The organism is Nocardia iowensis (assembly GCF_019222765.1).
GTDB lineage: Bacteria > Actinomycetota > Actinomycetes > Mycobacteriales > Mycobacteriaceae > Nocardia > Nocardia iowensis.
In genome coordinates this window covers 8,026,223-8,141,565 of the sequence record NZ_CP078145.1, presented here as the reverse complement: position 1 = coordinate 8,141,565, position 115,343 = coordinate 8,026,223, and the positions used below count along the sequence as shown (strand labels likewise).

Genomic DNA, 115,343 nt, shown 5'->3' with positions numbered 1-115,343 from the left:
GCGGGACGGCCGCGGGTCAAGTTCACCACCCGAGAGGATTTGCTGAAGGCCGCGCGCGGCTGAGTACGCCGACGCCGACCGGGATCCGCGAGGTTCCGGTCGGCGTGCTTCATTCGGGTGGCAACGGCATGATGCGGACGACGGTCGTGGTCGTTCCACCGACCACGAACCAAAGCCGGAGTACCGGCCGCCCGGTGCGGTCACCCGGCTCGTAGCGGCTGCGGACGGTGACGTGCTGGCGCGCGAGCACCGGCGCGACGTACTCGATGACCGCCCGATGCGGACCGGCGAGCAGCTTGGGGTACTCGACCATGAACTGTTCCACCGCCTGCCAGTAACAGGCGTTGTTGACGTGGTTGTACTGGTCGATATCGGTCGCCCGCACCGGGAACGGCATATCGGTGTCGGACTCCGCCGGTGCGGTGTCGGTCAGGTACGGCCGCCAGCGCAGCCGATGCTCCTGCGTTGTCTGCCCGAGATAGGCCAGGCCCTCGTCACTGATCCGCGCGGGCATCCCGGTCGACTCGCTGATGTTGATCCAGAAGCCCTCTGTCTCGATCAGCCCGCCGTTCGTGCTGGTGACGCGCACCCGCATATTGGTCCAGCGGGTCGACAGCGCCGAGCACCAGCGCAGCAGTTGTACCTCGTCCGGCCACAGGATCGGCCGGATGACGTCGATCACCGTGCGGCGCACAATCCAATTCGGGTCGGTGCGGTGAAAGAACGTCTTATGCAGATTTTCCCAGGCGATGTCCTGCAGGTAGCGGGCGATGGCGTCGAAACGCAGCCGATCGTAGGGGTCCACATCGCCTGCCCGGATGGGCCACGCAGAAGCAAAGCCCATGCCCTCCTGGGGAAGCGGGGCGAGTGGCTGATCGAGTGACACTGGTGCTCCTCGCGCTGCACGGTGTGCCGCGTTCTTCGTGTGGTGCTGTTGTGAGACGACTTTACGGGGCTTACGTCACACCATCGCGCCGAGTGCGGCCCTACCCAGGTATATACCCGCAAATAACGTCTGTACCAGCAAGCATGACGCATTTGAAGCTGCTGGGGAACTCGACAAACCGGTCGACTGGTCCCGGCGACGGCCGGAATCCGCCACCTCCACGACCTCCTGTCGCGGAACCGATCGGTGATCTTGCCCCCGCCAGCCGGGCACGGGTCGGGCCGCGCGTGGGCCGGAGCGTCGGTACGGCCGGGCTTCGGCGTCGGCCGGACACCGGGACGCGTCACCCGTGCGCCGGTACGATCCCCGACAAGCACTCCAGGGGAGGGGACACGGTGAAGCCGCTCGGCCCACACGATCCGCGCACGGCGGGTCGCCACCGCCTGATCGCGGTCATCGGCCAGGGCGCCATGGGTCGAGTGCTGCTCGGCCGCTCACCGGACGGACGTCTGGTCGCGGTCAAGATGATCCACCACCATTTGGCCAGGAACGCCGAGTTCCGCACCCGCTTCCGCCTCGAAGTCCAAGCCTCCCAACGGGTAACCGGCGCCTACACCGCCGCCGTCATGGACGCCGACGCCGACGCCGAGGAACCCTGGCTGGCCTCGGTTTTCGTCCCCGGCCCTGACCTGCGCGCCGCCATCGAACAGCATGGCCCGATGTCACTCGGCGGCCTCCGGCTGCTGACCGCGGGTCTGGGGTCCGCCCTGCTGGAAATCCACCGCGCTGGCATGATCCACCGCGACCTCAAACCCACGAATGTCCTGCTCGCCGAAGACGGCCCACGCGTCATCGATTTCGGTATCGCCCGCGCGGTGGTGCCCGACCTCCAGCTCACCAGCACCGGCACGCTGCTCGGCTCGCCGGCCTTCATGTCCCCCGAACAGGCGTCGGGCCACGAACTCAGCACCGCCAGTGACGTTTTCTCGGTCGGCGCGATGCTGGTGCTCGCGGCGACGGGGCAGCGCCCGTTCCTCGGCGCATCGGCACCGCAGACGCTGTACAACGTCGTGCACCAGCACCCGGATACGAGTCGAGTGCCATCGGTACTGCGGCACCTCGTGGCTGCCTGCTTGGACAAGAACCCCGCGAATCGTCCGGATCCGACGCAGCTGATCGACTCGGTGGCGGCGATTACCGCCCGCGCCGCCTGGCCCGCGGGGATCCGCAGGCAGATCATCCAGGACCGTGCGGAGGCCGAGCGTTGGGCCGATTCCGGCGGTGAGGTGCCGGATCGCCCCGCGCCGCGGCGCACCGCGAGATGGGTTGCGGCGGCGGCTGTGCTGGTTCTGCTGGCCGCAGGCGCGGTGACGATATTCCTCGTGGACCGCGGTAGCCCGCCCGAGGCCGCCGATCCGCTCGCGAACCGCACGCTGGAACTGACCGATGAACAATTGCGCCTCGCCGACACCTGCGCGTTGCTCGGCAACGATGTCGTCGGCAGCTTGGGACAGCCGGTCAAGCCCGAGCTGGCGGATTCGTCGCGCTGCGGAACGCCATTCGTCGAAACGGACGGACGACAGGTCCGGATGGACCTTGCTGTCGGAACATCGGTGGCAGCCGGAAGGCAGCTGGCCGAGCAGGTGGCGGATCGCTCCGTTCTCGACACCACGACGCAGGCGGGCTCCTGCGGGCGCGCGGTGGCGGTACGCACCCAGCCGACACTCGGCGTCGAAGTAAAAATCACCGAGGCCGAAGGCGATTCCTGCAAGCTGGCGGCTGACGCGTTGAAAGCTGTTGTCACTCGCCTTGTCACAAATCCGCCGAGCGTGCAGCCGCCGAAAACGTCTGTCGTCCGGCTTGTTCCATGTGAATCGGTGGACCAGGCCATCGTCGCCGCACATGTAGGCGCTGGTGTCCAGCCGACGATCGTGGACGCCCACACCTGCACCTGGCCGGGCGCCCCGTTCGTGATCACGCTGCACACGGCCGAAGCTAAGCGAGTCGACTCCGACCCGAGGTACACCGCACTCTTCGTGAACGGCGGCAAACTCGGCGACTTCCCGTCGGCGCGCCGGATCGACCCTGACGGAACGTGCGCGACCTACTATCTGGTGCGCCCGACCATCGAAGATCGAGGAGAAGTGATCGCCGTGACCGCGCGACCGGCAGCGGTTGCCGCCGCTGAAACAGCCTGTGCCACAACCGAAGCGATAATCACCGGGGTCGCGGCCCGGATGGGGAGTTCCTGATGGTGACACGTCTCGAGCCCGGCGACCCCGACCGGATCGGCAGGTACCGGCTGCTCGGCCAACTCGGCTCCGGCGGAATGGGGCGGGTCCTACTCGGTGTCGGGCCGGACGGCCGGTTGGTCGCGATCAAGCAGGTGCATCAGCACCTGGTGACCGAGTCGGACTTCCTGCCGCGGTTCCGCCGCGAGGTGCAGACCTCCGCGCAGGTCTCCGGTGCCTTTACCGCCGCGGTGATCGACTTCGATGTCGACTCGGAAACGCCATGGCTGGCGTCGGTTTTCGTCCCCGGCGTGCCGTTGGACAAGGCCGTCAAGGATTTCGGCCCGCTGACCGCCGACGAAGTGCACAAGCTCGCGGTCGGGCTCGCCGCCGCGCTGGTGGCCATCCACGGCGCCGGACTCATCCATCGGGATCTGAAGCCCGCCAATGTGATTCTCGCCGAGGACGGGCCACGCGTCATCGACTTCGGTATCGCGCGGGCGGTCGAGGGCCGTTCCGAGCTCACGCACACCGGCTCGATCATCGGTTCACCCGCGTTCATGTCGCCGGAACAGGCACAATCGCTGCCGCTCACTTCCGCCAGCGACGTCTTCTCCCTCGGCGCCGTGCTCGCGATGGCGGCCGGTGGCACCAGCCCGTTCGCCGGATCGTCCCTACCGCACACGCTGTACAACATCGTGCACACCGAACCCGGCCTGAGCGGATTGCCGTCCGAGGTACGGGAATTGGTGCTGCCGTGCCTGAGCAAGGATCCGCGGGACCGCCCGACGCCAGCTCAGCTCCTCGACTTTCTCGGCCCGCTGCCGCCGCAGCATCGGCCCTGGTCGGCCGAGGTGCATCAGGCGATCAATGAACAGGCGGCGGAGATGTCGGCGCTGCTGGCCGACCCGGAAGCTACCCAGCTGGTGGGCGCGGAGCCGTCGCCCATTGCGGCCTCGCACAGTGTCGACTTCGAGCAGCAGTTGCAAGCACTCGTCGAGATCCAACGCGCGAGCGCGCTGCGTAGGCGACGGAAGCGGGTGTTGATCGCGGCAGCGGCGGTGGTGCTCGTGGTCGGCGGCATCCTCGCCGGGCCCACCGTCTTCGGTGGCGGCGATGACCGCCCGGCCGCCGAGACGGTGAATCCGCTTGCGTCGCTGAACCTCACGAAGCTCCGCTCGGTAGACCTGTGCGCCGCGGTGGCCGAGCCACTGGTCGCATCGTTGGGAGACTGGACGAAGAAGCCGAGCTCGACCCGGTGGGGAACGTGTGCGGCCGAGGCGGGCGGCTATCAGTTCGACTTCGATATCAAGCGGGTCGAGGCCTATCGGGACAACGGTCGACGCGCCGAAGGAGTGCCGGTGCTGGAGGACGTGACCAGCGGAACCGACAGCTGCGGACGGGCGCTGTTCCCCGCGAACATGGATCCGCAGTTCGGTATCGCAGTCCGGGTGAAGGGTGCGCAATCCGACACGTTGTGCACCACCGCGGACGACGCTGCCGCCCAACTCGCGCATCGACTGGCCGAACAGCTGCCGCAGCTCCCGAACATTCGCAACTCACTCGCCAGGCACGACCCCTGTGCCCTCGTCGATTCGAGCGTGGTCAAGTTGAATATCGGCGAAAAGGTTCGCGGAGCCGCGGATTCGCTACATACCTGCACATGGATCTCGACCGGCACGGTCACGGTCTCGTTCGAACGCACGAAGATTCCCGTGCCGACCGAAAAGCCCATACCGTTCGACCTCGGTGGCGGCAATATCGTGTTCTTGGACGAGGCGGAATTGGGTTCGCCGACCTGTGTACGCCGCAGCCAGTATCGGCGCATCGATAACAGTGACGCGGAGGTGGTGACGGTGCAGGTCGATAACCCGACCATGTCGGAACATCCCGAATTCCGATGTCTGACAGCCCAATTGGTGCTGCAGAACATCTTGGAAAACCTACCGCAGGTGAGTTGATGAACTGGAATGCGCGAGCGGCCGTGGCGGTCTGCACCATCGTCGCCGCCGTAATCGGGGTGGGCGGATGTGCGTCGCCGGTGCGGGGGACCGGCGTTGCCGCGGAACTCGACGTGCGAACGTTGGATACGGGCAGGTTTCCGACCGCACCACCCAAAATGTCGGTCCTCCTGGATGATGTCGGATACGCCCGGCTGGAGGCTGCTCGAATGGCCGACGCCGTGCTGAGTCCACACGAGGTGGACCCGAAATACTCCACCGGGGCGTCGGCTCTCGTGCACACGGACGCGCAGTCGGTGACGCGGTACCTCGCCGAGCCGGTGCTCCCGGTGTTGCTGAAATACGGTTTCGTCCTGGGATTTTCGACCGGCTCGGCCGATGCTGTCCTACCGCTCACAACGGCGGCTTCCGGCAGCCACGAGCGGGAGGGGCTTACCGTGACGGTGTTGCGCTTCCCGGACGCGGCGGCGGCGAAGGCCGCGGCAGCCGAACTCGACGCCGTGGACTTCGCGCTCAATCCGGAAAACGTTGCCGTCACGCTGCCCAAATACGCTGATTCGCGGGCACATTGGCGTCCCTCGGTGCCGACGCTCGGTAGCACGACCGCACATGGGAGTTATGTGATCAGTGTGCTCGCGGATTCGCGGACGCCAGATATCAATCGACTGGTCGAGGCGACCCAGAAGTATCTCGACGCCGAGGTCATCGAGCTCGACAAATTCACGCCGACACCCGTCGGAAAGTTCAGCACGCTGCGCCAGGACCCGGACGGTCTGCTCGCCCGGGTCATCCACGACCAAGGTGTTGTTCCCCCGCCGGATGGTCAGGGTGAGGTGGTGCTGACGTTGCGCGGGTACCTCAACTATCTGCTGGATCAGTCGGGCCGGTTTCCGGTATTGCAGCGAGCGGGAGTCGATCGGGTCGCGGTGACAGCCGACGCTTTCGGCTTCCGCACCCGGGACGACGCCGCTGCGGCACGGTTCGTCACCGAGTCCGCGGAACTCGGTCCGGCCGTTGACCGTCGAGCTGTCGATCCGCCCGCGGATGTGCCCGGCGCATTGTGCGTACAGGACTATCTCGCGCCCAAGAATGGCCAATTCCGTTGCTTTGTCGCCTACCGGAAGTACGCGGCGCTGGTGCTCGGTGCCCGTTTGTGGGAAACCCAGCAGCGGGCAGCCGCGCAGTACGCGTTGCTCGCCAACAGTCAGCGGTGACCGGACAGGGTGGCGGTCAATAACCCTGGTACGCGCGACCTTGGCCGACCGCCACCACGCCGGGAACATTGTTGACCGAGCCATACGTGTCGATCGAGTAGCGAACGCCGGCGATGATGTTGTCCACCGGGTTCCAGATATCGTCGTGGCCGGGTGCCTTATAGGCGTTGAAGGTGCTGTCGATGGTCTGCATCAGCCCCTTCGATGGATGTCCCGCCACCCAGTTGCTGTCCCACCGGTTTTCCGCGTACGGGTTACCCGCCGATTCATGCTGGATGATCATGGCGATGGCCCGCTCATCGATGTCCTTGGGGTCGTAGCCCATTTCGATGAGTTTCTGTTTGGCCTCGGCGATCCATTTCGCGATATCACCGCTCGGCATCGGTCCGGTCGGGGCGCTCGAACTCGGTCCGCCCATATAAGGCGTGCCGGAAGCGGAGCCGGAGCCGTTGTAATTCCCCATCGCGTAGTTCGGCTTGTCCGACATGGAGGTCCCACTCACCGGTGACGCGCTCACCGGTGTTCCGTTGACCGGCATTCCGTTGACCGGTGTGCCGGAATTGACCCCGGCCGGTGCCGTGGTCGCCGCGGGCGCGACGTTCGCGCTCGGCTCACCGAGGCCACTGAACGCCTGCTCCAACTTCGCGATTGCGGTATCCAGTTGTGTCTTCGCTTGATTGGCAACAGTTTCGGCGGATTTCAACGCATTGGTGAGTTCCCAGGTACGAGATGCCGCCTGCAGGGACTCCTGGAAGACGAGGCCCTCCACGTTCGCCTTGTCCGCGTGCTCGCGCAGGTACGCGATCCGGGTGGTGGCATCGACCGTGCCGTTGGATTGCACGTCGAACGGAGGCGTCTGGTTGATCGCGTCGTCACGCAGTTGCAGCACCTTGGTTTTCGCCTCAACCAGGTTCTGCGTCTGCGTGGTGAAGGCGGTTTTCAGTTCCAGCAGCGCGGCGCTCACCGCTGAGGCGCGGGTCTTCTCGGTGTCCATTCGCGCGTTCGCCGCGGCGCCCGCCGTGCCGGACCACTTGTTCGAGTCCGCGAGCGATTTCGTCTCGGTGGAGCCCTTGCCGACGGCGGTGTCGAGACCCTGCGAGATGGTTCCCGCGTGTTCCCCGGCGGCGCTGAGCTGTTCGGGCTTCCAGTTGTCCACGTCGGGAATGGTGAGCGTCATGGCAGTCCGATCGCGCGGAGCTTCGCGGCGAAATCGTCTTCGGCCAGTTCGTATTTCCCCGCGGCGTTGTGCATGTTGTCGGCGATGGTGGTGAGTCGACTGCCGATCCGCTGCAGGCAACGGTTGACGACGTCGTTCGCCCGCTGTGCGGCAGCGCCGAATTCGGTGCCGGGCAGTGCCGTGGTCGCGATGGAAAACGCGTCCCCCGCGTTGAGTCCGGTCACCTCGCCCGCCTCGTTGCCGAGGGTTTGCGCGAACGACCGCAGCGCCTCGGGATCGACCTGCATGTTTGTCGCAGCAGGCTGATTGCGATCGACCATGAGTCCCCCTTCCCGCCCGACCGTAGGTCGCGGTCAGCATAGCAAAATGGGGTCCGCTGGACAGGGCCTCCGGCAGGCCGGAATGAGGGAGTCAGGGGCCGCCGCGGAGAGGTGGTCGAGCACGGCGCGCCCGCCCGCGTTACGTTGATCACGGCGGCACCGGCGAGGAAGAGGCAGGTGCCACGACAGAGAGGTCGGCAGATGCGCGCAGCCCAGGTCAGCAAGCTGGAGGGACCGGAGTCGGTCGAGGTGGTGGACATTCCGGAGCCCGCGGCCTATCCGGGCGCCGTGGTGATCGACGTGCACGCGGCCGGGGTCGCCTTCCCGGATGTGCTGATGACGCGCGGGCTGTACCAGATGAAGCCGGAGCTGCCGTTCGTCGTCGGCGGTGAGGTGGCCGGAATCGTGCGCGAGGCACCGGAGGGCGCGCACGTCGCGGCGGGTGACCGCGTCGTCGCGTTGACGCTGCTCGGCAATGCCATGGCCGAGGTGGCTGTCGCGCCCGCGCAGATGGTGTTCCGGCTGCCGGACAACGTTGCCCTCGAGGCCGGCGCCGGCATCCTGTTCAACGATCTGACCGTGCACTTCTGCCTGCGCAACCGCGGCAGGTTGGCCGCGGGCGAGACGGTGCTCGTGCACGGCGCCGCGGGCGGCATCGGCACCTCGACGCTGCGGATGGCGACCGCACTCGGAGCGGGCCGGGTGATCGCGGTAGTCAGCACCGAGCAGAAGGCCGAAGTCGCCCGGGCTAACGGCGCTACCGATGTGGTGCTGGCCGACGGCTGGCTCGCGGCGGTCAAGGAGCTGACCGGCGGTCGCGGTGTGGACATCGTGCTCGACCCGGTCGGTGGCGACCGGTTCACCGACAGCATCCGTTCGCTCGCCTCGGCGGGCCGGCTGCTGGTGGTCGGCTTCACCGCGGGCGAGATCCCCACCGTCAAGGTGAACCGGCTGCTGCTGAAGAACGTCGAGGTGATCGGTGCGGCCTGGGGCGAGTGGGTGATGACGCACCCCGGCTACCTGGCCGAGCAGTGGGCCGAGGTGGAGCCGCTGCTCGCGTCGGGCGAGATCGAGGCGCCGAAGCCGGTGCTGTACCCGCTGGAGCAGGCGGCCGAGGCGGTCGCCTCGCTGGACAATCGCACTGCCACCGGCAAGGTCGTGGTCACGCTGCGCTGACCCGGCAAGCTGGAGCGAAACATGAAGGTGGCCCGCCCGTCGCCCGACCACCACCCCTCACGGAATGCTGCGCATGCTGTCTAATCGGGTACTGAACCGCACGCTGCTCGCCCGCCAGCATTTGCTGGAGCGCTCACAGCTGACGGTGCACGAGATGTGCGATCACCTCATCGGCCTGCAAGCGCAGGACTCGCCGCCGCCGTTCGTCGCATTGTGGAGTCGGATAGCGGATTTCGACCCGGCAACCGTGTCGCAGGCGCTGGACGACCGCTCCCTGGTGCGAATCACCTTGATGCGCGGCACCATTCACCTGGTGACCCCGCCGGACGCACTGCGGATCGCGCCGCACGTGCAGCCGGAACTCGAAAAGGTCCCCTTCCGAAAGGGTTTCAACTACGGCGCGATGGTCGGCCTCGATCCCGACGAGGTCCGCGCGCACGGCGAGCAGGTGCTCGGCGATGAGCCGATGTCGGCCGCCGCCCTCCGGCAGCGGGCGGCCGAGCTCTACCCGGACCGCAACCCGAGCATGGTCGTGCAGACCTGGCTCTACCAGCTGCCGGTGCTGCAGACCCCGCCGCGCGGTAGGTGGAAGGACAGCAGCAGGCCGATCTGGTCGCGGGTCGAGCCATGGCTCGGCGCACCGCTCGACCCGACCTATCCGTTGGCGGAGTTGCTCTTTCGCTATCTGCGCGCCTTCGGCCCTGCCTCCACCATGGACATGCAGACCTGGTCGAAGCTGCTCGGCATGAAGAAGGCCGTCGAACAACTCGGCGACCGGGTACGCACCTACACCGACGAACGCGGCCGCACCCTCTACGACGTCGCCGACGGCGAACTCGCCGACCCGGAACTACCCGCCCCGGTGCGCCTCCTCGGCTGGTACGACAATGCCGTTCTCTCGCACCAGGACCGGACGAGGATCGTGCCCGACGGCACGGCGCCACACCTGCGCGCGTTCGCCGCCGCGGTCGCCCCGGTACTGGTCGACGGCTACCTCGCCGGTCTCTACAAGGTCTTCCCGGAAGCGGGCACAGCCCGGCTGCGGGTCAGCCCGACCCGGAAGTGGACGAAGGCCGAGCGTGCCGCCGTGGAAGCCGAATCGCACGCCCTGCTCGGCTTCCTGGAGGCCGACAAGGAACCGCGGGTGGAAATCCTCGAGGTGGACGCCGACCTGCGCCCATGAACCCTTACCTGTCGTGCGTCCCGCGATAGGCAGGCGCCTTCGTGGTCCCCGCCGGGTCGAGGGTGCGCAGCAGCGGCAGCGTGCGAAACGGCACCACGGTCGACAACACGATGACGCTGTGCGACCGCACCACCGACGAGGTCCGGTCGATGCTCAGCAGCACGGCCTGCAGCCCGGCATGCGAGTCCGCGCCGATCCGGCACCACACGTCGCCGGAGCCGGTGGTCGCGTAGGCCTCCAAAACCCCTGGTATCGCCTCGAGTTCGGCCGCCACCGAGTCCAGCTTGCCCTGCGCGATCTCCAGCGTGACGAACGCCTGCACATCGAAACCCGCTGCGGTGACGTCGATCTGCGGATCGTAGGACGCGATGACCCCGGATTCCTCCATGCGGCCGATCCGGGACTGCACCGTTGCCCTGGCCACCCGCGTCCGGCGGGACAGCTCGAGGATGCCCGCTTTCTGATATTCGTGCATCGCGGTCAGTATCGCGAGATCGAGTTCGTCCAGTTTCGCCGGCGTTCGTGACATGACGGCCTCCGTTTCGAGCACAGGCTGGGCTTCCAGCCCTGGATAGCACCAGCCAGCTGATGCTATTCAAATTGTCCAGCATCTCGGGGGACTTCCTAGCCGAATTCGCCACAGTGTCTACCGAAAATCACCGCTGTTGCCTATCGGCCGACCCTGACGATTACTTGGTGCATGACCATCGAGCACCTGCCGAATGCCCGGTCCAGCACGACCCCCGACGACGGTGAGCTGCGCCAGCTCGTCGGGCTCGTCGACCACGACGAGAGCGCCGATCCGTTCCCCGTGATCGGTTGGGACGCCCTCGTCTGGGTCGTGGGCAACGCGACACAGACCGCACATTTCCTGGAGTCCGCCTTCGGTATGCGACTGGAGGCCTATTCCGGTCCGGAGACCGGCAATCGCGATCACAAGGCGTATGTACTGCGTAGCGGCGGCGCCCGCTTCGTGGTCAAGGGCGCCGTCGACCCGGACAGCCCATTGGTCGCCCATCATGACCGGCACGGCGACGGTGTCGTCGACATCGCGCTCGAGGTGCCGGACGTGGACCGCTGCATCGAATGGGCGCGTACGCACGGCGCCACCGTCCTCGTCGAACCACATGACGACACAGACGAATTCGGCACCGTCCGGTCCGCCGCCATCGCCACCTACGGCGAAACCAGGCACACCCTGGTCGACCGTTCCGGCTATCACGGTCCGTACCTGCCCGGCTACATCACCCGACGCTCGCATTTCCAGCCGAGGGCGGGCGCCCCGAAGCGGCTGTTCCAGGCGATCGACCATGTCGTCGGCAACGTGGAGCTCGGCCAGATGGACGAGTGGGTCGAGTTCTACCGCCGCGTAATGGGTTTCACGAATATGGCCGAGTTCGTCGGGGATGACATCGCCACCGAGTACTCGGCGCTGATGAGCAAGGTCGTCGCCAACGGCAACCACCGGGTGAAGTTCCCGCTCAACGAGCCCGCCGTCAGCAAGAAGCGTTCCCAGATCGACGAATATCTCGAGTTCTATCGTGGTCCCGGCGTCCAGCACATCGCGCTCGCCACCGGCGACATCCTGGCCTGTGTCGACGCGCTGCGCCGGGAGGGCGTCGAATTCCTCGAAGCGCCCGACACCTACTACGAGGATCCCGAACTGCGCGCCCGCATCGGCCGGGTCCGCGTCCCGGTCGAAGAACTCAAGCGCCGCGGCATTCTGGTCGACCGGGACGAAGACGGCTACCTGCTGCAGATCTTCACCAAGCCGATCACCGATCGTCCCACCGTGTTCTTCGAACTGATCGAGCGCCACGGGTCCCTCGGCTTCGGCAAGGGCAATTTCAAGGCGCTCTTCCAGGCGATCGAACGCGAACAGGAGGCCCGCGGCAACCTGTGATCGGTTGTGGCCCTGAGTATCCGGCAGTACGCTCCGTGGATTCGCCGGATGCTTGGAGAGGGCCGCAGTGCTCGAACGAACTGCCGCGGCCTGCTCGCTCGCCGTCGCGCTCGCCCTCGGGGCCGGCGCGACGGCGCACGCGGACCCACCCCCGACCTACCACCCCACCCTCGACGATTGCCTCGCCGCCATGTCGAAGTACAAGTCCGGCCCGGCTCAGTGCACCTACATCGATTCGATCGGGGCCTACGAGTTACGCGTCCCCGGCGGGTAGTGGGGATCGGCGCGGCTCCGCGATCCCGGCTCGCCCGCCGCGCCGTGGGTAGAGTGCAGGCATGCGGATAGGGGCGTTGGTCGGCTGCGCGGCAGTGCTGTCGTTGATGCTGACGTCATGCGGCTCGGGTGGGGACTCCGATGACACGAGTACCCCGCTGCGTCCGCCACCGAAGGTCGCCACCCTCGGCCCGTTCGTCGGCGAGTGCGGACACGTCACCGACGACGAGGTGCGCGACATCGCCGGTCTCGGTCAGATCTCCCAGGCGCTGAAGAATTCGGTGGGCTGCAATTGGCAGTCGGCGGGACTCGGTTCGCCCAGCGTCACTTTCGCCTCCTACCGCGGCAGCCCGATCGACCGCGAGAAGGCCTGGGTGTCCACCCAGGGGCGCAACCCGCAGCCGATCAATGTCGGCGGTCGGACCGGCTGGCAGGCGCTCGAGCCGAACGGCCAGGTGTGCGATCTGGCGGTGCAACTCGATGACGACTTCTTCGAATGGTCCATGTCCTTCGGCATCTTCGGTGGCGACGGCAATCCGTGCGACCGGATGCGCAAGCTCGCGGAGCTGACCGTGCAGCGGCTGAAGTGAGGGGAGGACGGCAATGAATCATCGGCGCGGCTCGGCCCGCGGCATACTCACCGCGGCCGCCCTGTTGACCATCGCGGCCACCGCGACCGGCTGCGGCCAGACGATCAGCGGTTCGGCGTACCCCGCGGGCGCGGGGACCGGCGACAACGTCAACACCAAATTCGACAAACTGCTGCGCGAATGCGAAATAGTCACGCTGGACCAAGTCGCGGAGGCAGTGGCCAAGGGCTCCTACCCGCAGCAGTCGTTCTACGGCGCGGTCTGCATGTGGGACCTGCAGGGAGCGCCCGGCGGCAACGCCATGGTGACGCTGAACTGGTACGAGACCGGCGCACTGAACAACGAGAAGACCACCAACGATAAGCTCGGGTATCTCACCAACAACATCACCGTGCAGGGTCGACGGGCGTTGGAGACTCGGCGGCCGAACGATCCGGACTCCTGCGGTGTCAGTGCGGGCGCGGCCGACCAGGGCGTCATCGGGTTCTGGGTCAACTATCGTCCCGGCTCGGCGCACGCGGATCCGTGCGCCGCGGCGAAACAACTCGTAGAGTTGACGTTGAACTTGGCCAGGTAGCGGGGTCTCCAGTCACCCCGCTTTGACCCTGTGTCGCGTCCACGGGTATCGTGGATCGCTGTGCCCGGAAGCATGCGGGCAAGTTCGTGCGTGACCGTAGGCCAGCGAAAGCGGCTGACACCTCCAGCGTGCCCGCATTTCGGGCCCTACGCCGCGCGCGACACGCCCGACCTCGGGACGCGTAAAACGTGGCCGGACGTGCGAGTGAAAGCTCGATGACAAAGACATGAAGTTCCAGACACCGCGTAACTAATAAGGAAAGCCGGTCTATGCCAACCATCAACCAGCTGGTCCGCAAGGGTCGCCGCGACAAGGTCACGAAGACGAAGACCGCGGCGCTCAAGGGCAGCCCGCAGCGTCGTGGCGTGTGCACTCGCGTGTACACCACGACCCCGAAGAAGCCGAACTCCGCGCTGCGTAAGGTCGCGCGCGTTCGCCTGACCAGCGCGGTCGAGGTCACGGCCTACATCCCGGGCGAAGGCCACAACCTGCAGGAGCACTCGATGGTGCTCGTTCGTGGCGGTCGTGTGAAGGACCTTCCCGGTGTCCGCTACAAGATCATTCGTGGCTCGCTCGACACCCAGGGTGTGAAGAACCGCAAGCAGGCCCGCAGCCGTTACGGCGCCAAGAAGGAGAAGAGCTGATATGCCACGCAAGGGCCCCGCACCCAAGCGTCCGCTGATCAACGACCCGGTCTACGGGTCCCCGCTGGTCACTCAGCTGGTCAACAAGATCCTGCTGGACGGCAAGAAGTCCACGGCCGAGCGCATCGTCTACGGCGCGCTGGAGCAGGCTCGCGAGAAGACCGGCACCGACCCGGTCGTCACCCTCAAGCGGGCGCTGGACAACGTCAAGCCCGCCCTCGAGGTGAAGCCCCGCCGCGTCGGTGGCGCCACCTACCAGGTGCCCGTCGAGGTTCGCCCCGGCCGTTCCAACACGCTGGCCCTGCGCTGGCTGGTCAACTACTCCCGCGCTCGCCGCGAGAAGACCATGGTCGAGCGGCTGGCCAATGAGCTCCTCGATGCCAGCAACGGTCTCGGTGCTTCGGTGAAGCGTCGTGAGGACACCCACAAGATGGCCGAGTCGAACCGGGCCTTCGCGCACTACCGCTGGTGACGTCTGCCCGGCCCAGCGTCTGGGGTCGGGAGGCACACTGTCGGCGCGGCACCAACCTGCCGCTTCCGGCGTTGACATAGAGGCGACCACAGGGTCGTCCCCGAAAATCCCATCTAGCTACGAGCGGGGAAGATTTCCGTGGCACAGGACGTGCTCACCGACCTGAACAAGGTCCGCAACATCGGCATCATGGCCCACATTGATGCGGGCAAGACGACCACAACTGAACGCATCCTCTTCTACACCGGCATCACCTACAAGATCGGTGAAGTCCACGATGGCGCCGCCACCATGGACTGGATGGAGCAGGAGCAGGAGCGTGGTATCACCATCACCTCCGCGGCTACCACATGCTTCTGGAACGACAACCAGATCAACATCATCGACACCCCCGGGCACGTCGACTTCACCGTCGAGGTGGAGCGGTCGCTGCGCGTGCTCGACGGCGCCGTTGCGGTGTTCGACGGCAAGGAAGGTGTCGAGCCGCAGTCCGAGCAGGTGTGGCGTCAGGCCGACAAGTACGACGTGCCGCGAATCTGCTTCGTCAACAAGATGGACAAGCTCGGCGCCGACTTCTACTTCACCGTGCAGACCATCAAGGACCGCCTCGGTGCCAAGCCGCTGGTCATCCAGCTGCCGATCGGCGCCGAGGACACCTTCGAGGGCATCGTCGACCTGGTCGAGATGAACGCCAAGGTCTGGAAGGGCGAGACCAAGCTCGGCGAGAAGTACGAGGTCGAGGAGATCCCGGCCGATCTCAAGGAGAAGGCCGAGCAGTACCGCCAGGAACTGCTGGAGACCGTCGCCGAGTCCGATGAGGCGCTGCTGGAGAAGTTCTTCGGTGGCGAGGAGCTCACGATCGATGAGATCAAGGGCGCCATCCGCAAGATGACGGTCAACTCCGAGCTGTACCCGATCCTGTGTGGCTCCGCGTTCAAGAACAAGGGCGTTCAGCCCATGCTCGACGCGGTGATCGACTACCTGCCGACGCCGCTCGACGACGGCGGCACCGACGGTCACGTGCCGAACAAGGAAGACGAGATCATCCACCGCGACGCGAACACCAGCGAGCCGTTCGCGGCGCTGGCGTTCAAGATCGCCGTGCATCCCTTCTTCGGCAAGCTGACCTACGTGCGCGTGTACTCGGGCAAGGTCGACTCCGGCGCCCAGGTCATCAACTCGACCAAGGGCAAGAAGGAGCGTCTGGGCAAGCTCTTCCAGATGCACTCCAACAAGGAGAACCCGGTCGGCGAGGCCATGGCCGGCCACATCTACGCGGTCATCGGCCTGAAGGACACCACCACCGGTGACACCCTGTGCGATCCGCAGAACCAGATCGTGCTCGAGTCCATGACCTTCCCGGACCCGGTCATCGAGGTCTCCATCGAGCCGAAGACCAAGTCCGACCAGGAGAAGCTGGGCACCGCGATCCAGCGCCTCTCGGAAGAGGACCCGACCTTCTCGGTCAAGCTCGACCAGGAGACCGGCCAGACCGTCATCGGCGGCATGGGCGAGCTCCACCTCGACATCCTCGTCGACCGCATGCGTCGCGAGTTCAAGGTCGAGGCGAACGTCGGCAAGCCGCAGGTGGCCTACCGCGAGACCATCACCAAGAAGGTCGAGAAGCTCGAGTTCACCCACAAGAAGCAGACGGGTGGCTCCGGCCAGTTCGCGAAGGTCATCATCGCCCTCGAGCCGTTCGTCGGCGAGGACGGCGCGACCTACGAGTTCGAGAACAAGGTCTCCGGTGGTCGCGTCCCGCGCGAGTACATCCCTTCGGTGGACGCCGGTGCGCAGGATGCCATGCAGTACGGTGTGCTCGCGGGCTACCCGCTGGTGAACCTGAAGGTCACCCTGCTCGACGGCGCCTACCACGACGTCGACTCGTCGGAAATGGCCTTCAAGATCGCCGGCTCGCAGGCCCTCAAGGAAGCGGCCCGTAAGGCCGGTCCGGTGATCCTCGAACCGCTGATGGCGGTCGAGGTCATCACGCCCGAGGACTACATGGGCGAAGTGATCGGCGACCTGAACTCCCGCCGTGGCCAGATTCAGGCCATGGAGGAACGCAGTGGTGCCCGTGTCGTCAAGGCGCTGGTTCCGCTCTCGGAGATGTTCGGTTACATCGGTGACCTGCGGTCGAAGACCCAGGGCCGAGCGAACTACTCCATGGTGTTCAACTCGTACGCGGAGGTTCCGGCCAACGTGTCGAAGGAGATCATCGCCAAGGCGACCGGCGAGTAGTACCGGTGGAGCCAAGTGCAACACTTGGCTCCATCAGCCGGGAGTCAGCACGACCCCAGTAATAACCGCACTGCTGCAACTGCACGCACCAACAAGTCCAGGAGGACACCACAGTGGCGAAGGCGAAGTTCGAGCGGACGAAGCCGCACGTCAACATCGGCACCATCGGTCACGTCGACCACGGCAAGACCACGCTGACCGCAGCGATCACCAAGGTGCTGGCTGACAAGTACCCGGATCTGAACGCCGCGTTCGCGTTCGATCAGATCGACAAGGCGCCGGAGGAGAAGGCTCGTGGTATCACGATCAACATCTCCCACGTCGAATACCAGACGGAGAAGCGCCACTACGCGCACGTCGACGCCCCGGGTCACGCTGACTACATCAAGAACATGATCACCGGTGCGGCGCAGATGGACGGTGCCATCCTGGTGGTCGCCGCGACCGACGGCCCGATGCCGCAGACCCGCGAGCACGTGCTGCTCGCCCGTCAGGTTGGCGTGCCCTACATCCTGGTCGCGCTGAACAAGTCGGACATGGTCGACGACGAGGAAATCCTCGAGCTCGTCGAGATGGAGGTCCGTGAGCTCCTCGCGGCCCAGGAGTTCGACGAGGAAGCGCCGGTCGTGCGCGTCTCCGGTCTGAAGGCGCTCGAGGGCGACCCGAAGTGGACCGAGTCCATCGTCGAGCTGATGAACGCCGTCGACGAGTCGATCCCGGACCCGGTCCGCGACACCGAGAAGCCGTTCCTGATGCCGGTCGAGGACGTGTTCACGATCACCGGTCGTGGCACCGTCGTCACCGGTCGCGTCGAGCGTGGCGTGGTCAACGTGAACGAGGAAGTCGAGATCGTCGGCATCAAGCCGACCTCGACCAAGACCACGGTCACCGGTATCGAGATGTTCCGCAAGCTGCTCGACCAGGGCCAGGCCGGCGACAACGTCGGTCTGCTGGTTCGTGGCATCAAGCGCGAAGATGTCGAGCGTGGCCAGGTCATCGTGAAGCCGGGCACCACCACCCCGCACACCGAGTTCGAGGGCCAGGCCTACATCCTGTCCAAGGACGAGGGCGGCCGGCACACGCCGTTCTTCAACAACTACCGTCCCCAGTTCTACTTCCGTACGACTGACGTGACGGGCGTTGTGACCCTCCCCGAGGGCACCGAGATGGTCATGCCGGGCGACAACACCGAAATGTCGGTCGTGCTGATCCAGCCGATCGCCATGGAAGAGGGCCTGCGCTTCGCGATCCGCGAGGGTGGCCGCACCGTCGGCGCCGGTCGCGTCACGAAGATCATCAAGTGATTCCCTGAATCGCTGACCAACCGGCGTCGCCCCGAAAGGGGCGGCGCCGGTTGTCATTTCGGGGTGGGGCTAGTCCGCTGGTGCATTGGTGTCGAATGTGGCTACGCCTAGAGACTTCCACGCTGCCAGCAAGCAGCTATCTCCCGAGGCGGCCACCATATCTGTGTCTTCCAGTTGCTCGGCGGAGGCGCAGTGGACGGCATCGTATCCGCGTAGCGCTAGCTGGTCGGCCAGCTCCGCTGCGCGAAGGACCAGTAATTCGTCTACTTCGGTGATCTCGATCTGCAGCCAAAGCTGATCCAAGAGGCGTAGACAAGCTGCGTGCTCTGCGTCATCGAGACGAGCCATTCGGCGGGCCTGAGCCAGTGCGGCGGCGGTCTCCACGTACAGCAGTCGATTCGATACCACAGCGTCTGCGTCGTCCCAGAACCGGCGACAGGATCGACTGCTCGTCTCGTTGACCAGCAGTGGCACAAATGCCGAGGTGTCCAGATACCCGATCACCGACGTTGCTCGTCGATGAGTTCGCTCACCGAGCCATGCCCCTGGATCGGTTCGGGTGCAGGCTGCTTACGCGCCCGCGCAGGCTGGACCCGCCCCTCTTCCCGGAGTTGTTCCAATCGTGTGAGACGTCCAACCGGAACAATCCGAGCAATCGGTTGCCCGTGATCAGTGACAGTCACGGTCCGTCCGGCACGGACCTCTGCTAGGTGACGGCTCAAGCTATCCCGTAGTTCGCGTATTCCGACATCCACGGGCTCCTCCTTAGTGGCCATATTCTCGTAGTGTATTGTAGCCACATGTCACCGGTGCCAGGCTGTTTCCGCATGAGATAGGGCCCGCGGGGTCGGTCAGCAGGTGAAGGTTCGGCCTACTGAGGGCTGGGGGTCGGGGGCTTCTTGGAGGCAGCCGTAGGGGGTGATGCCGTCGTCGTTCAGGTGGACGGCGCTGGTGGCGGTGGGGTTGATGCAGGTTAGGCCGGTGGGGGCGATGCGGCAGGTGTAGTTGGCGAAGGTGAGTTTGCTGTCGTAGGGGAGGGTTTGGCCTTCGCCGTGGATGAAAAGGCCGGGGTCGCCGCGGAATTGGCCTACCGTGAGGGCCGAGGCGGAGTAGTGGACGTAGCCGCCGTCCCAGTTTCCGAAGCCCTCGTTCGGCTTTGGGATGGGGTTCTTCAATTTGACGACGCAGTTGAGGCCGTCTATCTGGTATTCGGTTCCGGTGATGCAGCTGATCTTTCCGGAGGGGCTGACGAAGGCGATATCGGTCTTCAGGTCGGTGGCGGGTCCGCTGCCGGTGCTCGCGGAGTGGTAGCGGCTCGCGTCGACCGGAGTGCCCGCCTGGACCCAGGCGATCCGCTCTTTCAGCTTGCTCTCCCGGGTGGGCGGTGCCGAGGAGGGTGCGGCCTGGGTCGATGTCACCGCGGGTTGGTCCGGGGTCGGCTGGGGCCGTCCTGAGGTGGATTGGGAGCAGGCGCTCAGCGCCAGGATCAGGGCAGCGAGGGCTGCGATTCGCATGGTCGCCACACTAGTCGTTGTGCCGCAAGGTATTCCGGTGATGGTTGGCCGTGCGGCGATTCCATGACCTCCGAGGTTATCGCGGCGGGTCGGCACCTTCGGTTAGCGTCGGGAAACGAAACCACGACCGGACGATTCGGAGAAACCATGAGCAAGTCGACCCTCGCCACCGAACTCGATATCACCGAAGGCGAGTTGCGGCACGGGATGCCCTACCTGGCGATGGGTGCCGGGCGGCCGCTGGTGTTCCTGCGGTGGTTCACCCCGGACCACGCGAATCCGCGGGGCTGGATGCGGGACTCCGAAATCAAGATGCTCAGGCCACTGGCGCGGAACTTCCGCGTCTATGCGGTCAACCGGGCGCCGGGCATGCGCGAGGGCACCACGATGGCCGATATCGCCACCGAACACGCGGACGACTTGCGCGCCGAGTTCGGCGAGCCGGTGGATGTGCTGGGTGTGTCGTCCGGCGGATCGGTCGCCCTGCAGCTCGCGGCGGATCACCCGAACGTGGTGCGCCGCTTGATCATCGCCTCCTCGGGCTACCGGTTGGATCCCCTCGCCAAGGAGAGCCAGCTCCGCTACGGCGAAGCGGCGCTCGCCGGACGCCGCGCCATGCATCACATGGCGCACACGGTCGTCTCCTCGCCGATCCTGGCGAGCCTGGCCGGTGCCGCCATGTGGCTGGTCGACCCGCTGGCCCGCCCGAAGAACCCGGCCGACACCTACGCCTTCATCCGTGCCGAAGACGACTTCGACCTCACCGGCCGACTCGGCGACATTGCCGCGCCGACCCTGGTGCTCGGCGGCGAACGCGACGCGGGCTACAGCACCGACAACTTCCGCTACACCGCCGACGGCATCCCCCACTCGCGCCTGGTCATCTATCCCGGAACCAGCCACATGGGCGTCGTGAAGCACCCCGCGTTCGCCCGCGACGTCACCGAATTCCTCACCGCTGAAAACCCGCCCACCCGCTGACCGGGTGCAGGTCAGATCTTCGGGGTCGGACTCCAGTGCCCGGTGCGGCGGACACGTGCCGCGACGTCGGCGGCCGAGCGGATGCGCCCCGCCAGCCGGGCGGGATCGTCCAGATCGTCCCAGTTCCAGCGGACCACCATCCAGCCGAGGGCGCGCAACCGGTCGTCGCGGTTCTTCTCCGCCAAGACTTGCTCGGGCCGCTGCGCACCTTGTGATTCGCTCTGGCAGCTGACCTTCCCGTCGAATTCGCCGATCACACCCAATCCGGCGAACAAGAAGTCGACCCGTCCGACGCACACTTCGTCATCGGTGAAGACGCGAGCCTGCAATTCGGGCGCGGGCAACCCACTCCGATGAATGGCTACCCGGCTCCGGGACTCGCCGATGCTCTCGCTGCGCCCATCCAGGAACGCAACGACCTGCGCGGCCGACCGGGACCCGCGCCGATGCCGCGCCCGGTGCAGGTGGTCGCGCAGCTCATCGGCGGTGGTGAGTCCCTGACGCAGCGCACTGTCGCCGATGACGACGGCCTGCTCGAAATCCTGTGACCGTGCGATATCAATGACAGTTCGCGGTGGCGTGGTGACCTGAAGGCCGTTGACGAGGGTGATCTCGTCCGGCTCCAGTTGCGCCGAATGCACGACGAGCTGTTTGCCGATGCGCCCGCCATGAACTCTGTTGCGTGTCAGGTGCACCCGTTGCAGCGAGATCGACCAGGTGGGCACCCCGTGCAGCACCAGCGCGGAGCAATGGCTCGCGACCGCGGCATCGGACGTCGCTTCGCAGGTCGCGAGGGCGAGTACCAGATGTCGGCCCGCTGCGGTGAGTTCCGGTGCCGCGGCATTCAGATAATGTCCGGCCCGCACGCGCCGCCATTTTCCGGACAAACAAAGCCGTCGCAATTCGCTGTCGGACATCCCCGAGGCCAGCGCCTGCCGACGCGAGATCAGTTGCGGTGCATCCATACCGCGATCCTGACCGAAGCACCCGCCCGAAAACACCCGCCGGTGCCCGATTGTGGACAACACGCACCCTGTGGATAACTCCGGCGCTCAGCCGAGCTGGGTCATCCCCGCGGCGATCACCTGGGCGACATTGAGGACGTCTTCGGCCGAGGGAATGGCCACTCCGTCCAGCGCATGCAGCCGATCGGTACTCGCGATGGCGAACATGGCGGAAACCCAGGCGGCGGCACAGGCGCGCAACGTGCCCGGTCGCACCGGCGCGGGCGCACTCGCCTGCAATACGCGCGCGGTCACATCCAGCAATTGATCACGCAGCTGGCGCAATTGGCGGCGCACATCGGGATGGGTATCGGCCTCGCGCCACATGATCACCCGCAGCACCGAGGAATGGTGGTCGCGCAGATTGAGCGCGGCGTCGAGCGCGACCAGGCTGGCGGCCGGATCGCCGGGAGCGACCACGGTATCGATGTCATCGATCGGATGCGCGGGCACCCGTTCGTCCATCAACGCCGACAGGATCGAATCCTTGGTCGGAAAGTAATAGAACACAAGTCCTTTCGGCACCTGGGCGGCGCCCGCGATGGCGGCCGTCGCGGTGGCGTCGAATCCCTGTGCCGCGAAGAGCTTTTCGGCGGCGTCGAGAATGAGTTGCCGGGCGTCGCCGTCCACTTTCGCGCTACGGCGCCGCCCGGCCCTCGATTCCTTCGCCGGACGCCGGTCGTTTGCCCGGCGACCGGCCTTCGGCATCTGCATCAGTGGTGCGGCGCCGCGCGGTGCAGACGTCCCGTCACCATCGGCAGCGCCGCTACCGCGACCACCGCCGTCACTACCCCGACTACCCATGCGGTCCAGGATGCGCCGCGGTAATCGGTGAAGTCCATGACCCACGGGGAAATGAACAGCAACACGCCGAAAAGGATCATCGCGTAGTCGCCGTTCGCACCCAGGGCGGGCCGATACATCTGCGCGAGGCCGGTGAGGGCGATGAGCGCGCCGAGCACGATCAACGACCACATCGCCTTGTCGGTGGTTACCAGCCACAAGAGTGACAGCGCAGCGAACACGCCAAGCACTACGGCCAAGAGGTGCTGTGCGCGGCTTTCGGTGAACATGGTGTGCCTCCTAGGGCTCAGGAATGTCTCCTTTCTTCGGTATAGCCCTGATTGACCGCCCGATCAATAGCGAAGTGGCTACGATTGCATAGCGCCCCGAGTGATCGGGTTCACTCCGGCACCTCACCAAGCAGACGTTAGGGTGAGCTTCGTGGCACCTTCAGCAACAAACCCCGCGCCGATCGTGATCGTCGGCGCCGGGCTCGCGGGCCTGCGCACCGCCGAGGAACTGCGCCGCGCCGGATACGAGGGCGCGCTGATCCTGCTCGGCGACGAGCCCCGGTTGCCGTACGACCGACCGCCACTGTCCAAGCAGTTCGTCCGCGGCGAGACCGACGACACCACGCTGCGCCCCGCCGAGTTCTTCACCGAGAAGCGAATCGACCTGCGACTCGACACCGAGGCGGTCGGCGTGGACACCGAGGCGCGGCAGGTGCGCCTGGCCGACGGTTCCACCCTCGGCTACGACCAGTTGATCATCGCGACCGGCCTGCGCCCACGCCGCCTGCCCGACCTGCCCGATCTGCGGGGCGTGCACGTACTGCGCGGCCACGCCGACGCCGCCGCGCTGCGCACCGAATTGGCCGAGGCGACAACGGCGCTCGTGGTCGGGGCCGGATTCATCGGTTGCGAACTCGCGGCCAGCTTCCGCACCCGCGGCCTGCCGGTGGTGCTGATCGAGCCGCAGCCGACCCCGCTCGCCTCGGTACTCGGTGCGCAAGTCGGCGCGTTGGTGGCCAGGATGCACGGCGCCGAAGGTGTCGATCTGCGTTGCGGCACCGGCCTCGGTACGCTGCTGGCCGACAACGGCCGGGTGCGCGGCGCCGTCCTTTCCGACGGCGCCGAGGTGGCCGCCGACCTGGTGGTGATCGGTGTCGGGTCGCGCCCGGTGACCGAATGGCTCACCGAGTCCGGCATTGCCCTGGCCGACGCCGCGGCGGGCGGCGGCGTACTGGCCGACGAGGTGGGCCGGACCTCGGTCGAAGGTGTCTGGGCGGTCGGTGACGTCGCGGCTTGGCTGCACCGGACCGGTCAGCGTAAGCGGATCGAACACTGGACCAACGCGGGCGAACAGGCACGCTTGGTGGCCTGTGCGATCCTCGGCGCCGCCGCGCCGACCGCGGCCCGCGTCCCGTACTTCTGGAGCGACCAGTACGACGTGAAGATCCAGGCCCTCGGCACCCCCGCGGCCACCGACGACGTACACCTCGTTGTCGATGACGGCCGTAGATTCCTCGCCTTCTACGCGCAGGACGGCAAGCTCACCGGTGTCGTCGGCGCGGGTATGACGGCTCAGGTGATGAAGGCCAGGGCCAAGATCGCCGCGGGCGCTCCGGTGTCGGAACTGCTCGCCCCCAGCTGAGTTCGGCCACCCGGCCGGGCGCTACCGACCCGCGCGGGGGGCCGGGTCGCGCCTGAAGCCGCCGCACGCAACCGGCTCGGCCCGGCCCTCCGGTGACCGGTCGAGCCGCTACCGCGCATATCGCGATCGGGCACTGTAATACGGTTGTCTCTGTGATCGTCGCGCTCATCGATTCGGGTCTCGGGCTGCTGCCCACATCCGCTTGGCTGCGCAAGCTGCGGCCGGACGTGGATCTGCTGCTGCAATTGGACCCCGACGGCGCGCCATGGGGGCCGAAGCCGGAGCAGTGGACGATCGACCGGGTGGTCGAGACCGCACGCACCTCGGTCGGATTGGGTGCCGAGGTGATCGTGATTCCGTGCAACACCGCCAGTGTCACCGCCTTGGAGCACGTGCGCGCGGAGGTCGGACCGGATGTGCCGGTGATCGGTACCGTGCCCGCGATCAAACCCGCGGCGGCCGTCTGCCGCTCGGTGGCGGTATGGGCGACCGCGGCCACCACCGCGAGCAGGTACCAGGCGGATCTGATCGCCAAGTTCGGCGGCGACGCCGATGTGGTGGGGGTGGCCTGTCACGGTCTCGCGGACTCGATCGATCGGGGCGACCTGGTCGCGGCCCGCGAATCCATCGCCCGCGCCGTCGAGCAGACCCCCGACGACGTCGAAGGCGTAGTCCTCGGCTGTACCCATTACCCGCTGGTGATCGACTCGATAGTCGCCGCCTTGCCCGATGGTGTCCGCCTCTTCGACAGCGCGCAAGCCGTTGCCGCACAGACGATTCGGCGGATGGACGCGCTCGGCCGCCCCACGCCGGGCAATGGTGCGGTGATCGTGCGGAACAGCGGACGGCCCGGCACGCTGCCCGCCAGCGCTGCCAGCTTCGAATCCGGCCGGGTCCTCGGCGCCCAGGGCTGACTTGCCGCGCCGGAAGGAGGTTCGTTCGATGACCGAGGCACCGACCGCCGCGGACGTGCAGGCCGCCCTATTGGCAGTCGCGAACCCCGCCGACGCGATCCATCTCCAGCGGTTCTTCAAGACCGGGCCAGGAGAGTACGGCGAGGGTGACGTCTTCATCGGGGTGCGCGTACCGATGACCCGCGCCATCGCGAAACGTTTTGCGGCACTGCCCCTCGACGAGATCGACGCACTGCTGGACAGCGCCGTGCACGAGGACCGGCTGGCGGGGCTGGTCATTCTCAACGCCAAGTTCGCCAAGGCAGCCAAGCCGAGCACCTTCGATGACCAGGCGCGCGCGGCAATGGTGGATCTTTACCTTGCCGCCGTGCGCCGCGGCCGCGTGAACAATTGGGACCTGGTCGACGCGTCCGCCGAAAACATCATCGGCCCATGGCTATTGGACAAACCACGGGACCTGCTCTTCGAGCTGGCCCGCGCGGATTCGCTGTGGGAGCGGCGGGTCGCGCTGCTGTCCACCTTCGCGTTCATCAAAACCGGCGACGCCACAACCACTTTCGAGCTGTCCGAGCGCCTGCTCGACGATCGCCGCGACCTCATCCAGAAGGCACTCGGCTGGATGCTGCGCGAGGTCGGCAAACGCATCGATCAGCGACTACTGACCGGCTTTCTGGACAAGCACGCGGCCGAGCTGGGGCGAACGGCCCTGAGCTACGCCACCGAACACCTCGAACCCGCGGTCCGCGCTCACTATCGCGCGCAGTAGTCCGCGAAGATCAGAACTGGATCTTGAGGTGGTCCGTCACCGGATGCGCCTGGCAGCCGAGGATGTAGCCGTTCTCGATATCCTCCGGGTCGAGAATTTCGGCGTTGTCCATCTCCACCTTGCCCTCGAGCACCGTGCACGCGCACGAACCGCATTCGCCTTCCTGGCAGGAGTAGGGCACGTCGAGGCCCTTGGCCAGCATGATGTCCACCAGCGTCTGCTTGCGCGGCCACTTCAGCTCGTGCACTTCGCCGTCGAGTTCCACCTCGACCGTCGCCGCCTCGGCCGCCTCCGCGTCGGACACCTCGATCGGCGCCTGGTCCGCGAACGGGTCGCCGGCAAGGGAATTGAACACCTCGGCATGCGTGCGCGAGCGCGGCACGCTGAGCTGCGCGAGCGCGTCGTGCACCCGGTCCATGAACGGCTTCGGTCCGCACATGAACGCCTCGTACTCCTGGTACGGGGCCACCAGGGCGGCCAGCGCGTCGGCGGTCGGCAGCCCTTGCAGATATTCGAGCCAGTGGATCACGGTCAGCCGCTGCGGATGCTTGTCCGCGAGTTCCCGCAGCTCGCCGGCGAAGATCACCGATTCGTGGTCACGATTGGCGTATACCAACACAATTCGGCCATTGCCGCGCGCCAGCGCCGACTTCAGGATCGACATCACCGGCGTGATGCCGCTGCCCGCGCCGAACAGCAGCAGATCCGCGTCCAGATCCTTCGGCGTGAAAACGCCTGAAGGCGGCAGCACTTCGAGCGAGTCGCCCGCTTTCACGTTGTCGCACACCCAGTTCGAGCCGTAGCCGCCCTCGGTCCGTTTGACGGTGACCTTCGGCCGATCGTCGGTATACGGCGAGCTGGCCAGCGAATAGCAGCGAGCCACCGAGCCGGTCAGCTCGCTCGGCACGCGCAGCGTGAGAAACTGGCCGGGCTGGTAGCGGAAGCGCTCGGCCATCTCCTCGGGAACGTCGAAGACCAGCGAACAGGTGTCGGCCGTCTCGGCGATGACCGCGGCTACCCGCAGCACGACCGAGCGCGAGCCATGTGGAACCTCGACAGTGGGCCTATCCGCCCCCCGGCCACCACCCCCCATGGCATCGCTGCGCGATTCTGTATTCATTGCGTCCTCTCGAACCCGGCACAGGCACTGCACGGCGCCAAAACTAGAACGTGTTGCAGTTTCATCGTACGTCGGACTTCGACTGCCGGACAAGCTGGGCCTCTAGGCCGGAGATCAGCACCTCCATGCCGAAGTCGTAGGCATACTTTCCGCGCAGGTCCGCCATGTGCTTGGTGGCGCGCTCGACCGCGGCGGGCAGCGCGACGTCGGACAGCGGCGCGCGATCACGCGGGTTCACCCGGCTGCGGCCGAACAGGTAGGTGTGAATCGTCGCGTACGCGGCGAGTACGTTGCGGTCGGTGAAACCCGCCTCGAACAGGATCTCCATGATCGCGGCGATCAGGTCGAGCTGTTTGCCGAGCATCTGCTCGATCAGCACGTCGCCGAGGCCGGGATGCTTGCGCAGCTTGTCGTCGATCTGGTCGATGAGGTCACGCAGCCGGTACTGCCACGGGCCGGATTCCGGTGGTGGCGTGCGTACTCCGGTCAGTGCGGCGGTGGCAACCAGGTCGAGCAACTCGCGCTTGTCGGCGACGTAGTAGTACGGCGCCATCGGCGAGACGCCGAGTTCGCGGGACAGTCGCCGCATCGACAACTTCTCCACACCGTCTTCGCGGACCACCCGCAGCGCGGCCTCGACGATCTCGGACTCCGACAGGGTATTGCCGCCTCCGCTCGCCTGCATTCGTCCGACTCCCATGCCACCTCTACCACCGCGGGCGCGTGCCGCCCGTCCCGTCCTGTTCAGCTGCGTTCCATCCGAAGTCTATGCGCGATCAGCTGGACTCAGGTGCGCAGGACGGCCCTCCTGATGTGCGATGTGTGCCGGGCGTCCCGGCCGCTGCCGAAGTGGATACCGAGAACCTGTTCCATTTTGTCAGCGGATGACGTTATCGTGTGACGGCGGCTACACCGGGTGGCCGCGGCCACGGATCGCTCGCTCGGAGGTACCCATGCCGGAATACGGATCCAACGGACACACCGACACCGACCACTCGGGAACGGTCGGCGCAGTCGAGGCTCGCGACGACGCCGCGGCACCGCTGGTCGAGGAGACCCTCATCGAAGAGGTGTCCATCGACGGCATGTGCGGCGTTTACTGACAGGCGGTGCAGACCATGCTCGATCTCGATACCCGATGGCAGTTGCATCCGCGGGTGGCGCTGCGGCCGGAACCGTTCGGTGCGCTGCTCTACCACTTCGGCACCCGCAAACTCTCCTTCCTGAAGAGTCAGCGGATCGTCGAGATCGTGCGGTCGCTGCCGGCCCACCCCTCCGCGCGCACGGCGCTGCGCGCGGCCGGTATTTCCGACGAGAATGCCGTGCTCTACGTGAAAGCGCTGACACAGCTGGTCGATTCCGACATGATCGTCGGGGCGCCGGCCGATGCTCCGTTGGCGCCCGCCGCCGTGAGCCCGGCTCCGGCACCGTCGACGGCGGGGGTGGTCCCGCCGTCCGACGCGGCGGTGCGTCTGGTCGATCGGTTCGAATCCGGTCTGGCCGCACCGATTTGCCTCACCTGGGAACTGACCTACGCCTGCAATCTGTCCTGTGTGCACTGCCTGTCCTCGTCCGGCCGCCGCGATCCGCGGGAGCTGAGCACCGAACAGTGCAAGGCACTGATCGACGAGTTCGAGCGCATGCAGATCTTCTACGTGAACATCGGCGGCGGCGAGCCGACGGTGCGCCCGGACTTCTGGGAGCTGGTGGACTACGCGACGGCGCACCACGTGGGAGTGAAGTTCTCCACCAACGGGGTTCGGATCACCCCGGCGGTTGCCGCGCGATTGGCCGCGAGCGACTATGTCGACGTACAGATCTCGCTGGACGGTGCCGACGCCGCGGTGAACGACGCGGTGCGCGGTCCTGGTTCCTACGACATGGCCATCCGGGCACTGGAAAACCTTGCCGCGGCGGGCTTCCGGGACGCGAAGCTGTCCGTCGTGGCGACCAGGCACAACATCGGCCAGCTCGACGAATTCCGGGCTATCGCCGAAAAGTACGGTGCCACCTTACGATTGACCAGGCTGCGCCCGTCAGGCCGCGGCGCGGATGTCTGGGACGACCTGCATCCGACGCAGGACCAGCAGCGGGTGCTCTACGACTGGCTGGTGCGCAACGGCGAGGGCGTGCTCACCGGTGACTCGTTCTTCCACCTGTCCGCGCTCGGTCAGGCCCTGCCCGGCTTGAACCTGTGCGGCGCGGGCCGGGTGGTCTGCCTGGTCGATCCGGTCGGCGATGTGTACGCCTGCCCGTTCGCCATCCACGACCGGTTCCACGCCGGAAATGTGGTGTCCGACGGCGGTTTTCGCACCGTATGGCAGGAGTCCCAGCTGTTCGCTGAGCTGCGCGAGCCGAGCGGTGGCGGCGCGTGCGCGTCGTGCAGTCACTTTGACTCGTGCCGCGGCGGCTGCATGGCGGCGAAGTTCTTCACCGGCTTGCCCGCCGACGGGCCGGACCCGGAGTGCGTCCAGGGTTACGGCGAGGCGGCGTTGGCCGACACCGGCAGGCTGATCCCGCGCTCCTCGGTCGATCACTCCCGGCGGGTGACGCCCCGGACGAGTTCGCGCAAACCCGCCCCCGTCCCACTGACGCTGTCCGTGACGCGCCCGAGCGTATTCCCGCCTGAACGTCGCCCGTCCCGGGCCTGCGACGAGAACCCGCTCGCCTGACGCCATGGCGGTAACCAACCGTATGCTGCCGACCGCGCGGCGGGCGTCTTCCGGTCACGACCGGCCGATTGCCCTCGCGTTGCCGGATGCTGGAATCGGGCGCGAGTCGGCGCTTCATCGTCCGTCGCAACAGGTGTCACAGCTCTCGGCGGAGCGGTTTCGTGCGGAATTCTGTCCTTTTAACCGGACTGATGATGCTTACGCGCGAATCTCCGCCTAGCATGCCAGGAATGCGCCATGATCGCCTGCCCGACGGATTCGGGGTGCGGATTGATCCACGGGTACGCGCATACTCCGGAGGCCGGGTACTGATCGGCGGTTCGCCCGCACGGTTGCTGCGACTTGCCCCGGAGGCCGCCGAGATGATCGGCGACGGGTACCTCGAGGTGACCGGCCCGAAGTCCGCGACCGTTGCCAGACGGCTGCTCGACTCCGGAGTCGCCAACCCGCGTCCCCGCCTGCTGCCCTCACCCGAGGACGTCACCGTCATTGTGCCGCTACACAACAACGCCGACGGGCTCGCCCGGCTACTCGCGGCACTGCGCGGGCACAACGTCATCGTGGTCGACGACGGCTCGGACCAGCCGGTGCAGATCCCGCGTGACCGGGGCACCCGCTGCCGGGTCACCGTGCTGCGGCACGACCACCGGCAGGGCCCCGCCGCCGCGCGCAATGCCGGATTGAAGGCCGCGACAACCGACTTCGTCGCGTTCCTCGACTCCGACGTGGTGCCGCGCAGCGGCTGGCTCGAGGTGATGCTCGGGCACTTCAGCGATCCGGAGGTGGCGCTGGTTGCCCCAAGGATCGTCGCGCTCGACCCGGAGTCCAATGCCCTCGCCCGCTACGAGCACACCCGCTCCTCGTTGGATCTGGGCAGGCGGGAGGCCGCAGTGCAGTCGCACGGACTGGTGTCGTACGTGCCGAGCGCCGCGCTGCTGGTGCGTCGCCGGGCACTGCTGGCGCAGGACGGATTCGACGAGTCGATGCAGGTCGCCGAGGACGTGGATCTGTGCTGGCGGCTCGAGCAGGCGGGCTGGCGGTTGCGCTACGAGCCCGCCGCTCACGTCGCGCACGACCACCGGGTTTCCTTCCGCGCCTGGTTCGGCCGAAAGATGTTCTACGGCACGGGCGCAGCGCCGCTCGGTGAACGCCACCCCGGCATGGTCTCGCCACTGTCGGTGCCCTCCTGGACGGTGCTGGCCGCGTTCCTGTTCGCCACGCTGTCCAAGTGGGGGCTGATCGGCGGGCTGATCACGCTGGCGACGGCGCTGGTCCGACTACGCCGGGTCTTCGCGGAACTGGACAACCCGACGCGGATCGCCGCGATCTACCTGTCCCGTGGTTTCTTCGCCGGTCTGTGGCGCCTGGCCTCGGCGATGTGCAGGCACTACTGGCCGGTGACGCTGCTGGCGATGCTGGCGTCGCGGCGCATTCGGCGCATCGCGATCACCATGGCCGTCGCCGACGGTCTCGCCGACTGGTTCACCCATCGCGATGCCGGTGGCCTCGATCCGGTGCGCTACGTGGCGTACAAGCGGCTCGACGACATCGCCTACGGCACCGGGCTCTGGGTGGGCGCGTTCCGCGCGCGCAGCCCGGAATCGCTGAAACCCGCTGCGCCGTCCCACTGATCCGCGCCGTCAGCACCGATCGGACCGGGTTCGGATGACCGACACGCTCATCGTCGGGGGCGGCACCGCGGGCTGTGTGCTCGCGGCACGGTTGACCGAGCAGCCGGACCACACCGTCCGGCTGCTCGAGGCCGGTCCGATGTGGGTCGCGCCGGACGGATTTCCGGCGGAACTGCTCGACGCCACCCGCATGCCGATCGGCGCGGACGCACCGTGGCTGTGGCGCTATCCGGTCACCCTCGCCGACGACGGCGTAGCGGTGCGGGGAAACATAGTGCGCGGCAAGGTGCTCGGCGGTTCGGGTGCGGTCAACGGCAGTTACTTCGTGCGGGCCACCGCGGCGGACTTCGCGGCGTGGAGCGCGGAGTCGGGTTCGTCGCAGGCCTGGTCGTTCGATTCGGTGCTTCCCGCATACTGCCGTTCGGAGCGTGACCTCGACTTCGGTGACCAGCCCTGGCATGGCGGGTCCGGCCCGATTCCGGTGCGCCGCACCGCAAATCCGGTACCGCTGAGCGAGCAGTTCGCCATTGCCTGTGCGGCACTGGGGTTTCCGGCTATTCCCGATCTCAACGCAGGCGCGGGTGCCATCGAAGGCGTGGGCCCGGTGCCGTGCAATACGGACAACGGTAGGCGGGTGAGCACCGCGTCCGGCTACCTGCTGCCGGTGTTGTCTCGGCCGAATCTCACGGTGCGGAGCGCGACGTCGGTGCTGCGCATCCGCTTCCACGGCACGGCCGCCGTCGGTGTCGACGTGCTGCGCGACGACCGGACCGAAACCATCTGGGCCGACCGCATCGTGCTCAGCGCGGGCGCGATCGAATCCGCCGCGCTGCTGCTGCGTTCCGGCATCGGCAACCCCGAACAGCTGCGGGCACTCGATATCCCGGTCGTGCATCCCGCACCGGTCGGTGCCTGGTTCACCGACCACCCCGAAATCGGTCTCGAATATCGACTCCGCACACCGGAACGAGCAACCGTTCCCTTGGAATACGTCCTGGAAACCGACGATGTCGAAATCCGCCCCTACACGGTCGCTTTCACCCCTGGCGTAGGACGACTCGGCGTTGCCCTGATGCGGCCGCGCTCCGCCGGTGTGTTGCGGCTGCGCTCGGCCGACCCCGCGGTACCGCCGGTCATCGAGCACGACTATCTCTCGGCCGAGCACGATCGGACCCGGCTACGCGACGCGGTCGCGACGGCATCGGAGGTGCTGCACCACATGTCGGCGGAACTGCTCACCGAGCGGATACCGCGGTCGCCGCAGCAGGCCGGTGCCTGGCTGCAGGCGAATCTGGCTACCTCGCAACACCTCTCCGGCACCTGCCGGATGGGGCCCGCGACCGACGATCGAGCGGTGGTGGACGAGCGGTGCCGGGTGCACGGCGTGACCGGTTTGTCGGTGGTCGATCTCGCTGTCGTCCCGGTGCCGTTGAGCCGTGGCCCGCAGGCCACGACGGTGATGATCGCCGAAAAGGCCGCCCGGAATTGTTCAATGGAAAATCGTCCACTTTATTAATCGAACGCCTAATGTTCGCAACACACGGGTCGCGTCCGTGTGTGGTAGCCAGAAGCTGAGGCGAGCGCCGCGCGCCCTTCGCCGAATCGACTGAGTGATCGGGGCCGTGCACCGGGCAGAGCAGCCTGGGGCACCGGCGTATTCGTGCTGCCCGCAGGCGCCGGCTCGCTGTTGTTTCGCCAAATGAGGAGGCTCTGGTGCACCATACGGAGTCGGGCCGGTGCAGCGCGCGGCCCCAGCAGTCCCCGAGACCGCAGCGCCGGGTGAGCTGTATCTGTCGGGGGTACAGCTCAGCCGGCGTGGTCCGGTGCGCTGGAGGGTCGCTCGCCGGCGATGAAGTTTCGACAATCGACGTCGAATTGCCCGACTTGTCGGTGGTCGCCAGTACGCTGGGGGAAGGCGTGACCGAGTTCGATCCGCAGCTCACGGTCACCGACGGCCAAGTGGTCGCCACAGACTTCGTCGGTGCCGGACACAGGGAAGGTCCGGCACCGACGGGGATTCCGCCGAGTTCCGCTGCACCGCGGATCTGTCCGGCGAACCCGCCATCGAAGTGTGCACCCCGTCATCTACCCCGGCGTCTCCGCGACTGCCGAGGAGTCGTTCCCCGCACCCTCTTTCGAATCATCCGCACCGTCGCCGCGCATTGCCGCGCGTCGCCGACCGGTCATGCCGTCGGCCGTCGGCACCCCTCTTCCGCGCACAGACCCCGAAAACCTGACCCAACCAGGAAAAGGAAAACCCCGATGAACAACCCCTTCGATGACGACGACGCGCAGTTCTACGTCCTCGTCAATGACGATGGCGAGCACTCGCTCTGGCCGGTCTTCGCCGCCGTCCCCGGCGGCTGGACCATCGCCTACGGCGCTGCCGCACGCCAGGCCTGTCTGCGGTACGTCCGAACCCATTGGGTCGATATGCGGCCGAAGTCCCTCATCGAGGCCATGTCCAACGAAACACCCTGAGGCCGTACCGAACCGCCCAAACCGCCCGTATGGGCGGGGTGTGCCGCCGCAAATCCCGCTGCCGACCGGCGCACCCCGCCCCCTACTCGTACTTCGCTGCGCCCCAGTGCATCATAGAAGTATGACGAATCAACGGATCACCCCCACGCTGCCGGAGACGTTGATCGAAGCAGCCCACCGTTGGGAGGCGGGACGCCCGACTCCCGCGCAAACACAACAGATCAGCGTCTGGCTGGACCGGATCATGCACCGGCACCGTCCGCAGGACACCGCCAACGCTTAGCGCCACAGCAGCGCACCACCGTCGGCTCGCCGGAATCTCACCGATCAGCACGTCTGATCGTGAGCCGCCGCCGAATGACGGTTCGCTATGCCTTCGTTCGGGTCGACTCGATGACCGAGCGGGCGTGCTGGCGCCACTCGGCGACCGCTCGACCGCGAAAACCGGTGAGCGCGGCGTCGAACTGCCTGGCGCGCTTGGTGACAGTCAGGCCGATGTAGGTGTGGTGACTGGTGATCGCTTGTGTCGCAACGGAACACGCTTCATCGATTTCTCCGGAACTCAGCAACGCGGTGGCGTGTTCGAGGCGGACGAGCGCCGGTTCCGTTGTTTCCTTCGGGTCGTACCTGGCCAGCGCGCGGGCAGCGGCGTTGGCGGTTTCCGCCGCGCGGCCGAGATCGGCGTAGCCGATAGCTTGATAGAACGCGAGCTTTTCCGGGCGATAAGAAAAGATTCCGACCGTAAGCTCTTCCGGGTCAATATTTTCCAATGCACGTCCGGATCTTTCGATACACCGCGCGAACTGGTCGGCATTATTGAGACGGGCATGTGCCCTGGCCGCTATTCCCCACAACCAGGCGGCGGCGGGGCCGTGTGCCGGATTCTGGTCGAGGCGGCCACCGAGCAAGTTCAAGACTTCCTTCGGTTTGTCGCTATAGGTCGGTAGATATGCGAGACCGGCCATGGCGATATCCTCGGAATATCGATCACCGATGTCTTGCGCGGCGTGGATAGCGGTGCCGTACCACATGCGGGCCTGGCCCAGATGTCCTTCGTTGAACAGGATCTCGCCGACCACATTGGCCAGTCGGCCCGCCGTGCGCACCAGCCGGACCTGATGGTGGGTTGCCTGCCGCTGGCCGAGAGTTCCACGGACGGTGCGGAACTGCTCGAGGGTGGTGGCGAGCAGCTCGTGTGGCGGCACCCGCACCACCTGTTTGCCGAGTGCCTCGACCGAGTGCTCGAACAGTTCGAGGCGTCGCTCGCTGATCGATCCGGCATCCAGGGTGGCCAGCATCTTCTCCGGTTCGCCCGCTACCAGATCGGCGGCAGGCCCGGTGAGGCCGACCCCGATGCAGGCCAATAACTCTCGCCTTCGCACGTCGTCATCCTCGACTTCCTTGTCGAGCCCGATGTCCCTACCGAGCTGGGTTTCCGTATCGAGCGCCGAGTAGGTGTCCGCTAGGTCGAAGCCGGTGCCCCGGCTCGCTGTGACGGCCCGCTCGAATCGCGCGACGACGACGGGATCGGCTTCGGACAGAACCCGGTCGAGCAGCCGCTGGCTCGCGGCATGCATGCGGTTGGTCCGGCCGTTTTCCCATAGGACGACGGTGCGCGGGGTGACGCCCACCAGACGCGCGAATTCGTACCGACTTCGCCGCATCGCGGCGCGAAGCGCTCGGACATCCTCGCCCGTCCAGTCGATCTCAACCATAGGTCCCGCTTCCTCGCACCAGGCTGATACAAACGGAAACTACTCGCAATTACCGCATTCGGGACTGTTATCCACCGAATCGCAACGTGCACGCTGAAGCAGCACCCGGTGCCGGGGGTTCTGCCCAAACCCCTGACGAGGGCGCCGGCATTCCAGAATCCGACGCAAGGTCCGACACGGTCCGATCCATCCGTGTCCCGCGGGATTCCGGGGCGCCTTTCGGTGCCGGGTGCACCGACTTTACGTGGAGGTGAACAATGGACGTATTGCACTCGGATGTCCGGGAATTGTGGCGAGTACAAAGCCGCGACTGCGGGCTTGATCCGGTGGGTCTCAGCTACGACCGAGCGCGATTCATCCTCACCGTGCACGGCGGTCACGGCGCGCGTTGCCGCCAGTATCTGGCCGCGGCGGCCTACTGCTTCCGGCGGGCCGCCGAAAAATGAGCAAGGCGGACTCGGGGTGGGGCCGAGTCCGCCTTGCTTCGGGGTTGGTTCAGGCTGCCGCGGAGAGCGCCTCGAACTCCTTGTCGGTCAAGGTGATCCGCGCGGCGTCGGTGTTCTCGTCGAGGTGCGCGACGCTGGAGGTGCCGGGAATCGGCAGCATTACCGGCGAGCGGCGCAGCAGCCAGGCGAGCGCGAGCTGGGCGGGGCTCGCGCCGTGCTCCTTGGCGATCGCGTCGAGCGGGCCGCCCGGCCGCGCGAGCTCGCCGGTGGCGATCGGGAACCACGGGATGAACGCGATGCTCTCCCGCTCGGCGTAGTCGAGCACGTCCTCGTCGGTGCGGTTGGCCAGGTTGTACAGGTTCTGCACCGAGACGATCGTGGCGATCTCGCGGGCCTGCTTCAGCTGCTCGACGCTCACCTGGGAGACGCCGATGTGCCGGATCTTGCCCTCCTGCTGGAGCAGCACGAGCTCGCCGAGCTGATCGGCCAGCGGCACCTGCTCGTCGATCCGATGCAGCTGGTAGAGGTCGATCTGCTCGACGCCGAGGTGGCGCAGGCTGAGTTCGGTTTGCTGGCGCAGATATTCGGGCCTGCCGACCGGCCGCCAGTCGCCCGGCCCCGAGCGCGTCAAGCCGCCCTTGGTAGCGATCACCAGATCATCGGCGTACGGGTGCAATGCCTTCCGGATGAGCTGCTCGCTGACGAACGGGCCATAGGAATCGGCGGTGTCGATGAAATTGATGCCGAGTTCGACGGCCCGCCGCAAAACCTGTACCGCCTCGTCAGGATCCTCGGGTTCGCCCCAGACGCCGGGACCGGTCAGCTGCATGGCGCCGTAGCCGAGCCGGTGAACGGGTAGGTCACCGCCGAGGGCGAAGGTGCCGGACGCTTCGGCGGGCCGTGCGTGGAGGTTGGTGCTCATAGGAAATTCGGTTCCTTCCGAAGTGGAATTGCGCGAAAGCGGACGAGCCGGTCGGCCGTCGCGAGGCGACGGTGCTATCGCGAGCAACGTCGACGTCGTGCTGTCGATTCCCCGCACGCGGGTGGCGTTCGCGGCGAGCGAAACGTCAGCCCAACTTTTGCAGCAGCGCCGTGGCCACGGCGGCGGAGGAGCCGGGATTCTGTCCCGTGATCAGGTTACGGTCGACGACGACATTCGGCGCCCACGGTTCGCCCTCGCGGAAGTCGGCGCCCAACTCGACGAGCCGGTCCTGCAGCAGCCACTGTGCCCTGTCCGCCAGACCGGCCTGGGTCTCCTCCGCGTTGCTGAATCCGGTCAGCGCGTACCCGGCGAAGGCATTGCTGCCGTCGGCCTTCGTGGCGGCGAGCAGCGCGGCGGGCCCGTGGCAGACGACCGCCAGCGGCTTACCGGATTCTAGTGCGGCGGTGAGCAGCTTGCCGGATTCGGCATCGACCGCGAGGTCTTCCATGGGGCCGTGGCCGCCGGGGTAGAAGACCGCGGCATAGTCGGTGAGGTCGACCTCCGCCAGTTTGACGGGATGGTGCAGTTCGGTGCACTCCGCCAGGGTTTCGGCGATTTTGTCGGCCTTGTCCTGACCGCCGTTGGCGTCGGCGGTGAGGCTGCCCTGGTCCACCGGTGGCTGCACGCCGCCGGGGGTGGCGACCACGACCTCATGACCCGCCGCCTTGACCGCCTCGTACGGCACCGCGAATTCCTCGGCCCAGAATCCGGTCGGGTGCCGGGTCCCGTCGGAAAGTGTCCAGGTGTCGGCACCGGTCAGCACAAAAAGTAGTTTCGCCATAGTTCCGACACTAGGACCGCCTCCGTAGCCTGGCCAATGGGATCGCCGATATCAGACATCGGAATTCTGATGGCTCTTCCGCTCGGCCAAGACCGTGCGCGCCACCGCGATTCCGTTGAGCGCGGCGGGGAATCCGGCGTACCCGGCCATCTGGATCATCACCTCGACGGCCTCCTTTTCGCTGCCCCCGACGTTGAGCAGGCCGTGGACGTGCACTGCCAGCTGCGGCGCGACGCCGAGGGCGGTGCACATGGCCACGGTCACCAGTTCGCGGGTCCGCAGATCGAGCCCGGGCCGGGAGTAGATGTCGCCGAAGGCGAACTCGATGAGGTAGCGGGCGAAGTCCGGGGCGATGTCTTGCAGCGAGGCAATGACCTGTTCGCCCGCGTGCCCGTCGACCTCGGCGAGAGCGGCCGCACCGCGGTCGAATCGGTTGCCTTCCGGTGCGGTGGCCGGGACGGGTTCGGCGGGCAGGTCGGTCCGGGCGGCGAAGACCTCCTTGGCGGCGGTGAGCCCGTTGAGCGCGGCCGGGATGCCCGCGTAGACGCTGGCATGGATCAGCGTCTCGACGATCTCCGTGCGGGTGCAGCCCACATTGAGCGCGCCCTCGATGTGGAAGCGCAGTTGGGGCGCGGCGTTGCCGAGGGCGGCGAGCGCGCCCACGGTGGCCAGCTGCCGCTGCCGCAGGGTGAGTCCGGGGCGCGAGAGGATGTCGCCGTAACCGAACTCGACGGTGAGGCGGCCGAAGCCGGGGGCGATGTCGGCCAGGCTGTCGAGCACGGCCGGATCGCCGATTTGCTCGAGCAGCGCGAGGCCGCGCGCATAACGATCGTCCTGGCCGGTGGGGTGCTGGGTGCTGGTCATGGGACGACCATAAAAGTTGGAGTGCGCTCCAACGCAAGCCCTGGATTTCGACTCATCCCTGTAGGGGAGGCCGGTTCAGGGGGAATCTCGGGGTCCGTCCCCGATGTGTGCGGGCCCGCCGATTCCTAGCGTTTCGGGTATGCGATTCGCACCGATCATTGTCACCCTTTCCGCGGTTGCTCTGCTTGCCGGGTGCACCTCGGACCAAGGGTCAGAGACCGCAGCGGGAGTGTCGGACAACAAGATTCGCGCCGTACAGGCCGATATCGACAGGATCGTGGCCGCCGGTGTCACCGGGGCGATCGCGACCGTCACCGATAACGGTAAGACCGTTGTGCTCACCAGCGGGGTGGCCGATATGGCCACGGGCGCCGCGATTCCGGCCGATCCGCCGCAACGGGTCCGGGCGGGCAGCATCACCAAAACCTTCACCAGCGCGATCGTTTTGCAGCTCGTGTCGGAGGGAAAGGTGCGGCTGGACGAACCGGTCGATACCTATCTGCCCGGGCTGCTGACCGGGGACGGCATCGATGGGCGGGCGATCACGGTGCGCCAGCTGCTGCGTCACCAGACCGGACTGCCGGACTTCGCCGACGATCCGCGCGCGGATGAGTACCAGGCGGTACTGAACGATCGCACGATGACACCCGCCGAAGCCGTCGCGATGACCCTCGAACGGCCCGCCGTTTTCGCACCGGGGACGCGCTGGGAATACAGCAACATCAACTACATCGTGGCCGGCATGCTGATCGAAAAGGTCACCGGCGCATCGTATGTCGATGAGCTGAACCGGCGGATTCTGCAACCTCAGGGATTGGCCGATACCTACTTGCCCGGACCGGGGGAACGCGATATCCGCGGCCCACATCCGAAAGGTTATGCGGTGGTGAACGGTACGGTCACCGACGTGTCGCGCACCGAGCCGTCGATTCCGTGGGCGGGAGGCGCCTTGGTCGCGACGGGCGCCGACTTGAACCGCTTCTACGCGGCGCTGGCCGCAGGCCGGGTGGTGCCTGCCGACGAACTGCGCGAGATGCGTGACGCTGTGCCCGCGGGTCCCGACGCCACAATGGATTACGGCCTAGGTCTTGGGTCGATGCGCTTGTCCTGTGGTGCGCAGTTCTTCGGTCACGGCGGCGGCATCTACGGCTATCTCACGTTGACCGGCGCGACGACCGAGGGGCGGGCGGTGACCTACCAGTTCACCAAGGACATGGAGGCGGAGCCCGAGGCCATCGCCATCCTCAGTGACGCGCTGTGCCCCTAGTGCCAGTCTGATTCGAGGGGTCTCCGTCGTCCGGGCGAGTAACCGCCCGGACGACGGAGCCATGCTCGCGGAGCCACGATTCCGCAGCGGCTCAGATGAGGTTCTTCTGCTTGCGGATTCGACGCCGCACATCCGCCAGCAGGCTGTAGGTTCCGCCGTGCCGGAGGAAGCGTGGGATGAACCGATTGACGAAGGCGACGAACACGAACAGGTGCTCGAAACGCCGCTGGTCGGCGGCGCTCCATTCGACCTGGAGTTGTTCGCGGAAGATCGGCGCGAGGAACCCGATCGTGAGGAATTTCAACAGGTTTCGGAACGGCAGCCGCAGATACCAGTGGATCATCCGTAGATTCAGCAGATCGTCCAGGTAGCCGCGCACGTACTCGTCGATCATCACCTGTTCGCAGGCTTCGTTCCAGTATCGATCGAATTCCGCGCGGGTTGGCGGCCACATCTCCTCGGTCACCTGCAACGTGGTGCCCAGCGTCGAGGACGACAGATAGAACGCCTCGGCCTGCTCGTCGCTCATCCGCCCCTGCAGCAGTTGATAGGTGTCCTCGAAGCCGATGTACAGGCAAGCGGCGACCCACAATTGGAGATTTCGGTCGAACGCGTTGTACTTCACCGGCGCGCCCGGCGCCGAATGTACTTGCCGGTGCGCGACATTCACCGCCTCGCGGTAGGCGAGCCGTTCCTGCTCGGTGCCGAGGATGGCGACCGCCAGATACTGCGTCGTGGTGCGGGCCCGTTTCCACGGGTGCTGGAGCAGCGACCCGGATTCGACCTTGCTCTCGGCGACGCCGTACCCTACGCCCGGCCTTGCCATCTGCATCACCACATTGGCCGCGGCACCCGCGAAGGACCAGAAGTCGAGCGCGTCGGTCAGTTTGATCGGCCGCTTCGTGACCGGCCGGTGCGCGGAACCGATGGTGATCCGCGTTCGGTCTTTCGTCATCGGGACGGTGTCGCGGCGATTCGAGGAATGAGCGGCGGCGGTCATGGGGAGTCCTTCCGTGTCCTGAATCGACTCCGCAGGGTGTGCACACCCTGTGAACTACAGATAACTTAAGCCGCCCAGGTCTGTCGCGTCAACGAGGGTGCGTTCATGCGATTATTCCAGGTAACAGGGTAACCAATCTACGGGAAAGTCTTCCATGGTTGGTGGAATCGTGCGTAACATAGCGCCCCATACCGGACCATGCGGTGTCCGGCTGGATCCAGCGGCGGATCCCATGGTGGTCCGTCGCGGGCGGCCGGTCGCGTTCGTCCGGCACGCGAAAGGACACGCATGCTCAAGAAGCTGGATCGGCTGTTCAGCTACGAGATGAAGGTCTCGGAGTTCCTCGGGACGCTGATCATTCTCGGCATCCCGTACGGGCTGATCGGTGTGATCTGGACCCTCACCCACACCGGCCACCTGCGCGATATGCACGGCATCGACGTGGTCGTCTCGTTCCTGGGCTCGATCGTGTGCTGGCCGGTGCTCACCTTCTCGAATGTGTGCATGACCTGATGATGTTCTTGGTTTGGCTCATCGACATCGGAGTGATCGGCGTGAAGGTCCTGGGCGGGCGCACGCGGGTGAATCCGGTGCTCCGGTTCGGACTGTGGCTGGCTGTGCTGAGCGCCGTCGTGGCGGGCATCGCCGTGGTCGGCTACCTCCTCGTCTTGCTGCAACGGCAGCTGACCATCGCCTGAGCCTGGAGAGGCAGTACCTAGTGACGATCACCGAACGACCGCCGGACCGGACCGATCTGGAGAAGGCCGTCGACGACCTGAGGGGCCTATGGCAGCGGCACCCGCAACGGTCGCTGGAGACGCTCGGCCGCCAGGTGACCCTCGGCCGTGATGCCGTCGCCGAGATGTTCCTGGCGTTGTTCACCCGCCGGTTTCCGTTCCAGGAATTCGTCAAGCAGTGCGCCTTCATGGCCAGTGTGTCCGCGGCGCCGACGGTGTTCGTCGCGATACCGGTGGCGGTGGTGGTCTCGATTCAGCTGGGTGCGCTGGTGAGTCAGGTCGGCGCGACCACCTTCATCGGGGCCGTCAGCGGTCTCGGCATCATTCGCCAGGGCGCGCCGCTGGTCACCTCGCTGATGATCGCGGGCGCGGTCGGCTCGGCCATCTGCGCGGACCTCGGTTCCCGCACCATCAGGGAGGAGATCGACGCCATGAAGGTGATGGGCGTCGATCCGATCCGCAGGCTGGTTGCGCCACGGCTCGCGGCCGCGGTGCTGGTGAGCATGCTGCTGTGCGGGTTCGTGGTCTTCGTCGGCTTCGCCACCGGCTATCTGTTCAATGTCTATGCGCAGGGCGGTACTTCGGGATCGTTCATCAGCACGTTCGCCTCCTTCGCGGTCGCGAACGACCTGATCGTCGCGCTGGTGAAGGCGGCCATCTTCGGGGCGCTGACCGCGATCATCGCCTGCGATATCGGCCTGCACACCAGGGGCGGCCCCGGTGGTGTCGCGAATTCGGTGAACGCGGCGGTGGTCAACTCGGCCCTGATGTTGTTCGCCACCAACATCATCATCACCCAGGTGTACAACACGCTGTTTCCGGCGAAGGTGCTCTGAGATGGGGTCGCGATACACGCCACCGGCGTTGCAACCGTTGCGCGTCGTCGGCGGCGCGGTCCGCGGACCGGTTCGGGCCAACCAGCGGCTCGGTCACCAGGCCATCACCTTCGTGCGGGCCGTCGCGGCAATTCCGTTCGCGCTCAAGCACTATCGCAAGGAGGTGCTGCGGCTCACCGCCGACGTCGGGTGGGGCAACGGGTCGCTGATCGTCGGCGGCGGCACCGTCGGCGTCGTCATCATCCTGTGCGGGTTCGGCGGGATCACCGTCGGCATGGAGTCGTACACGGCGCTGAACCTGCTCACGATGAACCCGTTGACCGGCGCCATCTCCGGGTTCGCCACCACTAGGGAAATCGGCCCGATCCTGGCCACGTTGGCCTTCGCGATTCAGGCGGGCTGCCGATTCACCGCCCAGCTCGGCGCGATGCGGATCTCCGAGGAGATCGACGCGCTGGAATCCATTGCCATTCGCCCGCTGCCGTATCTGGTGAGCACTCGGATGATCGCGGCGACGCTGACCATCGTCCCGCTGTACAGCGTTGGCCTCGCGGTCGCGTATCTGATGACGAAGCTGTCGGTGCTGTTCCTCGGCGGCACCTCCGCGGGCACCTACGACCACTACTTCTTCCAGTTCCTCAATGGCGCCGACGTCTTCTTCTCGGTGCTCAAAGTGGTGGTGTTCGTGCTGCTTTCGACATTCCTGCAGTGCTACTACGGCTATGTCGCCACCGGCGGCCCGGAAGGGGTCGGGCACGCGGCGGGCCGCGCGATCAAGATGGTGATCGTCGTGATGGTGTTCGCGAACCTTGTTCTCACGCTAGCTATCTGGGGAATCGACCCCGGCTTCCGGATCTCGGGATAGGGGTCGCGATGCTCATCGATCCCAGTGGTCGCGGCCCGAGTGCGCGGCAACTCTCGCTCGCGGGTATCGCACTGACGACCGTCACGTTGCTGCTGTTGTTCCTGCTCGGGCTGCGCTATAACGGTCATTTCGAGGACAACGTCGGCGTCGTCGCCGTGCTCACCAGCACCGGTGACGGGCTGCCCGAACACGCCGACGTGAAATTCCGCGGCATGATCGTCGGTTCGGTCGATGGCGTCGAGGTCGTCGCCAAAGGTGAACGCCAGCGTGCCGAGTTGAAGTTGAAACCCGCTGTCGCGGCGATGATTCCGGCGGCCGTGACGGCCCGGGTCATTCCCAACAACATCTTCGGCGTGACGGCGATCGAGCTCGTCGACAACGGGCAGACCACCGAAACCCTGCGCGCGGGCGCGGAGATTCCCGAGGACACCAGCGAGGGCACCGTCCAGCTGCAGACCACGCTGAGCGTGCTGCGGGATGTGCTCGACCACATCCAGCCGGAGAAGCTGGGCCGGGTGCTCGCCACGCTCGCCGACGCACTCGACCCGTCCGTGCGCGTCCCCGGTTCCACCATCGAACGTTTGGACCGCTGGCTCACCGAGGTGCACGCCATTCCTGGGATCGGCGCCATGCTCGGCGATCTCGGCCGGACCGCGACGGCGTTGAGCGCTTCCGCGCCCGAGCTGGTCGGCGTGCTGTCGGAGTCGGTGACCACCGCCCGCACACTCACCGAACGACGCGACAAGCTGATTGCCCTGTTGACCAACGCGAACGGGGCGGTCGACTCGGTGAATTCGCTGTTCGCCCGCAATCCCGACGCGGGCAAGGAAGTGGTCTCCGGTGTCGACGAACTGTTCGGCAGCTTGGCCGAGGATCCGCAGGCATTGCCGGACACCGCGGCCAATCTCAATGTCTCCCTGCAGCGATTGCGTTCGGTGTTCGGCTTCGGGCCGAGTCGCCAGATGATCTGGAAGATGGATGTGTCCTTCACGCCGTTCCAGCAGTACACCGCCGAGGACTGTCCGCGATACGGCAGCATGAGCGGACCCCGTTGTGGCGGCAGCACTGTTCCGGAAGTTGCTCCACCACAGGAGTTTCCGTCGCAGATGGCACCGAAGTGGTTGGATGCTGCGGGACCGGCGCCCGTGCTGCCGACCATCCCCGGCCTTCCCGGTATTCCGCTGATTCCCGGTCTCACGGCCCCGGCTGCCGCAACGGATCCGACACCGAACCCCGCTGCTCCCAGCGGTTTACGTGGAACAGACGCGGTAGCCGCGATCGTCGGCGGCAAGCCGACCGCCGCGCAGTATCTGCTGCTGTCGCCGCTGCTGGCAGGCGGCTCGGTCACCCCGGCGGACAAGGGCGGTCGCTGAGATGAAATCAGGTAAGGCGCTGATCGGGTTCAGCCTCTTCGCCGTCGTTGCGATCGTGCTGACGTACACGATCTGGTCCACCCTGCAACGTTCGGTGACCGGCGACACCGATTCCTACTCCGCGACGTTCTCCGACGTCCTCGGTCTGCGCGTCGGCGACGACATCCGGATGGCCGGTGTGCGAGTCGGCCGGGTCGACGCGATCGACTTCGACGGCGACTACCGGGCGCGCATCGACTTCCGCATCCAGCGCAAGCAGCGGCTCACCACCACCACGAAGGCCATGGTGCGCTATCAGAATCTGATCGGACAACGCTATGTCGCGCTGGTTCCCGGCGCGGGCGACGGACAGGTGCTCCCGGCGGGCTCGGCGATACCGCTGGAGCGCACCGAGCCCTCGTTCGATGTGTCCGCGCTGCTGTCCGGATTCGAGCCGCTGTTCAGCGTGCTGCAGCCGGATCAGATCAATTCCCTGTCGGAGACGCTGATCCAAGCCTTGCAGGGCAACAATGTCTCGCTCAGCGCGTTGATCACCCAGGCCGCCGAACTCGCGGGCACCTTCGGGCAGCGCGACAAGATTCTCGGCGATGTCATCACCAACCTGAGCAGTGTCATCGCCGGACTGGCACATCGCAGCGGGGAGCTGGAAACGCTGATCACCCAGGCACGTTCGCTCGTCGAGTCGCTGTATGCGCAAGGCGAGTCGCTGAAGAGCTCCGTCGATCAGGTGGCCGTTTCGACCGACTCGCTGGTGCAACTGATCGGCCAGGTGAAGCCGAATATGGCGCAGGCGCAGCACGATGCGACGAGCGGCGTGGCGCTGCTGTTGCTCAACGGCGCCTCGTTGGATCAGGCGGCCGTGGAGCTGCCGGACGTGCTCAATGGCATCGCCAGGTTCACCAGCTACGGCGCCTATGGCAATGCCTACATCTGCCGCCTGGATGTCTCGCTGTGGGGTGTGCTGCTGCCACCGGGGTTGTTCTCGCAGATCGGCGGCAATTCGCAATCGGAGGTGTGCCGGTGATGACACGAGCGCGGTCCCTGGCCGGACGCGTCCGACTACCGCGGAACAGGTTGCTGTGGCTCGGTCTACTCGCGGCGGGCTCGGTGCTGCTGCTGCTGGTCGGCTCCAGCGCGTTGTCGCAGGCCCGGCTGGGGGACAAGACGATTCAAGCGGAGTTCGCCCAAGCGGCCGGGTTGCGGGCGGGCGCGTCGGTGGATGTGTCCGGCATCGAAGTAGGTTCGGTGCGCGCGGTGCGACTCGACGGCGCGAAAGTTGTCGTTGACCTTCGGGTCCGCCGGGACCTGCGCCTCGGCCCCGACGCACGCGCGGCCATCAAGATGACCACCATCCTCGGCAAGTTGCACGTCGAGCTGGTCCCGGGCAACGGAAAAGGGCTGCCGGGCAACAAGATTGTGCTCGCCAATACTTCGGTGCCGTACAACCTCGGCAAGGTCATTCGCGATCCGGTGTACAAGTCGTCGTTCGAGCGCATCGAACGGATCGATCCGGCCAAGTTGCGCGAGTCGCTGGACCTGCTCAGCCGGCAGATGGGTGATTCGCCGCAGCTCACCGTCGAGGCGTTGAACAGCATCGGCGCGCTGGCCAAGGTGATCAACGAGCGCCGCGACGAGGTCGACGTGCTGTTGAAGAGCATGGATCAGGTGTCGCAGTTGGTGTCCGACAATCGCAACAGCGTGCTGCTGCTGCTCACCCGGGGCGAGGCGATCGGCAATGCCGTCGCGCTACGCCAGAATTTGCTGAAGTCGTTGCTGGACAACGTCGCCGAGCTCTCCCGCCTATTGCAGGAGATGGGCCTGGAGAACAACGATCAGCTCGGCCCGATGATCCAGAGCCTGAACACCATGTCGGAGGGCTTGGAGAAGAACCGGGACAACCTCGATTCGCTCTACGAAATCATGCCGGTCGCGTTGCGGCAGTTCAATAACGCGCTCGGCAACGGTCCCTACGGCGACGTGTGGGCGCCGTGGGTCTTCCCGGACAACTGGCTGTGTTTCGCCGGTGCGGTACAGGGGTGCAACTGATGAGAATAGGTACTTTGCTGAAGACCGCAGTGCTGTGCTTGGTGACCGGCGTGGCCTCGGGGTGTTCGTTGCTGCCGGACAGCCTGAGCGCGCTGCCGGACCAGTATCTGGGCGAACATCTGCGGATCAGCGCCGATTTCGAGAACGTCGCCGGTCTGTACGCGGGCAACGACGTCGCGATTCTCGGTGTCCCGGTGGGTCGGGTCGACACGGTGACGGCCAGAGGCAGCTATGTCGAGGTGACCATGTCCATCGACAAGAACGTCAAGGTGCCCGCCGATGTCGTCGCGGCACTGGTGTCGCCGCAGCTGATCACCAACCGCCACATCGAACTCGCGCCCGCCTATGAAGGCAACGGCCCGGTGCTGACCGACGGTGCGCACATCCCCTTGGAGCACACTCGCACGCCGGTCGAGCTCGACCGCATCCTGGACAATTTCGACCAGCTCGGCCGAGCGCTGAAGGGCGACAACGAGACCGGGCCGATGGCGAGCCGGGTGCTGTTCCCGCTGCTCGACGGCAACGGGGACAAGCTGCGCGAGACGCTCGACGCGATGTCCTCGGCATTCGAGGTGAGTCTGGCCAATGGGGACCAGATCTCCAACACCATCGTGAAGCTCAACGAGATCACCCAGATCATCGCCGAGAACGACCAGACGGTGCGCGATTTCAGCGGCAGGCTCACCGAAATGGTCGGGCTGATGGGCGATCAGGCGCCGGGACTGCAAGCGGTGCTGACGCAGCTCAACGACTTCGTCACCAACACCTCGACGGTGGTGGGCAACAACCGTGAACAACTGCTCGGTGCGCTCACCCGATTCACTACGCTGACCGGGCAGATGCGGGCCAACGCGCGCTCGCTCACCGAAATCGCCGACGTCACGCCGCTGTTCTTCCAGAACCTCGCCAACGCCACCAGTCGCGAACATCAAGCGCTACGCCTGCACGGGCTGCTTGACAAGGCGGTCCTCGACGGCGAGGCGCTTTCCGTGTTCTGCGAGCGAGTGCAGATGCGGCTCGACGGGTGTCGCACCGGCAAGATCCAGGACTTCGGGCCGGATTTCGGGCTCACCGCCGCGCTGCTCGGATTGACCAAATGAGGACCAGGGCGCTGGCCGCGCTGGTCGTCGCCGCGACCGTCGCCGCGACGGCGGGCTGCGCGGTGACGGTGGACAATGTGCCGCTGCCAAAGCCGGGCATCGGCGGCCCCGGCTACCCCCTGCGCGCGGTGTTCCGGGACGCGCTCAACCTGCCCGCGAACGCGCACGTAAAGATCGGTGGCACCGATGTCGGCATGGTGTCCGCGATCAGCACCACCAACTTCCTCGCCGAGGTGGAAATGCAGATCCGCCAGGACATCCAGCTGCCCCGTGGCACCACCGCCGAGCTGCGCCAGGCCACCCCGCTCGGCGACATGTTCGTCGCGATGACCCTGCCCGCCCGGCAGGACAGCGCCGAGCTACTGCGCCCTGGCGACACCATCGCCCCGGATCTCACCTCGACCGGCGCCTCGGTCGAGCAGCTGATGATGTCGGTCTCCCTGTTGCTCAACGGCGGCGGACTCAATCAGGCGGCGCGGATCACCGCCGAGATGAACTCCATGTTCGCCGGGCGCGCACCGGAGTTGTCGCACCTGATCACCGAAATGACCGACGTGCTCGCCGCACTCAATCAGCGCACCGCCGACGTCGATGGTGTGCTGTCCGGGCTGAATACGTTGACCGGGGAGTTGGCCAGACGCAAAGCCGAATTGGGCGCGGCTGCGGACACTTTTCCGCCGCTGATCGGTCTCGTCGCCGAAAACAACAGGGCCATCGCCGATCTCATCGCCAAGGTGTCGGTGACGATGGCGGCGCTCGGTGACTTCACCGACACCACCGGGCCGGACTTCGTCAGCCTGTTCGACAGCATTCAGCGGCTGATGTCCGGATTCACGCAGATGGGCGACGATCTCGCGGGCACGTTGGCGGGCCTGCACGCCATCTACCCCTCGATCACGGCCAGTATGGACGGGCCGGTGCTCGCGGTCGCGGCCACCGTGTCCTATCTGAGCGTCGGTGCGCTGACCGACCCGAAGGGCAGCAGGCCGCCCGAAATCGGTGACGTGCCCGCCTTCATCGGCAGTCTGGCGCAGGTCATCGAAAAGGTGATCGGCCGGCTGCAGGGCGGTGGGCGATGAATCCGCCGCTGTGGCAATGGCTGGTGCGGCGCCGGGTCGCGGTGGCCAATGTCGGCTTGATCGTGGTGCTCGTGCTCGGGGCGTCCTATCTCGGCGCCAACGTGCTGCGGATCAATCCGCTGCCGAGCACCTACACCGTGCGGGTCGAGCTGGCGAACTCCGGCGGCCTGGCGGCGAACAACGACGTGACCTTCCGCGGTACCCGGGTCGGCCGGGTCTCCGACGTGCGGATCTCCGGCGACGGTGTCGCCGCGATCGCCGAAATCGACAAGACCGCACGGATTCCGGTGGGCGGCACGGTGGCCGTCGGGCGGCTTTCCGCGGCGGGCGAGCAGTATCTCGACTTCCGGCCCGACGCGGACAGCGGGCCGTACCTCGCCGACGGCGCGGTGGTCGAGCGCGCCAGGACGACGGCACCGGTGACGGTGCAATCGGTGCTCGCGAGCATGAGCGGATTGATCGGCGGGATGAACCCGGGACGACTCAATGTGATCGTCGACGAGCTCGACAAGGCACTCGCGGGTGGCCCGGATCGGTTGCGCAACATGATCTCCGGAATCAGCAGGGCGATAGCCGGGTTGACCGATCTGCTGCCGCAGACCAGGCAGCTCATCGAGAACCTGCAAGTGATCGCGGAAACGACCTCGCACGCCCAACCCGACCTGACCACGCTGACCACCGGCTCCAGCGCGCTGTTCCAGCAGCTGACCGCCGCCGATCAGGAGGTGCGCAAGTTCCTCGACCTGGGACCGGGTCAGTTGGCCACCCTGGGCGGCATCGTGCGCGACACCGAGGACCCGATGACCAACCTGGTCACCAACTTCGTCGCGATCACCAAGGCGGCGAAGCTACGGGCACCCGCTATCGCGGCCCTGTTCCCCGCGCTGCGGACGGGGTCGGAGGCCATCGGTATTCCGGCGCACGACAACGCCTATCACACGCTGGTCGACCCCTGGCCGCGCCCGAGCTGTGACTACGACACGGTGCCGGTGGTGCCGACGACGAAGACCACCGACACCAGGGTGCGGCTCTACAACTACTGCGTCACCAATAATCCGGCGCTGCAGGTTCGCGGTTCCGCGAACGCGCCACGACCGAATGTGCCGGACAACGGCTCCGGCCCGCCACCCGGCGTCACCGGTAACGAACTGTCCCGACCGGTACCTGGTAGATAGGAAACCCCATGAGCGACAACGAAGATCCGAGCACTTCGACGTCTGCGGATTCGGCCGCGCCGGATACGTCGAGCGATGCGGTGGCAGAACAGGCTTCGCCCGCGTCGGGCCAGGCGGCTGCGGACGGAGATGCGGAGAAGGCCAGTGCGGGCAAGCGCCTGCGGCTGTTGTCCGGCCGGGCGGGAGTGATTGCTCTGCGGGCAGCGGCAGCTGTGCTGCTTTGTGCCGCAGTCGCTTCGAGCGTCGTCTTCTTCTTGCAGAACAAAGGCAACAAGGCCGTTCTCGACGCCAATGCGGACGCGCGCACCGCCGCCTGCAAGTACGCGCCGGTGCTGGCCGATTACGACGCCAAGAACCTGGACGCCTACTTCACCGCCGTGCTCGATGGTGCGACCGGTGATTGGAAGAAGCAATTCGACAGCACCAGCAAGGAATTGCGCGAAGTGCTCACCCAGGGCGAGGTGGTGTCGAAGGTGAACGATGTCCAGTGCGCGATCAAAACCGGCGACGAGAGCTCCGCCGAGGCGATAGTGGTCATCGGGCAGACGATCACCAGCATGGGCACCCAGGGCAAGCCCGCGCCCGGTCAGTTGTCCATGGTGATGCGACTGGAAAAGGTGGACGGCCGCTGGCTGGTCAACAAGGTGAACTCGCCACTGGCTCCGCCGCAGCAGTAACTAGCCGCTCTCGGCGCCGAACAGGACGACCCGCATGAGGTGCACCACCCGCTGCCGTGAGCACACCGGGTCGTCGGAGCCGAAGCGCTGGCCGAGATCGACGACCAGAGCCAGTGCCGCGTGCACCAGGAGCCTGGCGTCGGCCGCGGACAGCTCGGGCCGCACCCCGACGAGTAGCTTCGCCCATTCTTCGACGTTGAGCCGCTGGATGTTTCGCAGCACCGTCCGATCATCGGCGGGCACATTGCTGATCTCGGCGTAGTAGACGAAGGTCAGTTCGCGCTCGGCGAAGGAGCCCGCGACGTACAGCTCGATCAGCGTCGTCAGCGCCTGTTCCGGGCCGTCCGCCGCCGCGACGGCGGGCCCGATCGCGGCCGAAACCCGTTCTGCGGCGCGGCGAAAAGCGGCCGCGAGGATATCGCCCTTGCCGCGGTAGAAGCGGTACACCGCCGAGGATGCGGGCAGTCCGGCCGCGGTGGCGATATCCTCCACGCTGACATTCGGGTAGCCGCGTTCGTGGAACAGTTCGATAGCGCGGGCGAGCAATAGTTCGTGCTTGAACGTCAGCGGAATCTCGGTTGCCGCAAGGGTTTCGGTCTGTGCGGCCGAAGGTGGCAGGGTGCAGTCGGCGACGGCCAGGCAGGCGGTGCCGAGCAGCGTGCTCAAAGCGCGCACCGGGATCGACACGTGGTGATCGCCGATGCTGCTCAGCACGCTCAGCACGGCGGCCGACAGCACCGCCCGGTCCGTCTTGTCGAGTTCCGGCCGGGCCGCGGCGAGCAGCGACATCAGCACCGAATTCACCGTCGCCAGTTGATCGGCCAGGATCGTGGCATCGGCGTCTTCGAGATAGCGTCGCTGCCAGCGCAATAGCGCGGCGCTGCGGCGGTTCGCGATCGAAGCGGTGATCAGTGCCTCGATGACGTGCCCGAGCCGGGCCGGTGCGGGCAGCTCGCGTGCGGAGTCCGGCAGCCGCACCGCCGCCTCGCTGAGGCCGCCGAGCCGCAGGGCCTCCTCCCGGAACAGCGCGTACTTGCTGGGGTAGTGGCGATACAGCGCGGCCGAGCTGATGTCGAGCCGGGACGCGATGTCCTCCATGCTCACGCCGTGGTAGCCGAGCGACCCGAATGCCTCGGCGGAGGCCGCCGCGATCTGGGCCCGTCGATCACGTGGTCGCCGCCGGACCACGCGCGGTGCTGCCCCGTCGGACGCCTTGTCCGCAGCGCGGCGTTCCTGGGCACCCATGCCGCGATGGTAGCCGAATCGGACACTCGGTAGAGGGGCCTTGCGTACTTGAATTCAAACTGAATCGGAGATCACAACGAGAGCCATATTCAGGCCGTAACCTTTAGTGCTTCGAGCTCGACGGGATGGAATCTCGCGTAACATAAACGACCGGTCGGTACCGCAATGGAAGCCGGCTGACTCGATCAGGCGGCGGGGCGACCGAACAGAACCAGCTGCATGAGCAGGCGCACGCGCGCCTGCGCCGCCATCGGCTGGTTGTCGAACGCCCGCCCCAGATCGACCACCAACGCGAACGCGGCGTGGATCAGGAACCGCGCTTCGGCAGGCGACAGCTCCGGCCGCACCTCGCGCAGCAGCCGCGCCCATTCTTCGACACTGAGCCGCTGGATGTTTCGCAGCACCGTGCGTTCTTCCGCCGGAACATGCTGGAACTCGGTGAAGTACACGTAGGTCAGCGCACGTTCGGCGAACGAGCCCGCGACGTACTGCTCGATCAGCGTGGTCAGGGCGCCCTCCGGGGTCGCCGCGCTCGCGACCGCCGGGCCGACTGCCCCCGAAACGCGTTCTGCCGCACGGCGAAAGGCCGCGGCGAGCAGGTCGCTCTTGCCGCGATAGAACCGGTACACCGCCGAGGCGGCGGAAAGTCCTGCGGCGGTGGCGATGTCTTCCACGCTGACATTCGGATACCCGCGCTCGTGGAACAGCTCCACCGCTTTGCGCAGCAGCAGTTCGTGTTTGAACGAATCCGGGATCTCGACCACCTGGAGCGGTTCGGCGGGCTGCTCGGCGGGCAGCTCGGCGCCGACGATCGGCCAGCACGCCGAACTCAGCAGCCGGGCAAGGGATTTCGCCGGAAGCGTGGCGTGGTGATCGGCAATGCTGGTGATGGTGCTCAGCAGTGAGGTGCGCAGCACGCGGATGTCGTCCTCGGTCAGCTCAGGGCGCAGCTCGGCCAACTGGTTGCCCAGCGCGCCGAGCACGGCGAGCTGCTGGTCGTTCAGCGTGGCCAGGTCGTCGGGCTCGAGGTAGCGGCCCTCCCAGCGCACCAGGGTGATGGTCGGCCGGTTCTCGATCGTGACCGCGATCAGCGCGTCGAGCACGTGTCGCAGCCGCTGTTCGGGTGGCAGGCCCGCGGCTTCTTCGGGCAGCTCGACCGACTCGGTCATCGCCAGGCCCACCCGCAGCAGTTCCTCGCGGAACAGCGCGTACTTGCTCGGATAGTGACGGTACAGCGCGGCCGAGCTGATGCCGAGCCCCGAGGCGATGTCCTCCATGCTCACGCCGTGATAGCCCAGCGCACCGAACGCGGCGGCGGAGGCGGCGGCGATCTGGGCCCGTCGATTCTTCGGCCTGCGTCGGATCTCCCGGGGTGCCGAGTCGCCGCTGCTCGCCTTCCGCGCCGTACGGCGATTGTCGACACTCATGTCGGACATCGTACTGATCAGGGCTGGTGAGACGGGCCACGGCTCGGGGCGGGCCGCCTGTCGCCCAGGTTATGTGTCCTTGGCCACCACCGAATCGGCTCGGTACCAGCCCGGAAACGCTCGGCGTCGACCGCCGAGACGATCAGTGTGCGCAGGTCACAGACGCGTGGGTGGACACAGTCGTGCGCTACCGACGCTGACGCGCGCTCTGCTCAGCCGCGTGGCGTGATGACCAGACGGGCCTTGCCTCGGGGGACCGTCGTGATGTTGCGCGTCTTTCCCCGTTCGGGCTCCGCCCCTTCCGGCAGCGAAAGCGCGTGCCGCACAAGAATTTCCCGCAACACGGTGGTGCCCTCCATTAGGGAGAAACCCGCACCGATGCAGCGCCGGACCCCGCCGCCGAAGGGCAGCCAGGTATTCGGCGCCACCTCGCCCGCCAGGAAGCGGTCCGGCCGGAAGACGGCGATGTCGGGATAGTTGTCGGGGCTGCGATGCGCGAGCAGGATCGAGGTATTGACCACCGTGCCCGCGGGCAGCCGCCGGCCGCCGATGGTCATGTCCCTGGTCAGTTTTCGGTTGGTCCCGTTGATGACAACGTGCAGCCGCATCGCTTCCTTCATGACGGCTTCGAGGTACTTGTCGTCGCCGGTACGCGCGGCCTCGGCGGCCTCTCGTTGAATATCGGGGTGCGCGGCGATCTCGTACAAGGCCCAGGACAGCGCCGACGCGGTCGTCTCATGGCCCGCCAGCAGCAGGGTGATGAGCTGGTCGCGCAGCTCGGCGTCGGTGAGCGGCGGGTCGTGATCGTCACCGGTGCCCGCGTGCAGCAGCCGGGACAGGACATCGGTGCGTTCGGCCAGATCCGGCGCGCGTCGTCGGCCCGCGATTTCGGCGTAGAGCAGGGCGTCGACCTCGTGCAGATTCGTGGCGAACCGTTTCCACGGGCCGACCCGGCCGAGCATGGTCGACTGGAAACCGAGGAAGACCAGCGGATTGAGGTTCACGATGTGCTTCAGCCGTGGCGTGAGCTCGGCGCGGGTCTGTTCGTCGGTGACCCCGAACACCACCTGCATGATCACCTCGAGGGTGAGCGCGTTCATCCGGTCGAGCGTGACCAGCGTCGAACCCGGTGTCCAGCGGCCGATCTCGGCGACGGCGATGTCGGCGACCAGCTCGCGGTAGGCGCGTAGCGCCGCGCCGTTGAAGGCGGGCATCAGCAGCCGCCTGGCCCGCGCGTGTTCGTCCTCGTCGGTGAGTAGCAGCGAGTGCTGGCCCATGATGTGGCCGAGAATCTGGTTGCCTTCGCCCGCGTGCAGGTCGCGCGGATTGCCCGCGAAGATCTCCTTGATGTGTTCCGGCCGGGAGAACACCACGAAATGATCGGCGAACGGCGGGATGCGCAGCGTGAAGACGTCGCCGTACCGGCGGGCGAGCGCGGGCACGAACCGCTGCCGATCGACTTGGAAGAAGATGCTCTGCACAAAGGCGGGTAGTCGTGACCCCGGCGGGTACGCGGCCGTCTCGTCGCGTTCTCGGACGTCCTGTGCGGCCACGATGCCACCTCCGCGGGTAAGTGACGAACCTGTCGCCTACCACGCTAGGAGATGCGCACCGCGGGGTCTATCAATACCGGCCGATCCGACGACGTCGAGACGGTGACGATCGGCCGCTGCTAGGCGCCGGTGTTCGGGCGAAGCGTGGCGTACCAGTCGAGCAGGTCCGGGTTGTCGACCGCGCTGCGCTCGACGACCCTGGTCGGGTCGGCACCCTGGAACAGCTTCTTGATGGGGACCTCGAGCTTCTTGCCGGTGCGGGTGTGCGGAATGCCAGGGGCGATGAGGATTTCGTCCGGCACGTGCCGCGGCGAAACCTCGGTGCGGATGGTGGTGTTGATCCGGGTCTTCAGCTCGTCGGTGAGTTCGGCGCCGGGAGCGAGGACGACGAACAGCGGCATCCAGTAGCCGCCGTCGGGCTGTTCGGCGCCGATGACCAGGGCTTCGGCGATCTCGGGGAGGGCTTCGACGGACTGATAGATGTCGGCGCTGCCCATCCGGACGCCGTGCCGATTGAGGGTGGAATCGGAGCGGCCGTGCACCACGATGCTGTTCCGATCGGTGATGGTGATCCAGTCACCGTGCCGCCAGATGCCGGGATACATGTCGAAATAGGCTTCGTGATAACGCTTTCCGTCCGGGTCCTGCCAGAAGCGGACCGGCATGGACGGCATCGGCTTGGTGATGACGAGCTCGCCGACCTCGTTCCGGACCGGCTGACCGGTGCCGTCGAAGGCCTCGACCGCCGCGCCGAGGAAGCGGGCCGAAAGCTCGCCAGGCCAGGCCGGGACGGTGCGGACCCCACCGAGGAAGGCCGAAACCACATCGGTGCCACCGCTGATCGAGCTGACCTGAACGTGCTCACCGGTGTTCTCGCCCAACCAGACCGCCGACGAGGTCGGTAGCGACGCGCCGGTGATGCCGACCGTGCGCAGAGCGGACAGGTCGTGCTCGGCGCGCGGCACCGCACCCGCCTTGATGCAGGCGAGCACGTAGCCGGGACTGGTACCCAGTACGGTGGCGCGGGTCTCGGCGGCGATGCGCCACAACGCGTCCGGGGCCGGATAGGTGGGGCTGCCGTCGTAACAGACGATGGTCGCGCCGACCAGCAGACCGGCGATCTGGAAGTTCCACATCATCCAGCTCGGGCTGGTGTACCAGAAGAATGTATCGTCGGGGCCGATATCGGATTGCAGCGCAACGGCTTTGAGGTGCTCCAGCAGCACGCCGCCGTGTCCGTGCACGATGCCCTTCGGCAGCCCGGTGGTGCCGGAGGAGAACACGATCCACAGCGGATGATCGAAATCGACTGCCTCCGTGCTGATCACGGCGGGGGCGGCCTCGTCATGGGCGATCGCGTCCCGCCACGGCGTCGCATCCGGTACGTCGAAGCCGAGCTGTGAGACGGCGATCGTGCCGCGCAGCGTGCCGAGACCGGCTTGCAGGGCGGCGATGTCGTCGCGCTTGTCGTGCGCCTTGCCGCCGAAGCGGTAGCCGTCGGCGGTGATCAGTACGGTGGGTTCCAGCTGGCCGAGCCGATCCAGCGCGGCCTTGGGGGAGTAGTCCTGGCCGCACGCGCTCCAGACCGCCCCGATGCTGGCGGTCGCCAGGAACGCGATGACCGCCTCCGGAATATTGGGCAGATAGCCGGCCACCCGATCACCGGCCCGCACGCCCATCGACCGCAACGTACGGGCCAGTGCCGTCGAGTAGTCGATCAATTCGACCCAGGACACCTCGCGCGTGGGTGTGTCCTCGGCGACCGCGACGATCGCGGGCCGATCGGTGCGGAACTGGCGAACGATCTGGTCGACGTAGTTCAACCGAGTACCGGGAAACCATTGCGCGCCAGGCATTTCGGAAGAGGGCAGTACCTCGCCCGCCACCTCGCCGAGCTCGAAATAATCCCACACCGCATGCCAGAAACCGGCGATGTCATCGACGGACCACTGCCACAACGTGGCATAGTCCGGCGCGGCGACGCCGGTGCGCGCCTCGACGAACTTCGCGAAGTCGGTGATCCTGGCGTCGGCGATATCCTGCTCGGTCGGCACCCACTGTGGTTGCACCGCATTCCTCCTGGCTGTTCGAACTGGTGGTCAGGCGCGCTCGGCGCGCCGCACGATCTGCTCGGCATGCCGCAGCACCGGGGCATCGACCATGCGGCCCTCGAAGGCGAACACGCCACGGTGCTTCGGCACTTCGCCGAGTACCCGGCGGGCAAAGTCCAACTCCGCCGCCGAGGGGGTATAAGCGGCGCGAATGACCGCCACCTGGTTGGGGTGGATGGCGACCTTCGCGTCGAATCCGACGGCGACCGCGTCCAGCGCTTCGGCGCGCAGACCGTCGAGATCACGGATGTCCAGATACACCGAGTCGAGCGCGAACTTGCCGTACGCCTTGGCCGCGAGCAGCGTGGTCGATCGCACATGGCGCGCCACATCGCGGTAACTGCCGTCGGCGTGCCTGCTGGAGTTGCCGCCGAGCCCGGCGACGAGATCCTCGGCACCCCACATCACGCCGATCGCGTTGTGCGCCTGGACCGCTCGGCCGGCCGTGAGCGCACCGAGCGGCGACTCGATCAGCGCGATCACCTCGTACTCGGCCAGCGCCGTGATCTGTTCGGCGGCTTCGCATTTCGGCAGCATGACGCACCGATATCCGGTGTCGGCCAGTGCGGCCAAGTCGAGGGCGTGGTCGTCGGTGCCTGCCGCGTTGATCCGGACCACCGTGGCCGCGGGATCCAGGGGCGTCTCGACGAGTGCCTTGCGCGCCGCTACCTTGTCCCCGGCCGCAACCCCGTCCTCGAGATCGAGGATCACCACATCCGCGGCCGCGGCGGCCTTCGCATAGCGTTCCGGCCGATCCGCGGGACAGAACAACCACGCCGACCCCGGCATCTCCCAGGTCATGACTGTCCGGATTCGGGTCGTAGGCGGATCATCGCGTTGCGGACGGCTACCGCGACGACGGTGCCGTGCTGATTGCGGGCGGTATGGCGGAAGGTGACGATGCCCGTACCGGGCCTGCTCTTGGAGACGCGCTTGTTCAGGACGACGGTTTCGGCGTAGATGGTGTCGCCGTGGAACAGTGGCGCCGGGAAGTTCACCTCGGTGAAGCCGAGATTGGCGACGGTGGTGCCCTGGGTCAGGTGCGCCACGGCGAGGCCGACCATGGTGCCCAGGGTGAACAGCGAGTTGACCAGGCGCTGATGGAACGGCTCCTGGGCGTCGCTGTAGGCCGCGTCGATGTGCAGCCCCTGCGGATTCATGGTCAGCGTGCTGAACAGGACGTTGTCGGTCTCGGTCATGGTGCGGCCGGGCCGGTGCTGGTAGAGCACGTCGGTTTCGAGTTCCTCGAACCACAGGCCGGTCTGCACTACCCGGCGCAGGCCATCAGTCGTCTCACTCACAAACCCAACTCCCGTCCGATCAGCATCAACTGAACCTCCGTTGTGCCCTCACCGATTTCGAGGATCTTGCTGTCCCGGTAGTGCCGGGCCACCGGGTATTCGTTCATGAATCCGTAGCCGCCGAAGATCTGGGTGGCGTCGCGGGCATTGTCCATGGCGGCCTCGCTGGCCACCAGCTTGGCGATGGACGCCTGCTTCTTGAACGGCTTGCCCGCCAGCATCAGTGCCGCAGCGTCATAGTAGGCGGTACGGGCCGTGTGGGCCCGCGCCTCCATTCTGCCGATCTTGAAGGCGATGGCCTGATTGCGGCCGATGGCCTGGCCGAATGCCTCGCGTTCCTTGGCGTAGCGCACGCTCTCGTCGACGCAACCCTGCGCCGCGCCGACCGCCAGCGCCGCGATGGCGACGCGGCCCTCGTCCAGGATGCGCAGGAAGTTGGCGTAGCCGCGGCCGCGCTCGCCGAGCAGGTTCTCCGCCGGCACCCGCACGTCGGTGAAGCTGAGCGGGTGGGTGTCCGAAGCGTTCCAGCCGACCTTGTTGTAGGCGGGTTCGGCGACGAAGCCGGGGGTGTCGGTGGGCACCAGGATGGTGGAGATCTCCTTCTTGCCACCGGTCTGGCCGGTCACCGCCGTCACCGTCACCAAGGTGGTGATGTCGGTGCCGGAGTTGGTGATGAACTGCTTGCTGCCGTTGATGATCCATTCGCCGCTGTCGGCGACCGCCGTGGTCCTGGTGCCGCCCGCGTCGCTGCCCGCACCCGGCTCGGTGAGCCCGAACGCGGCCAGCGAACGCCCACTGGTCAGCTGCGGCAACCATTCCAGCTTCTGCTTGTCGTTGCCGAAGCGGTAGATGGGCATCGCGCCAAGGGAGACACCGGCTTCCAGCGTGATGGCCACGCTCTGGTCGATCTTGCCGAGCTCCTCCAGCGCCAGGCACAGCGCGAAGTAGTCGCCGCCCATGCCGCCGTACTCCTCGGGGAACGGCAGCCCGAACAGGCCCATATCGGCCATGCCGGAAACCACCTCGTACGGGAAGGTGTGCTGCGCGTCGTGCTCGGCGGCCACCGGTGCGACCACCGACTGCGCGAAATCCCGCACCGTCAAGGTGAGATCGCGGTACTCCTCCGGCAGGGTGCCGGTGGACAGGAAGTCGGTCATGCTGGGTTTCCTTCTCGCTCGGCGGTATTCGAGGATTGTTCGATTCCCTCGTCGGCCCGGCGGACGCCGGAATCCGGTGACGCGGACTCTTCGCGGGCGGGCGTCGCGACAATGCGGGCGAGCACTTGATCGAGGCGCACCTGCGTGCCGGGGGTGACCAATATTTCGACGGTTCCGGCGATCGGGGCGGTGAGCGAATGCTCCATCTTCATCGCCTCCACGATGACGACCGGATCGCCCGCCGCCACGGTGGCGCCGCTGGACACCGGCACGGCGATCACCGAACCCGGCATGGGGCTGTGGATTTCGGCGTCGCCGATGTGCTCGGCGGTGCCGCGCACGCTCGCCTCAGCCATCTCGCGCAGCATCGCGCTGCCCGCGGGTCCGGCCAGCCACAGTTGCCCGTCGTATTCGGCGACCCGGTACTCGTGCCGGACACCGTCCAGGACCAGGGAAAGCACGTTGTTGTCGAAAGCGGCGGTGAGCGAGACCGATTCGCCTTCGCTGATTCGTGCCGTCGCTTCGTTCGGCGTGCCGGTGAGGTACACGTGCTCGACCCGGTCACCACCGGTCAACCGGATGGCGGTCGGTGCCGCGGTGCCGATGCGCCAGCCGGAGGGGATGTGCCACGGATCGCCCGGCGTCGCGGGCCAGCGTCGCAGCCAGCGGTAAGCGGCGGCGGCCAGGAACAGCTCGTCGCCGACCGGGGTGGGCTGGAAGTCGGCGACCCGGCGATCGAGCAGTCCGGTATCCAGTTGCCCCGCAGCGACATTCGGGTCCGCCAGCAGGAAGCGCAGGAACTCGATATTGCTGGTGACCCCGAGCAGAACCGTATCGCCCAGTGCCCGATCGAGTTTCGCGATCGCGGCGGTACGGTCGGCGCCGTGCGCGATGACCTTCGACAGCATCGGGTCGTAATCGCTGCCGACAACGGTGCCGACCCGCAATCCCGAATCCACCCGGATCCCGGTGCCTTCGGGCTCGGACAGGTCGAGCACCGTACCGCCGGTGGGCAGGAACCCACGACCGGGATCCTCGGCGTACACCCTGGCCTCGATGGCGTGCCCGATCATCCGGATCTCGTCCTGCTCCACCGCGAGCTTCTGCCCGGCGGCGACGCGAACCTGGCACTCCACCAGATCGATGCCGGTGACCAGCTCGGTGACCGGATGTTCCACCTGCAGGCGGGTATTCATCTCCATGAAGAAGAACTCGTCCGGCCGGTCGGCCGAGACGATGAATTCGACGGTGCCCGCGCCGACATAGTCCACACTGCGCGCGGTATTGCAGGCGGCCGCGCCGATCCTGGCCCGGGTCGCGGCGTCGAGCAGCGGCGACGGCGCCTCCTCGATCACCTTCTGGTGCCTGCGCTGCAGGCTGCATTCGCGTTCGCCCAGGTGCAGCACATTGCCGAACTGGTCGGCGAGGACCTGCACCTCGATGTGCCGCGGGCGGGTGACGAACCGCTCCAGGAACAGGGTGTCGTCACCGAACGCCGCCGCGGCCTCGCGCCGCGCGCTGACCAGCGCGTCCGGCAGCTGAGCGGGATCCTCGACCAACCGCATGCCCTTGCCGCCGCCACCGGCGGAGGGCTTGACCAGCACCGGATAGCCGATCTCCCGGGCCGCGGCGATCAGGTCGGCGTCGGTCAGACCGGGCCTGGCGATGCCGGGCACCACCGGGACGTTGAACGCGGAAACGGTGTTCTTCGCCGCGATCTTGTCACCCATGATCTCGATCGCCCGGGGCGGCGGGCCCAGGAAGACGATGCCCGCGTCCGCGAGCGCCGCGGCGAAAGCGGCGTTCTCGGAAAGGAATCCGTACCCGGGATGCACCGCTTGCGCGCCGGTCCGCACGGCGGCGGCGACCACCTTGTCGATCGCGAGGTAGCTGTCACGCGCGGGGGCCGGACCCAACCACACCGCGGTGTCGGCCTCGTGCACATGCCTGGCGTCGGAATCGGCATCGCTGTAGACCGCGACCGAGCGAATGCCCATGGTGCGCAGGGTGCGGATGACGCGCACCGCGATCTCGCCGCGGTTGGCGACGAGAACGGTGTCGAACCCGACGGGATGAGATTTGTTCAGCATCACACTCACATCCGGAAGACGCCGTAGGAAACGGGCTCCAGCGGCGCTTGCGCGCACACCGAAAGGGCAAGCCCGAGGACAGTTCTGGTGTCGGCGGGATCGATCACGCCGTCGTCCCAGAGCCGGGCCGTCGAGTAGTAGGGGTTGCCTTGGCGTTCGTACTGCTCCCGGATCGGCGCCTTGAACGCCTCTTCGTCCGCCGCTGACCACGGCTGACCCGAGCTGTCGAGCTGATCGCCGCGCACCGTCGACAGGACGGAGGCGGCCTGCTCGCCGCCCATCACCGAGATCCTGGCATTGGGCCACATCCACAGGAAGCGCGGCGAATACGCGCGCCCGCACATCGAATAGTTGCCCGCGCCATACGAACCGCCGATCACCACGGTCAGCTTCGGCACCCGCGCGCAGGCCACCGCGGTGACCATCTTGGCGCCGTGCTTGGCGATGCCGCCCGCCTCGTAATCGCGACCGACCATGAACCCGGTGATGTTCTGCAGGAAGAGCAGCGGAATCTTGCGCTTGTCGCAGAGCTCGATGAAATGCGCGCCCTTCATGGCGGATTCGCTGAACAGCACACCGTTGTTGGCGACGATGCCGACCGGGTGGCCGTGGATGTGCGCGAATCCGGTCACCAGGGTCTTGCCGTATTCGGCCTTGAATTCGTGGAAGCCGCTGTCGCCGTGCGGGTCACCGTCGACGAGCCGGTGGATCACTTCGCGGACGTCGTACGGGGTACGCAGGTCGACCGGCACCACGTCGTACAACTCCGCCTCCGGCGCGGCGGGCCGCACTGCCGGCCGTACCTCCCACGGGGGCGCCGGGCGCGGGCCGAGGGTGGCGACAATGCGTCGGACGATGCGCAACGCGTCCAGGTCGTCCTCGGCCAGGTGATCGGTGACACCCGAAGTGCGCGAATGCAATTCGCCGCCGCCGAGTTCCTCCGCGGTGACCACCTCGCCGGTCGCCGCCTTCACCAGCGGGGGGCCGCCGAGGAAGATCGTGCCCTGATTACGCACGATCACCGCTTCGTCGCTCATCGCGGGCACATAGGCACCGCCCGCGGTGCAGGAGCCGAGCACCGCGGCGATCTGCGGAATTCCCTTGGCGCTCATGGTCGCCTGGTTGTAGAAGATGCGCCCGAAGTGCTCCCGGTCCGGGAACACCTCGTCCTGCTCGGGCAGGTAAGCGCCGCCGGAATCGACGAGATACAGGCAGGGCAACTGATTCTGCAGCGCGATTTCCTGGGCGCGCAGATGCTTCTTCACCGTCATCGGGTAGTAGGTGCCGCCCTTGACGGTGGCGTCGTTGGCCACGATTACGCACTCGCGCCCGGACACCCGCCCGATCCCGGTGATGATCCCGGCGCCGGGGGATTCGTCGCCGTACATTCCGGTCGCGGCCAGTGGCGACAGCTCGAGGAACGGACTGCCCGGGTCGAGCAGCTGGTCCACCCGCTGGCGCGGCAGCAGCTTGCCCCGCGCGACATGGCGGTCCCGTGCCTTCGGCGGGCCGCCGAGCGCGGCTTTGGCCAGCCGGGCGGTCAGGTCGTCGACCAGCGCCTTGTGGGCGACACGGTTGTCGACGGCCTCTTCGGTAACGGTCATCACTTGATCCTCTTGGTCAGCGTCGCGGAGCGATTCGATGACGGGTGGTGGTCGGGCGACGGGTGGGTCAGTTAGTCGCCGATAACTGGAATCCAGGTTAATCTTGGTTAACCGAGATGTCCAGGAAGCGCTTGCGAGCCGCGAATGCGCGAGGCCGCAGGAGGCGAAAGGAGCGCGTGTGACCAGCATGGATTCCGGCACGCTCACCCGCCGTGAACAGCTGAAGGCGCAGCGACGGCAGCAGCTCCTCGATGCCGGAGCCAGGCTCATTGCCGACCGCGGCTTCCTCGGCATGCGACTGGACGACCTCGGCGCGGCCGTTGGCATCAGCGGACCCGCCGTCTACCGCCATTTCCCGAACAAGGAAGCGTTGCTGGTGGAATTGCTCGTCGGGGTCAGCCAGCGACTGCTCGACGGCGGCAAGGCGGTGGTGGCGAGCACGTCCGCCGCGGACGAGGCGCTGGCCGGTCTCGTCGACTTCCATCTGGACTTCGCGCTCGGTGATCCGGAATTGATCCGCATCCAGGACCGAGATCTCGAGAATGTTCCGGCCACCGCCCGGCGGGAACTGCGCCGCACCCAGCGCCAGTACGTGGAAATCTGGGTCACGGTGCTGCGCGAGCTGCACCCGGACCTACCCGAGGAGTCGGCGCGGGTACAGGCACACGCCGCCTTCGGCCTGATCAACTCCACCCCGCACAGTGCGACCACGGCGACCGCCGCGCGGGCCCGGCCCATCCTGCGCCGGATGGCGCTGTCCGCTTTGGGGTGACGGGCCGCCTCGGGGTGTGCGCTCGATCATCGAGCGCTCCACCCGCCGTCCATCGTGTAGGAGGCTCCGGTCACCATGCCCGCCTGCGCCGAGGCGAGCCAACCCACCAGTGCGGCAACCTCTTCCGGCTCGACCAGGCGCTTGATCGCACTCTCGGTGAGCAGGATTTTCTCCAGCACCTCCTGCTCGGGAATGTCGTGTGCCTTGGCCTGGTCGGCGATCTGCTTGTCCACCAACGGAGTTCGGACGTAACCCGGGCTGACGCAGTTGCTGGTGACGCCGTGTCGGCCGCCCTCCAGCGCGGTGACCTTGGACAGGCCTTCCAGTCCGTGCTTGGCCGTCACATAGGCCGCCTTGTATTCCGATGCCCGGATCCCGTGTACCGACGAAATATTGATGATCCGGCCGAAGCCGTTGCGGTACATGTGCGGCAGGGCGGCCCGGATGAGCAGGAACGGCGCCTCGACCATGAGGGTGAGCAGGTTCCGGAACTGCTGCGGGACGAAGTCCTCGAGCGGGCTGATGCTCTGCACGCCCGCGTTGTTCACCAGGATGTCCACCTCGAGCTCGAGCGGTTCCAGCGCCTCGACGTCGAGAAGATCCACCGCCCAGGACTTTCCGCCGAGTTCGCGGGCCAGCGCTTTGGCGCCGATGTCGTCGATGTCGGCGATGGTGACCAGTGCGCCACGCGCGGACAGTTCGCGGGCGCAGGCCGCGCCGATGCCACTGGCGCCGCCGGTGATCAGGGCGGAACGTCCGGTCAGGTCCGTCATTTGGTAACCGCCGTGGCGGGGCGGGCGGCCAGGCTTTCGGCATCGGCGAGGTCGACGGTTTCCAAATCCAGGCCTTTCGTTTCGCGGGCGAAGAAGACGGCGATCACGGTGACGCCCGCGGCAATGGCCAGGTAGATGGCGATGGGCACCGCGGACTTATAGGTGTTGAGCAGCCGGACGGCAATGATCGGCGCCAGTGATCCGGCCACGATCGAGGTGACCTGGTAACCAAGGGACACACCGGAATACCGCATCCGGGTCGGGAACATCTCGGCCATGATCGCGGGCTGCCCCGCGTACATCAGCGCGTGGAACACCAGGCCGATGATGATGGCGAACATGATGACCGCGTTGTGCCCGCTGTCCATCATCGGGAAGGCAAAGAACCCCCAGGTACCCGCGGTCAGCGCGCCGACCAGGTACACCGGGCGCCTGCCGTAGCGATCGGACAGTTGCCCGGCCAGCGGAATCATCAGGAAATGCACGGCGTGCGCGGCGAGTAGCCACCAGAGAATGACCTTGGTGTCGACGTGCACCTGCACCTTGAGGTAGGTGATGGTGAAGGTGACCACCAGGTAGTACAGGATGTTCTCGCCGAACCGCAGTCCCATGGCGGTGATCACGCCGCGCGGGTAGCGCTTGACCACCTCGACGACGCTCAGCGACGTCGCCTTGATCTGCTCCACTTCCTGTTGCGCGGCAACGAAAATGGGCGCATCGGTGACCTTCGTGCGGATGTAGTAGCCGACCAGCACGACGACGGCGGACAACCAGAAGGCCACGCGCCAACCCCAACTGAGGAAGGCCGCGTCCGACAGCCAGGTGGTCAGCGTCAACAGCACCGCGGTCGCCAGCAGGTTCCCCATCGGCACACCCGCCTGCGGCCAACTCGCCCAGAAACCGCGACTGCGACTGGGACTGTGTTCGGCCACCAGCAGAACCGCGCCGCCCCACTCACCGCCGACGGCGAAACCCTGGATGAAGCGCAGGGTGACCAAGAGCGCGGGCGCCCAATAGCCGATCTGACCGAACGTAGGCAGGCAGCCCATCAGAAAGGTGGAGGCGCCCACCAGGATCAGGCTGAATTGCAACAGCTTCTTGCGCCCGTACTTGTCGCCGAAATGCCCGAAGACGATGCCGCCTAACGGGCGGGCGGCGAAGCCGACCGCGTAGGTGACGAAGGCGGCGAGGATCGCGTCCAGATCGCTGGTGCCCTTGGCAAAGAACACCTTGCTGAACACCAGCGTCGCGGCGGTGCCGTAGAGGAAGAACTCGTACCATTCGACGACCGTGCCAGCCATCGACGCGGCCACCACTCGTCTCAGGCCGGTCGGCACCCCGCCGGGCTCGCCGCCCGTCGGCCACAATGCACTGCGCACGCTCATCGAACTCTCCTTCATGCCAGGGGTCACATCGACGTCTGGATGTGATGGCCCCCACAAATCTTGGCTGCAACGAAGTATTAGTGCAGATGCGCGCGACCGCAATGACTTCTTGTGCAGTACATATCTGCGAGAATGCACATATGGGCGCGGTGTCAGCGGGGTCCGGTCGGCGACCGAGCGCGGATGACCTGCTGGTTCTCCTGGCGGTCGGCCGATCCGGGCGCTTCGTGTCGGCGGCCGAGGAACTCGGCATCAACCACACGACCATCTCCCGGCGCATCGCCGCGCTTGAGCACAGCCTGGGCGGGCGGGTGCTGACGCGCGCCGCGGGCGGCTGGGAGCTCACCGATCTGGGGCGCGAGGCGTTGGCGGCCGCCGAGGTAGTCGAGTCGGCCGTCACCTCCCTCGCCGCCGACACCGGTGGAAACCGGGTGCTGCAAGGGGTGGTGCGGATTTCGGCGACCGACGGTTTCAGCGCCTACCTGGCCGCCCCGGCGGCCGCCGAGGTGCAACGACAACATCCCAAGATCGCCGTCGAAATCGTCGCCACGACCAGACGTGCCTCCACGCAGCGTTCGGGCCTGGATCTCGAAGTGGTCGTCGGCGAGCCACAAGTCCACCGCGCCACGGCGATCAGGCTCTCCGACTACTGTCTCGGCCTCTACGGTGCTCGCGACTATCTGCGCGAACACGGCACCCCGGCGAGCATCGAGGATCTCGCCCAGCATCCGTTGGTCTACTTCATCGACTCGATGCTCCAGGTGGACGACCTGGATCTGGCGTCGAGCTTCGCCCCCGCCATGCGCGAATCCGTCACCTCCACCAATGTTTTCGTGCATGTCGAGGCAACCCGAGCCGCGGCGGGTATCGGCTTACTGCCGTGTTTCATGGCCGACCGGCACGCCGACCTGACCCGAGTGCTCGCCGCCGAGGTCTCGGTCAAGCTCGCCTATTGGCTGGTGGCCCGTGCGGAAACCCTTCGCCGGCCAGAAGTCGCCGCGTTCGTGGACGCCCTCCGCGCGAAGGTCGGCGACCAGCGCGCCGCCCTGCTCGGCCTGCGCCGCTGACCGCGGAGCGGGATCAGGCGACTTGGATTTCGATCGGGGCGATCGCGAGGTGCGGCCGGTCGGTGGTGACGGTGACGCTGATGCGGCCAGGGCCGGTGGGGACGTTGACGAAGATGGTGGCGGGCGGCTGGTTCCACGCGGTGTTGTCGGAGATCGGCGCCGGGACCGTTCCGGCGGCGCCGGTGTCGAGGTTGCGCCAGTTCGCGAACACGGTGACGCCGCAGGGGCTGCCGAAGGTCGGGGTGGCCTTTACCCAGCTCAGGCCGAAGCGGGCGGAGCCGGAGCCGTCGGCGGAGATACCGGATTGCAGCTGGCCGACGCAGACATCGCCCAGCGAGTACGTCACGCCGAAGCTGGCGCTCGGCGGGGCGGCGGATGCGGGTGCGGCGCAGACGGTGACCGCGCCGAGCAGAGCGGATACGGCGATTGTGTTGCGCAGAAGCGACTTTCGGTACTGCATATGATCACATCCTCGTCGGTGGGGTCGAGTGCTGTGCTGATGTACCGCTGGTGGCCGACATTGTAGAGCGGCGATGGCGCGACTCGTCAACCCCTTAGGCGGCCATTCCCCCTGCTCCATCGCGCGTTTCGAGCACGCCCCCTGGTTACCCGGAGCCAGCGGTGAGGCGGCCGTCCACCATGCGGTAGACGGCGTCCATCCGGTGCAGGTGGGCGCGGTCGTGGGTGACCAGGAGGGTGGCGGCGTCGTGTTCGCGGACGACGGTGAGGACCAGATCGATGACGGCCGCACCGCGTTCGGTGTCCAATGCGCTGGTCGGCTCGTCGATGACCAGCAGCGCGGGATCGTTCATCAGGGCGCGGGCGATATTGACGCGTTGGCGCTGCCCGCCGGAGAGTTGGGCGGGACGTTTCGCGTGCTGGTCGGCGAGGCCGACCGAGTCGAGGAGTCGCATTGCCTTGGCGTGGGTTTCGCGGCGCCGACGCGCTGAGGTGAACAGGCGTTGGCCGAGATGAGCCATCACCTCGAGCTGCTCGACCGCCGTCAATGCGGGCACCAGGTTCGGTTGCTGGAAGACGATGCCGATGGACGAGCGGCGCAGTGCGGCGGCTTCGCGGCGGCCTACAGTAGCGAGATCGGCACTGCCACCGGGTGTTTCGAGGCTGATCCGGCCGGAGTCCGGGCGGATCAGGGTCGACGCGACCGCGAGCAGGCTGGACTTGCCGGAGCCGGAGGGGCCGGTGATGGCGGCGATGCTGCCACCGGTGACGCGCAGGCTCACCCGGTCCAGCGCGGTGAGCCGATCCGTGCCGTCGGGGTAGGTGAGGGTCACGTCGTCGACGGTGAGCGCGGTAGTGGTGCGAGTCGCGGTGATCATGTCTCGAAAACTCCTATGGTGCAACGCTTGTCGGTAGGTGGGCGGCTGCTCAACGTCCGGCACCGAGTGCGGTCAGTGGATCGGTGGTGAAGAGGAAACGCAGCGCGAAGGCCGCACCGAACAAGCCGAGCACGATCAGCGCGGCGGCGGGCAACAGCGTGGTCGCCGGACTCAATACGAACGGCAGCGCGTCGCCGAGGAAAGCCGCTGCGGCAACGGTGATTCCAAGGCCGATGGCAACGCCGGCGGTCAGCACGATCGCGGCCTGGGCGAGTGCGTCGCGGACCAGGGAACCGGAGGCGGCGCCGAGTGCTTTGAGGGTGGCGACATCCGGCATCCGCTGCACCGTCCACACGGTGAAGAACGCGCCGATCACCAGCGCCGAGATGGCGAACAGCAGCACCGTCATCAGGGTCAGCGAGCCGTTCTCGGCCTGGTACGAGCTGAGCGCGGACAACGCGCCGGACACGCTGGTGGTCTGCGTGTGCGCCTCGGCGTTCACCGCTTGCTGATTCGGCACGCCGGACACCGCGAGCACGGTCGCCGCGCCGGAGCGCGGGCTCATCGCCTGCCAGTCGGCCAGGGTCGTCCAGACCACCGGTGTGTGGCTGTACCAGTCGTCCCCACGCACGGCGGCCACGGTGAAGGTGCGGCCCGCTATGGTGACGGAATCACCCGCCGCGGCGCCGAGATCCTTGGCCGCGCCGGTGCTGAGCACCACCGTGCCGTTCTCGGTTGCCGAGCGGTTGCCGAATGCCGTTCCGGTCGTGCCGAGGAACGCGACCTTCACCGGGGCCCGGCCGCTCGGGTCGACCCTGCCGTGACTGATGCCGATCGGATCGACGGTGCCGCTCGGACCTGCCGCCGACCGCCAGGCGGCAACCTGTTCCGCGGTCAGCGTCGAGGCGTCGAACGACGGCGCGGCGCCGGTGTCGGCGAAAACGACCGTGTCACCGGGGAACGATTCCACGGCCGAGATGTTCTGGTGCGCGAGCCCGGCCGTGAGCCCGCTCAGGAAACTCACCAGCAGCGCCACCAGCGTGACGACCATGGTGATGAGCAGGAAGCGGCCGCGGGCGGCGCGCAGGTCTCGCAGTGCTACGAACATGCCTCCACACTTCCGCTCGACCGGCCAGCGGCCATCGCGCGCGGGAAGGAAAGGAGCACCATCGAAGGGTGGGTGGCGTTTTACACCTTTCGATGGATGCCGCCGAGGTAGCCGCACATAAGCTGACAAGGTGCACTCGTCCCCGCTCACGCCCGTCTTCACCGCGCTGCGGCTCGGCCTGCATGCGCTGGTGACGGCGTTGGCCGTGGTGATCGCGGTCCGCGCGCTGCTGCCCGGCGCGGCGCATCCCATCCCGGTGGTCGCGTTGACGGCAGGCTTCCTGGTGACGTATTTCGCCGGTGCCGTGCTGAGCGCGCGCCGCCGCGGCACCGCGATCTGGTTGACGGCGCTGACGGTGTGGTGGCTCGGCCTCGTTCTGCTCGCCCCCAATGCCGGTTACCTGGCCTTCGGCCTGTTCTTTCTCTATCTGCATCTGCTCCCGCGCCCCTGGAGTCTGGTCGCGGTGGCCGTGGCCGCGGCGGTGGCGGTGGTCGGTTTCGGCGCGCACTGGGGCTGGTCGGCGGCAGGCGCGATCGGTCCGATCCTCGGCGCGGCGGTTGCCGTCGGTATCGGCCTCGGCTACCAGGCATTGTTCCGCGAGTCCGCAGAACGCCAGCGCCTGATCGACGAATTGCTCAGCACCCGAGCGGTACTCGCGGATCAGGAGCGCACCGCGGGCAAGTTGTCCGAGCGCGAGCGACTGGCGCAGGAGATCCACGACACCGTCGCCCAGGGGTTGAGCAGCATCCAGCTGCTCCTGCATGCCGCCGAACAGTCGGCCCCGGATCACCCAGCGGTGCAACAGATCCGGTTGGCCAGGGAGACAGCGGGGGAAAACCTCGCCGAAACCCGAAGGCTCATCGCGGAACTGGCTCCGGCAGCGTTGGAAGGTCAGTCACTGGCCCAGGCACTGGAACGCATCTGCTTGCGCGCCGACGCTCCCGGACTCGCCACCCAGCTGGTGGTGGAGGGCACCCCGGAGCGGCTGCCGATGCCGGTGGAGGCGGCGCTGGTGCGCATCGCGCAAGGCGCGGTCGCGAATGTGGTGCAGCACGCGGATGCGGGCCGAATGCGCCTGACGCTGACCTACGCCGACGCCGAGGTCCTACTCGACGTGGTTGACGACGGCGTCGGCATCGCCCCCGACGTCCTCGACCGCGCGCCATCGGGTTCCTTCGGACTGGCCGCCATGCGGTCGCGCGTGGAGCAGCAGGGCGGCACCATGACGGTGGAATCGGAGCCGGGACATACCGCGGTCACGGTCTCCTTCCCACTCGAACCCGCCGCACCCGAACCGGATTCGGCCCGACCGGGGGAGCACGCATGATCCGCCTGCTGCTGGCCGACGACCACGCCATCGTCCGCGCCGGCCTGCGCGCGCTGCTCGACGGTGGCGACGACATCACCGTTGTCGGCGACGTGCCCACCGGCGAGGCAGCGGTCGCGTTCTGTGCCACCACGCCGGTGGATCTCGTGCTGATGGACCTGAGCTTCGGCCCGGGCCGCTCCGGCGCGGACGCCACCGCCGAACTGCGCGCTCTCCCGCAGCCGCCGAATGTCCTGGTGGTCACCAACTACGACACCGACGCCGACATCCTCGGCGCCATCGAAGCGGGCGCCTGCGGCTACATCCTGAAGGACACCCCGCCCAGCGAACTGCTCGCCGCCGTCCGCTCGGCGGCCGCGGGCGAGAGCGTGCTGTCGCCCGCGGTCGCCTCGAAGCTGATGACCAGGGTGCGCCGTGCCGACACCACCTTGAGCCCGCGCGAAATCGAAGTGCTGCGGTTGGTCGCCGACGGACGATCCAACCGCGAGATCGCCAAGCAGCTGTTCCTCAGCGAAACCACCGTCAAATCCCATCTGGTGCACATCTACGCGAAACTCGGTGTGCGATCGCGCACCTCGGCAGTCGCGCGCGCTCGCGAGCAAGGGGCGATCTGAGGTACCCGGTCCGAAGCGACGTGCCAGGGTGGCAACTGGCGCGGGCGTGCTCGCGACATGCGTCTCCCGGTGCCCCGTCCAGCCGCCTGCCTGCCCCTAGGGTGAGGCAATGGCCTCCCTCTCGGATCCTCAGGTGCGCGAGTTCCTCTCCCACGGCACGCGGACGGGCAAGGTGGCGTTCGTCGCCGCCGACGGCCGACCGATGGTGACTCCGGTTTGGTTCGTTCTCGACGGTGACGAGTTGGTGTTCAATACCGGCAAGGCCACCGCCAAGGGCAAGGCGTTCGCGCGCGACGGTCGCATTGCGGTCTGCGTCGACGTCGAGGGCATGCCTTACCCCTCCGTGCAGTTGCAGGGCACCGTCACCCTCTCCGAGGATCCCGACGAACTGCTGCGCACGGCCACCGAGATCGGCGGTCGCTACATGGGCGCCGACCGCGCCGAGGAATTCGGCAAGCGCAACGGGGTGCCCGGCGAGCTCGTCGTGCGCCTGCGGCCGACCAAGGTGCTCGCGCACTTCGACGCGACGGCCTGACCGAATCCGGCGAGCAGGCCGCCATACACTCAGCCGCATGACCGTGCACTTCATCGGGGCCGGGCCGGGCGCGGCCGACCTGTTGACCGTGCGCGCGGTCACCCTGCTCCGCACCTCCCCGGTGTGCCTGTACGCGGGCACCTACCTGGACCCGGACGTGCTGGCGCACTGCGCGCCCGACGCCGAACTGATCGACACCCAGCGGCTCGACCTCGACCAGATCACCGAACACCTGGTGCGCGCGGACAATTCCGGCAAGGACGTGGCCCGGCTGTGTTCCGGTGACCCGTCGCTCTATTCGGCGCTCACCGAGCAGACCCGCAGGCTGGACGCGCACGGTGTCGCGTGGGATGTCACCCCCGGCGTCCCCGCCTACGCCGCGGCCGCGGCCCTGCTCGGCACCGAACTCACCGTTCCCGAGGTTGTGCAGTCGGTCGTGCTGACCCGCACCCAGGCCCGCTCGACCGCCATGCCGGACGGCGAAGCCTTGGCCAACTTCGCGAGCACCGGCGCCACACTTGTGCTGCACCTGGCGATCACACGCATCCGAACGCTGGCCACCGAGCTCGTCGCCGACTACGGCCAGGACTGTCCGGTCGCCGTCGTCTACCGCGCCAGCCAGCCCGACCAGCTGATCCTGCGCGGCACCCTCGCCGACATCGCCGATCAGGTCGAGGCGGCGGGCCTGCGGCAGGCCGCGGTCATCCTGGTCGGCCGCGCCTTGTCCGGCACGGTGGCGTGTGCGCAATCCCACCTCTACGACCCGGCTCGCGTCCGCGATCAGTGACCCGCCGCACCGCCCACATTGCGCATCGCGCAGGATGTGAGGTCTGCAACATGAGGCAAGCAAATCACTCCCAGCTCCGCTGCCTGTGATGATGTCCTTCCGCTATAGCGGTTGGTTGGTTCGGCGCGTACGACGACGGTAGATTGGTCCGGTGATCTGCAGCGAGATTCCCGGCATTGCCGGTCGGTGGGTAGTGGGCGCGGTCGCGCCTATGTAACAAGGTCACCCTGGCGGACAGATAGTGCCAATGAGCTTTTTTGCCTGATTGATTATGAGAACTGAACCCCGAGACGCGGGCGCCACGCTGGGATAGGTGAGCGTCCTGTCCGGGTGTCGTCGGGGAGCGCTTGCGTGGTGTTCCGGAAGCGAGGTTACGGTTGGACCGGCTGGATTTCGGCGGAAACGGCGAAGCTGGTGGCGAACGGGCATCCGCTGGTTCGGGCTACTTCCCGCTGTCTCCTGCGCAGCTGGGCATCTGGTACGCGCAGCATGTCGACCCGCAGGTGCCGGTCAACATCGCGCAGTACGTGGACCTGCACGGTGACCTGGATGTCGAGGTCCTCGAGCAGGCCAGTATCGACGCGTCGCACGAGCTCGGTTCTGGCTTCCTGCGGATCATCGAACGCGACGGTGAGCCGCTGCAATTCATCGACCACAGCATCGCCGACTACGACAAGGTCACCTATGTAGACCTGCGCGCCGAGGCCGATCCGGCCGCGGCGGCGATGGCGTGGATGCGCTCGGAGTACAGCCGCCCGATCGACCTGACCACCGATCGCCTGATCACCATCGCGGCGCTGCGACTGGCCGACGACCACTGGTACTGGTACTCGCGGGCGCACCACATCGCGCTCGACGGCTTCGGCGCGATGACCAACCTGAACCGGGTCGCCGAGCTGTACACGGCGTATGTGAACGGCACCGAGCCCGCGGTATCCAAGGCCACCGACCTGTACACGCTCTATGAGCAGGAAATCGCCTACCGCGAGAGCAAGCGCTTCGGCACCGACAAGGAGTACTGGGCCGAGCGGGTCGCCGGGCTGGAGGAGGGCACCAGCCTGACCGGCCGGTCCGCCCCGCCCGCCGCGATCAACGGAATCGCCAGCGCGGCCTTGTCGGACGAGCAGAACGCGCTGCTGGATGCGGCTGTGCGCCGCCATGATTCGTCGCCCGCCGGGCTGCTACTGGCCGCGTTCGCCGGCTATCTGGCGCAGTGGAACGGCGTCGAGGACGTCATTCTCAGCCTGCCGGTGACCGCGCGTACCACCGCGGCGATGCGTCGCTCCGGTGGTGTCTCGTCGAACATCGTGCCGCTGCGCCTGCACGTCGGCCACGACACGACCATCGGCGCACTGCTCAAGCAGGTGACGGTGGAAGTATCCGGCGCGCTGCGGCACCAGCGGTACCGGCACGAGGACATCCGCCGCGATGCCGCCGGTGACGGCGTGGTGACCACGGAGTTCTTCGGCCCGTGGGTCAACATCATGCTGTTCCACGACGAGCTGGCGATGGGCCCGATGGTCGGCCAGCTGCACGTGCTGTCCACCGGCAGCATCGAGGATCTCGGCGTCAACTTCTATCAGTCGGTCGCGGGCACTCGTTCGCACATCGACTTCGAGACCAACCCGAACCTCTACACCGAAGACGAAGCGCACCGGCATCATTCGCGCTTCCTCGAATTCTTCGACCGATTCCTGGCAGCCGAGGAAGATGCCACGGTCTGGACGCTGGACGTCACCACGGCGGACGAGCGCGAGCGCTCGCTGCTGGAGTGGAACGACTCCGAGCAGGAGGTGCCGGACACCACGCTGTCGGCGCTGCTCGATGCGCAGATGCCGTTGACGCCGGACAATATCGCGCTCGATTTCGAGGGCGCGACGTTGACGTACGCGGAGTTCGACGCGCGGGTCAACCGGCTGGCCCGGTTCCTGATCGCCGACGGAGTCGGCCCGGAATCGCTTGTCGCGCTGGGTATGCGGCGGTCGCTGGAGCTGGTCATCGGCATGCACGCGGTGCTGAAGGCCGGTGGCGCGTACGTGCCGATCGATCCGGATCATCCGGCCGATCGCACCGCCTACATCCTCGACAGTGCGGCACCGGTCTGTGTGTTGACGCTATCGGCCGATGAGCTGGAACTGCCGGAATCGGTGCGGCAGGTGCGCATCGACACGCTGGACGTGTCGCAGTACTCGGCGGCACCGATCACCGACGCCGAACGGACGCGACCGCTGCGGCCGGACAACACCGCCTACGTCATCTACACCTCGGGTTCGACCGGCCGCCCCAAAGGCGTAGCGGTCACCCATCACGCGATCGTCAACCAGCAGCTGTGGATGCTCGACGAGTACCGGCTGACCGCCGATGACGTCTACCTGCAGAAGACCGCGACCACCTTCGACGTGTCGCTGTGGGGCTACTTCCTGCCGCTGATGGTCGGTGCGAAACTGGTCATCGCCGCGCCCGACGGCCACCGCGACCCGCTGTACGTCGCCGACATGATCGCCCGGCACGGCGTCACCGTGACCGACTTCGTGCCGTCGATGCTGACGGTGTTCGTCTCGCACGCCACGGCGGCGCAATGCGCCAGCCTGCGTGCGGTTTTCGTGATCGGTGAGGCGTTGCCGCCGGAGACCGCCGCCGGTTTCCGCGCGATCACCTCGGCCGGATTGCACAACCTGTACGGCCCGACCGAGGCCGCGGTCTCGGTGACCTACTGGGAGGCGACCGCCGCCGACAAGCTGACCGTGCCGATCGGCATCCCGGAGTGGAATGTCTCGGTCTACGTGCTCGATTCGCGGCTGCGCCCGGCCGCGATCGGCGCCCCGGGTGAGCTGTATCTCGGTGGACGTCAGCTGGCGCGCGGGTATCGCGGCCGCCCGGATCTGACCGCCGACCGCTTCGTCGCGAACCCGTTGTCGGACAACGGTGAACGCATGTACCGCACCGGTGACCTGGTGCGCTGGAACGACGCGGGCACGCTGGAATACATCGGCCGCACCGACTTCCAGGTGAAGTTCCGTGGTCAGCGCATCGAGCTCGGCGAGATCGAGACCGATCTACTCGCTCACCCCGCGGTCAGCCAAGCCGTCGTGCTGGTGATGGATACCGCCACCGGTCAGCAGTTGGTGGCCTATGTGGTTGCCGCGCCCGGGCATTCGGTCGATCCGGCGGAACTGACCAGGTTCGCGGCCGAGAAGCTGCCGAGCTACATGGTTCCCGCATCGATCATGGTGCTGGCTGCCTTCCCGCTCAACACCTCCGGCAAGCTGGACCGTAAAGCGTTGCCGGAACCGGTGTTCAGCGCGGACGAGACCAGTTTCCGGGCCCCGCGTACCCAGGCCGAGCAGATCGTGGCTGGCATCTTCGCCGATGTGCTGAGCCAGGACCGCATCGGCATCGATGACAACTTCTTCGACCTCGGCGGCAACTCGCTGGTCGCCACCCAGGTGGTCTCCCGGATCGGCGTGGCGTTCGGCACCCAGATCGGGGTGCGGGCGCTGTTCGAATCCCCGACCGTGGCCGGGATCGCCGCCCGCGCGGAGAACGCCAGCCCCACCGACGGAGCCCGACCGCCGCTGGTGGCGCAAAACCTGCCGGAGCGGGTGCCGCTGTCGCTGGCCCAGCAGCGGATGTGGTTCATCAACCAGTTCGACCCGACCGTGCCGACCTACAACCTGCCGTTCGTGGTGCGGTTGCGCGGCCAGGTCGACCTCGACGCGTTGCAGGCCGCGCTGACCGATGTGGTGGCGCGTCAGCAGTCGCTGCGCACGATCTTCCCCGAGTCCGGCGACGGCGGCTATCAGCAGGTGCTGCCGGTCGAGCAGGTCGATCTCGGTATCACGGTCGAGCCGATCGATGAAGCCGAATTGCACGGTGTGCTGGCCGCGTTCGCCGCCACCGGCTTCGATGTGTCGCGGGAACTGCCGATCCGGGTCCGGGTCTACGCGGTGACCGGCGGTCGCGACAACGGTGCCGCCGATTACGCGGTGGCGTTCGTGGTGCATCACATTGCCGCGGATGGTTTCTCGTTCGGCCCGCTGGCTCGCGACGTCGCCGCCGCCTACCTCGCGCGCGCCGCCGGACAGGCGCCGACCTGGACGCCGCTGCCGGTGCAGTACCAGGACTTCAGCGTCTGGCAGCGCGAGCTGCTCGGCGCCGAATCCGATCCCGGGTCGATGGCCGCTCGCGAAATCGCCTACTGGCGCAGGGCCTTGGCCGGGCTCCCCGATCAGCTGGATCTGCCCACCGACCGGCCGCGCCCACCGGTGCCCAGTTTCACCGGCGGCCGGGTCAGCTTCGACATCGATGCCGAGCTGCACCAGCGCCTTTCGGCGTTGGCGCGGGCCAAGGGCGTGAGCCTGTTCATGGTCATGCACGCCTCGCTGGCGGTGCTGCTCGCCCGGCTGTCGGGCACCAGCGACATCGCCATCGGCACCCCGGTCGCCGGGCGTGGCGAGCAGGCGCTCGACGACCTGATCGGCATGTTCGTCAACACGCTGGTGCTGCGCTCGGAGGTGGACGGCAGCGAACCGTTCACCCAGTTCCTCGAGCGCACCCGCGAAACCGATCTCGCGGCGTTCGCCTTCGCCGATGTTCCGTTCGAGCGCTTGGTCGAGGTGCTCAACCCGACCCGCTCGCAGGCCCGCCACCCGCTGTTCCAGGTGATGCTGTCGTTCCAGGAAATGTCGCACGCGACACTGGAACTGCCCGGACTGTCGGTGACCGCCGATGAGCTCGAAGTCGACATCGCCAAGTTCGATCTGCAGTGGACCGTCACCGAAGAGCGTGGCGTCAACGGCGAACCCGCGGGCATGGCTGCCGTGGTGTCGTTCGCCACCGATCTGTTCGATGCGTCGACGGTCGCCGAGTTCGGCCGCCGCTACCTGCGCGTGCTCGAAGCGGCCGTCACCGCACCGGAATCCGCGGTGCGCGACATCGACATCCTCGACGAGGCCGAGCGCACCACCGTGCTCACCGCCTGGAACCTGACCGCGCACGAGCTGCCCGCGGCCACCGTCCTGGACCTGTTCCAGGAGCAGGTGCGCCTGCGGCCCGACGATATCGCCGTCCTGTTCGACGGCGGTACCCGCAGCTTGGGCGAATTCGGCCCGCAGGTGCAGCTGAGCTATGCCGAGTTCGCGGCGCGGGTGAATCGCCTGGCGCGCAAGCTGATCGCCGTGGGCGTCGGCCCGGAAACGCTGGTGGCCGTCGGTATCCGCCGTTCGGTGGACATGCTGATCGCCATCTACGCCACCATGACCGCGGGCGGCGGCTACGTGCCGATCGACCCCGACCATCCGGCCGAACGCACCGAGTACGTGCTGGCCAACTCGGCGCCGGTGTGCGTGCTGACCACCCTGTCCGACGACGTCAGCGCCGTCGACTGCCCGGTAATCGCCGTCGACACACTGGATTTGAGCGAATTCAGCGACGAGCCGGTCACCGACGCGGAGCGGCGCGCACCGCTGCGACCCGCCAACACCGCGTACGTGCTCTACACCTCCGGCTCGACCGGTCGACCCAAGGGCGTGGCCGTCAGCCACACCAGCGTGCTCAACCAGGTCGCCTGGATCACCAACGAGTACCGGATCAGCCCGGCCGATGTGGTCCTGCAGAAGACGCCGGTCACCTTCGACGTCTCGGTGTGGGAGTTGTTCGGCACCTTGGCCGTCGGCGCCCGCATGCTCATCGCCGCGCCCGACGGACATCGCGACCCGATGTACCTCTCGGAGATCATCGCACGGCACCAGGTCACCATGACCTCGTTCGTGCCGTCGATGCTCTCGGTCTTCGCCGGTACCGCCTCGACCACCGAATGCGCCTCGCTGCGTGCGGTTCTCGTCGCCGGTGAGGCCCTGCCGCCCGCCACGGTCACCGCGTTCCGGCACTTCTCCACCGCCGCGATGCACAACCTGTACGGCCCCACCGAATTCACCGTGCACGCCACCGCCTGGCATCTCAACGAGGTCGCCCCCAGCTCGGTGCCGATCGGGCGCCCGGTGTGGAACGCGCAGGCCTATGTGCTCGACGAGGGCCTCGAGCCGGTCCCGGTCGGCGTTCCCGGCGAGCTGTACCTTGGCGGCATCCAGACCGCCCGCGGCTACCACGGCCGCCCCGACCTGAGCGCCGAACGCTTCGTCGCCGACCCGTTCGGCGCGCCGGGCGCTCGCCTCTACCGAACCGGTGACCTGGTCCGCTGGGTCGAACCGCGCGATCCCGAGGTCGGCTCCGCCGGCGTGCTGGAATACATCGGCCGCACCGACTTCCAGGTGAAGTTCCGCGGCCAGCGCATCGAGCTGGGCGAGATCGAGGCCGCGCTGCTCGACCACCCGGCCGTCGGCCAGGCGGTCGTGCTCGTCATGGACACCGTCGCGGGCGATCAGCTCGTCGCGTACGTGGTGACCCCGGCGGGCCCGGTCGACATCGACAACATCAAGAACGCGCTGCACCGCACGCTGCCCGCGTACATGGTGCCGTCGGCGATCGTGGTGCTGGAAGCGTTCCCGCTCAACCCGTCCGGCAAGCTCGACCGTAAGGCGCTGCCCGCCCCGGTGTTCGAGGTGCGCGAATTCCGTGCGCCGACAACGCCGATCGAGGAAATCGTCGCGCAGGTCTTCGGCGAGGTACTCGGCATCAATCGCGTGGGTGTCGACGACGACTTCTTCGAACTCGGCGGCAACTCGCTGATCGCGACGCAGGTCGCCTCGCGCCTCGGTATCGCACTGGACACCCGGGTGCCGGTGCGCATGCTGTTCGAGGCGTCCACCGTGGCCGCCCTCGCCGCCCGGGTGGAATCGCACGCCGGTGACGGCGCGCGCAAGGCGCTGGTGGCCCGGATCCGTCCGGAAGAAGTGCCGCTGTCCCTCGCGCAGCAGCGCATGTGGTTCCTGAACCGGTTCGATACCGAGTCGGCGGTGAACAACATCCCGGTCGCCATCCGGCTCTCCGGCGACCTCGACGTCGCCGCGCTGCAGGTCGCGGTCATCGACGTGATCGACCGGCACGAGTCGCTGCGCACCGTGTTCCCGGAGACCAAGACCGGGCCGGTGCAGGTGGTGCTGGACGCCGCCCAGATCGTGCCCGACCTGACGCCGGTGCCGGTGACCGAGCACAACCTGATCGACCACCTGGTCGAGCTCGCCTCGATGGCGTTCGACGTGACCAACGAAGTCCCGTTGCACGCACGGCTTTTCGAGATCAGCGAGACCGAGTACGTGCTCGGCATGGTGGTGCACCACATCTCCGCCGACGGCTGGTCGATGGGCCCGCTGGCCCGCGACGTGATGGTGGCCTACGCCGCCCGCACCTCGTGGGAGGCGCCCGCTTGGTCGGCGCTGCCCGTTCAGTACGCGGACTACGCCCTGTGGCAGCGCGAGGTGCTCGGCTCCGAGGACGACCCGAGTTCGCTGATCTCCAACCAGATTCGGTACTGGACCCGCGAACTGGCCGATCTGCCCGACGAATTGGTGCTGCCCGCGGACCGGCCACGGCCCGCAACGGCCTCCTATCGCGGTGGCACCTACCCGTTCGTGATCTCCGGCGAGACTCAGCGCGCGCTGGTCGATCTCGGTCGCCGGCACAACGCCTCGCTGTTCATGGTCATGCACAGCGCGCTGGCCGTGCTGCTGGCCCGCGCCAGCGGCACCAGCGACATCGCCATCGGCACCCCGGTCGCCGGACGTGGTGAAGCCGCGCTGGACGACCTGATCGGCATGTTCGTCAACACCCTCGTGCTGCGCACGGAGGTGGACGGCGCGGCGAGCTTCGCCGATCTGCTCGCCCAGGCCAGGGAAACCGACCTGCACGCGTTCGCCCACGCGGACGTGCCGTTCGAGCGGCTGGTCGAGGTGCTCAACCCGGCCCGCTCGCAGGCCAGGCACCCGCTGTTCCAGGTGATGCTGACCTTCCAGAACACCAGGCAGGCCAGCCTGGAGCTGCCAGGGCTTTCGGTCAATGGGGTCGACTACGACGCGCGGCTGGCCAAGTTCGACCTGCAGCTGACCCTGCAGGAGACCCAGGACGAACTCGGCGAAGCGGCTGGCATGTCGGCCGAATTCTCCTACGCCGAGGACCTTTTCGACCCGGACACGGTGGCGGCGTTCGCGCGGCGACTGGACCGGGTGCTTGCGGCGGTCACCGCCGACCCGACCGTCCCGATCGGCGACATCGACCTGCTCGCGCCCGACGAACGCGCTCGGGTACTGGTCGACTGGAACGACAACGCGCACCAGGTGCCCTCGGCAACGCTGGTCTCCCTCTTCGACGCGCAAGCGGCGGCGACGCCGGACGCGGTCGCCCTGGTCTTCGACGAAGAACGGCTCACCTATCGCGAACTGCAGGTGCGGGCCAACCGGATCGCCAGGCAGCTGATCAAGGCCGGGGTCGGACCGGAATCGCTTGTCGCACTGTCGATCCGCCGCTCCAACGAACTGGTCATCGCGATGTACGCGGTGCTGCAGACCGGTGCGGCGTACGTGCCGCTGGACCCGGATCAGCCCGCCGACCGGATCAACCACATCGTCGACACCGCACGCCCACGGATGATCCTGTACCGGTCCGCGGACGGCTTCGGCATCGATCTGCAGCGTGAAGTGTCGGTCATCGCGATCGAGGGCATCGAGGGCGTGCCGGGTATGGCCGCCTCCAGCGGTGCGCCGATCACCGACGCCGAACGCATTCGGCCGCTGCGGCCGGGCAACACCGCCTACGTCATCTTCACCTCGGGCTCGACCGGTCGCCCGAAGGGTGTGGCGGTCAGCCATGCCGCGATCGTCAACCGGCTGCTGTGGATGCAGCACGAGTACCCGATCGGGCCCGCCGACGCGGTACTGCAGAAGACGCCCGCCACCTTCGACGTGTCGGTGTGGGAGTTCTTCTGGCCGTTGCAGACCGGTGCTCGCTTGGTCGTCGCGAAGCCGGACGGGCATCGCGACCCGGTCTACCTGGCCCAGATCATCGCCGAACAGGGCATCACCACAGCGCATTTCGTGCCGTCGATGATGTCGGTGTTCGTCTCCACCCTCGGCAACGAGAATGGCGACGCGGATGGCTATCCGTCGTCGCGGTTGCGGCAGGTGTTCGCCTCCGGTGAGGCGCTGCCCGCGCAAACCGCGCAGCGCTTGCGCGAACTGACCGGCGCCCGCTTGCACAACCTGTACGGGCCCACCGAGGCTGCCGTCGACGTCACGTATCACGAAGTGACGCACGCGGATACGGTCTCGGTGCCGATCGGGCGACCGGTGTGGAACACCGGGGTGTTGGTGCTCGACGCCAGGTTGCACCCCGTCGCACCGGGTGTCGCGGGCGAGCTCTATCTCGCGGGCGATCAGCTGGCCGTCGGCTATCTCGGCCGCCCGGATCTGACCGCGGACCGATTCGTCGCCAATCCGTACGGCGCCGCGGGCGCGCGGATGTACCGCACCGGTGACCTCGTCACCTGGACTCCGGCCGGTGAGCTGGAGTACCTGGGCCGCACCGACTTCCAGGTGAAGCTACGCGGCCTGCGCATCGAGCTCGGGGAGATCGAGGCCGCCCTGCTGGCCCAGCCCGGCGTCGCGCAGTCCGTCGTGGTGGTGCGGACCGACCCGCACGCTGGCGATCAGCTGGTGGGTTACGTTGTCGCCGAAGCTGATTCGGTAATCGACCCGGACGAGGTCAAGGCCGCCCTGGCCGGTGTGCTGCCTGCTTACATGATTCCGGCCGCGCTGGTCGTGCTGGACGCGTTCCCGGTCAACGCCAGCGGCAAGCTCGATCGCAAGGCGCTGCCCGCTCCGGTGTTCGAGGCCAAGGTATTCCGTGCCCCGGCCACTCCGATCGAGGAGATCGTGGCCGAGGTCTTCGCCGAGCTGCTCGGGCTGCCGCGCGTCGGCGTGGACGACGACTTCTTCGAGCTCGGCGGCAACTCGCTGGTCGCCACCCAGGTGGTGGCGCGGCTGAGTGCGGCGCTGGACACCGAGGTGGGTGTGCGCCTGCTGTTCGAGGCGCCGACCGTGGCCGCGCTGGCCGCCCGGGTCGAATCCCGGGCGGGATCCGGTGCGCGCCAAGCGCTCACGGCACAGGTGCGTCCCGAGTACCCGCCGCTGTCGCTGGCGCAGCAGCGGATGTGGTTCCTCAACCGGTTCGACGCCGACTCGGCCGCCAACAACATCCCGGCCGCGGTGCGGCTGGAGGGCGCGCTGGATCTGGACGCGCTGCGTGGCGCGGTCGCCGACGTCGTCGCGCGGCACGAATCGCTGCGCACCATCTACCCGTCGCGTGACGGCGTTGCCTACCAGCGGGTGCTGCCCGCGACCAGGGCGATCCCGGACCTGGAGGTCTTCCCGGTCGCCGAGGGCCAATTGCTCGGCGCCATGTACGAATTCGTCGAGCGCGGCTTCGACGTGACCGCCGAGCCGCCGGTGCGGCTGCGTGCCTACCAGCTCGGCTCCGGCGGGCAGGAACGCAGCGACCAAGGCATCAACACTGCGGATTACGTCCTCGTCGTGGTGGTGCATCACATCGCGGCGGACGGCTTCTCGATGCGGCCGCTGGTCCGCGACCTGATGACCGCCTACCTGGCGCGCACCTCGGCGACCGAGCCCGGCTGGCCGCCGCTCGCGGTCCAGTACGTGGATTTCGCGCTGTGGCAGCGAGAAACGCTCGGGTCCGAGAGCGATCCCACCTCGCTGATCTCCGAACAGCTCGACTACTGGCGCCGCGCCCTCGCCGGTCTGCCCGACGAACTGCGGCTGGCCGGGCGTCCCCGGCCCGCGATCGCGTCGTATCAGGCCGGGACACACCGATTCCGGGTGCCCGGCGAGCTGATCGATGAGCTGAACCGGGTCGCGCACGCGCACGGCACCACGCTGTTCATGGTGGTGCACAGCGCCTTCGCGGCACTTCTCGCCAGGCTGAGCGGTTCGGACGACATCGCCATCGGCATTCCGGTGGCGGGTCGTGGCGAGCAGGCGCTCGACGACCTGGTCGGCATGTTCGTCAACACCCTGGTGTTGCGCGCCCAGGTCGACACCGACGCCTCGTTCACCGACCTGCTTGCCCAGGTGCGCGAGCGCGACCTGCAGGCCTTCGCGCACGCCGACGTGCCGTTCGAGCGGCTGGTCGAGGTGCTCAACCCGGCCCGTTCGCAGGCGCGGCATCCGCTGTTCCAGGTGATGCTGTCGTTCCAGAACCTGGGTCGCGCGTCGCTCGAGCTGCCCGGACTCACGGTGTCCGAGCTCGGCATCGACCAGCCGACCGCGAAGTTCGACCTGCAGCTCACGCTGAGCGAGGTGCCCGACCGGTCGGGGCCGAGCGCCGAGGCGGCGATGGATGCCGAACTCCTCTACGCCACCGACCTTTTCGACGCCGCCTTCGCGAATACCTTTGCCGAGCGGTTCCTTCGGGTGCTCGGTGGTGTCGCCGCCGAACCGACCGCGGCGGTGGGCGATATCGAGCTGTTGGACGTGGCCGAGCGCGCGTTGGTGGTCGAGCAGTGGAACGACACCGAATTCCCCGTCGACGCGGCGCTGACCTCGCCGGTGGGCGATGCCGCCGCGACGCTGGTTTCCTTGTTCGAGGCGCAGGTCGCGCGCACGCCGGAAGCGGACGCGGTGACCTTCGAGGGGACAAGTCTGTCCTACGCCGAGTTCGCCGGGCGGGTGCACCGACTGGCGCGCTGGCTGAAGCAGAACGGCGTCGGCCCGGAATCGTATGTCGCCCTCGGCATGCGGCGGTCGATCGACCTGGTCGTCGGCATGTACGCGGTGAACGCCGCCGGTGGCGCGTACGTGCCGCTGGATCCGGATCATCCGGCCGACCGCACCGACTACATCCTGGAGACCGCGCGTCCGGTGTGCGTGCTGACCTCCGGCACCGACCTGGCGACCACGGCCTCCCGGCAGGTGCGCATCGATCAGCTCGACCTGTCGGAGTTCTCCGACGCGCCGCTGACCGACGCGGATCGGCACAAGCCGCTGCGCCCGGCCAATACCGCCTACGTGATCTTCACGTCGGGCTCGACCGGCCGCCCGAAGGGTGTCGCGGTCTCGCACGCGGCCATCGTCAACCGCCTGGTCTGGATGCACGCTGAGTACGGCCTTGCCGCCTACGACGTGGTGCTGCAGAAGACGCCCGCGACCTTCGACGTGTCGGTGTGGGAGTTCTTCTGGCCCTTGCAGGTCGGCGCGCGACTGGTCGTCGCGAAGCCGGACGGCCACCGCGATCCCGCCTACCTGGCGCGGCTGATCGTCGAAGAGCGCGTCACCACGGTGCATTTCGTGCCGTCGATGCTTTCGGTGTTCGTCGCCGAGGAGCGCGCGGCCGAATGCGTCAGCCTGCGCAATGTTTTCGCCTCCGGCGAGGCATTGCCCGCGGTCACCGCACAGCGGCTGCGCGCGCTGACCGGCGCCCGGCTGCACAACCTGTACGGCCCGACCGAGGCCGCCGTCGACGTGACCTTCCACGAGGTGACCGAGGCCGACACCAGCTCGGTGCCGATCGGCGCACCCGTCTTCAACACCCAGGTCTACGTGCTGGATTCGCGGCTGCGGCCGGTGCCGGTCGGCGTGCCCGGCGAGCTGTACCTCGCGGGCGCGCAGCTGGCGCACGGGTACGTGGCCCGGCCCGACCTGACCACCGAGCGCTTCATCGCCAACCCGTTCGGTCATGCCGCGCGCATGTACCGCACCGGCGACTTGGTCTCCTGGACCGAGGACGGCGAGCTGGAGTACCTGGGCCGCACCGACTTCCAGGTGAAGCTGCGCGGTCTGCGTATCGAGCTCGGGGAGATCGAGAACGCGCTCACCGCACTGGAATCCGTGGCGCAGGCGGTCGTGCTGGTGCGCACCGACGAGCGCACCGGTGATCAGCTGGTCGCGTATGTGGTCGGGGATCCGGACCGAGCCTTCGACGTCGAGACGGTGAAGGCCGCGCTCGGCAGCCGGTTGCCCGCGTACATGGTGCCGACGGCCTATGTGGAGCTCGACGAGTTCCCGCTCAACCCCTCCGGCAAGCTGGACCGCAAGGCACTGCCCGAGCCGACGTTCGCGGCCAAGGTGTTCCGCGCGCCGACCACGCCGGTGCAGGAGATCGTCGCCGACATCTTCGCCGAGGTGCTCGGTGTCGAGCGGGTCGGCGTGGACGACGACTTCTTCGAGCTCGGCGGCAACTCGCTGGTCGCCACCCAGGTGGCGGCGCGCCTCGGCGAGGCGTTGGACACCCAGATTCCGGTGCGCGCGCTGTTCGAGGCATCGAGTGTCGCCGCACTGGCCGCGCGGGTGGAATCGGCTGCGGGACAGGGCGGCCGGGCGCCGCTGGTGCCGCAGGAACGCCCCGAGCTGGTGCCGCTGTCGCTGGCTCAGCAGCGGATGTGGTTCCTCAACCGGTTCGACAACCGCACGGCGGTCAACAACATCCCGGTCGCCATCCGGCTCACCGGCGAACTCGATGTCGACGCGCTCAACGCGGCGATCGGCGATGTGCTGGCTCGCCACGAGGCGCTGCGCACCGTGTACCCCGAGGTGGAAGGCACCGGCTACCAGCGCGTCCTGCCCGTCTCCGAGGTCTCGTTCACGGTGGCCGCCGAGCCGGTGACCGCGGCCGAACTGCCAGCGCGCATCGTCGAGCTGGCGAGCGTGCACTTCGACGTGACCGGCGAGATCGCGTTCCGCGCAAGCCTGCTCGCCTTGGACGAGCACAACCACGTGGTGGTGCTGGTGATGCACCACATCAGCGCCGACGGCTTCTCGCTGCGGCCGCTGCTGCGCGACGTGGTCGTCGCCTACAGCGAGCGCACCCGTGGCGAAACGCCCGCGTGGGCGCCACTCGAGGTGCAGTACGCCGACTACGCGCTGTGGCAGCGCGACGTGCTCGGTGTCGAGCACGATCCGGAATCGGTTGCCGCCCAGCAGATCGCCTACTGGGTCGAGCAGCTGCGTGATCTGCCCGATCAAATCGAGCTGCCCGCCGACCGCCCGCGTCCGGAGATCGCCTCCAATGCCGGTGGCACGCACGGCTTCTCGATCGATGCCGAGCTGCACACCGCACTGGCCGAGCTCGCGCGCCGCCGGGGCGTCACGCTGTTCATGGTCGTGCACGCCGCGCTGGCCGCGTGGGCGGGCAGGCTGTCCAACAGCACCGATATCGCCATCGGCACCCCGATCGCCGGGCGCGGTGAGCGTGCGCTCGACGACCTGGTCGGCATGTTCGTCAATACGCTTGTCTTGCGCAGCGAGGTCGATCCCGCCGCGAAGTTCAGCGACCTGCTCGAGCAGGTACGCCGGACCGATCTGGCGGCGTTCGGCAATGCCGATGTGCCCTTTGAGCGGCTGGTCGATGTCATCAGCCCGGCCCGCTCGCAGGCGCACCACCCGCTGTTCCAGGTCGCGCTGACCTTCGAGGCGGCCTCGGCCGCCGATATGGGCACGGTGCAGCTGCCCGGCCTCGATCTCGATGTCGTCGAATTCGACCCGGGCACAGCCAAGTTCGACGTGCAGCTGACCGTGGGTGAGACCGCGGACGGCGCGCTGGCCATGTCGTGGAACTACGCGACCGAGCTGTTCGATCCGGAGACGGTGGCCTCGTTCGCCGACCGGCTGGTGCGCGTGCTGCAGACCATCGCCGAGGATCCCGAGATCGCCGTCGGTGATATCGATCTGCTCGGTGAGGCCGAGCGCCTGGATGTGTCGCAGCGCTGGGTGTCGTCCGGGATGGACGGCGGCGCGGGCCTTTTCGGCGAATCCGAGACCACGCTCGTCGCGCTGTTCGATGCGGCGGTCGCCGCGCATCCGCACCGCACGGCGGCCCGCTTCGGTGTCGAGCAGTTGACCTACGCCGAGCTGGACCGGCGCGCGAACGTGCTGGCGCGCAGGCTGATCGCGGACGGTGCCGGACCTGAGTCGTTGGTCGCGGTGATCCTGCCGCGCTCGCTGGACCTGGTGGTCGCGCTGGTCGCGGTGGTGAAGACGGGCGCGGGCTATGTGCCGGTCGACCCGACCTACCCGGCGGAACGCATCGCCTACGTGCTGGCGGATTCCCAGCCGACCAGCGTGATCCTGGATTCGACCGTCCAGGTGACGGTGCCCGCGGAACTGCCGAGCGTCGTGCTGGACGGCTTCGCCGTGGAGACCGGCAATATCGAGGACGCCGACGACGCGCCGATCACCGACGCCGACCGCAATGCCGCGCTCTCGCCCGACCACGTCGCGTACGTGATCTACACCTCCGGTTCGACCGGCCGCCCGAAGGGCGTCGCGGTCGCGCACCGGAATGTGGTGCGGCTGTTCGCCAACACCGACCGCGACTTCGGCTTCGGCCCGGACGACGTGTGGACGCTGTTCCACTCCTACGCCTTCGACTTCTCGGTGTGGGAGTTGTGGGGCCCGCTGCTGTTCGGCGGCACCCTCGTGGTGGTCGACTACTACACCTCACGCTCCCCGGAGCAGTTCCTGGAACTGTTGCGCGCCGAGCAGGTCACGGTGCTCAACCAGACTCCGTCCGCGTTCTACCAACTGGCGGAAGCCGATCGCAATGCCGCACCCGACGCCGCGCCGCTCGCGCTGCGCTACGTGGTGTTCGGCGGCGAAGCCCTCGAACTCCGCAGGCTCTCGGATTGGGTTGCCCGCCACGGCGATTCAGCGCCGCTGCTGGTCAACATGTACGGCATCACCGAGACCACGGTGCACGTGTCCTACCGTGCGCTGGACGCCGCCACCATCGCGGCCGCCTCCGGCAGCGTGGTCGGCCGGGCCATCGCGGGCCTGCGGGTGTACGTGCTCGACAACCGGCTGCGGCCGGTTCCGGTGGGTGTCGCGGGCGAAATGTATGTGGCGGGACCGCAATTGGCCCGCGGCTACCTCGGCCGCCCGGACCTGTCCGCCACCCGGTTCGTCGCCAACCCGCTCGGCGGCACCGACGCGGCGGGCTCGCGCCTGTACCGCTCCGGCGACCTCGCGCGCTGGAACCGCTTCGGCGAGCTCGAATACCTGGGCCGCGCCGACGACCAGGTGAAGGTCCGCGGCTTCCGCATCGAACTCGGCGAGATCGAGTCCGCCATCCTGGCCCAGCCCGGCATCGCCCAGGCGGCGGTCATCGTGCGCGAGGACCAGCCGGGCGACCAGCGGATCGTGGCCTACGTGGTCGCCGAACCCGACGTCGTCCCGGTGCTCGATCAAGTCCGTGACGGTGCCGCCGAGCGGCTTCCGTCGTACATGGTGCCCTCGGCGCTGGTGCGGCTCGAGTGGATTCCGTTGACCGTCAACGGAAAGCTCGATCGGCGCGCGTTGCCCGCACCGGCCGTGCAGGCTCGGTCCTTCCGCGCACCGGTCACCCCGGTTCAGGAGACGGTGGCCGCGGTGTTCGCCGAAGTGCTCGATCTGCCGAGGGTCGGCGTCGACGACGACTTCTTCGAACTCGGCGGCAACTCGCTCATCGCCACCCGGGTCGTGTCCCGGATCGGTGCCGCGCTCGGCAGCACGGTCGAGGTGCGCGCGCTGTTCGAGGCGCCGACCGTGGCAGCCCTGGCCGCGCGGGTGGAATCGCATGCCGACGGCGCCGCACGGGCCCGTCTCGTCGCTCGCCCCCGGTCGGCCGACGAACTGGTGCCGCTGTCGTTCGCGCAGCAGCGGATGTGGTTCCTGAACAAGTACGACACCTCCTCGGCGGCCTACAACCTGCCGATCGCCATCCGGCTGACCGGCGCCCTCGACGTGGCCGCGCTGCGGCTGGCGGTGGCCGACGTGGTGCGCAGGCACGAATCGCTGCGTACCCGCTACCCAGAGCACGGTGGCACCCCGGTCCAGGTGATCGTGCCCGCCGAGAACATCGCGCTCGACCTGCATCCGGTGCAGGTGGATCCGGCCGAACTGACCGCCGTGGTGACCGACTTCGTCACCACCGGATTCGATGTGGCCGAACAGGTTCCGCTGCGCACCCGGCTCTACAGCGCGGGCCGGGACGAGCATGTGCTCGTCGTCGTGGTGCATCACATCGCCGCGGACGGCTTCTCGATGGGGCCGCTGACCCGCGACGTGATGCTCGCCTACTCGGCACGCACCCAGGACAGCGCGCCCGGCTGGGCGCCGCTGGCGGTGCAGTACGCCGACTTCGCGGTCTGGCAGCGGGAAGTCCTCGGCGCCGAGGACGATCCGGAATCGCTGATGGCGCGCCAGGTGGCGCACTGGCAGCGAGTGCTCGACGGTGTCCCGGACGAGCTGACCCTGCCCGCCGACCGCCCGCGTCCGCCGGTCGCCTCGCTGCGCGGTGCGACGCTGCACCGCGAGCTGCCCGCCGACCTGGTCGCCGCGCTGGAAGACATTGCGCGGCAACGCGGTGCGTCGCTGTTCATGGTGATGCACAGCGCGCTCGCGGTGCTGCTGTCGCGGCTGTCCGGTGCGGACGATATCGCGGTCGGCACGCCGATCGCGGGCCGCGGCGAGCAGGCCCTCGACGATCTGGTCGGCATGTTCGTCAACACGCTGGTGCTGCGCACCGGAATCGACGCCGCCGAATCGTTCACCGAACTGGTGGATCAGGTGCGCCGCACCGACCTGGACGCGTACGGCAATGCCGACGTGCCGTTCGAACGTCTGGTGGAACTGCTGGCACCGGAACGCTCGCAGGCACGCAACCCGCTGTTCCAGGTGATGCTGGCCTTCCAGAACCTGGATCGCACCACCCTGGAGCTGCCCGGGCTCTCGGTGTCCGCACTGGACCTCGAAGAGAACGTCGCCCGCTTCGATCTGCAGTTCACGCTGTCGGAGCAGGGCGAACCCGGCACGGCCGGAATGGCTTTGGCGCTCACCTACGCCACGGACCTGTTCGACGAGTCGACCGCCGCCGAAATCGCGCAGCGCTGGCAGCGGGTGCTCGAGGCGATTGCCGCGAACCCGGCGATCGCGGTCGGCCAGATCGACGTACTCGACGCCGCCGAGCGAGCCGACCTGACCGCCCGCTTCGGCGAGCAGGCCACACCGGCGCGGACGCTGCCGGAGCTGATCGCCGAGGCGGCCGCCATCGACCCGACGGCACCCGCCGTCGTGTTCCAGGGGCGCAGTCTCTCGTACGGCGAGCTGGACGAACGCTCGAACCGCTTGGCGCGCTTGCTGATCGAGCGTGGGCTCGGCACCGAGGATCTGGTCGCGGTCGCCGTGCCCCGCTCGGACGACTCCTACTTCGCCGAATGGGCGGTGGCCAAGTCCGGTGCCGCTTTCGTGCCGATCGACCCGACCTACCCGGCCGACCGCATCGCGCACATGGTCACCGATTCGGGCTCCCCGGTCGGCCTGACCGTGACCTCGGTCCGCGCGGACCTGCCGGACTCGGTCGAATGGCTGGTGCTCGACGAACTGGAGCTGACCGGATTCGACGCCGCCGCGATCACCGATGCCGATCGCGTGCGACCGGTGCGGCCGGAACACCCGGCCTACGTCATCTACACCTCCGGATCCACCGGTGTCCCCAAGGGCGTCGTGGTCACCCATGCCGGGCTCGCCAACTTCCGGGACGAGCAGAACGCTCGCTACCACGTCGACTCGAACACGCGCGCACTGCATTTCGCGTCGCCGAGCTTCGACGCCTCGATCCTCGAGTTCCTGCTCGCGATCGGCCGCGGCGGCACCCTGGTGGTCTGCCCGCCCGGCGTGTACGGCGGCGAGGAACTGGCCGAGCTGATCCGTACCGAGCGGGTCACGCACGCGTTCATCACCCCGTCGGTGCTCGCCTCGCTGGATCCGGCTGCCCTGGCCGACATGCGGGTGATCGTCGCCGGTGGTGAGGCGGTCCCGGCCGATCTGGTCACCAAGTGGGGTGGCGCGCCGGACGGTTCGGGGCGACGTTTCCACAACGGTTACGGCCCGACCGAGACCACCATCATGACCAACATCAGCGACCCGCTGACGCCGGGCGATCTGGTCACCATCGGTGGGCCGACCCGCGGCATGCAGTCGCTGATCCTGGACGCCCAGCTCCGGCCCGTTCCGGTGGGTGTCGCAGGTGAGCTCTATCTGTCGGGTATCCAACTGGCCCGTGGCTATCACGCGCGGCCGGGGCTGTCCGCCGAACGTTTCGTGGCCAATCCGGCTGTCCCGGGTGCGCGGATGTACCGCACGGGTGACGTGGTCCGCTGGACGCGCACCGGTGAGGTCGAGTACGTCGGCCGGTCCGATTTCCAGGTGAAGGTGCGCGGTTTCCGCATCGAACTCGGCGAGATCGACGCGGCGCTCGCCGCGCACGCGTCGGTCGACTTCGCCGTCACCGTGGGCCACAAGAGTTCCGCCGGTGCCACCTCACTGGTGTCCTATGTCGTTGCCGCACCGGGTCGGTCGATCGATGTGGCCGACCTGACCGGCCACGTCGAGGAGCGGCTGCCCGCGTACATGGTGCCGTCCTCGATCATGGTGATCGACCGCGTTCCGCTCACCCCGGTGGGCAAGCTGGACCGAAAGGCGTTGCCGGAGCCGGTGTTCGCGACCGAGGTCGTGTTCCGGGCGCCGCGCACGCCGGTCGAGCAGACCATTGCCGAGGTCTTCGCCGAGGTGCTCGGCGTGGAGCGGGTCGGTGTCGACGATTCGTTCTTCGCCCTCGGCGGCGACAGCATCGTCTCCATTCAGCTGGTGTCGCGGGCCAAGGCGCGCGGTGTGGTGTTCACGCCGCGGCACGTCTTCGAGCAGCGCACCGTGGCCGGGCTGGCCGCGGTCGCCGAGACCGCCGACGCCGCAGCGGCTTCGGCGGTAGTGCTCGCCGAGCTGCCGGGTGGTGGCGTCGGCACCATGCCGCTCACTCCGGTCGTGCGGTTCATGGCGGAGCGGCGCGGCTCGTTCGGCCGGTTCAACCAGACCCTCGCGCTGGAGCTGCCGGTCGGCATCGACCGGGCGGGCATCGTCGCGACCGTCGGGGCGGTCATCGACCGGCACGACATGCTGCGGGCCAGCCTGCGCGAGGTCGACGGGGAGTGGCTCCTCGAAACCGCCGCTGCGGGAACGGTCGACGTGGACGCGTTGATCGATCACACCACCTTCGAGGCCGGTGTCGACGACGCCGCGTTGATCGAGATCGCTTCCGCCGCACTGGATTCCTCGCTCGATCGGCTGGATCCCGCTGCGGGCGTGGTCATTCGGTTCGTGTGGCTGGAGCCGTCGCGCAGCGACCGGGCGGGCCGCCTGATCGTCGTCGGACACCACTTGGTGGTCGACGGTGTCTCCTGGCGCATCCTGGTGCCCGACTTCGTCGCGGCCTGGGGCCAGCGCACCGCCGGGCAGCAACCCGAGCTGGTCGCACCGGCCACCTCGATGCGCGCCTGGGCGCACGCACTCGAACGTGAGGCGCGCAGTGCCGAGCGAGTCGCCGAACTCGACCACTGGCGTTCGGTGGTCGACGCGGCCGACCCGCTGCTGACCGAGCGTCCGATGGACCCGGCGGTCGATACCTCGGGTGTCATCGAGAAGCTGCAGGTCGAGGTGTCCGCCGAGGTCACCAAGGCACTGCTGACCAAGGTGCCCGCGCTGTTCCACGGCGGCGTGAACGACGGTCTGCTCACCGCGCTGGCCCTGGCCACCGCGAAATGGCGGGCGCGCCGGGCCGGTACCCGCGGCGACGATTCACTGTTGATCCGCCTGGAGGGCCACGGCCGCGAAGAGGACATCGTGCCCGGCGCGGATCTGTCCCGCACCGTCGGCTGGTTCACCGCGATCTTCCCGGTCCGCTTCGACCTGTCCGGCATCGACATCGATGCCGCGCTGGCCGGCGGACCCGCGCTCGGCCATGCGGTCAAGGCGATCAAGGAGCAGCTGCTCGCGGTGCCGGACAAGGGCATCGGTTACGGCCTGCTGCGCTACCTGAACCCCGAGACCGCCGCCGAGTTGCCGGTGGAACTGCCCGGCCAGGTGAGCTTCAACTACCTGGGCCGCGTCTCCGAGGGCGATGTTCCGGAGTCGCTGCGCGGCTTCGGCTGGATCCCAGCCGCCGAAATGGGTGCACTGGGTGGGGCCTACGACGCGGACATGCCCGCGATGGCGCCGCTGGATATCAACGCGATCGTGACCGGCGACAAGCTGACCGCGAACATCGGCTACCCGTCGACGCTGCTCGACGCCGCCGCCGTCCGCGAATTCGGTGAGCTGTGGACCACCGCGCTGGAAGCAGTTGCCCGGCACGCCAATTCGACCGGCGCGGGCGGGCACACCCCGTCCGACTTCGCGCTGGTGCGCAGCACACAGAGCGATATCGACGGCTGGGAGCGGCGCTTCCCGAACCTGGCCGACATCTGGCCGCTGTCCGCGCTGCAAGCCGGTTTGCTCTTCCACGCCAGGCTCGCCGCCACCTCGGTGGACGTCTACACCGCGCAGGCGGTGCTGACCCTCACCGGCCGGGTGGACGCGGCCCGGTTGCGTTCGGCCGCACAGGCTTTGGTCGACCGCTACGAGAACCTGCGCACCGCGTTCGTCACCGATCACGACGGCAGCCCGGTGCAGGTGGTGCTGGACAGCGTCCGGGTCGCCTGGTCCGAGCACGACCGGATCGAGCAGGGCCACGGCGATGACCTGATCGCCGCGGACCGCGCGGAGCGCTTCGATCTGGCCGAGCCGCCGCTGATCCGGTTCACGCTGATCCAGGTGGCGCGCGACCGCTGGCAGTTCGTGGTGGCCAACCATCACATCCTGCTCGACGGCTGGTCCATGCCGCTGCTCATGCAGGACCTGCTGGTGCTCTACGCGGCACACGCGGACACCAGCGTGCTGCCCGCCGTCCGGTCCTACCGGCACTTCCTGGAATGGACCGCGCAGCAGGATCATTCGGCCTCGGTGGCCGCGTGGACCGAGGCGTTGCGCGGTGTCACCGAGCCGACGCTGCTGGCCCGCCCGGACGCGGGACGCGAAATCACCTCGCTCGCCGGTGAATACTTCTTCGAGCTCGACGAGTCGGCGACCGAACGGCTCACGACATTGGCCGGTTCGCTGGGCGTCACGCCGAATACCGTGCTGCAGACCGCGTGGGGCATCCTGATCGGCCGGATGACCGGCCGCGACGACGTGCTGTTCGGCACCACGGTGTCCGGGCGTCCCGCGGACCTGTCCGGCGTGGAGTCGATGGTCGGCCTGTTCATCAACACCGTGCCGGTGCGGGTGCGCTTCGACCCGGCGGAGTCCGCGCGGCAGCTGCTGGCCAGGACCCAGGGCGAGCAGGCGGATCTGCTCGATCACCACTACGTCGGTCTCGCGGACATCCAGTCCGCCGCCGGTATCGGTGGACTGTTCGACACGCTGGTGGTGTTCGAGTCCTACCCGGTGGACGCCGAGGGCCTGCAGGAACGCGCCGCGGATATCGACGGCATGGCGGTCGTCGGCCTCGACGCGGCCGATGCCACGCACTACCCGTTGACGCTGATCGCGCAGCTGGATTCGCGACTGCGGATTCGCGCGGGTTACCTGCGGGACCTGTTCGACGAGCAGACCGTGCGGCGCATCGCCGATCGCCTGATCCGGGTGCTGACCGCGATCACCACCGAACCCGCTGTGCCGGTTGGTGATATCGAGCTGCTCGACGCCACCGAGCGTGAGCTTGTGGTGTCCGGCTGGAACGACACCGCGCACGAGGTGGATGCGTCGGCGACCCTGGTCTCGATCTTCTACGAGCAGGCCGCGCGCACGCCCGACGCGACCGCGCTGACCTTCGAGGGGACAAGTCTCTCTTACGACGAGTTCGCCGGACGAGTGAACCAGCTGGCGCGCTGGCTGATCGCGCGCGGCGTCGGCGCGGAATCGTATGTGGCGCTCGGCATGCGGCGTTCGATCGATCTCGTCGTCGGTATGTACGCGGTGGCGGTCGCGGGTGGCGCGTATGTGCCGCTGGATCCGGATCATCCGGCCGAGCGCACCGAATACATTCTGGCCACGGCCGATCCGGTGTGCGTGCTCACCTCGGGTAGCGACCTCGACATCGATACCGCGCAGGTGCGGATCGATCTGCTCGATCTGAGCGGGCTGTCCGAAGCCGAGATCACTGACGCGGACCGCCGGGAACCGTTGCGGCCGTCGAACACCGCGTACGTGATCTTCACCTCCGGTTCCACCGGCCGCCCCAAGGGCGTCGGCGTTTCGCACGCGGCGATCGTCAACCGCCTGGTGTGGATGCAGTCCGCTTACGAGCTGGACGCCACGGACGCCGTACTGCAGAAGACCCCCGCCACCTTCGACGTGTCGGTGTGGGAGTTCTTCTGGCCGTTGCAGATCGGTGCCCGCCTGGTCGTGGCCAAGCCCGACGGACACCGGGACCCGGCGTACCTGGCCGAGGTCATCAGCGCGGAGCGGATCACCGTCACCCACTTCGTGCCGTCGATGCTCGCCGTGTTCGTCGCCGATGCCGCTGCGGCGCAGTGCGATTCGCTGCGCCTGGTGTTCGCCTCCGGTGAGGCGCTGCCGCCGAAGCCCGCGCACCGCCTGCGCGAGCTGACCGGCGCCGCGTTGCACAACCTGTACGGCCCGACCGAGGCCGCGGTCGACGTCACCTTCCACGAGGTCGTCGACACCGATACCGATACCGTCCCGATCGGCGCGCCGGTCTACAACACCCAGGTGTACGTGCTGGATTCGCGGCTGCGGCCGGTTCCGGTCGGCGTCGCGGGTGAGCTGTATCTGGCGGGCACCCAGCTGGCGCGCGGTTATGTCGCCCGTCCGGATCTGACCAGCGACCGATTCGTGGCCAACCCCTCCGGCACCGCTGGCGAGCGGATGTACCGCACCGGTGACCTGGTGGCCTGGACGGCGACCGGTGAGCTGGAGTACTTGGGCCGCACCGACTTCCAGGTGAAGTTGCGTGGTCTGCGCATCGAGCTGGGCGAGATCGAGGCCGCGCTCACCGCGCTGGACGAGGTCGCCCAGTCGGTCGTGGTGGTCCGCGGCGACCAGCACACCGGCGACCAGCTCGTCGCCTATGTCATCGGCGCGCCGAATGTCCGGGTGGACACCGAGCTGCTGCGCGAGGACCTGGCGGAGCGGTTGCCCGCCTACATGGTTCCGTCCGTGGTGATCGTGCTGGACGAGTTCCCACTCAACGCCTCCGGCAAGCTGGATCGCAAGGCGCTGCCCGCGCCGGTGTTCGAGGCCGCGGTGTTCCGGGCGCCGACGACGCCGGTGGAGGAGATCGTCGCGGCCACCTTCGCCGAGGTGCTCGGCCTGGAACGGGTCGGCCTGGACGACGATTTCTTCGCGCTCGGCGGCAACTCGCTCACCGCGACCCAGGTCGCCGCGCGGCTGTCCGCCGCGCTCGACACCGATCTCGGGGTGCGCGAGCTCTTCGAGGCGTCCACGGTGGTCGCGCTCGCGGCCCGCGCGGAGACCCACGCCGGTGCCGGTGCCCGCGCGGCGCTGGTGCCGCAGCAGCGGCCGGAGCTGGTGCCGCTGTCGCTGGCTCAGCAGCGCATGTGGTTCCTCAACCGCTTCGATCCGGACTCGGCGGTGGACAACATCCCGGCCGCGGTGCGGCTGTCCGGCCTGCTGGACCGGCAGGCCCTGCAGATCGCCGTCGCCGACGTGCTGGCCAGGCACGAGTCGCTGCGCACCTTCTACCCGGAGGTCGACGGCGCCGCCCATCAGCAGACCGTCCCGACCGCCAAGGTGATCCCGGATCTCGCGCCCTTCGAGGTGACCGAGGCCGAACTGCCGCAACGGCTTTCCGAGCTGGTGCTGACCGCCTTCGACGTCACCACCGAGGTGCCGTTCCGGGCCCGGCTGTTCGAGATCAGCCCCACCGAGCACGTGTTGGCCCTGGTGGTGCACCACATCTCGGCCGACGGCTTCTCCATGGGCCCGCTGACCCGAGACGTGATGACCGCCTACGGCGCTCGCGTCGAAGGCGGCGAACCCGCCTGGCGGCCACTGGAAGTCCAGTACGCCGACTTCGCGCTGTGGCAGCGCGCGGTACTCGGCGACGAGGACGACCCGGAATCGGTGATCGCCCAGCAGATCGCGTACTGGTCGAACTCGCTGGCCGGGTTGCCCGATCAGCTCGACCTGCCCGCCGACCGGCCGCGGCCCGCGGTCGCCTCCGGCCGCGGTGCGACGCACGAGTTCGAGATCGACGCCGAAACCCACGCCAAGCTCACCGAACTCGCCCGCACCAGGGGCGCGACGCTGTTCATGGTCACGCACACCGCGCTGGCCGTGCTGCTGTCGCGCCTGTCGGGGGAGAGCGACATCGCCATCGGCACGCCGGTCGCCGGGCGTGGCGAGCGTGCCCTCGACGATTTGATCGGCATGTTCGTCAACACCCTGGTGCTGCGGACCCCGATCGACGCCGGTGCGACCTTCACCGATCTGCTGCGTACGGTGCGGGCCACCGACATCGCCGCGTTCGGGCACGCGGACCTGCCGTTCGAGCGGTTGGTCGAGATCCTGAACCCGGCGCGCTCGCAGGCGCGGCATCCGCTGTTCCAGGTGATGCTGTCGTTCCAGAACCTCGGCCAGAACAGTCTCGAGCTGCCCGGCTTGACGGCCAGCGGGGTCGAACTGCCGATCGACACCGCCAAGTTCGACCTGCAGCTGACCCTGTCGGAGAAGAACGCGGGCCGGCCGGCCAACGGCGCTGGCGCGGCTCCGGCTGGCATCAGTGCCGAATTCATCTACGCCACCGACCTTTTCGACCCGGACACGATGGCCGAGCTGGGGCAGCGGTTCAACCGGCTGCTGAAGGCGCTTGCGGCCGAACCGGATCGGCCCATCGGCGATATCGCGCTGCTGGACGAGCGGGAGACCGAGCAGGCGCTGCGCGGCTGGAACGACACCGACCGGGACCTCGGCACGCCGACCACCCTGGTCGCCGAGTTCGCCGCCCAGGCACAGTCCACCCCGGACGCGGTCGCGGTGATCGATCCCGCTACCGGGGACTCGTGGAGCTACGCCGCATTCGGTGCTCGCGTGCACCAGCTGGCGCGCAAGCTGATCGAGGCGGGTGTCGGCCCGGAGACCCTGGTCGCGCTGGGTCTGCGGCGCTCGGTGGACCTGGTCGTCGCCGCCTACGCGGTGCAGGAGGCCGGTGGCGGCTACGTGCCGCTCGACCTCGACCAGCCCGCCGACCGGGTGCACTACGTGCTCGAATCGGCCGATCCGGTCTGCGTGCTGACCACCTCCCGCGACGGTTTCGACGCGGACGGCCGGACCACCCTCTCGATCGACGAGCTGGACCTGTCCGGCTACTCGGACGCCCCGGTGACCGACGCCGAACGGATCGCGCCGCTGCGGCCGGAACATCCGGCGTATGTGATCTTCACGTCCGGCTCCACCGGACGCCCGAAGGGTGTCGCGGTGCCGCACGCCGCCGTCGTCAACCAGATCCGCTGGATCACCGGCGAATACGGTATCGGCGCCGACGATGTGGTGCTGTTCAAGACACCCGCCACCTTCGACGTGTCGGTGTGGGAGCTGTTCGGTCCGATGACCACCGGTGGCCGCATCGTGGTCGCCAGTGCGGATGGGCATCGCGACCCGCAGTACCTCGCGGACGTGATCGCGGCCGAACGCGTCACCATGACCTCGTTCGTGCCGTCGATGCTCACCGTCTTCGCCGGAAACGTCGACGCGACCGGCGGCAGCGCCGCGCTCGCGTCGCTGCGGACGCTGTTCGTCGCCGGTGAGGCCTTCACCGCCGAAGCGGTCGAGGCCATCCGCCAGGTCACCTCGGCCGAGCTGTACAACCTCTACGGCCCAACCGAATTCACCGTGCACGCCACGCACGGGCCGGTCGCCGACGAGGCGGACGGCGCGGTGCCGATCGGGCTGCCGGTCTGGAACGCTCAGGCTTACGTGCTCGACGCACGCCTGCACCCGGTGCCGCCGGGTGTCGCGGGCGAGCTGTACCTCGCGGGCGCGCAGCTGGCGCGTGGCTACTTCGGCCGCGCCGACCTGACCTCGGATCGCTTCGTGGCCAACCCGTTCGGTGCGCCGGGCGCCCGGATGTACCGCACCGGTGACCTCGTCACCCGCGACGACACCGGCGCCATCGAGTACATCGGTCGTACCGACTTCCAGGTGAAGCTGCGCGGCCTGCGGATCGAGCTCGGCGAGATCGAAACCGCGCTCGCCGCACACGATTCGGTGGCTCAGTCCGTCGCCATGGTGCGCTCCGACGCGCACACCGGCGACCAGCTGGTCGGCTATGTCGTGCCGGTCGGCGGCGCGACGGTGGACGTCGACGCGCTCCGGACGCACCTGGCCGCGCGACTGCCTTCGTACATGGTGCCCGCCGCGATCGTGGTGCTCGATGCCATGCCGCTCAACCCGAACGGCAAGCTGGATCGGCGCGCGCTGCCCGAACCCGCCTTCGAGGCACGGGAATTCCGCGCACCGTCCACCCCGGTCGAAGAGATCGTGGCCAATACCTTCGCCGAGGTGCTCGGCCTCACCGACACCGACGGCGAGCGCGCCGTCGGCCTGGACGACGACTTCTTCGAGCTGGGCGGCAACTCGCTCATCGCCACCCAGGTGGTCGCCCGCCTCGGTGCCGCGCTTGACACCCGCATCCCGGTGCGGATGCTGTTCGAGGCGCCGACGGTCGCCGCGCTGGCCGCGCGGATGGAAACACACCAGGGCACCGGGCGCCGCCGCGAACTCGTCGCGGGCCCGCGTCCCGCCCGCATTCCGTTGTCGCTGGCGCAGCAGCGGATGTGGTTCCTCAACCGGTTCGACAACCAGACCGCGGTCAACAACATCCCGCTCGCCGTCCGGCTGACCGGCTCGCTCGACACCGACGCGCTGGCCATGGCCGTCGCCGACGTGGTCGACCGGCACGAGGTGCTGCGCACCGTCTACCCGGAAACCGCCGACGGTCAAGGTGTTCAGGTCGTGCTGCCCGCCGGGCAGGAAATCGAGCTGACCCCGATCGAGGTGTCCGAGACCGAAATCCAGGACCGGGTCAGCGAATTGGTGCTGACCGGCTTCGACGTCACCACCGAGGTGCCGGTGCGGGCCCAGCTGTTCCGCGTCGCGGGCTCGATGGACGGCTCGCAGCCCGACACCCATGTGCTGGTGTTCGTGGTGCACCACATTTCCGGTGACGGCTGGTCGGTACGGCCGCTGGCCCGCGACGTGATGGTGGCCTACGCGGCCCGCTCGCGCGGCGAGGCCCCGGCCTGGGCGCCGTTGCCGGTGCAGTACGCCGACTACGCGCTGTGGCAGCGGGAAACCCTTGGCTCCGAAGACGATCCGACCTCGCTGATCGCCCAGCAGGTCGCCTACTGGTCCGACAGCCTGGCCGGGCTGCCCGACCAGCTGGACCTGCCGTCGGACCGCTCGCGGCCCGCCGTCGCGTCGAATCGCGGTGGGGTCTACGAGTTCTCGCTCGACGCGCAGCTGGTGCGTGACCTGAACGCGCTCGCCAGACAGCATGGCGCGAGCCTGTTCATGGTGGTGCACGCCGCGTTCGCCGCGCTGCTGGCGCGGTTGTCCGGCAGCGACGACATCGCCATCGGCACCGCCGTGGCCGGTCGTGGTGAGGCCGTGCTCGACGACGCCATCGGCATGTTCGTCAATACGCTCGTCCTGCGCAGCACGGTCGACCCGGCCGAGCCGTTCGCCGAGCTGATCGCGCGCACCAAGGACCGCGACCTCGCCGCCTTCGGGCACGCGGACCTGCCGTTCGAGCGGCTGGTGGAGATCCTGAACCCGGCCCGCTCGCAGGCGCGGCACCCGCTGTTCCAGGTGATGCTGTCGTTCCAGAACACCGGGGAAGCCTCGTTCGAGCTGCCCGGTCTCGAGGTCGCCGGTGTCCCGCTCGACGTGGTGACGGCCAAGTTCGACCTGCACCTGAGCCTGTCCGACCGGCTCGACGCCGAGGGCTCCGCCGACGGCATGACCGCCGAATTCGCCTACGCGACCGACATGTTCGACGCGAATACGATCGCGGGCGTCGCGGATCGCCTCGTCCGGTTGCTGACCGTCGTCGTCGCGGATCCGACCGCGGTGATCGGCGATGTCGAGCTGCTGGATTCGGCCGAGCACGCCCAGGTGGTCGCGCGCTGGAACGACACCGCGCACCCGATGGACGACACCGCGACTCTGGTGTCGATGTTCGAGGCGCAGGCGGCCCGGACACCCGATGCGACCGCGTTGACGTTCGAGGGGACGAGTCTGTCCTACGCCGAGTTCGCCGCCAGGGTGAACCGGCTTGCCCGCCACCTCATCTCGCTGGGCGTCGGCCCGGATTCCATGGTCGCCCTCGGTATGCGCCGATCGGTCGAGCTGGTTGTAGGTATGTACGCGGTCAGCGTCGCCGGTGGTGCGTACGTGCCGCTGGATCCGGATCATCCGGCCGACCGCACCCGCTACGTGCTCGACACCGCCGAGCCGGTGTGCGTGCTGACGACCACGCGGGACCGGTTCGACGCGGGGAAGACCGCCGTCGTCGAGATCGACCGGGTCGAGCTGTCGAAGTACTCGGACGCACCGGTGCTCGACATGGATCGTCGTGCGCCGCTGCGCCCGTCGAACACCGCGTACGTGATCTTCACCTCCGGTTCGACCGGCCGCCCGAAGGGTGTGGCGGTCAGCCATGCGGCGATCGTCAACCGTCTGGTGTGGATGCAGGCCGAGTACGGCTTGGACGGCACCGATGTGGTGTTGCAGAAGACTCCGGCCACCTTCGACGTGTCGGTGTGGGAGTTCTTCTGGCCCTTGCAGATCGGTGCCCGCCTGGTGGTCGCGAAGCCGGACGGTCATCGCGATCCCGGTTACCTCATCCAGGTCATCACCGCCGAAGAGGTCACCACCGCGCACTTCGTGCCATCGATGCTGTCGGTGTTCGTCGCCGAGCAGCGCGCGGACGAATGCACCAGCCTGATCAACGTTTTCGCCTCCGGCGAGGCGCTGCCCGCCGCCACCGCGCAGCGGATGCAGGAACTGACCGGTGCGCGTCTGCACAACCTGTACGGCCCGACCGAGGCCGCGGTCGACGTCACCTACCACGAGGTGACCGAAGCCGACACCGTGTCCGTGCCGATCGGCGCCCCGGTGTTCAACACCCAGGTGTACGTGCTGGATTCGCGTCTGCACCCGGTGCCGGTGGGTGTCGCGGGTGAGCTGTACCTCGCGGGTGTGCAGCTGGCGCGCGGTTATGTCGCGCGGCCGGAATTGACCGCGGATCGGTTCGTGGCTAACCCGTTCGGCGCGGACGGCGAGCGCATGTACCGCACCGGTGACCTCGTCACCTGGACTCCGGCCGGTGAACTGGAGTACCTGGGTCGCACCGACTTCCAGGTCAAGCTGCGCGGTTTGCGCATCGAGCTCGGCGAAATCGAATCCGCGCTCACCGCATTGGATTCCATCGCCCAGGCCGTGGTGATTGTGCGCTCGGACGACCGCCTCGGCGATCAGCTGGTCGGGTATGTCGTGCCGACCAGCGGCCACGCGATCGACATCGATGGCGTGCGCGCCGAACTCGGTGGCGAGCTGCCCGCGTACATGGTGCCCTCGGCGTTCGTGGTGCTGGAGGAGTTCCCGCTCAACGCCTCCGGCAAGCTGGATCGTAAGGCGCTGCCCGCGCCGGTGTTCGAGGCGAAGGTGTTCCGCGCCCCGGCCACCCCGATCGAGGAGATCGTCGCGGGCACCTTCGGCGACGTGCTCGGCGTCGCCAGGGTCGGCCTGGACGACGACTTCTTCGAACTCGGTGGCAACTCGCTGCTGGCCACCCAGGTGACCGCGCGGCTGGGTGCCGCGCTGGACACCCAGCTGGCGGTCCGCGACCTGTTCGAGGCGTCCACCGTGGCGGCGCTGGCCACCCAGGTCGAGCGCAACGCGGGCTCAGGCAGGCACCGGCCCAAGCTGGAGACCGGCGAGCGTCCGGCGCGGATCCCGCTTTCGCCCGCGCAGCAGCGCTACTGGTTCCTCAACCAGTTCGACACCGCGACCTCGGCGGTCGACAACATTCCGCTCGCGGTGCGGCTGTCGGGCACCCTCGATGTCGCCGCGCTGGAGCAGGCGATCGGTGACGTGTTCGCCCGCCACGAAGTGCTGCGCACCACCTACCCGCGCTCCGCGGAAGGCCCGCACCAGGTGATCCGGCCCGCGGCGGAATCCGCGGCCGCGCTCACCCCGGTCGACGTCACCGAGGACGATCTGCTCAACGCGGTCATCGCCTTCGCGCTGACCACCTTCGACGTCACCGTCGAGGTGCCGTTGGCGGTGGCGCTGTTCCGGATCGCGCCGGACGAGCACGTGCTCGCCTTCACCGTGCACCACGTGGCCGCGGACGGTTCGTCGATGGGCCCGCTGGCCCGCGATGTGATGGCCGCGTACGTGGCCCGCGTGCAAGGCGAAGTGCCGCAGTGGGTTCCGCTGCCGGTGCAGTACGCCGACTACGCGCTCTGGCAGCGTGCGGTGCTCGGTTCCGAAGACGATCCGGAATCGCTGGCCGCCCAGCAGGTCGCCTATTGGAGGACCGCGCTCGCCGAGCTGCCCGATCAGCTGGAGCTACCCGCCGACCGGCCACGCCCGCCCGCGCAGTCGTTCCAGGGCAAGGCGATTCGCTTCGAGATCTCGCCGGAGCGGCACGCCCGCCTGCACGAACTGGCTCGCGCCAACAACGCGTCGCTGTTCATGGTGGTGCACGCCGCGCTGGCAGTGCTGCTGTCGCGGTTGTCCGGCACCGACGACATCGCGGTCGGCACCCCGATCGCGGGCCGCGGTGAACGCGAACTCGACGACCTGATCGGCATGTTCGTCAACACCCTGGTGTTCCGCACCAGGGTCGCGCCGGGCGACCGTTTCGCCGACCTGCTCGCCGATGTCAAGGAACGCGACCTCGAGGCGTTCGCCAACGCCGACGTGCCGTTCGAGCGGCTGGTCGAGGTACTCAACCCGGTCCGCTCCACCGCGCGCAACCCGCTGTTCCAGGTGGGTCTGTCGTTCCAGAACCTGGCCGAGACCACCTTCGAGCTGCCCGGTCTTTCGGTGAGCGCGGTCAACTTCGACTCGCAGCTGGCCAAGACCGACCTGCACGTCACGCTGTACGACCGGTACGCCGAGGACGGGACGCCCGCCGAGATCATCACCGAATTCGGTTACGCCGTCGACCTGTTCGACGAGGACACGGTGCAGGGCTTCGCCGACCGGTTCGTGCGCGTGCTCGACGCCGTGGTCGCCGACGCCACCATGCCGGTGGGCGAGATCGATCTGCTCGCCGAGGACGAGCAGACCCGCATCCTCACCACGTGGAACGACACCGCGCACGAGGTCGACACCACCGCGACGCTGGTGTCGCTGCTCGATGCCACGGTCGCGGCGACACCGGACGCGGTCGCGCTCGTCGCCGACGATCCGACCGGCCAGCAGGAGCTCACCTACGCCGAACTGGACAACCGGGTGAACCGCCTTGCCCGCTACCTGATCGAGCGCGGCGTCGGCCCGGAGGACCGGGTGGCGCTGGCCATCCGCCGGTCCACCGATCTCGTGGTCGCCATGTACGCCGTCGCGAAAACCGGTGCGGCGTATGTGCCCATCGATCCGGACCAGCCCGCCGAGCGGACCGACTACATCCTCGGCACCGCGGCACCGGTCTGCGTGCTGACCACCGGCCGCGACGGATTCCGCACCGCCACCGCCGAAACTGTGCAGCTCGACGCGCTCGACCTGACCGGTTTCGCGGCCCGCCCGGTGACCGCGGGCGAACGCCGCGCAGCGCTGACCCCGGCGAACACCGCGTACGTGATCTTCACGTCCGGTTCGACCGGCCAGCCGAAGGGTGTCGCCGTACCGCACGCCGCGATTGTCAACCAGTTGCAGTGGGAGATCGCGACATTCGGGCTCGGCGCGGACGACGCGATCCTGCTGAAGACCGCCGCGACGTTCGACCTGTCGGTGTGGGAGTTCTGGACCGCGGCCGGATCGGGTGGCCGCCTGGTCATCTCGGCGGCCGACGGCCACCGTGATCCGGCCTACCTCAACGAGCTGATGCGCGGCACCGGGGTGACCACGCTGCATGTGGTGCCGTCGATGCTGGACGCGCTGCTCACCGAATCCGCTGGCCGCCTGACGCATTCGCTGCGTCGGGTGCTCGCCATCGGTGAGGCGCTGCCCGCGGCGACCGCGCAGCGGTTCCGCCGCGCCAACTCCGCCGAACTCTTCAACCTGTACGGCCCGACCGAGGCCGCGGTGTCGATCACCAGCCACCTGGTCACCGATGCCGACCAGATCGCGGTGTCGATCGGCGCGCCGGAATGGAACAGCCGGGTCTACGTGCTCGACACCAGGCTGCGGCCGGTCCCGGCCGGTGTATCCGGCGAGTTGTACCTGGCCGGTGCGCAATTGGCGCGCGGTTACTTCGGCAAGCCCGAGCTGACCGCCGACCGGTTCGTCGCCGACCCGTTCGGCGCACCGGGCGAGCGCATGTACCGCACCGGCGACCTGGTGGCCTGGAATGCTGCCGGGGAGCTGGACTACCGCGGCCGCACCGACTTCCAGGTGAAGATCCGCGGCTTCCGCATCGAGCTCGGTGAAATCGAGGCCGCGCTGCTGCGGCAGTCCGCGATCACCGCGGCCGCGGTGCTCGCGCACACCGATCCGAGCATCGGCGACCGGCTGGTCGCCTACGTCGTGCCGCGGGCGGGTCAGCTCGACAAGCGCGCACTGCAGACCGCGCTGGCCGCGGAGCTGCCGTCGTACATGGTGCCGTCGGTACTCGTCGAGCTCGACGCGCTGCCGCTGAACGCCAACGGCAAGCTCGACCGGAAGGCGTTGCCGCAGCCCACCTTCGAGAAGGCGGTGTTCCGCGCGCCCACGACGCCGATCGAGCAGATCGTGGCGAACACCTTCGCCGACGTGCTGCGGCTTTCGGATCGCGAAGGGACCGAATCGAAACGACTCGGTCTGGACGACGACTTCTTCGCCTGGGGCGGTAACTCGCTGCTGGCGACCCAGGTCGCGGCTCGGCTCGGTGAGGCACTGAACACCCGCGTGCCGGTCCGGTTGCTGTTCGAGGCCTCGACCGTCGCCGCGCTGGCCGTTCGGGTCGAGCAGCACGCCGACGCCGGTGGCCGCAAGGCGCTGACCGCGGGGCCACGCCCGGAACACATTCCGCTGTCGCTCGCGCAGCAGCGCATGTGGTTCCTCAACCGGTTCGACACCCAGTCTGCGGCGTACAACGTGCCGATCGCGGTGCGGCTCACCGGTGCCCTCGACGTGGCCGCCCTGCGCGCCGCGATCGCGGACCTGGTCAGCAGGCACGAGATCCTGCGCACCATCTACCCGCAGACCGACAGCGGTCCGGTGCAGGTGATCCTGCCGCCCGCGCAGGCCGTGCCGCGCCTGGAAGTGCGCGTGGTCGCACCGGCCGACATCGAATCCGCCGTGGTGGCACTGACATCGACGATGTTCGACGTCACCTCCGAGGTGCCGATGAAGGTCGCGCTGTTCCAGATCGCCGGCGACACCGCGGGTACGGCGGCAGCCGAAGACGCCACGGCGGGTTCGGTCGCGCCGGATGTGGAATACGTGCTGGCGATGGTGGTGCACCACATCTCCGGTGACGGCTCCTCGGTCGGCCCGCTGACCCGTGACCTGATGATCGCCTACGCCGCGCGTTCGGCCGGCGAGGCGCCGAACTGGGCGCCGCTCGAGGTGCAGTACGCCGACTACAGCATCTGGCAGCGCGAGCTGCTCGGCAGCGAAGACGACCCGGAGTCGCTGGCGTCCAAGCAGGTCGCCTACTGGCGGCAGGCGCTGGCGGACCTGCCGGACCAGCTCGATCTGCCGTCGGACCGTCCGCGCCCCGCGGTGCAGTCGTTCGCCGGTGGCAAGGTCGAACTGCGCATCGACGCCGAGACGCACCAGGCCTTGATCGAGCTGGCCCGTACCGAGGGCGCGACGCTGTTCATGGTCGTGCACACCGCGCTCGCGGTGCTGCTGGCCCGCCTGTCGGGCACCGACGACATCGCGATCGGCACGCCGATGGCGGGTCGTGGCGAGGCCGTCCTGGACGACCTGATCGGCATGTTCGTCAACACGCTGGTGTTCCGCACCAGGGTCGACGCTGGCGTGGCGTTCACCGAACTGCTCGCGCGGCAACGCGAGATCGACATCCAGGCCTTCGCGAATGCCGATGTGCCATTCGAACGACTCGTCGAGGTGCTCAACCCGGTCCGGTCCACCGCGCGGCATCCGCTGTTCCAGGTGGGTCTGTCGTTCCAGAACCTGGCCCAGGCCGGGCTGGAACTGCCGGGCCTGACAGTGTCCGGGCTCGACATCGATACCGAGCTCTCTCAGTTCGATCTGCACCTGATCGCGACCGACCGCTACGGTGACGCGGGCGAGCCCGAGGGCATCACCGGGTTCTTCACCTACGCCACCGATATGTTCGACCGGGATACGGTGCAGGGCTTCGTCGATCGGTTCGCCCGCCTGCTCGGTGAGATCATCGCCGCGCCGCGCACCGCGGTCGGCGATATCGAACTGCTCGACGCTGCGGAGCGCAACCAGCTGGTGGTCGGGCGCAATGCGACCGACTACGTGGTGGATTCGTCGGCGACGCTGGTGTCGCTGCTCGATGCCTCGGTCGCGGCCGGACCGAAGGAAGTCGCGCTGGTCACCGAGGACGGTGCGTCGGTCACCTACGGTGATCTCGATGGTCGCGTGAATCGTCTTGCCCGGCATCTGATTTCGATGGGTGTGGGTCCGGAGTCGCGGGTGGCGCTCGCTATCCGCCGCTCGGTGGATCTGATTGTGGCGATGTATGCGGTGGCGAAGTCCGGTGGTGCGTATGTGCCGGTGGATCCGGATCAGGGTGCTGAGCGGACCAGCTACATCCTTGAAACCGCTGCGCCGGTGTGTGTGCTGACCAACGCGGATGCTGAGTTTGATACTGATGTCGCGCCGGTGGTGCGGTTGGACGAGCTCGATCTCGAGGGTCTGGACAAGTCTCCGGTCACCGATGCTGATCGGGTTGCGCCGCTGCGTCCGGCGAATACCGCGTATGTGATTTTCACGTCGGGTTCGACTGGTCGCCCGAAGGGTGTGGCGGTGTCGCATGGGGCGATTGCGAATCAGTTGCAGTGGAAGGTGACCGAGTTCGGTCTCGATGCTGCTGATGCGGTTTTGTTGAAGACGGCGGCGACGTTCGATTTGTCGGTGTGGGAGTTCTGGTCGGCTGCGGTGTGTGGTGGTCGTTTGGTGATTGCGGCGCCTGATGGTCATCGGGATCCGGCGTATCTCAACGAGTTGATGGCTCGCGAGTGGGTCACCACGCTGCATGTGGTCCCGTCGATGCTCGATGCGCTCACTGCGGGCGATTTCCCGAACTCGCTGTGGCGGGTGCTGGCGATCGGTGAGGCACTGCCCGGTGCGCTGGCACAGCGCTTCGTGCGTGAGCACTCGCGGACCGAACTGTTCAATCTTTACGGCCCGACCGAGGCCGCGGTGTCCATCACCAGCCATCGGGTGAGCAGGGCGGACGAAACCTCCGTCGCCATCGGCCTGCCCGAATGGAACAGCCAGGTCTACGTGCTGGATTCGCGGCTGCGGCCGGTTCCGGACGGCGTGGCGGGCGAGCTCTACCTCGCAGGTGCGCAGTTGGCGCGTGGCTACTTCGGTCGTGCGGATTTGACGGCGGATCGGTTTGTGGCCAATCCGTTCCGGGCTGGTGCGCGGATGTATCGCACTGGTGATTTGGTGGCGTGGAACGCTTCTGGTGAGTTGGAGTACCGGGGTCGTACCGACTTCCAGGTCAAGATCCGTGGTTTCCGTATCGAGCTCGGCGAGATCGAGGCCGCGCTGCTGGCGTTGCCCGAGATCGCGCAGACCGCGGTCATCGCCAAGTCGGACCCGCGCACCGGCGACCGCCTTGTCGCCTACCTGGTCTGCGCGACGAATGCCGATGTCGATGTCGCGCAGGTGAAGTCGGCGCTGGGCGCTGCGTTGCCGTCGTACATGGTGCCGTCGGCGTTTGTGGTGCTGGATGCGTTGCCGTTGAACGTGAATGGCAAGTTGGATCGTAAGGCGTTGCCGGAGCCGGAGTTCGAGGCTCAGGTGTTCCGTGCGCCCTCGACCCCGATCGAGGAGATCGTGGCGTCGGTGTTCGCCGAGGTCCTCGGTGTCGAGCGGGTCGGTGCCGACGACGACTTCTTCGGTCTCGGTGGTAACTCGCTGCTGGCGACTCAGGTCGCGGCTCGGATCGGTGCCGCGCTCGACGCACGAGTGCCGGTGCGCGCGCTGTTCGAGGCGTCGACTGTCGCCGGTCTGGCCGTGAAGGTCGAGCAGCACGCCGGTGCCGGTGGCCGCCGCGCCCTGGTGGCAGGCCCGCGCCCGGAACAGGTTCCGCTGTCGCTCGCCCAGCAGCGCATGTGGTTCCTCAACCAGTTCGATACCGCCTCGGCCGTCAACAACATCCCGGTCGCGGTGCGGCTCACCGGCGACCTCGATGTCGGCGCGCTGCAAGCCGCCGTCGCGGATGTCATCAGCAGGCACGAGACACTGCGCACCGTCTACCCGGAGCAGGGCCGCGCCGCGACCCAGGTCATCATGCCCGCCGAACAGGCCGTGCCGGACCTGACGCCGGAAACCGTTGCCGCCGAAGACATCCGTCAGCGGATCATCGACGTGGTCACCGCCGGATTCGACGTCACCGCCGAAGTTCCGTTGCGGGCCAAGCTGTTCCGGGTCACCGACAGCGAATACGTGCTCGTGTTCGTTGTCCATCACATCAGCGCCGACGGCTGGTCGATGGGCCCGCTGACCCGCGACGTGATGCTCGCCTACGCGGCCCGCTCCGCCGGGGTGCCCCCGGGCTGGGCGCCGCTGCCGGTGCAGTACGCGGACTTCAGCCTCTGGCAGCGCGACGTGCTCGGCTCGGAGACCGATCCGGCGAGCCTGATCTCCCAGCAGGCCGAGTACTGGCGCACCGCGCTGGCCGGGCTGCCGGACGAGCTGAACCTGCCCGCCGACCGGACCAGGCCGACGACACAGTCGTTCGCCGGTGGGCGTGTGGTGTTCCCGATCGACGGCGAGCTGCACCGACGGCTCACCGAGATCGCGCGGGAGCAGAACGCGACCATGTTCATGCTCGTGCACGCGGCGCTCGCGCTGTTCCTGGCGCGGATGTCCGGCACCGACGACATCGCCATCGGCACCCCGGTGGCCGGTCGTGGCGAGGCCGAACTCGACGACGTGATCGGCATGTTCGTCAACACGCTGGTGCTGCGCTCGCACGTGGAAGGCGACCTGACCTTCGGCGAACTGCTCGCGCGGACCAAGGACGCCGACCTGCAGGCCTTCGCGCACGCGGACCTGCCGTTCGAGCGGCTCGTCGAACTGCTCAACCCGGAGCGCTCGACCGCGCGGCACCCGCTGTTCCAGGTGGCGCTGTCGTTCGAGAACCTGCCGGAGACCAGCTTCGAACTGCCCGGATTGCACGTCGGGGCGGTCGATTTCGATGTCGACACGGCGAAGTTCGATCTGTCGCTGACGATTCGTGAGGCGGCCGCTGGCGCCGCCGACGGCGCGGGCATGTACGCCGAGTTCTCCTTCGCCCGTGACCTGTTCGACGACGCCACCGTCGAGGTGTTCGCCCAGCGGTTCACCAGGCTGCTCGACGCGATCGCCACCGACCGGGCCACCCCGATCGGTGACCTGCCGCTGCTCGACGAGGCCGAGTACGACCTGCTGACGCACGTGCACGGCGAGGACGTGATGGCCACCGGGCTGCTGCCGGACCTGCTCGCGCGGGGCGCGCGGCTGGACCCGGAGCAGATCGCGGTTCGCTACCAGGGTCGCTCGATCACCTACCGCGAGCTCGACGAGTACTCGTCGCGGCTGGCGCGGGTGCTGATCGATCGCGGTGTCGGTCCGGAACGCATTGTGGCGCTGTCCTTCCCGCGTTCCTACGAAATGGTCGCGGCGTTCTGGGCGGTGGCGAAGGCCGGTGGCGCGCACGTGCCGATCGACCCGACCTACCCCGAAGACCGGATGCGGCACATGGTCAACGACTCCGGCGCGGTCATCGGTATCACCGCGAGCGAGTACGTGGATCGCCTGCCGCGCGACGTCGAATGGCTGCGGCTGGACGACCCCGCGCTGGGTGAGCTGATCGAAGCCGAGTCCCCGGCGCCGGTGACCGACGCGGATCGGATCTCCTCGCTGGCCATGCGGCACCCGGTGTATGTCATCTACACCTCGGGTTCGACCGGTATGCCCAAGGGCGTCACCGTGACCCACGCGGGCATGGGCGGCCTGGTCGGTGTCGCCACCGACCTGTACCACCTCGAGGCGCACCACCGGTTCCTGCACATCTGCTCGCCGAGCTTCGACCCGTCGGTGCTCGAATGGCTGTGTGCCGCCTACACCGGTGCGACGCTGGTGATCGTGCCGTCGAACATCATCGGCGGACCGGAGCTGGCCGAGCTGCTGCGCACCGAGCGGGTGACGCACACGATCATCACCCCCGCGGTGCTCGGCACGGTGGATCCGGCGGGCATGGAGGCGCTCGAAGTCGCTTCCGTCGGTGGCGATGTCACCACGCCGGAACTGCTGGCCAAGTGGCAGCCGGGCCGGAAGTACTTCAACGCCTACGGTCCGACCGAGACGACGATCATCTCGTCCTACGCCAGCCTGACCCCGGGACGGCACATCACCATCGGCCTTCCGGTGCGCGGCATGTCGGCGCTGGTGCTCGACTCGCGGCTCAACCCGGTGCCGCCTGGTGTCGCGGGTGAGCTCTACCTCGCCGGTGGCGCGGTGGCGCGTGGCTACCACAACCGTCCCGACCTCACCGCGGAACGATTCGTCGCCAACCCGTGGAGCAACGAGGGTGCGCGGATGTACCGCACCGGTGACGTGGTGCGCTGGTTCGCCGAGCCGGGCGAGCGCGCGGGTAACGCCGCCGTGCCCGAGGTGCGGTGGGAACTGGACTACGTGGGCCGCTCGGACTTCCAGGTGAAGATCCGCGGCTTCCGCATCGAGCTCGGCGAGATCGACACCGTGCTCGCCGGTCACGAGGACGTCGAGTTCGCGATCACGCTCGGCAAGCAGACTGCGGCGGGTGCGACGATCCTGGTGTCCTATGTGCTCGCGGTGCCCGGCCACGAGATCGACACGGTCTCCCTCGGCGAGCACGCCGCGCGGAGTCTGCCGCCGCACATGGTGCCGTCGGCGATCGTGGTGCTGGACGAGATCCCGCTGACCCCGGTCGGCAAGCTCGATCGCAAGGCGCTGCCCGAGCCGGTGCTCGCGCCGCGCGAGTTCCGCGCGCCCGCCAGCGAGATCGAGGCAATCATCGCCGAGGTGTTCGCCGAGGTGCTTGGTGTCGAGCAGATCGGTTTGGACGACTCGTTCTTCGCGCTCGGCGGCGACAGCATCCTGTCCATCCAGCTGGTGTCGCGGGCCAAGGCGCGCGGCGTGGTGTTCTCCCCGCGTGACGTGTTCGAGCGGCGCAGCGTCGCCTCACTCGCCGAAATCGCCACGCTCGGTGCGGGTGCCGAACAGGTGAAGCTGGAAGAGCTGCCCGGTGGCGGGGTCGGCGAGATACCGCTGACGCCGATCATGACGCAGATCCTGTCGAGTGGCTCGTCCTACGAACGCTTCTCGCAGACGATGGCGCTGCGCCTGCCGGACGGTATCGACCGGGAGACGCTGGTCGCGACCATCGGGGCGGTCTTCGATCACCACGATGTGCTGCGGACGCGGTTGCGCCGCACGGCATCCGAGCGCTCGGACGGTGGCGACCGGTGGCAGTTCGAGGCGTTGGCGCCCGGTGCGGTCGACGTGGATGCCATGGTGCATCGGGTCGAGCTGGCCGCCGACGTCGACGACGCGGAGCTGCGCCGGGTCGGTAGCGAAGCGTTCGACGCCGCGCTCGGCCGGTTGGATCCGGCGAATGCGGTGATGGCGCAGTTCATCTGGTTCGCGTTCGAGGGCGAGCGCCGTGATGTGCTGCTCATCGTCGCGCACCACTTCGTCGTGGACGGTGTGTCCTGGCGCATTCTGATTCCGGACTTCGCGGTCGCCTGGTCGCAGCTGGCCGCCGGTCAGCAGGTCGCGTTGCCCGCCAACGGAACCTCGATGCGGCGCTGGGCGCACAGCCTGGTCGAGGCCGCCTCGTCGCCCGAGCGGCTCGCGGAACTGCCGTTCTGGCAGCAGGTTTCGACGACACCGGACCCGCTGCTCGGTGCCCGGCCGTTCGATCCGAAGGTGGACACCTTCGCCACCGTCGAGCGGGTCGAGGTCACGCTGCCCGCCGAGGTCACCGACGCGGTGCTCACCGCGATCCCCGGCCTCTACCGCGGCGGCGTGAACGACGGGCTGCTGTCCGCGCTGGCCATGGCGGTCGCGCGCTGGCGAGGTGCGGGTTCGGCGGCACTGGCCCACCCGTCGCCCGACCACCGCCCCTCATCGAGTCGCTACGCGACGCTGATCAAGCTCGAAGGTCACGGCCGGGAAGAAGAGGTCGTGCCCGGTGCGGATCTTTCGCGCACCGTCGGCTGGTTCACCACGGCTTACCCGGTGCGACTCGACCTGGGCGACAACGATCTGACCGATGCCTTCGCCGGTGGCGCCGCGCTGGGTGAGATCGTGAAGTCGGTCAAGGAGCAGCTGCTCGCGGTGCCGGACAAGGGCCTCGGTTATGGGCTGCTGCGCCACTTGAATTCGGCGACCGGTCAGCGCTTGCGCGACGCGGGCCAGATCAGCTTCAACTATCTGGGCCGGATGTCGGCCGGGGAGATCCCCGAGCAGCTCGCCGAAATCGGTTGGGTGCCGGTCGCCGACCTCGGCCAGCTCGACGGCGACATGGACCTGGACATGCCCGCCAACGCGACGATCGACATCAACGCGATCGTCACCGACGGAGCCGACGGTCCGGAGTTGGGTGCGGCGTTCGCCTTCCCGTCCGGGTTGTTGACGCGGGAACAGGTGCAGGAGTTCGCCGACCTCTGGGTCGCGGCGCTCACCGCGCTGGCCACCCATGCGCGGCGGCCGGACGCGGGCGGCTTCACGCCGTCGGACATGCCGCTGGTGCGGGTCGGCCAGACCGATATCGAGCTGTGGGAACGGAACTACCCGGCGCTGGCCGAGGTGTGGCCGCTCTCGCCGCTGCAGTCCGGTCTGCTCTTCCACGCGATGATGACTCAGGCGACGGTCGACGTGTACACCATGCAGGCCGTAGTCGACCTCGGCGGTGCGCTGGATGTCGAGCGGCTGCGCGCGGCCGCGCAGGGCATCATCGATCGTTACCCGAACCTGCGCACCGCGTTCGTCACCGACTCCGAGGGGCAGGCCGTGCAGGTCGTGCTCGACCGGATCGAGGCGCCGTGGCGCGAGGTGGATCTGACCGAGTTGCCCGCCGAGCAGCGGACCGCCGAACTGCGCAGGCAGGTCGCGGCCGATCAGGCGACGCACTTCGACATGGCGGTGCCGCCGTTGCTGCGGTTCACGCTGTTCCGCACCGACGCGGCACAGTGGCACCTGGCGATCACCACCCACCACATCCTGTTGGACGGCTGGTCGATGCCGCTGCTCATGCGGGATCTGCTGGTGCTGTACGCGGTTCGCGGCGATCAGAGCGCGCTGCCGCGGGTGGCTTCCTACCGCAACTTCCTC

General features: G+C 67.7%; 74 protein-coding genes and 1 pseudogene (2 of these 75 running past the window's edge). 44 read left to right on the top strand and 31 right to left on the bottom strand.

The genetic code is table 11. The features are described 5' to 3' along the window. Positions 1 to 63 carry the 3' end of an FAD-dependent oxidoreductase gene (locus KV110_RS37455; protein WP_218471849.1) on the top strand. It extends 1,608 nt beyond the left edge of the window, so only the last 63 of its 1,671 coding nucleotides appear in the window; the start codon falls outside the window, past its left edge; it ends in the stop codon at positions 61 to 63. A gap of 46 nt (positions 64 to 109) precedes the next feature. Here the strand turns inward: KV110_RS37455 and KV110_RS37450 are convergent, their stop codons facing one another. Beyond that, positions 110 to 886: an acyl-[acyl-carrier-protein] thioesterase gene (locus KV110_RS37450; protein ID WP_218471848.1), complete on the bottom strand. Its 777-nt coding sequence runs from the start codon at positions 884 to 886 to the stop codon at positions 110 to 112. A gap of 395 nt (positions 887 to 1,281) precedes the next feature. Here KV110_RS37450 and KV110_RS37445 point away from each other — a divergent pair, with 395 nt between their 5' ends. From KV110_RS37445 to KV110_RS37435, 3 genes are read left to right on the top strand one after another with little or no spacing between them, the layout of a single operon-like run. After that, positions 1,282 to 3,138 (top strand): serine/threonine-protein kinase, encoded by a 1,857-nt coding sequence (locus tag KV110_RS37445; RefSeq protein ID WP_218471847.1) that lies wholly within the window; start codon positions 1,282 to 1,284, stop codon positions 3,136 to 3,138. Then, positions 3,138 to 5,078 carry a serine/threonine-protein kinase gene (locus KV110_RS37440; protein ID WP_218471846.1) on the top strand — a complete coding sequence of 647 codons (1,941 nt, stop codon included), beginning with the start codon at positions 3,138 to 3,140 and terminating at the stop codon, positions 5,076 to 5,078. Before KV110_RS37445 ends, KV110_RS37440 begins: the two co-directional genes overlap by 1 nt. Then, entirely contained in the window at positions 5,078 to 6,292 is a 1,215-nt protein-coding gene (locus KV110_RS37435) for a DUF7373 family lipoprotein (protein WP_218471845.1), read from the top strand. Before KV110_RS37440 ends, KV110_RS37435 begins: the two co-directional genes overlap by 1 nt. A gap of 16 nt (positions 6,293 to 6,308) precedes the next feature. Here KV110_RS37435 and KV110_RS37430 read toward each other — a convergent pair whose 3' ends face one another. Both KV110_RS37430 and KV110_RS37425 read right to left on the bottom strand, forming a co-directional pair. After that, positions 6,309 to 7,469 (bottom strand): transglycosylase SLT domain-containing protein, encoded by a 1,161-nt coding sequence (locus KV110_RS37430; protein WP_218471844.1) that lies wholly within the window; start codon positions 7,467 to 7,469, stop codon positions 6,309 to 6,311. Then, entirely contained in the window at positions 7,466 to 7,789 is a 324-nt protein-coding gene (locus tag KV110_RS37425) for a type VII secretion target (protein ID WP_218471843.1), read from the bottom strand. The genes KV110_RS37430 and KV110_RS37425 overlap by 4 nt, the downstream gene beginning before the upstream one ends. Before the next feature lie 201 nt (positions 7,790 to 7,990). On the opposite strand from KV110_RS37425, the gene KV110_RS37420 reads away from it, so the two are divergent. Together KV110_RS37420 and KV110_RS37415 are read left to right on the top strand one after the other, a co-directional pair. Further along, positions 7,991 to 8,965 carry an NADPH:quinone oxidoreductase family protein gene (locus KV110_RS37420; RefSeq protein ID WP_218471842.1) on the top strand — a complete coding sequence of 325 codons (975 nt, stop codon included), beginning with the start codon at positions 7,991 to 7,993 and terminating at the stop codon, positions 8,963 to 8,965. 73 nt (positions 8,966 to 9,038) lie between these two features. After that, complete coding sequence (locus tag KV110_RS37415; protein WP_218471841.1) at positions 9,039 to 10,148, top strand: winged helix DNA-binding domain-containing protein; 1,110 nt, start codon at positions 9,039 to 9,041, stop codon at positions 10,146 to 10,148. Positions 10,149 to 10,152: 4 nt separating this feature from the next. Here KV110_RS37415 and KV110_RS37410 read toward each other — a convergent pair whose 3' ends face one another. Then, positions 10,153 to 10,677, bottom strand: a complete 525-nt coding sequence (locus tag KV110_RS37410; RefSeq protein ID WP_218471840.1) for an Lrp/AsnC family transcriptional regulator — start codon at positions 10,675 to 10,677, stop codon at positions 10,153 to 10,155. A gap of 171 nt (positions 10,678 to 10,848) precedes the next feature. On the opposite strand from KV110_RS37410, the gene hppD reads away from it, so the two are divergent. The 8 genes from hppD (at position 10,849) to tuf (ending at position 18,152) form a co-directional block, all read left to right on the top strand. Then, a complete protein-coding gene (gene hppD, locus KV110_RS37405) occupies positions 10,849 to 12,051 on the top strand; it encodes a 4-hydroxyphenylpyruvate dioxygenase (RefSeq protein WP_218471839.1) in 1,203 nt (400 codons plus the stop codon). Between the two features lie 67 nt (positions 12,052 to 12,118). After that, the gene (locus KV110_RS37400; RefSeq protein ID WP_218471838.1) at positions 12,119 to 12,325 is read left to right on the top strand and encodes a hypothetical protein; all 207 of its coding nucleotides are present in this window, start codon (positions 12,119 to 12,121) and stop codon (positions 12,323 to 12,325) included. A gap of 61 nt (positions 12,326 to 12,386) precedes the next feature. Next, complete coding sequence (locus KV110_RS37395; RefSeq protein ID WP_218471837.1) at positions 12,387 to 12,914, top strand: DUF3558 domain-containing protein; 528 nt, start codon at positions 12,387 to 12,389, stop codon at positions 12,912 to 12,914. 13 nt (positions 12,915 to 12,927) lie between these two features. Beyond that, complete coding sequence (locus tag KV110_RS37390) at positions 12,928 to 13,491, top strand: DUF3558 domain-containing protein (protein ID WP_218471836.1); 564 nt, start codon at positions 12,928 to 12,930, stop codon at positions 13,489 to 13,491. Between the two features lie 269 nt (positions 13,492 to 13,760). Continuing rightward, positions 13,761 to 14,135 carry a 30S ribosomal protein S12 gene (rpsL, locus tag KV110_RS37385; RefSeq protein WP_067527016.1) on the top strand — a complete coding sequence of 125 codons (375 nt, stop codon included), beginning with the start codon at positions 13,761 to 13,763 and terminating at the stop codon, positions 14,133 to 14,135. A gap of 1 nt (position 14,136) precedes the next feature. Continuing rightward, on the top strand, positions 14,137 to 14,607 hold the full coding sequence (gene rpsG, locus KV110_RS37380) for a 30S ribosomal protein S7 (RefSeq protein WP_040739280.1): 471 nt from the start codon (positions 14,137 to 14,139) through the stop codon (positions 14,605 to 14,607). A 138-nt stretch (positions 14,608 to 14,745) separates the two neighbouring features. Then, the gene (gene fusA / locus KV110_RS37375; RefSeq protein ID WP_218471835.1) at positions 14,746 to 16,848 is read left to right on the top strand and encodes an elongation factor G; all 2,103 of its coding nucleotides are present in this window, start codon (positions 14,746 to 14,748) and stop codon (positions 16,846 to 16,848) included. Between the two features lie 113 nt (positions 16,849 to 16,961). After that, the gene (gene tuf / locus KV110_RS37370; RefSeq protein ID WP_218471834.1) at positions 16,962 to 18,152 is read left to right on the top strand and encodes an elongation factor Tu; all 1,191 of its coding nucleotides are present in this window, start codon (positions 16,962 to 16,964) and stop codon (positions 18,150 to 18,152) included. Between the two features lie 69 nt (positions 18,153 to 18,221). On the opposite strand, the gene KV110_RS37365 is transcribed toward tuf, so the two are convergent. The 3 genes from KV110_RS37365 to KV110_RS37355 all read right to left on the bottom strand — a co-directional run bounded on the left by KV110_RS37365 (position 18,222) and on the right by KV110_RS37355 (position 19,666). Next, positions 18,222 to 18,656 (bottom strand): type II toxin-antitoxin system VapC family toxin, encoded by a 435-nt coding sequence (locus KV110_RS37365; protein ID WP_218471833.1) that lies wholly within the window; start codon positions 18,654 to 18,656, stop codon positions 18,222 to 18,224. Continuing rightward, the gene (locus tag KV110_RS37360) at positions 18,653 to 18,928 is read right to left on the bottom strand and encodes a type II toxin-antitoxin system Phd/YefM family antitoxin (RefSeq protein WP_246634203.1); all 276 of its coding nucleotides are present in this window, start codon (positions 18,926 to 18,928) and stop codon (positions 18,653 to 18,655) included. The genes KV110_RS37365 and KV110_RS37360 overlap by 4 nt, the downstream gene beginning before the upstream one ends. Before the next feature lie 75 nt (positions 18,929 to 19,003). After that, positions 19,004 to 19,666: a hypothetical protein gene (locus tag KV110_RS37355; protein ID WP_218471832.1), complete on the bottom strand. Its 663-nt coding sequence runs from the start codon at positions 19,664 to 19,666 to the stop codon at positions 19,004 to 19,006. 147 nt (positions 19,667 to 19,813) lie between these two features. Between KV110_RS37355 and KV110_RS37350 the strand changes: the two genes are divergently transcribed. Further along, complete coding sequence (locus KV110_RS37350; protein ID WP_218471831.1) at positions 19,814 to 20,647, top strand: alpha/beta fold hydrolase; 834 nt, start codon at positions 19,814 to 19,816, stop codon at positions 20,645 to 20,647. An 11-nt stretch (positions 20,648 to 20,658) separates the two neighbouring features. Here the strand turns inward: KV110_RS37350 and KV110_RS37345 are convergent, their stop codons facing one another. From KV110_RS37345 to KV110_RS37335, 3 genes are all read right to left on the bottom strand, one after another. Next, a complete protein-coding gene (locus KV110_RS37345; RefSeq protein WP_218471830.1) occupies positions 20,659 to 21,612 on the bottom strand; it encodes a type IV toxin-antitoxin system AbiEi family antitoxin domain-containing protein in 954 nt (317 codons plus the stop codon). 87 nt (positions 21,613 to 21,699) lie between these two features. After that, complete coding sequence (locus tag KV110_RS37340) at positions 21,700 to 22,359, bottom strand: TetR/AcrR family transcriptional regulator (protein WP_218471829.1); 660 nt, start codon at positions 22,357 to 22,359, stop codon at positions 21,700 to 21,702. A 5-nt stretch (positions 22,360 to 22,364) separates the two neighbouring features. Next, positions 22,365 to 22,724 (bottom strand): SPW repeat domain-containing protein, encoded by a 360-nt coding sequence (locus tag KV110_RS37335; protein WP_218471828.1) that lies wholly within the window; start codon positions 22,722 to 22,724, stop codon positions 22,365 to 22,367. A gap of 151 nt (positions 22,725 to 22,875) precedes the next feature. Between KV110_RS37335 and KV110_RS37330 the strand changes: the two genes are divergently transcribed. The 3 genes from KV110_RS37330 (at position 22,876) to KV110_RS37320 (ending at position 25,767) form a co-directional block, all read left to right on the top strand. Continuing rightward, on the top strand, positions 22,876 to 24,087 hold the full coding sequence (locus tag KV110_RS37330) for an NAD(P)/FAD-dependent oxidoreductase (protein WP_246634202.1): 1,212 nt from the start codon (positions 22,876 to 22,878) through the stop codon (positions 24,085 to 24,087). A 152-nt stretch (positions 24,088 to 24,239) separates the two neighbouring features. Further along, complete coding sequence (locus KV110_RS37325; protein ID WP_218471827.1) at positions 24,240 to 25,001, top strand: glutamate racemase; 762 nt, start codon at positions 24,240 to 24,242, stop codon at positions 24,999 to 25,001. A 28-nt stretch (positions 25,002 to 25,029) separates the two neighbouring features. After that, positions 25,030 to 25,767 carry a DNA alkylation repair protein gene (locus KV110_RS37320; RefSeq protein WP_218471826.1) on the top strand — a complete coding sequence of 246 codons (738 nt, stop codon included), beginning with the start codon at positions 25,030 to 25,032 and terminating at the stop codon, positions 25,765 to 25,767. A 10-nt stretch (positions 25,768 to 25,777) separates the two neighbouring features. On the opposite strand, the gene KV110_RS37315 is transcribed toward KV110_RS37320, so the two are convergent. Beyond that, positions 25,778 to 26,860, bottom strand: coding sequence for a ferredoxin--NADP reductase (locus KV110_RS37315; RefSeq protein WP_246634833.1), 1,083 nt, complete (start codon positions 26,858 to 26,860; stop codon positions 25,778 to 25,780). Between the two features lie 88 nt (positions 26,861 to 26,948). After that, positions 26,949 to 27,572 (bottom strand): mycofactocin system transcriptional regulator MftR2, encoded by a 624-nt coding sequence (gene mftR2 / locus KV110_RS37310; RefSeq protein ID WP_218471825.1) that lies wholly within the window; start codon positions 27,570 to 27,572, stop codon positions 26,949 to 26,951. Positions 27,573 to 27,918: 346 nt separating this feature from the next. On the opposite strand from mftR2, the pseudogene mftA reads away from it, so the two are divergent. The 6 genes and pseudogenes from mftA to KV110_RS37280 form a co-directional block, all read left to right on the top strand. Continuing rightward, positions 27,919 to 27,990: pseudogene (gene mftA / locus KV110_RS41960) on the top strand (mycofactocin precursor MftA); the annotation flags it as partial. Positions 27,991 to 28,005: 15 nt separating this feature from the next. Next, positions 28,006 to 29,559: a mycofactocin radical SAM maturase gene (gene mftC / locus KV110_RS37300; protein WP_218471823.1), complete on the top strand. Its 1,554-nt coding sequence runs from the start codon at positions 28,006 to 28,008 to the stop codon at positions 29,557 to 29,559. Between the two features lie 230 nt (positions 29,560 to 29,789). Further along, a complete protein-coding gene (mftF, locus tag KV110_RS37295) occupies positions 29,790 to 31,190 on the top strand; it encodes a mycofactocin biosynthesis glycosyltransferase MftF (RefSeq protein WP_218471822.1) in 1,401 nt (466 codons plus the stop codon). A gap of 34 nt (positions 31,191 to 31,224) precedes the next feature. Further along, a complete protein-coding gene (gene mftG, locus KV110_RS37290) occupies positions 31,225 to 32,706 on the top strand; it encodes a mycofactocin dehydrogenase MftG (RefSeq protein WP_218471821.1) in 1,482 nt (493 codons plus the stop codon). A 746-nt stretch (positions 32,707 to 33,452) separates the two neighbouring features. Continuing rightward, on the top strand, positions 33,453 to 33,671 hold the full coding sequence (locus KV110_RS37285) for an MbtH family protein (RefSeq protein WP_218471820.1): 219 nt from the start codon (positions 33,453 to 33,455) through the stop codon (positions 33,669 to 33,671). Between the two features lie 121 nt (positions 33,672 to 33,792). Beyond that, positions 33,793 to 33,954, top strand: a complete 162-nt coding sequence (locus tag KV110_RS37280; protein WP_218471819.1) for a hypothetical protein — start codon at positions 33,793 to 33,795, stop codon at positions 33,952 to 33,954. 85 nt (positions 33,955 to 34,039) lie between these two features. On the opposite strand, the gene KV110_RS37275 is transcribed toward KV110_RS37280, so the two are convergent. Further along, complete coding sequence (locus KV110_RS37275) at positions 34,040 to 35,386, bottom strand: helix-turn-helix domain-containing protein (protein ID WP_218471818.1); 1,347 nt, start codon at positions 35,384 to 35,386, stop codon at positions 34,040 to 34,042. A 257-nt stretch (positions 35,387 to 35,643) separates the two neighbouring features. Here KV110_RS37275 and KV110_RS37270 point away from each other — a divergent pair, with 257 nt between their 5' ends. After that, entirely contained in the window at positions 35,644 to 35,832 is a 189-nt protein-coding gene (locus KV110_RS37270; protein ID WP_218471817.1) for a hypothetical protein, read from the top strand. A gap of 49 nt (positions 35,833 to 35,881) precedes the next feature. Here KV110_RS37270 and KV110_RS37265 read toward each other — a convergent pair whose 3' ends face one another. The 3 genes from KV110_RS37265 to KV110_RS37255 form a co-directional block, all read right to left on the bottom strand. After that, positions 35,882 to 36,754, bottom strand: coding sequence for an aldo/keto reductase (locus tag KV110_RS37265; RefSeq protein ID WP_218471816.1), 873 nt, complete (start codon positions 36,752 to 36,754; stop codon positions 35,882 to 35,884). Positions 36,755 to 36,899: 145 nt separating this feature from the next. After that, entirely contained in the window at positions 36,900 to 37,595 is a 696-nt protein-coding gene (locus KV110_RS37260; RefSeq protein WP_218471815.1) for a type 1 glutamine amidotransferase domain-containing protein, read from the bottom strand. 51 nt (positions 37,596 to 37,646) lie between these two features. Next, positions 37,647 to 38,459, bottom strand: a complete 813-nt coding sequence (locus KV110_RS37255) for a carboxymuconolactone decarboxylase family protein (protein ID WP_218471814.1) — start codon at positions 38,457 to 38,459, stop codon at positions 37,647 to 37,649. A 139-nt stretch (positions 38,460 to 38,598) separates the two neighbouring features. Here KV110_RS37255 and KV110_RS37250 point away from each other — a divergent pair, with 139 nt between their 5' ends. Continuing rightward, a complete protein-coding gene (locus KV110_RS37250; protein WP_218471813.1) occupies positions 38,599 to 39,726 on the top strand; it encodes a serine hydrolase domain-containing protein in 1,128 nt (375 codons plus the stop codon). 91 nt (positions 39,727 to 39,817) lie between these two features. Here KV110_RS37250 and KV110_RS37245 read toward each other — a convergent pair whose 3' ends face one another. Continuing rightward, positions 39,818 to 40,726 carry an oxygenase MpaB family protein gene (locus KV110_RS37245; protein ID WP_218471812.1) on the bottom strand — a complete coding sequence of 303 codons (909 nt, stop codon included), beginning with the start codon at positions 40,724 to 40,726 and terminating at the stop codon, positions 39,818 to 39,820. A gap of 288 nt (positions 40,727 to 41,014) precedes the next feature. Here KV110_RS37245 and KV110_RS37240 point away from each other — a divergent pair, with 288 nt between their 5' ends. Genes KV110_RS37240 through KV110_RS37190 form a run of 11 tightly spaced genes read left to right on the top strand, consistent with a single transcriptional unit; the run spans position 41,015 to position 50,614 of the window. Then, positions 41,015 to 41,239, top strand: coding sequence for a hypothetical protein (locus KV110_RS37240; protein ID WP_218471811.1), 225 nt, complete (start codon positions 41,015 to 41,017; stop codon positions 41,237 to 41,239). After that, a complete protein-coding gene (locus KV110_RS37235) occupies positions 41,239 to 41,424 on the top strand; it encodes a hypothetical protein (RefSeq protein WP_218471810.1) in 186 nt (61 codons plus the stop codon). The genes KV110_RS37240 and KV110_RS37235 overlap by 1 nt, the downstream gene beginning before the upstream one ends. A gap of 20 nt (positions 41,425 to 41,444) precedes the next feature. Next, on the top strand, positions 41,445 to 42,299 hold the full coding sequence (locus KV110_RS37230) for an MlaE family ABC transporter permease (protein ID WP_218471809.1): 855 nt from the start codon (positions 41,445 to 41,447) through the stop codon (positions 42,297 to 42,299). A 1-nt stretch (position 42,300) separates the two neighbouring features. Beyond that, positions 42,301 to 43,164: an ABC transporter permease gene (locus KV110_RS37225; protein ID WP_218471808.1), complete on the top strand. Its 864-nt coding sequence runs from the start codon at positions 42,301 to 42,303 to the stop codon at positions 43,162 to 43,164. A gap of 8 nt (positions 43,165 to 43,172) precedes the next feature. Next, a complete protein-coding gene (locus KV110_RS37220) occupies positions 43,173 to 44,537 on the top strand; it encodes an MlaD family protein (protein WP_218471807.1) in 1,365 nt (454 codons plus the stop codon). 1 nt (position 44,538) lies between these two features. Continuing rightward, the gene (locus KV110_RS37215) at positions 44,539 to 45,561 is read left to right on the top strand and encodes an MCE family protein (protein ID WP_218471806.1); all 1,023 of its coding nucleotides are present in this window, start codon (positions 44,539 to 44,541) and stop codon (positions 45,559 to 45,561) included. Then, a complete protein-coding gene (locus tag KV110_RS37210; protein WP_218471805.1) occupies positions 45,561 to 46,583 on the top strand; it encodes an MCE family protein in 1,023 nt (340 codons plus the stop codon). The genes KV110_RS37215 and KV110_RS37210 overlap by 1 nt, the downstream gene beginning before the upstream one ends. Continuing rightward, positions 46,583 to 47,683: an MCE family protein gene (locus KV110_RS37205; RefSeq protein WP_218471804.1), complete on the top strand. Its 1,101-nt coding sequence runs from the start codon at positions 46,583 to 46,585 to the stop codon at positions 47,681 to 47,683. Before KV110_RS37210 ends, KV110_RS37205 begins: the two co-directional genes overlap by 1 nt. Beyond that, positions 47,680 to 48,762: an MCE family protein gene (locus tag KV110_RS37200; RefSeq protein ID WP_218471803.1), complete on the top strand. Its 1,083-nt coding sequence runs from the start codon at positions 47,680 to 47,682 to the stop codon at positions 48,760 to 48,762. Before KV110_RS37205 ends, KV110_RS37200 begins: the two co-directional genes overlap by 4 nt. After that, complete coding sequence (locus KV110_RS37195) at positions 48,759 to 49,937, top strand: MCE family protein (protein ID WP_218471802.1); 1,179 nt, start codon at positions 48,759 to 48,761, stop codon at positions 49,935 to 49,937. Before KV110_RS37200 ends, KV110_RS37195 begins: the two co-directional genes overlap by 4 nt. Positions 49,938 to 49,945: 8 nt before the next feature. Then, complete coding sequence (locus tag KV110_RS37190; protein ID WP_246634201.1) at positions 49,946 to 50,614, top strand: hypothetical protein; 669 nt, start codon at positions 49,946 to 49,948, stop codon at positions 50,612 to 50,614. On the opposite strand, the gene KV110_RS37185 is transcribed toward KV110_RS37190, so the two are convergent. From KV110_RS37185 to KV110_RS37145, 9 genes are all read right to left on the bottom strand, one after another. Continuing rightward, entirely contained in the window at positions 50,615 to 51,859 is a 1,245-nt protein-coding gene (locus KV110_RS37185) for a TetR/AcrR family transcriptional regulator (RefSeq protein WP_218471801.1), read from the bottom strand. Positions 51,860 to 52,044: 185 nt separating this feature from the next. Continuing rightward, positions 52,045 to 53,286, bottom strand: a complete 1,242-nt coding sequence (locus KV110_RS37180) for a TetR/AcrR family transcriptional regulator (protein ID WP_218471800.1) — start codon at positions 53,284 to 53,286, stop codon at positions 52,045 to 52,047. A gap of 212 nt (positions 53,287 to 53,498) precedes the next feature. Next, a complete protein-coding gene (locus KV110_RS37175; RefSeq protein ID WP_218471799.1) occupies positions 53,499 to 54,839 on the bottom strand; it encodes a cytochrome P450 in 1,341 nt (446 codons plus the stop codon). A gap of 119 nt (positions 54,840 to 54,958) precedes the next feature. Beyond that, the gene (locus tag KV110_RS37170) at positions 54,959 to 56,908 is read right to left on the bottom strand and encodes an acetoacetate--CoA ligase (RefSeq protein ID WP_218471798.1); all 1,950 of its coding nucleotides are present in this window, start codon (positions 56,906 to 56,908) and stop codon (positions 54,959 to 54,961) included. 30 nt (positions 56,909 to 56,938) lie between these two features. Continuing rightward, entirely contained in the window at positions 56,939 to 57,751 is an 813-nt protein-coding gene (locus KV110_RS37165; RefSeq protein WP_218471797.1) for an HpcH/HpaI aldolase/citrate lyase family protein, read from the bottom strand. Then, the gene (locus KV110_RS37160; RefSeq protein WP_218471796.1) at positions 57,748 to 58,251 is read right to left on the bottom strand and encodes a MaoC family dehydratase; all 504 of its coding nucleotides are present in this window, start codon (positions 58,249 to 58,251) and stop codon (positions 57,748 to 57,750) included. Before KV110_RS37160 ends, KV110_RS37165 begins: the two co-directional genes overlap by 4 nt. Continuing rightward, positions 58,248 to 59,408: an acyl-CoA dehydrogenase family protein gene (locus KV110_RS37155; RefSeq protein ID WP_218471795.1), complete on the bottom strand. Its 1,161-nt coding sequence runs from the start codon at positions 59,406 to 59,408 to the stop codon at positions 58,248 to 58,250. Before KV110_RS37155 ends, KV110_RS37160 begins: the two co-directional genes overlap by 4 nt. Continuing rightward, entirely contained in the window at positions 59,405 to 61,498 is a 2,094-nt protein-coding gene (locus KV110_RS37150; protein ID WP_218471794.1) for an acetyl/propionyl/methylcrotonyl-CoA carboxylase subunit alpha, read from the bottom strand. The genes KV110_RS37155 and KV110_RS37150 overlap by 4 nt, the downstream gene beginning before the upstream one ends. Before the next feature lie 5 nt (positions 61,499 to 61,503). Next, complete coding sequence (locus KV110_RS37145) at positions 61,504 to 63,102, bottom strand: carboxyl transferase domain-containing protein (protein WP_218471793.1); 1,599 nt, start codon at positions 63,100 to 63,102, stop codon at positions 61,504 to 61,506. 187 nt (positions 63,103 to 63,289) lie between these two features. On the opposite strand from KV110_RS37145, the gene KV110_RS37140 reads away from it, so the two are divergent. Further along, positions 63,290 to 63,874, top strand: coding sequence for an SACE_7040 family transcriptional regulator (locus tag KV110_RS37140; protein WP_218479356.1), 585 nt, complete (start codon positions 63,290 to 63,292; stop codon positions 63,872 to 63,874). Positions 63,875 to 63,900: 26 nt separating this feature from the next. On the opposite strand, the gene KV110_RS37135 is transcribed toward KV110_RS37140, so the two are convergent. After that, a complete protein-coding gene (locus KV110_RS37135) occupies positions 63,901 to 64,647 on the bottom strand; it encodes a 3-hydroxybutyrate dehydrogenase (RefSeq protein ID WP_218471792.1) in 747 nt (248 codons plus the stop codon). Next, positions 64,644 to 66,032 carry an MFS transporter gene (locus tag KV110_RS37130; protein WP_218471791.1) on the bottom strand — a complete coding sequence of 463 codons (1,389 nt, stop codon included), beginning with the start codon at positions 66,030 to 66,032 and terminating at the stop codon, positions 64,644 to 64,646. The genes KV110_RS37135 and KV110_RS37130 overlap by 4 nt, the downstream gene beginning before the upstream one ends. Before the next feature lie 140 nt (positions 66,033 to 66,172). Here KV110_RS37130 and KV110_RS37125 point away from each other — a divergent pair, with 140 nt between their 5' ends. Next, on the top strand, positions 66,173 to 67,099 hold the full coding sequence (locus KV110_RS37125; RefSeq protein ID WP_218471790.1) for a LysR family transcriptional regulator: 927 nt from the start codon (positions 66,173 to 66,175) through the stop codon (positions 67,097 to 67,099). Between the two features lie 13 nt (positions 67,100 to 67,112). Here KV110_RS37125 and KV110_RS37120 read toward each other — a convergent pair whose 3' ends face one another. The 3 genes from KV110_RS37120 to KV110_RS37110 form a co-directional block, all read right to left on the bottom strand. Then, entirely contained in the window at positions 67,113 to 67,559 is a 447-nt protein-coding gene (locus KV110_RS37120; protein WP_218471789.1) for a Rel homology DNA-binding domain-containing protein, read from the bottom strand. A 145-nt stretch (positions 67,560 to 67,704) separates the two neighbouring features. After that, positions 67,705 to 68,436, bottom strand: coding sequence for an ABC transporter ATP-binding protein (locus KV110_RS37115; protein ID WP_218471788.1), 732 nt, complete (start codon positions 68,434 to 68,436; stop codon positions 67,705 to 67,707). A 49-nt stretch (positions 68,437 to 68,485) separates the two neighbouring features. Beyond that, positions 68,486 to 69,544: an ABC transporter permease gene (locus KV110_RS37110; protein ID WP_218471787.1), complete on the bottom strand. Its 1,059-nt coding sequence runs from the start codon at positions 69,542 to 69,544 to the stop codon at positions 68,486 to 68,488. Between the two features lie 130 nt (positions 69,545 to 69,674). On the opposite strand from KV110_RS37110, the gene KV110_RS37105 reads away from it, so the two are divergent. The 5 genes from KV110_RS37105 to KV110_RS37085 form a co-directional block, all read left to right on the top strand. After that, complete coding sequence (locus KV110_RS37105; RefSeq protein ID WP_218471786.1) at positions 69,675 to 70,871, top strand: sensor histidine kinase; 1,197 nt, start codon at positions 69,675 to 69,677, stop codon at positions 70,869 to 70,871. Next, positions 70,868 to 71,485: a LuxR C-terminal-related transcriptional regulator gene (locus KV110_RS37100; RefSeq protein WP_218471785.1), complete on the top strand. Its 618-nt coding sequence runs from the start codon at positions 70,868 to 70,870 to the stop codon at positions 71,483 to 71,485. Before KV110_RS37105 ends, KV110_RS37100 begins: the two co-directional genes overlap by 4 nt. A gap of 109 nt (positions 71,486 to 71,594) precedes the next feature. Further along, a complete protein-coding gene (locus KV110_RS37095; RefSeq protein WP_218471784.1) occupies positions 71,595 to 72,020 on the top strand; it encodes a PPOX class F420-dependent oxidoreductase in 426 nt (141 codons plus the stop codon). 37 nt (positions 72,021 to 72,057) lie between these two features. Next, positions 72,058 to 72,807, top strand: coding sequence for a precorrin-4 C(11)-methyltransferase (gene cobM, locus KV110_RS37090; RefSeq protein ID WP_218471783.1), 750 nt, complete (start codon positions 72,058 to 72,060; stop codon positions 72,805 to 72,807). A gap of 377 nt (positions 72,808 to 73,184) precedes the next feature. Next, positions 73,185 to 115,343 carry the 5' portion of a non-ribosomal peptide synthase/polyketide synthase gene (locus KV110_RS37085; protein WP_218471782.1) on the top strand. It continues 1,590 nt past the right edge of the window, so the window shows 42,159 of its 43,749 coding nt (coding positions 1-42,159); the start codon lies at positions 73,185 to 73,187; its stop codon lies off the right edge, out of view.

What these genes read in the sequence shown, in the direction of transcription:
- KV110_RS37440 (WP_218471846.1), top strand. Translation starts at nt 3,138, where the DNA reads ATGGTGACACGTCTCGAGCCCGGCGACCCCGACCGGATCGGCAGGTAC.
- KV110_RS37435 (WP_218471845.1), top strand. Translation starts at nt 5,078, where the DNA reads ATGAACTGGAATGCGCGAGCGGCCGTGGCGGTCTGCACCATCGTCGCC.
- KV110_RS37430 (WP_218471844.1), bottom strand. Translation starts at nt 7,469, where the DNA reads ATGACGCTCACCATTCCCGACGTGGACAACTGGAAGCCCGAACAGCTC.
- KV110_RS37425 (WP_218471843.1), bottom strand. Translation starts at nt 7,789, where the DNA reads ATGGTCGATCGCAATCAGCCTGCTGCGACAAACATGCAGGTCGATCCC.
- KV110_RS37420 (WP_218471842.1), top strand. Translation starts at nt 7,991, where the DNA reads ATGCGCGCAGCCCAGGTCAGCAAGCTGGAGGGACCGGAGTCGGTCGAG.
- KV110_RS37415 (WP_218471841.1), top strand. Translation starts at nt 9,039, where the DNA reads ATGCTGTCTAATCGGGTACTGAACCGCACGCTGCTCGCCCGCCAGCAT.
- KV110_RS37410 (WP_218471840.1), bottom strand. Translation starts at nt 10,677, where the DNA reads ATGTCACGAACGCCGGCGAAACTGGACGAACTCGATCTCGCGATACTG.
- hppD (WP_218471839.1), top strand. Translation starts at nt 10,849, where the DNA reads ATGACCATCGAGCACCTGCCGAATGCCCGGTCCAGCACGACCCCCGAC.
- KV110_RS37395 (WP_218471837.1), top strand. Translation starts at nt 12,387, where the DNA reads ATGCGGATAGGGGCGTTGGTCGGCTGCGCGGCAGTGCTGTCGTTGATG.
- KV110_RS37390 (WP_218471836.1), top strand. Translation starts at nt 12,928, where the DNA reads ATGAATCATCGGCGCGGCTCGGCCCGCGGCATACTCACCGCGGCCGCC.
- rpsL (WP_067527016.1), top strand. Translation starts at nt 13,761, where the DNA reads ATGCCAACCATCAACCAGCTGGTCCGCAAGGGTCGCCGCGACAAGGTC.
- rpsG (WP_040739280.1), top strand. Translation starts at nt 14,137, where the DNA reads ATGCCACGCAAGGGCCCCGCACCCAAGCGTCCGCTGATCAACGACCCG.
- KV110_RS37360 (WP_246634203.1), bottom strand. Translation starts at nt 18,928, where the DNA reads ATGGCCACTAAGGAGGAGCCCGTGGATGTCGGAATACGCGAACTACGG.
- KV110_RS37355 (WP_218471832.1), bottom strand. Translation starts at nt 19,666, where the DNA reads ATGCGAATCGCAGCCCTCGCTGCCCTGATCCTGGCGCTGAGCGCCTGC.
- KV110_RS37350 (WP_218471831.1), top strand. Translation starts at nt 19,814, where the DNA reads ATGAGCAAGTCGACCCTCGCCACCGAACTCGATATCACCGAAGGCGAG.
- KV110_RS37345 (WP_218471830.1), bottom strand. Translation starts at nt 21,612, where the DNA reads ATGGATGCACCGCAACTGATCTCGCGTCGGCAGGCGCTGGCCTCGGGG.
- KV110_RS37340 (WP_218471829.1), bottom strand. Translation starts at nt 22,359, where the DNA reads ATGCCGAAGGCCGGTCGCCGGGCAAACGACCGGCGTCCGGCGAAGGAA.
- KV110_RS37335 (WP_218471828.1), bottom strand. Translation starts at nt 22,724, where the DNA reads ATGTTCACCGAAAGCCGCGCACAGCACCTCTTGGCCGTAGTGCTTGGC.
- KV110_RS37320 (WP_218471826.1), top strand. Translation starts at nt 25,030, where the DNA reads ATGACCGAGGCACCGACCGCCGCGGACGTGCAGGCCGCCCTATTGGCA.
- KV110_RS37315 (WP_246634833.1), bottom strand. Translation starts at nt 26,860, where the DNA reads ATGGGGGGTGGTGGCCGGGGGGCGGATAGGCCCACTGTCGAGGTTCCA.
- mftR2 (WP_218471825.1), bottom strand. Translation starts at nt 27,572, where the DNA reads ATGCAGGCGAGCGGAGGCGGCAATACCCTGTCGGAGTCCGAGATCGTC.
- mftC (WP_218471823.1), top strand. Translation starts at nt 28,006, where the DNA reads ATGCTCGATCTCGATACCCGATGGCAGTTGCATCCGCGGGTGGCGCTG.
- mftF (WP_218471822.1), top strand. Translation starts at nt 29,790, where the DNA reads ATGCGCCATGATCGCCTGCCCGACGGATTCGGGGTGCGGATTGATCCA.
- mftG (WP_218471821.1), top strand. Translation starts at nt 31,225, where the DNA reads ATGACCGACACGCTCATCGTCGGGGGCGGCACCGCGGGCTGTGTGCTC.
- KV110_RS37285 (WP_218471820.1), top strand. Translation starts at nt 33,453, where the DNA reads ATGAACAACCCCTTCGATGACGACGACGCGCAGTTCTACGTCCTCGTC.
- KV110_RS37280 (WP_218471819.1), top strand. Translation starts at nt 33,793, where the DNA reads ATGACGAATCAACGGATCACCCCCACGCTGCCGGAGACGTTGATCGAA.
- KV110_RS37275 (WP_218471818.1), bottom strand. Translation starts at nt 35,386, where the DNA reads ATGGTTGAGATCGACTGGACGGGCGAGGATGTCCGAGCGCTTCGCGCC.
- KV110_RS37270 (WP_218471817.1), top strand. Translation starts at nt 35,644, where the DNA reads ATGGACGTATTGCACTCGGATGTCCGGGAATTGTGGCGAGTACAAAGC.
- KV110_RS37265 (WP_218471816.1), bottom strand. Translation starts at nt 36,754, where the DNA reads ATGAGCACCAACCTCCACGCACGGCCCGCCGAAGCGTCCGGCACCTTC.
- KV110_RS37260 (WP_218471815.1), bottom strand. Translation starts at nt 37,595, where the DNA reads ATGGCGAAACTACTTTTTGTGCTGACCGGTGCCGACACCTGGACACTT.
- KV110_RS37255 (WP_218471814.1), bottom strand. Translation starts at nt 38,459, where the DNA reads ATGACCAGCACCCAGCACCCCACCGGCCAGGACGATCGTTATGCGCGC.
- KV110_RS37250 (WP_218471813.1), top strand. Translation starts at nt 38,599, where the DNA reads ATGCGATTCGCACCGATCATTGTCACCCTTTCCGCGGTTGCTCTGCTT.
- KV110_RS37245 (WP_218471812.1), bottom strand. Translation starts at nt 40,726, where the DNA reads ATGACCGCCGCCGCTCATTCCTCGAATCGCCGCGACACCGTCCCGATG.
- KV110_RS37240 (WP_218471811.1), top strand. Translation starts at nt 41,015, where the DNA reads ATGCTCAAGAAGCTGGATCGGCTGTTCAGCTACGAGATGAAGGTCTCG.
- KV110_RS37235 (WP_218471810.1), top strand. Translation starts at nt 41,239, where the DNA reads ATGATGTTCTTGGTTTGGCTCATCGACATCGGAGTGATCGGCGTGAAG.
- KV110_RS37225 (WP_218471808.1), top strand. Translation starts at nt 42,301, where the DNA reads ATGGGGTCGCGATACACGCCACCGGCGTTGCAACCGTTGCGCGTCGTC.
- KV110_RS37220 (WP_218471807.1), top strand. Translation starts at nt 43,173, where the DNA reads ATGCTCATCGATCCCAGTGGTCGCGGCCCGAGTGCGCGGCAACTCTCG.
- KV110_RS37215 (WP_218471806.1), top strand. Translation starts at nt 44,539, where the DNA reads ATGAAATCAGGTAAGGCGCTGATCGGGTTCAGCCTCTTCGCCGTCGTT.
- KV110_RS37210 (WP_218471805.1), top strand. Translation starts at nt 45,561, where the DNA reads ATGACACGAGCGCGGTCCCTGGCCGGACGCGTCCGACTACCGCGGAAC.
- KV110_RS37205 (WP_218471804.1), top strand. Translation starts at nt 46,583, where the DNA reads ATGAGAATAGGTACTTTGCTGAAGACCGCAGTGCTGTGCTTGGTGACC.
- KV110_RS37200 (WP_218471803.1), top strand. Translation starts at nt 47,680, where the DNA reads ATGAGGACCAGGGCGCTGGCCGCGCTGGTCGTCGCCGCGACCGTCGCC.
- KV110_RS37195 (WP_218471802.1), top strand. Translation starts at nt 48,759, where the DNA reads ATGAATCCGCCGCTGTGGCAATGGCTGGTGCGGCGCCGGGTCGCGGTG.
- KV110_RS37190 (WP_246634201.1), top strand. Translation starts at nt 49,946, where the DNA reads ATGAGCGACAACGAAGATCCGAGCACTTCGACGTCTGCGGATTCGGCC.
- KV110_RS37185 (WP_218471801.1), bottom strand. Translation starts at nt 51,859, where the DNA reads ATGGGTGCCCAGGAACGCCGCGCTGCGGACAAGGCGTCCGACGGGGCA.
- KV110_RS37180 (WP_218471800.1), bottom strand. Translation starts at nt 53,286, where the DNA reads ATGAGTGTCGACAATCGCCGTACGGCGCGGAAGGCGAGCAGCGGCGAC.
- KV110_RS37165 (WP_218471797.1), bottom strand. Translation starts at nt 57,751, where the DNA reads ATGACCTGGGAGATGCCGGGGTCGGCGTGGTTGTTCTGTCCCGCGGAT.
- KV110_RS37155 (WP_218471795.1), bottom strand. Translation starts at nt 59,408, where the DNA reads ATGACCGACTTCCTGTCCACCGGCACCCTGCCGGAGGAGTACCGCGAT.
- KV110_RS37150 (WP_218471794.1), bottom strand. Translation starts at nt 61,498, where the DNA reads ATGCTGAACAAATCTCATCCCGTCGGGTTCGACACCGTTCTCGTCGCC.
- KV110_RS37145 (WP_218471793.1), bottom strand. Translation starts at nt 63,102, where the DNA reads ATGACCGTTACCGAAGAGGCCGTCGACAACCGTGTCGCCCACAAGGCG.
- KV110_RS37140 (WP_218479356.1), top strand. Translation starts at nt 63,290, where the DNA reads ATGGATTCCGGCACGCTCACCCGCCGTGAACAGCTGAAGGCGCAGCGA.
- KV110_RS37135 (WP_218471792.1), bottom strand. Translation starts at nt 64,647, where the DNA reads ATGACGGACCTGACCGGACGTTCCGCCCTGATCACCGGCGGCGCCAGT.
- KV110_RS37130 (WP_218471791.1), bottom strand. Translation starts at nt 66,032, where the DNA reads ATGAGCGTGCGCAGTGCATTGTGGCCGACGGGCGGCGAGCCCGGCGGG.
- KV110_RS37125 (WP_218471790.1), top strand. Translation starts at nt 66,173, where the DNA reads ATGGGCGCGGTGTCAGCGGGGTCCGGTCGGCGACCGAGCGCGGATGAC.
- KV110_RS37120 (WP_218471789.1), bottom strand. Translation starts at nt 67,559, where the DNA reads ATGCAGTACCGAAAGTCGCTTCTGCGCAACACAATCGCCGTATCCGCT.
- KV110_RS37115 (WP_218471788.1), bottom strand. Translation starts at nt 68,436, where the DNA reads ATGATCACCGCGACTCGCACCACTACCGCGCTCACCGTCGACGACGTG.
- KV110_RS37110 (WP_218471787.1), bottom strand. Translation starts at nt 69,544, where the DNA reads ATGTTCGTAGCACTGCGAGACCTGCGCGCCGCCCGCGGCCGCTTCCTG.
- KV110_RS37100 (WP_218471785.1), top strand. Translation starts at nt 70,868, where the DNA reads ATGATCCGCCTGCTGCTGGCCGACGACCACGCCATCGTCCGCGCCGGC.
- KV110_RS37095 (WP_218471784.1), top strand. Translation starts at nt 71,595, where the DNA reads ATGGCCTCCCTCTCGGATCCTCAGGTGCGCGAGTTCCTCTCCCACGGC.
- cobM (WP_218471783.1), top strand. Translation starts at nt 72,058, where the DNA reads ATGACCGTGCACTTCATCGGGGCCGGGCCGGGCGCGGCCGACCTGTTG.